Source organism: Mucilaginibacter sp. CAU 1740 (assembly GCF_039839285.1).
Classification (GTDB): Bacteria; Bacteroidota; Bacteroidia; order Sphingobacteriales; family Sphingobacteriaceae; genus Mucilaginibacter.
In genome coordinates this window covers 230,686-346,028 of sequence record NZ_JBDOQS010000004.1, presented here as the reverse complement: position 1 = coordinate 346,028, position 115,343 = coordinate 230,686, and the positions used below count along the sequence as shown (strand labels likewise).

The window sequence follows — 115,343 nt, the reverse complement described above, 5'->3', positions numbered from 1 at the left end:
TTAACGAACTATCGATATCAAGCTTAAACAGCAGGCCTTTTTCTTCGGCTTTGATGATTTGTCCGCCGCAAATATTGTTCATCAGTTCAACCAGGTTAAAGCGGATGTTTTCAAACACTACTTTGCCCGATTCTATCTTGCTAAAATCCAGCACATCGTTCACAATAGCCAACAGGTTATTGGCCGAAAATTTCAGGATCTCAAGATTTTCCTTCTGATCGGTCCGCGGACTACCCATCATCAAAAGGTTGCTCATCCCGATCACCGCGTTAAGCGGCGTACGGATCTCGTGCGACATGGTGGATAAAAACTCCGATTTGGCCAGCGCCGACTTTTCGGCCTTTTCAATAGCCGCTTCCATTTTAATATTGAGCTTTACTTGTTCCTCGCCGCTATCCTTAAGGTGTTTGATATTTTTGAGGAAGGCCGTGTAAAAATGGCTATGGATAAATATCAGCAAGATAAAATTGGCAAACAGGCTGATAATGATGGTCGACTGATCAATACGGTTAGGTTTAATACCGATTACATATCCGCTATTAAATTCAATGATCATGAAAATAAGCACGGGCACCGTATTGAGCAGCGAATAAATAAGTCCCCACGATTGCCCCAGCATATAAAAGCTGAACACGATAACAATAATAATAACCTGTACCGTAATAATATTAACCGACTGGATGGAGATGTAAACCAAACTTGCGTTAACCAGCGTACCTACGGTGAGCAAAGCATGTGATACTGCCCGCCAATTAGGTATCCAGGTTAAATATTTAAACAATACCACTACCGAGGCCATCAGTACCAAAGTGGTAGTGGCCAGCATGCTTTGGTTTTGAAAATAAACACTAAGGTAAAGCGCGCCTAAGGCAACAAATATCAGGAAGAACCCATAATACAGTAAACGTATGCGGGCCTGGTCAAGAAACGGCTGTTCCTTGCGAAGGATCTTATAAATCGATAAGTTAAAAAAACTTACTTTATCACTCATATTCAGGACTTATCATGAACCTTGCAGTTTACAGGTAACCGTACTTACAACACGATTACCTGTAACGCAAAGCCATTAAATCCTGCAATTAGCAAGCCAAAGCTTTCAGATTTTCTTCAATGATAGCCAGTTTTGCCTCGGCGTCAGCCCTTTTCTTTTGCTCGGCAGCTATAACTTCGGGCTTGGCGTTGGCCATAAAGCGTTCGTTGTTTAACTTACCGTTAACCGCTTTCAGGAAGCCTAATAAATAGTCTTTCTCTTTTGCCAGGCGGGCACATTCCGCAACCGGGTCAATTTCTTCCTCAAATGGTACATAAAATTCATCAGTTGAGGCCAGGAAATTTATCGCGCCCTCAACTTTATCATTAACGGTATCAAACTTGCTTATGTTACCAAGTCGGCTGATAATAGCCTGGTAGCTACCATAGTTGATACCCGAGTTTGAGCGTACAAACAGCTCCAGCGGCTCTTTATCAGATATTTGTTTTGTTTTACGTGTATTCCTGATGGTTGTGATAACATCTTTTATCACTTCAACATCAGCAAGCAGGCGTGAATTTATTTCCCCAATAACGGGCAATTGCGCTACAATACAGCAATCATTTTCAGTGCGTTCGCCAAACAGTTCATCATGCCATAACTCTTCGGTTAAGAAAGGCATAAATGGATGCAACACCTTCAAAATATTCTCAAAAAATTGAATAGTAGCTGCATAAGTAACCTTATCAATAGGATGTTGATAAGCAGGCTTGATCATTTCCAGATACCAGGCGCAGAAATCGTCCCATACTAATTTGTAAGTATCCATCAGCGCTTCCGACAGGCGGTATTGCGCAAAGTTGGCTTCGATCTCCGTTAGGGCCTGGTTAAAGCGGTTACCAAACCATTCAATAGCTACAGCATTTGGGTTAGGCAAAGTTTCATCAACCTCCCAGCCTTTTACCAGTTTAAAGGCGTTCCATATTTTGTTGGCAAAACCGGCACCTTGTTTACAGTAGCTTTCATCAAACATCAAATCGTTACCGGCAGGCGAGCATAGCAGCATACCTACACGCACACCATCGGCACCATAAGTCTCGATCAGGTCCAACGGATCGGGCGAGTTACCTAACGATTTCGACATTTTGCGACCTTGTTTATCCCTAACTATACCGGTAAGGTAAACGTTTTTAAATGGAGCTTCGCCCCTAAACTCGTGGCCGGCCATGATCATCCTCGCTACCCAGAAAAACAAAATTTCGGGCGCGGTAACCAGATCGTTAGTTGGGTAATAATAGTTGATATCGGCATTGTTGGGGTCTTTAAAACCATCAAATACCGAGATTGGCCACAACCATGATGAAAACCAGGTATCAACTACGTCTTCATCCTGGGTAAGATCAGCAGCAGTAAATTCAGGGTTTTTAAGTTGTGCTTCCTTCAATGCTTCTTCAGCATTTTTGGCAATCACAAACTCGCCGGTAGGTAAATACCAGGCCGGGATCTGTTGTCCCCACCATAACTGGCGGCTGATATTCCAATCCCTAACGTTCTCCATCCAATGGCGGTAGGTATTGATAAACTTGTCCGGGATCAGTTTGATCTCGCCGTTCAATACATAATCCAAAGCAGGTTTAGCCATCTCGCCCATCTTGCAAAACCATTGCATTGATAGTTTTGGCTCGATAACCGCGTTGGTACGTTCAGAGAAACCTACTTGCGATTTATATTCTTCTACTTTTTCCAGTACGCCAGCTTCTTCTAACAGTACAGCTATTTTTTTACGGGCTGCAAAACGGTCTTCGCCAACCAGTATCTGGGCTTTTTCGTTCAGCGTACCATCGTCATTTAAAATATCAATAACTGGTAGGTTGTGGCGCTGGCCCAGCTCGTAGTCATTTAAATCGTGAGCAGGGGTAACTTTCAAACAGCCTGTACCAAAATCCATGGTAACATAGTTATCCAGTATCACCGGGATCTCGCGGTTAATTAGTGGGATATTTACAGTTCGACCATGTAGATGTTTATAACGCTCATCGTTGGGGTTGATACAAATTGCCGCATCAGCCATGATAGTCTCCGGACGGGTTGTAGCGATGATTACAGGAGGTTCACCCTCATGGTATGTAGATTTAGTAACGTCAGTTCCTACTAAATGATACTTAATATAGTAAAGCTTTTGATTAACTTCTTTACGGATAACCTCCTCATCTGATACCGCGGTTTTACCCTGCGGATCCCAGTTGATCATGCGGATACCGCGGTAGATCCAACCTTTTTTATACAGGTGGATAAAAGTATCTATTACGGCTTCGGATAGGTTCTCGTCCATGGTAAACTTAGTACGGTCCCAATCGCATGATGCGCCTAATTTTTTAAGCTGCTCCAGGATGATGCCGCCGTATTTTTCTTTCCACTCCCAGGCGTAGGTTAAAAACTCCTCGCGGGTAAGGTCTTTTTTGCTGATGCCGCGCTCTTTAAGCATGGCAACAACTTTGGCCTCGGTGGCAATACTGGCGTGGTCGGTACCGGGAACCCAGCAGGCGTTTTTGCCTTTCATACGGGCGCGACGAACCAGCACATCCTGTATGGTATTGTTAAGCATGTGGCCCATGTGCAAAACCCCGGTAACATTTGGCGGCGGAATGACTATTGTATAAGGCTCACGCTCATCAGGCACCGACTTAAAAAAGCCGTGCTGCAACCAGTAACTGTACCATTTTTCTTCGGTTTCTTTAGGGATATATGTTTTAGCAATACTCATAACGCGCAAAAGTACGATACTTAGCGGTTTGTCCGAATCAGAATTTACAGAATTTTAGAATTTACAGAATAAATATTCGCCCGTATCATTTAAAACCCAGGAAATTAAAAGCAAAGTTTGAAATAACAGTTACCAGAAATCCTGCTCATTCTTAAATTCTGTAAATTCTGATTCAGATAATCCCACAATATTTTTACAATCCAACAGTTATTAATAGTACTAACAACGCGATTATTATGAAAACAGCGCCATTACACCGTTTCTGGCTTGATATTTTGAAAAAATCAAAGCTGGAAGCGCTCATCAATTGGTTTAATCATTAGGGCTTCTTTGCCTTGGTACTTGTTCCTGTTACACATTATTCATTAACTTTAATTTTTAATTATTAACATGAAATTAAAGTTCGACTGCTTTATACTGGCTGCCGCCCTCGGTATGTCGGTAAATGTTTTTGCTATGGATGGCCCCAAGCCTGTAAAGCCGAAACATAAAATCGCCACTCCGCCTAAAAAATTTATTGATCCCGCCAATATGGACCTGAGCGTTAAGCCGGGCGACGATTTTTTTGAATATGCCAATGGCGGCTGGTTAAAACAGAACGCCATCCCCGCTAAAGAAACCCGTTGGGGCAGCTTCAACATTCTGCGTCAGGAAAACACCAATAAACTGATTGGTTTGTTGAACGAGGTAAGCAAAACTTCGGCATCGCAACCAAAAGGCAGCCTTAAACAACGCGTAGGCGACTTTTACGCCAGCGGCATGGACAGCCTTACTATTGAAAAACGCGGCTACGATCCTATCAAACCCGACTTGCAACGCATAAGCCAGATCAAAAACTTTGATGATTTTATTAACGAAGTGATTTACGAACGTGTAAATGGAAGCGGCTCGGCTATCTTCAGGTTTACGGTTGATCAGGACGATAAAAACGTAAACAAATACGTTATAAACATTGGCCAGGGAGGCATTAACCTGCCCGACAGGGATTATTACCTGAAAAATGATGCCCGATCAAAAAAAGCGCAGGATGCCTTGAAAAAACTGGCTGTTACCCTGTTTACCCTCAGCGGCAGCAGTGCAGACGAAGCAGCTAAAAACGCGGAGATTGTTTACAACCTCGAATACACCTGGGCCAAAGCGCAGCTTAGCCGTGTGGCCATGCGCGATCCGCATGTTACCTACAACAAGTTCCTGGTGAGCGATTTTGAAAAACAAACCCCTCACTTAAAGTGGACCCAAATATTACCGGCCCTTAACGCCGGCGGACAGGACAGCATAATTGTTAACCAGCCAACATTTTTCAAAACCACCGATTCGCTGCTTGCAGCAACGCCGGTTGAAAACCTTAAAACTTACCTGCGATGGAATATTTTAAGAGGGGCATCAAGTTCCCTGAGTTCGGATTTTGTGAACGCGAACTTTGCTTTTAGCAGCGCCTTAAGCGGCCAAAAAGTACAAACACCGCGCAACGAGCGCATGAGCTCCCTTGTTGATGGTGGTCTTGGCGAATTGTTAGGTCAGCTATTTGTGGAGAAGTACTTTACCCCAGCTGCTAAGCAGTACATGGTTGGCTTGGTGAACAATCTTAAGATCACCCTCGGCGACCGTATTAAACGCCTTGAATGGATGAGCCCGGCTACCAAAGAGCGCGCGCTGAAAAAGCTGAACGCCTTCACCGTAAAAATTGGCTACCCGGATAATTGGGAAAAATATGATGGCATTGTAATTAACCGCGACGATTATTTTGGCAATATCCGCGCCCTCAGCAAATGGCGTTACAACTTTAACGTAAGCCGTTTAGGCAAACCTGTTGATAAAGCCCGCTGGGGTATGACACCGCCAACAGTTAACGCTTACTACAACCCAACCAATAACGAGATCGTTTTCCCGGCAGGTATATTGCAGTTTCCGTTTTTTGATTTTAATGCCGATGATGCCGTTAACTACGGTGGCATAGGTGCCGTGATCGGCCACGAAATGACCCACGGTTTTGACGACCAGGGTCGCCAGTACGATGCCGATGGTACCCTGCGCGATTGGTGGACAAAAGACGATGCCGATAAATTTAAATCGCGCGCCGACGAGGTAGTTAACCAATACAACGCCTTTACTGTTATTGATACCCTGCACGTAAACGGCAAACTAACCCTTGGCGAAAACCTTGCCGACCTTGGCGGTTTAAACATTGCCTACGAGGCTTTCAGCAAAACCAAGCAAGGCCAATCAAATACTAAAACAGATGGCTTTACGCCAGCGCAGCGTTTCTTTTTATCATGGGCGCAAGTATGGCGTTCAGCTCAAACACCAGAAGCAGCAGCGCAACGCATCCTGACAGATCCGCACTCGCCGGAGCGTTTCCGTACCGATGCACCAATAAGTAATATGGATGCCTGGTATAAGGCCTTTGATATTAAACCGGGCGATAAAATGTATAAAAAACCGGAGGATAGAACTAAGATCTGGTAGTATCGACCTTTTCATTAAATGGCACAGGCCCGGCAAATGCCGGGCCTGTGCCATTTAATATACCTTTTTAAATATTGGCTTGGGAGTTAACTTAGTTTTAATAACCTATCAGCTAACCAATTTCTTATTTCATCAAACCGGATCTCGCCTTTGCTTGCTGCTATAACCATTTCATATTTTTCAGTTTGAGTTGCGGTAATATCAAAACCACTATCAAGCAGTGTAAGGCGCATTAAAACGTATGAAATTCTTTTATTACCATCCATAAACGGATGATTTATCACAAGGCTTTCAAAAATAGCAGCTGCTTTGTCAACCGGTTCTGCATACAATTCCTGGCCGTCGAATGTGGCATGTGGCCGGGCTAAAGCAGCTTCCAGTCCCGGTTTATCGCGTATGCCGGTTAAACCACCAAATTTTCTGATAAGCACATTATGTACTTGTTCAGCCTGTTCAACAGTAATCATTGGGCAAGCTTTTCCAGCAATTCAGCATCCTCGGTAAGGATCTGCCTTAAATGTGCGGTCAATTTAATATCCGTTGGCGCTTTTGCCTGCAAATGTTGGAGGTACGAAAGCACATCGGTCAAGGCCTCTTCCGGAACATTTTCGAGCGCTTTATTGATCTCTGTCTTCAATTCTGTTGTGGTCATAACCAAATTTAACCATTTATACCTAAAAACAGGTTGCCAATTTAGGCACTGTTGCATAATCTTTACCGCCTGCTAACATTCCCCTCTCCCAACATCCCGCCCAAACAATTATCTTTGCGGCAAATGATCATTCAGCAATTTTACGATAAAGGCCTGGCGCATGGTTCATATGCCGTGATACGTACAGGTAAAATGATAGTTATTGATCCGGCACGTAACCCGCAGCCTTATTATGATTTCGCCGCCCAACACGATGCCGATATTGTTGGCGTTATTGAAACGCACCCCCATGCCGATTTTGTAAGCTCGCACCTCGAGATCCATCAAACCACCGGCGCGGTTATTTATTGCAGCGAACTTACCGGCGCTACCTACCCGCACGAAACTTTTGATGACGGCGACGTTATCCAGTTAAATGATATCAAACTAAAAGCCATCAATACCCCCGGCCACTCACCCGATTCTATCTGTATTTTACTGGTTGATGAAGAAGGCCGTGAAACTGCCATTTTTACCGGCGATACCTTATTTGTAGGCGATGTGGGTCGCCCTGATCTGCGCGAGAACGTAGGTAATATCACCGCCAAAAAAGAAGAACTTGCCCGTCAGATGTACCAGAGCACCCGCCAAAAGCTGATGACACTGCCTAAAAGCGTGGTAGTTTACCCGGCGCATGGCCCAGGCTCATTATGCGGCAAAAACATGAGTCCTGATCTGGAAAGTACTATCGGCAGGGAATTGCGCGAAAACTATGCACTGCAACTGATGGATGAACTGGAGTTTGTAAAAACCCTCACTACCGATCAGCCTTTTATGCCCAAATACTTTGGTCGCGATGTGGAACTGAACAAGGCCGGTGTTGTAAATTTTGAAGAAAGCATTGCAGCCGTGCCTCAGCTTGATGCTGATGCAGTTTTGGATAAAGATATTTTGGTGATCGATAGCCGCCCTAAAGCCCAATTCAGAGATGGTCACCTACACGGCGCCATCAACTTAATGGATGGCGAAAAATTTGAAACCTGGCTGGGATCGATCATCGGCCCTGAAGAAAAATTTTACCTGATTGCCGAAAGCGAAGAGAAACTGGATATCCTGATCAAAAAAGCAGCTAAAATTGGTTACGAAGGCAATATCAAAGCGACGTTGTTAGTGCCAGCTTCAGCTAATGAAGTATCAGCGGTACTTGACCTGGATAACTTTAAAGCTAACGAAGAAGCTTATACCATACTTGATATCCGCAACACCGGCGAGGTTGCCGCGGGTAAAGTATTCAATTCTGCTATCAATATCCCCCTACCCGAATTACGCGAACGCGTTGGCGAGATTGCCACTGATAAGCCTATTGTGGTGCATTGCGCGGCGGGTTATCGTTCGGCGGCTGGTGTGAGTATTATAGCCGCATCGATTGACAACGTACCGGTTTATGATCTGGGCGAGGTGGTTACAGAGATGATGAAAGCGGTTCATTAATTAAAAAAACAACATTACTTAGGCCCATCACCCTAAGTAATGTCATTAGGTTAAGGAATTTGTCCGGCTGCACCAGAGGTGCAAAAGCTTTGTAGAAATGGAAAGGCTCAAGTTTTGAGTGTGCCAGAGGTACACAACGCCGACGTTCCGTACCTCTGGCACGGCTAATCAGGCTTAATGCTTTACTACAAAGCTGTTCCCCCTCTGAGGGATATCACTAACTTACTAACATTGCACCCTGAGCTTGTCGAAGGCGCGCGTAAAGGCCCGGCCCACCATGCTTCGACAAGCTCAGCATGACACCCATTTTTAAATATGTCAAATCTAACCATAGTTACCACTGCCGATGGTTCAAAAACCATTTACAATGCCGAGGTTGGCGAGCACTATCACTCGCGCCATGGGGCTTTGCAGGAGAGCCTGCATGTATTTGTGAGATCGGGCATGGAGTATTTTTTGGATAGAAATGAGGTTGATAGCATCAATATTTTAGAGGTTGGTTTCGGCACCGGTCTCAATTTTTTGCTTACTGCCGATGCCTGTTCCAATAAACAAATACAACTTAACTATACAGGTATCGAAGCCTATCCGCTTAGCGGCGAAATGATGGCGCAAACCGGGTATGAGCAATATGTTCCGGCTTTGCTTTGGGACCAGTTTAATAACAACTATCCGCAGGCATTAAAAACCACGGTTGATATCAACAACTCGGCGCATTTGCAAATTGCCAATACCCAACTTTTAAGTTTTGAAACAGAGCAACAATTTGATGTTGTTTATTTTGATGCCTTCGCCGCCATCCATCAACCCGAAATGTGGAACGAGGAAGCCATTGGCCATACCGTTAGCTTTTTAAAACCGGGCGGGGTATTTGTTACCTACGCCATTACCGGCAACCTGAAACGTATGCTTAAAGCATTAAACTTTAAGGTAGAGAAGGCACCTGGCGCACCCGGTAAGCGCGAAATGCTGCGGGCGGTTAAGCAGTCTTAAACTATCACTGCAATAATTTAAATCAATCTACCATTAGGGGACACCTACCGAGCCTCAAAACTCTTTTCATACCAACGGTTAGGAGGCACCTACGGAGCCAAAAACCTCACTCATATTTGCTACAAACATGGTACTCCTACGGAGTTTGAAATATTCGTCATATAACTCCGTAGGAGTACCATGTTTATAAGTTACGATTTTTTCAGCGTTTCCGGCTCCGTAGGTGCCCTCTTTTGTAAAAGCACTTCCCCAGCATCAAAAGCCAATAATTACCTCTCTAACAAAATATTAGCTTTCGGCCTTGCGCCCTCTGCTTTAAGCTTTTATATAATGCTTATTTTTGCGGCATAAACAAAACATCTATGCCGTTAAAAGCTCCAGAAACCGCCCCTACCGCTACCATAGCGTTTAACAGGTTACTTATTATTATGGACGACCTAAGGGCTAACTGCCCCTGGGATAAAAAACAAACCCTCGAAAGCCTGCGCCACCTCACCATCGAAGAAACCTATGAGTTAAGCGATGCCATCCTCGCTGGCGATATGCCCGAGATACGGAAAGAACTGGGCGATATTATGCTGCACCTGGTTTTCTACGCCAAAATTGGCTCAGAAACCAACGATTTCAATATTACCGATGTACTGAACGGCGTTTGCGATAAACTGATCAACCGCCACCCTCATATTTATGGGGATGTGGAGGTACAAAACGAAGAAGATGTAAAACGTAACTGGGAGCAGATCAAGCTTAAAGAGGGCAACAAATCTGTTTTGGGCGGCGTGCCTGCTTCCTTGCCTGCTTTGGTAAAAGCATCGCGCATACAGGAAAAAGCGCGCGGCGTTGGGTTCGACTGGGAAGAGAAAAACCAGGTGTGGGCCAAGGTTGAAGAAGAAATGCAGGAGTTCAGGAATGAATTTAATGCCGAAGATGAAAGCACCATAGACCATGAACGGGCCGAAGCCGAATTTGGCGACCTGATGTTTTCGCTCATTAACTATGCCCGCTTTATCAATATCAACCCCGAAAACGCCCTCGAAAAAACAAACCAAAAATTCATTAAACGCTTTCAGTACCTTGAACTTAAAGCCAAAGAAAACGACCAACAACTACAGGATATGAGCCTTTCCGAAATGGACGTTTTTTGGAACGAGGCAAAAAAACTTTAAAAAATATTTATCCTGTTGTAGCGTTTGGTAATTAATATGCGTAATGGTTAAAAATCTAATACATAAAAGGATTAAATATGAAACGTAATTTATTCTACCTGCTACCATTATTATTAGCGTTAGGCGCGGCTTGTTCACCAAAGGGCGATTCAACACCAATTCCGCAGCCACAGGGAACATTTAAAGGAAGCTTTGGCGCTTTGGTAAAAAAAGCAAGTGGTGCCGGTTATGATACCATCAGAGACACCGCTTTAATAATTAACCTTGCCGCAAACTCAAGATTTGCTGTAACAGGCGATACCATAAAGCATGCGGCCAGCAAAGGCTCATTTGCTTACAATGGTGTTTACATTCAGTTTAATGATTCGAGCAAAGTGGTAACCGGCACTGGTGCTAAGTTCCATTTAAAAGGCGTGTATCAATATGGTTATAACGGCACTGTATTTCAGTTACAACGCCTTAGCACCGGCGATACCTCCAACATCGTATATAATTTCAAAAAAATTAACTAACTTTTTATTGTTTTAATTACGAGCCGGTGCCTGTAATGGGTACCGGCTTTTTTAGTTATGATACCCCGGTGATCGTAATCAGAAAAAAATATTTTTATTTTGTATCACTTGGCTTGTTTGCCACGTAATGGCTTAAAACAAAACAACATTTAGCGGAACTAAGAACATTTAATGCATCCACCCCCTCGCATTACCGAAGAAGAGATCGTAAGGCAATGCAAAAAAGGCAGCTTAAAACACCAGGAATTGCTGTATAAGCAGTTTTATGGCTATGCTATGGGTATCAGTTTGCGTTACAGTTTAAACCGCGATGATGCCCTGGAGGCTGTAAATGATGCTTTTATAAAAGTTTTTAACGCCATAGGCAGTTACAATACCGATAAGCCTTTTAAAGCCTGGCTCCGCACAATTATGGTTAACACGGCTATTGATCGCCGTCGTAAAGACCTCAAATTCCAGCTAAATGTTGAATTGGATAACGCCGCGCCTGTTAGGAGTAACATGGGGCCGGTTGATAATTTAAATGCACAAGACATTTTAAAAATGATGGTTGAGCTGCCCGCCATACAGCGCACCATTTTTAACATGTACGAAATTGATGGTTACGATCATGAAGAAATTGCTACTATGCTCAACATTCCGGTAAGCTCATCGCGCGTTTACCTGAGCCGGGCTAAGGAACGATTAAGAAATATATTAAGAAAAGAAGCACACCATGGATGATCAGTTGGATAACGACTTAAGAAACCGGATCAGTGAGGTGTTTGACAATTACGAAGACACCACCGCCGATGAAGGCTGGCTGTTGCTCAGGGAACGTTTCCCTATGCAGGAAAAACAGCGCCGCCCGGTTTACCTATGGTGGGCAGGCGCGGCTGCAGCCCTGCTTTTATTTTTGAGTATTGGTCTGTGGGTTGTTTCACACAAAAATGGCGTTAATAACGGGAGTCAATCACTTTCGGTTAAGCCTGTAAAACCTATACAACCACAAAACAACCAGGTTGATACAGCTACAACGCAACCGGCCGTAACAAGTGCGCCTGCAGCCGATTTGGCAAGTACAAAACAACAGACAACTGTTCAGCAAAATGCGCAAGCACCGGTTCAACACACCAACCCGCTTAGCGGCGCGCAGGCTGGCGGGCAAAATACAATCGCCCAAAATGGCAAACAACCGGCTAAAGCCGTGGTAACACAGCCGGGTATTAATGTTAAGCAGTTTACGCCGGTGCAGGTTCCTGCTGTTAATAATGGTTTGCCTGTAGCATCGGCAAAAGTACCCGCTCAGCAACCTGTTCAGGCGGCTGATAACAACAATTTAAACACATCGCCATCTGTAAAAAAACAGGATAGCGTTAAATCAATATTGCCTAAAAACAACCAACCGCAATTTGCCGCTACACAGCAACCACCTGCTGCTAACTCGCAAAACAATGCAACACAGGCACCGGCAAATAAGCCAGAATCGCCTATACGTGTAAAACCGAAGGTAAACAGCATGGAAGCTTTGCTGGCCAGCGAGGATAATAAGCCTAAAAAAACAGACGAGATCACCAACGAAAAAAGGGTAAAATTCAGTGTTTACGCGGCTACGTTTTTCAACTATGCTAAGGGCAGCCAAAACCAGGTTAATGCAGGCGCGGGCTTTACTTCAGATATCAGGCTGAGCAAAAACATCAAGCTTTCTACCGGGTTGGCTATCGCGCAAAACACGCTGAGTTACGATAAAAACCAGCCATCAAATGAACGCTTGTTAGCCTCATTTTCGCCGGCGTTAACTACAGCGTACAATAACGTTGCTGATTTTAGCAAGGTGGCGGCAAGTCCATCAATTAAAAGCTACAATGCCAAACTGGTTGGTTTGGATATCCCGGTTAACATTAAATACGAGTTTAACCCGCAAAAAAACGATACGTATTTTTCGGCAGGTGTAAGCTCGGGCACTTTTGTTAACGAAGCCTATACCGCAAGTTATAGCTATCCCGGCCTGGCACAAGCGGCTGGTGTACAGCAACAAACCACCGACGAAACCACGCGTAAAAGCTTTAACAGCTTTTACTTTGCCAAAACGCTTAACCTTGCTTTTGGTATAGGATACCCGCTGGGTAAAACCAACCGCCTCATTATCGAACCGTTTGTAAAATACCCGCTTGATGGCCTTGGCTCACAGCAGATAAAATTTGGGGCAGGCGGCTTAAACCTGAAACTAAACTTTACAACACATAAAAAATGAAAAAGCGTTTACTGGTAATTGCACTGCTATTGGGTAGCGGGATACATTTGTTTGCTCAAAAATTAGAGGTTTCGGTACAGGCTACATCAGGTTTATTCCATTTTTCGGGAGCCTCGGCAACATCTACCACCATGATATTGCAAGGCTCAACCACCGGCGACCCAATGAACCGTGCTAATAACCCTTATGGCAATAAAAACGGTTTTAGCTATGGCGGCACCATACAAGGGCAGCTGGTAACAAAAGGGGGCTTTATTGTTGGCTTACAGGGCGGTTATGAAATATTGAGAAGTAAAGTTAACGCTGACAGGTATTATCCGATACCTCCGGCTGTACCCACCGAATATCAAACCTTGGTTGCTGTTGATTGGAGCTTTCCTGTAACAGGCCATGTGGCATTGCAAAATCAAACCATTAACCTAAACCCATATATCGGCTATCGTTTTAAGCTAAGCAAGGTTAAACTGGATCTTTTACCGGGGATGGATTGGGGCTTTATATTAGATACCCGCGATAAAGGTGAAGTGAAAGATAAAGATGGCAAAGTTTACAAAGTTGATTTTAAAAGGAGCAAATCGCCAACTGATGTAAGGCTACGTATGGGTGCTGTAGCAAGTTATGGCAGGTATGGTTTAAATGCAAGTTTTGCACATGGCATTACCAACTACAGAAAAAATTTGATTGGCGGCGTGAACGATGCGCATAGTAATTTGATCCGCCTGGGCTTGAGCTATCAATTGTTTTAACAGTAACTCAACTAAGATCACAAAAGGAGTTGCAGAAAATATGTCGATAAAAACTGATCTCTGATCGCCAACCTCTAATCGCTCTATTTAAACTGAATAGCTTTAACCGGCGAGATCCGGCTTACCAGCGATGACGGGATCATGAGTACCAACAAGCAAACTATCATGGTACCGATATTAAGTTGGATAATATCAAGCACATCAAACTCAACAGGTACAAATTTCATATAATACGAAGCCTGATCGAGCGCGAAAAAGTGGGTTTGTTGTTGAAAATAACCAAGGCCAAGGCCAAGCAGGTTGCCCAATAGCAAGCCCACTCCAATAAGATAAGTGGCATTAATAAGAAACACTTTCCTGATCTCCCAGTTACTGGCACCCATCGCTTTAAATATGCCTATCATGGAGGTACGTTCCAGTATCATGATCAGCAATGCCGAGATCATATTGATAACTGCCACGGCCATCATCAGCACCAGCATCACCACAAAATTTACATCGAGCAGGTTAAGCCATTCAAATATCGATGGGTAATCTTCGGCAATGGTATATTCCTTTAGTTTTACAGGTAAAACAGTATCGAGAGCATCGGCGGCTTCGTCGAGATGATCAAAATCTGAAATGCGGATCTCGTATTGGCCTATTTCGCCGGGCTTCCAATCGTTAAGGCGGTTAACCAATGATAGCGAACCGATAACAAAGGTTTTATCTACCTCCTCTACCCCAATATTAAAAATGCCTTTTATTTTAAACTGGCGGCGGCGTAATGGTTCCTGTACAAAATACATCAGCATTTTATCGCCAACTTTTAACCTCAAGCGGTCGGCAATGGTTTGGGAGATCATGATCTCTTTCTGGGCCTCAACCGAATCGGCAAAATTGATCACCTCGCCGGCAACCATCATGTTTTTGAAATAGCCCCAGTCGTAACTTTTGTCTACGCCTTTCAGCACTACACCCTCAATTTCGTTATTGGCTTTGATGATGCCCGGCTTGGTGGCCACCGGCATTACATGGGTAATGTAAGGGCTTTTTAGGGCGCGTTTGATAAAAGAACTATCGATAAGTACGGATGAACTTTCGTAAGAATTATTGAGATCAAACTTAACCGCACGGATATCGCCACCAAAACCGCGAACTTTATTGCGTATTTCGTGTTTAAATCCTTTAACGATAGCAAGCGACAATATCATTACACCAAGGCCCAGCATAATGCCAACAATAGCAATGCGCACTATCAATTTTGAAAATGTGCGCTTTGATTTGAATGTTATACGGGCTGATATAAAGGAGGCGAAACTCAATGCAGACTGATTTTTTGTACCTTCGCAAATATGCGGTTTTTGCTGTTAAACCTGCTATTTTTAAAATTGTTTCAACTCAATATTTTATGATGAAGTTCAAGACATTTTTACAATACACCTTAATAGCCATATTACTTACCCATACGGCTTGCAGCCAGGCTACAGATCATAAAACCGACAGTACAACATCGCCCAAAAAAGATAAAATAAACACCGAAATTATTACCGGAGCCGACCAGATTTCGCTATATATTGACTATATTAAGGGAAAAAATATTGGGATGGTAGTTAATCAAACTTCTGTTATTGGCAATAACCTTACACCCAGTGTTGATAGTTTGTTAAAGTTAGGCGTTACCATAAAAAAGATCTTCGGCCCCGAGCACGGCTTCAGGGGCGATGCCAGCAACGGGGCCAGCGTTAACGATGCTAATGATCCTAAAACCGGCCTTCCGGTGATATCCCTTTACGGCAACAAACATTACAAACCCACAGCTGATGACCTGCAAGGCATCGACCTGATGATATTTGATATTCAGGATGTTGGCACCCGCTTTTATACCTACATATCAACCCTGCACTATGTAATGGAGGCCTGCGCCGAAAACAATGTAGAGCTGATGATATTTGACCGCCCCAATCCTAACGGCTATTTAATTGACGGGCCAATATTGGATACTGCCTTCCGCTCGTTTGTGGGCATGCACCCCATCCCCATTGCCCACGGCATGACCATTGGCGAATATGCCCAAATGATAAACGGTGAGGGTTGGCTGAAAAACGGGGTAAAATGCAAACTGAATATTATTAAAGTGGCCAATTATAAACATAATCTGTATTATAAATTGCCGGTTAATCCTTCGCCTAATTTAAATACAGATCAATCGGTTTTATTGTACCCAAGCACTTGTTTGTTTGAGGGTACTACTTTCAGTTTGGGGCGTGGGACTATGCAGCCTTTTTTACTGATCGGTCACCCGGCACTGAAAGGGAAATACAGTTTTTCGTTTACACCTAAAAGCATACCGGGTATGAGTGAAAACCCACCGCAGAAGGATAAAGAGTGTTTTGGCATCGATCTGGAAAAAATGTCGGCAGATGAGATCAGGGGAATGGGCTCTATTAACCTGAAATGGCTTATAGAGTTATATAAAGCATTTCCGGATAAGGATCATTTTTTCAACGCTTATTTCAACAAGCTTTCCGGCTCGGCCGAGCTACGCAAGCAAATTGAAGCAGGCAAAAGCGAAAAAGAGATCCGCAAAAGCTGGAAACCCGGTCTTGAGAAATTTAAAACAACACGCAAAAAATATTTACTGTACGAATAACAACATCTTACATTTTACCTAAACATACTATGAGAATTATATTTATGGGTACCCCCCAGTTTGCCGTTGCTTCACTTGATGCCCTGATCACCGCCGGTTGCGATATTGTAGCCGTTGTTACAGCCCCAGATAAACCCGCTGGAAGAGGACAGAAAGTTAACGAGTCGGCAGTAAAACAATATGCCGTTGCCAACGGGTTAAAAGTATTACAACCCGAAAAATTAAAAAACGAAGAATTTTTAGCTGATTTGAAGGCTCTTAAAGCCGATCTGCAAGTGGTAGTGGCTTTCAGGATGCTGCCCGAAGTGGTTTGGAATATGCCGGCAAAAGGAACCATCAACCTCCATGCTTCGCTCCTGCCCCAATACCGTGGTGCCGCGCCTATCAATTGGGCTTTAATTAATGGCGAAAAGGAAAGCGGCGTTACCACCTTCTTTTTAAAACATGATATTGATACGGGCAACATCCTGTTCACCGAAAAAATCACCCTCACAGGCAGCGAAGATGCCGGCGAACTGCACGACAGGCTCATGAACAAAGGCGCCGGTATCCTGGTAAAAACAGTAAAAGCCATTGAAAGCGGCAGGTATAACGAGCACCCGCAAGCCGCGCTTACCGAAGGTGCGGAGCTAAAACATGCCCCTAAAATTTTCAAAGAGGATTGTTTGATAGATTGGACACAGTCGGCTATTTCTATTTATAACAAAATTCGTGGTTTGAGTCCGGTGCCTACGGCATATACCGAATTGAACGAAAAAGTATTAAAGGTTTACGCATCAGAATTTCAAATAGCCGAGCCGGGTGTACAACCGGGTGCCGTTTTAACCGATAATAAAACATATTTGAAATTTGCGGCGAAGGACGGGTTTGTTAGTTTAACAGATGTTCAGCTGGAAGGTAAAAAGCGGATGGGTATTGAGGATTTTTTGAGGGGTGTGAGGTTGTAAGGCGATTATAAAGTTGATTGCTTGCGGGGTCTGGCGGCGAAGTTTTGCCCCTCTGGGGCAAAGACACTGCGTTATATATTTGCTACAAAGCTTTTACCCCTCTGGGGTATAAAAATAAATAATTAGATATAACTTCTTGGGGCAAAGAATGGCTTGGCTTGCTTGCCGAAAAGCTTTTACTTCCTCTTAGGGATTTAAAACAAATGATAAAAAATTGAACAGCTTGTTTCATTTATATTATAGAATAATTTAAGATAGATACTTTGCTATTCTGCCCCAGAGGGGCAAAAGCTTTGTAGCATCACAAATCGACCATTTAAAAACCCCAGAGGGGTTTAACCTAAACCATGCAATTGTGGCAACAAACAATACATACACACAACTTTACACTCACATAGTATTCGCTGTAAAATATCGCGCTTCGCTAATTAGCGATGTCTGGGCTGAACGATTACGAAATTATATTATTGCCATAATTCAAAATCACGGGCATAAATTGATTGCTATCAACAATATGCCCGACCACATGCATCTACTCATTGGATTAAACCCCAATCAAGCGCTTTCAGATTTGGTTCGAATTGTAAAAAGCGACTCGTCCGAATGGATCAATAAAGAAAAATTAACCAAAGGCAGGTTTCAATGGCAAGAAGGTTATGGCGGTTTTACCCACAGTCGATCGCAGGTTGATAAAGTGGTAAACTACATATTAAATCAGCAACAGCACCATAGTAAAAAATCATTTTCGCAAGAATTTCAACAGATACTGCGCAGCTTAGATATTGAATTTGATGAACGATATATTTTCAAACAACCAGAATAGCGCAGCATTCTTTTGATTCTTAATATCTGTAGATACTCCTCGACACGCCGGCCCTCACCATCACCGCCCTGTCAAAACAAACATTCATCCGCCTCATTCCCACCCCATTTGTTACCTTTGCGACCTAAAATAATTACCAGGGAACGCATGGCAGATCATAGCAACCGCATTACAGCATTAAAAAACAACATCCAACCTTTACGCGATCAACTTATTAACCACGAGCTTTATAAAAATATCACCTCGCTTGATGAGCTTACTGTTTTTATGGAGCACCACGTATTTGCTGTTTGGGATTTTATGTCGTTGTTAAAAGCATTGCAGCAAAAGCTTACCTGTACCGTTACCCCATGGATGCCTACCGGAAACGCCAATACCCGCTACCTGATCAACGAAATTGTAGCCGGCGAAGAAAGCGATGTTGATGAACAAGGCAACCGCGCAAGCCACTTTGAATTATACTTACGCGCAATGCAACAGGCGGGCAGCGAAGCAACAGCTATCGGCAACCTGTTTCACGAATTACACATCGGCAAACATATCGACGAGGCATTGATCATTGCTGATATCCCTACCGCGGCACGCAACTTTGTTCAGCATACTTTTGAGGTTATTGATACTAATAAAGATTACCTGCAGGCAGCTGTATTTACTTTCGGTCGTGAAGATTTGATCCCGGATATGTTTGTGAGCATTGTAAAAGAGCTTAGTCAGCAATTACCGGGCAAGGTTGATATTTTACTTTACTACCTTGAGCGCCACATTGAAGTTGATGGCGATCATCACTCACAATTAGCCTATCAAATGACCGCCGAACTTTGCGGTGATGATGATAGCAAATGGGCCGAAGCAACCACTGCTGTTAAAGAAGCTTTGCAGGCGCGTATTGCACTTTGGGATGGAATACTTGCGGCAATAAAAGTGGAAGAAGCAAGCGAGATATAAATTCTTAACTCTAAAAATGTTAATTGCTGGTGCACGCGTGTCGCGTGTACCCTTCAGGACAGGTATTGAATATGTCTTTTTAAACCTTGCTATTTTCATAAGGAACACGCGGCACGCGTGCACCAGCTCAAGACAGTGGTTTACGAAATAGTTACCCTTACAACTTATTCAACTCATCCATCAGCACCTTGCTGTATTGGTTAAAATAGCGCCTCACCCCAAAGCCCATTACGGTTTGGATACCACGAGTAGCATTGGTTAAAAATACCTCATCAGCTTCGTACAAAATGTCAGGATTGATCTGAGCTTCAGTTAGCGGGATATTATTTTCTTCAGCCAGTTTGATCACTACCTGGCGCATTACGCCTTCCACGCAACCCTCGCTTAAGGCTGGCGTGTATAAATGATTTTGGTAATTGATAAATATATTCGAACTACTGGCTTCGCATAAATTGCCGCTTTGGTTCAGTAAAAACACATCATCAAGTTTGTTTTGCGTTTTATGCAGGCTCGCCATTACATAAATAAGCGAATTACAGGTTTTGATGTTAGATAGATAATTTGACGGTTTGGGCAGATCAGTAAACACATCCATGATCAGTCCCCGCTCGTTTAAAAAATATCGTGGTTCTTCGCTTGCAGTTAGTTCCAGGCAGTAGCCCATTTTGTTTTGAGTGGGCGTATAAAGTCCCTCGGCATCGCGATAAACGGTTAAACGCAGACGGCCGTGCTTTACCTTATTACGACGGGCCAACTCATTAACAATATTATTTAAAAACCAGCTATCCATTTGCGAGTAGCCATCAATTTTGAGGGCTTTCATTCCCCGTTGCAGGCGGTCGGCATGGAGTTCAGCAAATTTAAGCTTGCCTTTCATCAGCCGCATGCTTTCAAACAAACCATCGCCATATTTAAACCCCCTGTTGCTAATGCTTAGCAAAGGTGTATCTTGGGGAAGATATTCGCCGTTAAAGTTGATGAATACGGGCATCATATGGACGGATAGATGATATGAGGTTGATGGAGCTGGTTAATTAATTGGGGGTATTTTATCTCTCTTTAACGTATTATTCCTGGGTATCGGTATCTGTGTACTTACGCCATTTAGCCAGCACCGCTTCAAAATCTGCAGGCAATGGTGATTCAAAATGCACCTGCTTTTTTAATGTAGGATGCAGAAAGCCCAAAGTTTGGGCATGCAGCGCCTGCCTTGGCATCAGCGCGAAGGCGTTTTCAACAAACTGTTTGTATTTGCTAAAACTGGTACCCTTTAAAATTTTATCGCCCCCATAAGTAGCATCGCTAAATAACGGGTGACCAATATGCCGCATATGCGCCCTGATCTGGTGGGTACGACCGGTTTCCAGCTGGCACTCTATCAGCGTAACATAGCCCATTCGCTCCAAAACTTTATAATGCGTTACCGACCATTTGCCCTTTTCCGGGTCATCATATATCGACATCACCCTTCTATCGGCCACACTACGGCCGATGTAGCCGGTTACCGTGCCATCTTCGGGCAGATCACCCCAAACCAGCGCTATGTATTTACGGGTGATGGTATGATCAAAAAACTGTTTAGCTAACCAGGTCATGGCACGCTCGTTTTTGCTTATTAATAATAACCCAGAGGTATCTTTATCAATACGGTGCACAAGTCCCGGCCTGCCATCGTTACCCGGCAGCGTAGGTAATTGTTGAAAGTGATATACTAACGCGTTCACCAGCGTACCGGTGTAATTATTGTATCCAGGATGCACCACCATTCCCGGCTCTTTATCCACCACCAGCACGTCATCATCTTCATAAATAATATTGATGGGGATATTTTCGGGATAAACTTCGGTATCGCGCGGTGGATGCGGCAATACTACCGAGATCACATCAAGTGGTTTTACTTTATAGCTGGCTTTGATGGTTTTATCGTTAACCAGCACATTGCCCAGCTCAATAGCGTTCTGGATGCGGTTGCGCGATGCGTTCTCCACCCTGTGCATCAAAAACTTATCAATGCGCAAAAGCGACTGCCCCTTATCAACAACTACGCGGAGGTGTTCATAAAGGTCTTGTTCTTCCTGTTCAATAAGTTCGGGTTCGTATGCCATTTGAGGCGCAAAAGTAATCGTTTTTTGTGGTTCGTTAAACGTAATATTGCAATAGCATTAATACCGTATTATTTTATGGACATCGATCTGGAAATTTTTAGCCCTATACAACCCATCAACAACCAATTGTTTGATGCGAAGGGCGTAAAAGTTTTCATCAAACGCGATGACCTTATCCACCCCATGATATCGGGGAATAAATGGCGAAAGCTTAAATACGTACTTAAAAAAGCTCAGGATCAAGGTAAAACACATTTGGTAACCTTTGGCGGGGCCTATTCCAACCACCTGCTGGCTACCGCAGCAGCAGCCGCCAAATTCGGCTTTAAAAGTACGGGCATAGTACGAGGCGAGCAGGTTGATAACGATACTTTATTTTTATGCCGGTTGCATGGTATGCAACTGCAATTTACCGATAGGGATAGCTATCGCGATAAATCAGCCCTTTTTAACCAATTTTTTGGCCATGATGAGCAAGCCTTTTTTATTGACGAGGGCGGCGCATCTGCCGAAGGTGCTTCAGGATGCAGCGAACTTGTAGATGAATTAACAGAAACCTACGATCATATCTTTTGCGCCTGCGGAACCGGCACCACTGCTGCGGGCATTATAAACGGACTAAGCAGCCATCAGCTTAAAACAAAATTTAACGCCGTACCGGTATTTAAAAACGGTGGTTTTATTAGGGATGAGATAAACCGGTTTTTAACGGCTCCGGCAGATTACAATGTACTTACTGATTATCATTTTGGAGGATATGGGAAAGCCAATGATGAACTGATTAATTTCATCAAAAAATTTGTTGCAGAAACAGGCATATTGATAGAGCCTGTTTACACGGGTAAAATGCTGTATGCTTTATATGATCAGATTGAAAAAGGTGCGTTTGATCCGGGCAGCAAGATCTTAGCTATTCATAGCGGAGGGATTTGGGGATTGTTGGGGATGAAGGAAAAATTCAATTGACACTAATTACACGAATTTGGTCGAATTTACACGAATTATTTGATCGTATAGTTCGTTTAAATTCTATGCGACTCGCAAAACATTCGTGTAATTCGTATAAATAACTAACCACAATGCTAAGCATTCGTGTTTATCGGCAATTCAAAATAAAAGGTCGATCCCTCACCATATTCACTTTCTACCCACAACCTACCGTTATGCCTGGTTACAATTTCATTGCTGATATATAACCCTATCCCCAACCCCGACATGTGCGAGGCCAGATTCTCAACCCGATAAAACCTCGAAAAAACACGTTCTAATTGATCGGGCTGAATACCTATGCCAAAATCCTGTACCGATACCCTGAACTTATCGCCCCGTACATCGGCAGTGATAATAACCTGATCGGCCTTGGGCGAGTATTTAACAGCGTTGGTTACCAGGTTAATGATCACCTGCTCAATTCGCTGGCTGTCGCCGTTAATGAACAATCCATCAAATGGCAAATGAAAAATAAGCTTGTGCGACGGGTTGGTCTGTTGTAGTATTTCGCTCGATTCGGTAAGTAGTTTGATAATATCAAAATCGGTATAGGTGAACGGAAGCTTACCGGTTTGGATCTTGGTAACATCCAACAGATCGGATATCAGGGTGGTTAGTTTGCCAACCTGGTCGAGGGCTTTATTGGCCAGGGTTTTATTCCGCTCATCGGCAGCGAGGTTGCGTGCTATAATTTGCAGGTAACCTTTCAGGCTGGTAACCGGAGTGCGTAATTCATGACTGGCAAGGCCTATAAACTCATCCTTTTTTTCGTTAAGCAGCTTAATATCTTCATATAGTTTGGCGTTATCCAAAGCCACGGCCGCCTGCGCGGCAACGGCTTCAACAAGTTGCTCGTGCTCCGCGCTAAACATGGCAGGTTCCGGGTGCCCGAAAAATAAACCGCCTATCACATTACCGGCTTTTGCCCTTACAGGCACAGCGAGATAGCTTACTACTGGCAAATGCCCTTTCGGCTTGCCATAATGCGGATCGTTTTTGCCATAGCGAGGGTCTTTGGTTATATCATCTACCCTTACGGTTCCCTCGCCGCTAAAGGTTGGATGAAAAACCGCGGTGTTACGGGGCATCCCAAATTTCTCAAACGCCTCACGCGGTGCGCCGGATAACGTGAACAGCATGTACGATTCGCCTTGTTCATTAATAAGGTTATGAAAAAAAGCACCAAACTGAGCGCCGCAAAGCTGCGTGGTGGCATCGGTAACTTTTTGCAGGATGCTTTGAATATCCAGCTCGGCCGAGATCACCTGCCCTATCGAATTCAGGATCTCCAACCGTTCAGCATATTGTTGTAGCCGCTTTTCGGCCTGCTTTTGCCTGCCTATATCGCGTATTATTTTTGAAGCGCCTATCACTTTATTATTACTATCGCGCATGGGCGATACCGTGAGCGAGATCCTGATCTGCTCACCGCTTTTAGTTTTGCGGATGGTTTCAAAATGCTCAATGCGCTCGTTGGCCTTTATTTTCGAGATGATAAGCAACTCTTCGTCATAACGGTCTTCGGGTATTAATATGGTAATATGTTTACCTATTATCTCATTTTCGGCATAACCAAACAGGCGTTGCGCCGCGCCGTTCCAGCTGGTTATGATCCCATCAAGATTTTTGCTTACAATAGCATCTTCTGACGAATCGATGATCGACGCCAGCATAGCCTGTTTTGATTCGTCGGTTTTTTGAGCGGTAATATCTATCAGCATGCTCACCGCGCCTATCATCTCCTGTTGTTCATTAAAACGGGGCTTGGGGTTTGCCTGAATATACCTTATACCGCCATCGCCACGTTGAATTAACAACTCCTCCCCTCAACTACTTTTCCGGCTTGTAAGGTACGCCCCATAGGCGATTCCTCGTAAGGCAATACAGTGCCATCCGTCCGGAACAATTTCCAATCCATAAACCATTTATCCCGGCCAATATCCGGTTGCCTTCCCCAAAGTTCAACAGCGGCTTTATTAAAAGAAACTATATAACCTTCCTTATCGCAGGTGTAAACGCCAATGGGCAGGGCTTCGAGCAGGTCCCAGGCTTCGGTACCGGCAAGTGTGGCTTTTAAAGCTGTGTTGGTTGCGTTGGCTGGCGATGGTTTTGGCTGCATCATTACCGGGTTTCCTTTTTTAATACGTTACTAATTAATAATAAGGTGATCAGCTGATAAAATTCAATCGAAAGGAAACCCTTTGAAGGCTATCAAATTGCTGTAAGCTAAATACAATTAAAACATGCGGATGTTTCAAGCTTTTTCAATTAATAATTCGGGCAAATAAAAGTGATTCCGGATCATTTATTTATTAAAAAAATTGGCGCAGATGTAGTGACCAATTTGGAGTTCGGTACAAAAAGTAACTTTAAACAATTTAAAGTTACTTTTTAACCAATCGGTTCAAAAACCGCTTAAATTTTGATTTTAGGCGGTTTTTGCTAAATTTGTAATAAACCGATTTGATATGTATAAGCTACTTGTTTCTCCGCAAAATGTTCAGGCTTCATTACAGAAGCATGTATTAGCCGATGGTTTCGACCTTACTTTTGATATGGAAAAAAGCAAGGGTGTTTATATTTATGATGCCAAATATAACCGCACGTTACTTGATTTTTTTACCTGCTTTGCCTCGGTGCCCCTGGGCTACAATCACCCCAAAATGGTGAACGACGAAGAGTTTAAAAAAAATTTGATGCTGGCGGCTTTAACCAACCCATCAAACTCGGATATATATACCACACAATACGCCCAGTTTGTTGAAACCTTTGCACGCGTAGGCATCCCCGAATACCTACCTCATGCCTTTTTTATAGCCGGCGGCTCGTTAGCTATTGAAAATGCTTTGAAAGTAGCAATGGACTGGAAGGTGCAAAAAAACTTTGCCAAAGGCTACACCAAAGAGCGCGGCTTTAAAGTGATCCACTTTGAGCATGCTTTTCATGGCCGGTCGGGCTATACCTTGAGTTTAACTAATACCTTGCCTAATAAAACCAAATGGTTTGCCAAGTTTGATTGGCCAAGGGTATCGGTACCGTATATCAATTTTCCGTACAGCGATGCTAACCATGAAGATCTGTTGCAGCGGGAACAACTATCTGTAGCCCAGATCAGGAAAGCATTTGAGGATAATAAGGATGATGTTTGCGCCATTATTATTGAGCCCGTACAATCTGAAGGGGGCGATAACCATGTACGCAAAGAGTTTTTAGAAAAACTGCGTGAACTGGCCGATGAATACGAAGCGCTGTTAATATATGATGAGGTACAAACAGGAGTAGGCTTAACAGGCAAATTTTGGTGTCACGAGCATTTTGGCGAAAAGGCCCGTCCGGATATATTGGCCTTTGGTAAAAAGATGCAAGTATGCGGCATATTGGCCAGCCGACGTGTGGATGAGATCGAAAATAATGTTTTCAAGGTATCATCGCGCATTAACTCAACCTGGGGCGGCAGTTTGGTTGATATGGTACGATCATCAAAAATACTGGAGATAATTGAAGAGGACAACCTTTGCGATAATGCTGCCGCTATGGGCGAATATTTGCAGACAAGCCTGCGCGAAATATCCAACCGCCACCCCATAATAAGTAATGTTAGGGGCCGCGGTTTACTTAGCGCTTTCGATTTTCCTGACAAAAACGTAAGGGATAATTTCATAAAAAAAGGTTTTGATAATAATATTATGTACCTTGGTTGCGGCGACAGGAGTGTACGCTTCCGCCCGGCACTTATTATCGAAAAAAGCCATATTGATACTGGCCTCGATATGATAGACCAACTATCGGCAACCTTGTAGTTATCCTATTTGGTAACCCTGTCACAACCAGGCTGTTTACCGCCCATATGTCGGATAAATTAACTAATATTTAATAAGGTAAAAAACTCATCTATTATTTACAAAAGGGAAAAGATATTAATATACGCTACTTTTTTTCCAAAATACGCTATATTTTTTGTTATTATTCCGATTAGATTTGTTGCACCCCCGTTTAAGTTATTAGTTAGTTCTATCCAATCATCATGAGTAAACAAATAGAGAAATTAAAGAAACAACTTGTTGAAGTGGCCGAAGTTGTAAATTCGTTTCAGTCGGAAGCCGTCCAGGTTAGGATCATCGACCGCTTGCTCGAAGTGATGATCGAATCAGAAAAAACAGATGCAGAAGGTTCTGATCTGTTCAGTAAAAAAGGCCGCAGAGTGCGCCTTGAAGATGAGAATGGCGCTATGCCAGGGCGTAAAAAGCCAGGTGCAACCAAAATTCTTAACCAGCTATTGAATACAGATTTCTTTGATGTTCAACGATCTATATCATCAATAGCTAATTATTGTAAAGATCAATACGATTCGGATTTCAAAACATCCGAGCTTTCGGGCATCTTGTTAAAACTTGCTAACGAAAACAAGTTAAGAAGAGAAAGAAGCAACGAAAACAACCGTTTTGAATATATCAGAGCATAAAAAGTATTATATCTAAATATAAAAAAGCCTCCTAACTGATTGTAAGGGGGCTTTTTTTATGCTTTAACTTTAATTAATATATAATTTAAAGTTAAAAAAATACTATTTAAGGTTAAATAAATTATCTACTCCCAAAATCTTCCTGCTTGTAAAACCTTCGGCATATTTTGCACGGATTGCTTTTCCAAATTCGCGGGCACGGCCGGTAACTATTTCAATAAAATCGGGGGTCGAAATGTAAGTTTGTGGTTCACCTTCCCAATCGGGATTATGAAATTGCGAACCATAAGCATAAATACTTTCTATTTTTTTATCCCAATGCTCGGTAACATCTATTAATATATCCGGAGTAATATAGTTATCCTGTATAAAATGCATTACCATATCCGGGCGCCATTCTTTTTGAAGCTGGCCATTCTCATCATAAGTTTCGATCTTACGTAAACCAGCTAAAAATGCAGAGGTTTCAACCAACTCATTAGCGCGGCCATGATCCGGGTGGCGATCATGATAAGCATTAGTTATTACAATAGAAGGCTGATATTTACGAATAGCTTCTATAACCTTGATCTGGTGTTCGCGGGTGTTTTCAAAAAAAGCATCGGGCAGGCCAAGGTTTTCGCGTACAGCTAAACCTAAAATTTCGGCAGCAGCCTCAGCCTCCCGTTTACGGATCTCGGCCGAACCACGGGTGCCCAATTCGCCGCGGGTAAGATCAACAATACCTACTTTATAACCGAGGGCAATATGTTTCAAAATTGTACCGGCACAACCCAATTCAGCATCGTCGGGATGTACAGATAAAACTAAAATATCTAATTTAAGCATGGCGCAAAGGTAAATTATTGCTTAACAGGGGCTGTCAGCAGGCGGTCAATCTTTTTCCTGATCTTTGACGACATTGGTTTGGTGAAAGGGTAGTAAAAATCAACTACATGGCCTTCTCTATCCACCAAAAACTTATGAAAATTCCAGCGTGGACTTGAGCTTACTTTGCCGTTCGCTTTTCTATCGGTAAAAAACTGGTAAAGCGGATGGGCGTAAGTTCCGCGCACTTTTATCTTATCAAATACCGGGTAATTGGCTCCATAGTTTTCGCAGAATACACCAATAGCCTGCCCGTCTAAAGGTTCTTGTTGGCCGAAATCGTTTGATGGAAATGCCAGGATCTCAAAATTCTGACCGGCAAATTGTGTTTTTAATTCGGCAAGTTCCTTAAGTTGTGGGGTAAAGCCGCATTGCGAAGCGGTATTTACAATTAATAATACTTTGCCTTGATATTCGGAAAGATCGATCTCTTCACCGTTTAGTTTTTTAACGCTAAAGCGGTAAATGCTTTGGTTATCCATTAATTAGTTATTGGTCGAGTCGTAACCGGCCTGGGTTAATATGGCCTCAATGTCACGTTGCTCTTCGCGGTCGTAAGTTTCTTTAAGGTTATGACCAAATATGCTGGCTACCGATTGAAACATGAAGGCTTTAAAACCGCCCTTCAGCTCCTTAACCATTGCAAAGCTGGTTTGGCCGGTTTCGCGGTCAATCAGCTTGATCAAAACCTCACCCTGACTAATTGTCAGATTTTTTATCTCTTTATTAAACAGTGTTTTTATCTCGTCCTCGCACTTGTTCACCAACTGCTTTTGGGTTTTCTTGTCGGATGTTACGGCAAGGTCGCGCTGTAGCTGACGATACCTTTGGCCTGCAAAACGCGCGTACGGCAGCACTTTGAGCACATTGTAGCGTAAACGGCGATAGTTTAACCTATCAGCCTCGCTGGCGAAAATGCGGGTATCCACAATTTTCACCTCTGGCTCAACTATCCAGGGCACAAGCTCGCCGTCTAAAACGGTCATCGCCGTTTTGATGGTATCGTTTTTGCTAAGTTTTACCGGTGCCGGCGTAGTCGCAGGCGCAGTTGTTTGGGCACTTGCAGCACCCATTAAGCAACATAACAGCAACAGAGATCCGATAAATTTCATATTTTTACTTAATACAAAAATAATGTAATTTTTTTTGGTATTTTACTAATACCCGCAATAATATTTATTTGCAGGGTGTTTACAACTTAATACCGTTAATACCCCGTACATGAAAGACTTAGTGATAGACCTGGAAGCCGAGAAGAACGAGATACTAAAAAGATACCGCGCTTTGCTGCGTGCCTGTAAATCAACCCTGCAAAAGGGCGATAAACGCATGATACGCAAGGCTTTTGATATGGCCCTTGAAAGCCACAAAGATATGCGCCGCAAAAGCGGCGAGCCTTATATATACCACCCCATTGCTGTTGCCCAGATAGCCGCCGAAGAAATTGGCCTTGGCACAACATCAATAGTGTGCGCCCTGTTACATGATGTGGTAGAAGATACCAGCGTTACGCTTGATGAAATTGAGATGGAATTTGGTAAAAAAGTCGCCAAAATTATCGACGGGCTTACCAAAATTTCGGGTGTGTTTGATACCAACAGCTCTTTACAGGCCGAAAACTTCCGTAAAATGCTGCTTACCCTGGCTGATGATGTTAGGGTGATACTCATTAAGCTGGCTGATAGGCTGCACAACATGCGTACCATGGAGTTTATGCCGAGGGATAAGCAATTAAAACTCTCGTCAGAAACTGTTTACCTGTACGCGCCCCTCGCCCACCGTTTGGGTTTGTACGCGATAAAATCTGAACTGGAAGACCTATCCATGAAATACATGGAGCGCGAAACTTACCAGTTCATCAAAAATAAACTGAACGAAAAAAAGGCCGAACGCGAGCGCTTTATCCGCGATTTTATTGAGCCTATCAATAAAGTTTTGCATGGTCAGGGTTTGGAGGCCGATGTATTCGGTCGCCCGAAATCAATCCACTCTATCTGGAACAAGATGAAAAAGAAATCGATACCTTTTGAAGAGGTGTACGATTTGTTTGCCATCCGGATCATATTGGATAGTGCACAAGAGAATGAGAAAGCTGATTGCTGGAAAGCCTACTCAATAGTTACCGACCAATACCGCCCTAATCCGGATAGGCTGCGCGATTGGATCTCATCGCCTAAAGCTAACGGTTACGAATCATTACATACTACGGTAATGGGCCCGCGCGGACAATGGGTTGAGGTGCAGATCCGTACCAAGCGCATGAACGAGATTGCTGAAAAAGGTTTTGCTGCACACTGGAAATACAAAGAATCAAGCACCGATAGCGGTCTTGACCAATGGGTAAGCAAGGTGCGCGAAATGCTGAAGAATCCGGATAGCAACGCGCTGGATTTCCTCGACGATTTTAAAATGAACCTTTTTAGCGACGAGATCTTTATCTTCACTCCTAAAGGCGCTCTTATCCAATTGCCGTTAAATGCAACCGCGCTCGACTTCGCCTTCGAGATCCATACCGATGTTGGCGCAAGCTGTATCGGCGCTAAAGTAAACCACAAACTGGTACCACTAAGCTACAAACTGCAAAACGGCGACCAGGTAGAGATCATTACTTCCAGCAAGCAAACCCCTAAAGAGGATTGGCTGAATTTTGTAGTTACCGCCAAAGCCAAAGCCAAAATTAAATCGGCCTTAAAAGAGGAGAAACGCAAAATTGCCGAGGATGGTAAGGAGATACTGGAGCGCAAAATGAAATCGCTCAAGATCACCTATAACTCCGAAAACCTGCAAAAGATCAGCTACTTTTTCAAACTACAGGCTACTCAAGATCTTTTTTACAATGTTGCCAAAGGCATCATCGATATGAAGGACCTGAAAGAGTACCAGGCCTCCGAAAAGGTGGTGGACAACAAGCCGCAACAAGATAAAATGGACCAGGAGCAGGTTCAAACCCTCATTAAAAATATCAAAGCTAAAGACAGCGATATTTTATTGATAGGCGAAGACATGCAAAAGATAGATTACAAGCTGGCCAATTGCTGTAACCCTATCCCCGGCGATGATGTTTTCGGCTTTGTTACCGTAAGCGATGGCATCAAAATACACCGTACCAATTGCCCTAACGCTGCCAAACTGATGGCCAACTACGGCTACCGCATAGTAAAAGCCCGCTGGACAAATCAGCAGGAACTGGCTTTCCTTACCGGCTTGCGCATTACCGGTATTGATGAGGTTGGTTTGATCAACAAACTTACCACCGTAATATCAAACGACTTTAAGATCAATATCCGCTCGATAACCGTAGATAGCGACAACGGTATTTTTGAAGGTCAGTTAATGCTTTACGTAAATGATACCGGCCACCTGGATACCCTGATCAGAAATCTGAAACAGGTAAAAGGCGTAACCGCGGTTAACCGTTTTGATTCGGCGATAGAAAAAGCTTCTTAGGAGATAGAAGCAAGAAGTCAGGAATCAAGACAGAGGCAGGAAGTCAAGAATTAAGAGACAAGACAAAATTCACATTCTTGCTTCCTGATTCTTGACTTCCTGACTCTAACTCTATTCCATAAATTATTAATAACTTTGCCACGTTAATATAACATTATGTCACAGCAGGATACCATACCTATGGTTAAGAAAATTTTTGAGGCTTACCTCGAAAATAAAAATTTGCGTAAAACGCCTGAACGTTTTGCCATACTTGAAGAGATATATTCCCGTACAGATCACTTTGATGTGGAGTCGCTGTACATCCACATGAAAAATAAAAAATATCGCGTAAGCCGCGCTACAGTGTATAACACACTGGAGCTATTGGTATCGTGCGATTTGGTTACCAAGCACCAGTTTGGTAAAAACATGGCCCAGTTCGAAAAATCATACGGCTACAAACAACACGATCACATCATCTGCATCGATTGCGGTAAAGTGGTTGAGTTTTGCGATCCGCGCATCCAGCAGATCCAGAGTATGATGGGCGATATATTGAAATTTGATATCAGACACCACTCATTAAACCTTTATGGTAATTGTACCAAATTAAGGGATGGTAATTGTGATAGAAAAATTTAAGTCATAATGAACAAACCTATTTTAAGCAAGCAGGCATTTTGGGATGTTGATATGGATAATATCGATTATCAGAAAAATGCCGCGCATGTTGTTGAAAAGGTTATTGAACGAGGAAAAGCAGAAGACTTTAACAACCTGTTAAAATTTTATGGTTTTAACAAGGTAAAAGAATTAGCCTTACAAGCCTTATGGCTTTCAGATATCAGCATTAATTTTTGCTGTGTATTATTCAAGGTTAAACCTACCGATTTTAAATGTTACGAAAAGAAACAGTTGAACCTGCAACACTGGAACTTTTAAAAAAAATAGTTTCAATGCCTGAATTTGAACAGTTCAGGTTAGTTGGAGGTACAGCACTTTCACTACTTTACGGACACAGACTATCAATAGACCTTGATTTTTTTACAGATCAACCTTTTGATAAAGAGTTGATCAAAGAAACACTCAATGATAACTTCGGGCAGGTTATAAGCGAGAATGATCGATATAAATCAATTTATCAATGCATCATCGATAATGTAAAAGTTGATTTTGTTTCTGTTAAAGATCCATTTGCCTACCCTGCCCAAATTATTGAAGAAATTCCCCTCGCAGATATCCGCGATTTAGTAGCTTTGAAACTTAATGCTGTGAAAGGCAGAGGTGTAAAAAAAGACTTTTGGGATATTGCGAAACTCCTGCAATTCTATTCATTTGAAAATCTTTTTCAATTTTATCATGATAGATATACTTATGATGATACCTTTGCGGTCATCAGATCAGTAGTTTATTTTGCTGACGCTGAAAACACTATAACTCCTGTATCATTAGATGGTATGACATGGGATAAAGTAAAACAAACCATCACGAACGCATTTGACGATTATTATAGAAATATTAGAAATTAATGGCTGTTGACGTATTATTAGGCCTCCAGTGGGGCGATGAAGGAAAAGGAAAAATTGTTGACGTACTGAGCGCAGGTTACGACCTGATAGCTCGTTTCCAGGGCGGACCGAATGCAGGTCATACTTTGGAGTTCGACGGTAAAAAGTTTGTTTTAAACACTATTCCTTCAGGTATATTTTTTGAAAACACCATCAACCTTATCGGGAATGGCGTGGTGATTGACCCGATCACCCTGAAAAAAGAACTGGATAAATTGAAAGATGCCGGACACGACCTGCTGGCTAAAAAAAATCTTTTAATTGCTAAAAAAGCGCACCTGATATTGCCAACCCACCAATTGCTTGACGCTGCCAACGAGAAAAAAATGGGCGACGGCAAAATTGGTTCAACTTTAAAAGGTATCGGTCCAACTTATATGGATAAAACCGGCCGTAATGGTTTGCGTATTGGCGATATCACTCTGCCCGATTTTAAAGAGCGTTACCAAAAACTGGTTGATAAACATGTATCAATGCTACAACAGCTTTATGGTGAAGTCGCTGATTTTTCAGAGCGTGAAACTTTATTTTTCGAAGCCTTAGAGGTGTTACGTCAGTTCCCTTTAGTTGATTCTGAACATTTGGTTAACAACTATATTAAAGAAGGCAAAAAAGTATTGGCAGAAGGCGCACAAGGCGCTATGCTTGATATCGACTTTGGTTCGTACCCATTTGTAACTTCATCAAACACTACTGCCGCAGGTGCTTGTACCGGTTTAGGTATTGCTCCTCAGCAAATTGGTGATGTGATCGGTATTTTTAAAGCATACTGTACCCGCGTTGGTGGCGGTCCTTTCCCTACTGAGTTAGAGAACGAAACCGGCGAAGAACTACGCAAAGTTGGTCATGAGTTTGGCGCAACAACTGGTAGGCCACGCCGTACCGGCTGGATCGATCTTCCTGCCTTAAAATATGCTATTATGCTTAACGGCGTTACCCAATTGGTAATGACCAAAGCTGATGTATTGAGTGGTTTCGAAAAGATCTATGCTGCTACTCACTACAACTATTTGGGCGAGCAAATTGACTACATGCCTTACGATATTTGCTCAGTAAAACCAGAGCCTGTTTATAAAGAAATTGATGGTTGGAATGAAGATTTGACCGGTATTACCGAACTATCTGAGATCCCTGCCAAATTGCAATCATATATTGATTTCCTGGAAGCTGAACTTGGCGTACCTGTTAAATATTTATCTGTAGGTCCGGACAGGAAACAGACTTTAACACTGCATTAATACTGTTTTTCGTGGAGACACGAAAAACTTGAAGATAACTATCAAAGGCCGGTTTTACCGGCCTTTTTCATTTTCCCCTCCCCGTTTTGTGTCTCCACGAAACGAAACCGCTATGCAAATCGAATAACATTAAACCGACTAATTTCATTTACTTGGTTATTTTTGCAACGTGATTGTACAGGTACAGGATTTGCCGGATTTTAAACAGAAAGCGCTACAATGGGCATCAACATTTAATGCCGCTTGTTATCTTGACTCAAACGGCTTTAGTGACCCATACTCTAAATTCGATACATTAATAGCTGCAGGAGCACAGTCACAACTGATTGCCAACGCAGGTACAGCCTTTGAGCAGCTTGAACAATTCAGGAAAGATAATCCCGGCTGGATGACTGGTTTTTTAGGGTATGATCTAAAAAACGAGGTTGAGCAACTTACATCCGAAAACGTAGATGGATTGCAATTTCCCGATCTGTATTTCTTTGTACCTCAACATCTGATCTTGATTAAAGGTACTGATATCGAAATCATTTCTGATAAGCCGGAAGAAGTATTAAAAGAAATAACCGCTCAAAGCCCTTTACAACCAAAACACCAATCTGCAATAACGTTACAACCCCGTTTCAGCAGGGAGGAATATATTGATACCGTAAACCAGATCAAAGCGCATATCAGCCGCGGAGATATTTACGTAACTAACTTTTGCCAGGAGTTTTTTACTGAGGATGCAGATATCGATCCGCTTAGCTTCTTTATGCAGCTGAATGAGGTATCGCCTAATCCTTTCTCCACCTTTTTTAAGTGGGATGGCAATTACATTCTCGGCGCATCGCCAGAACGCTTTTTGGCAAAGCGGGACAGTAAACTGATCTCACAACCCATCAAAGGCACCGCGAAACGCTTAGACGATATCACCGCCGATGAACGAGCAAAGCAAGCCCTCCGCAATCACCCCAAAGAATTACAGGAAAACGTAATGGTGGTTGATCTGGTGCGTAACGACTTAACCCGATCGGCCAAACCCGGCACCGTAAAAACCGAAGAACTTTTCGGCATCCACAGCTTTAAACAGGTACACCAAATGATCTCGACGGTAGTTTGTGAGGTACAAGACGGTCTATCAAACGTACAGGCCATCAAAAACACCTTCCCCATGGGCAGCATGACCGGCGCGCCTAAAGTTAGCTGTATGCAGTTAATGGAGCATTACGAGCGCAGTAAACGCGGGGTATATTCTGGCGCGATAGGGTATTTTAGTCCGGATGATGATTTTGATTTTAATGTGGTGATCAGGTCTTTGTTATACAACTCTGCCAATAAATATCTTTCATTTCACGCCGGAGGGGCTATTACCTACCATGCTATTGCCGAGAATGAATATGAGGAATGCTTGTTGAAGGCCAAGGCGGTGATGGAAGTTTTAGGAGGTAAGTAAGGCCTTTCCATTCGATATTTAAGGCACGCAAAGTCGCGAAGACGCAAAGAAAAACTTTAAGACTTAGCTTCGGCTACAATATCAAAACATTTCACAAAAAACCTTGCGCCTTAGCCCCCTTTGCGTACTTAAAAATCTACAACACGCATATCCAAACATCCACAAAAAACTTTGCGGCTTAGCGTCTTTGCGAGACCCAACATCTTCAACCTGCATACAAAACCAGCAACTTTTACTTATATTGAGCAGTAAAACTTCAAATACCCGCTCATTTAGCTATCAAGATGTTAAAACCCCTACAAAACATTAAATTGATCATATTTGGCTTACTATCCTTATCTGCCGGAGTAGCTTCAGCCCAAACAAAATACAACCCGGCCGATTTATTTTCAGCCGTTTCATTACTCCCACAAGGCAACACATATCGCACAGCAACCGGCGAACCCGGTCCCGCCTATTGGCAAAACAAAGCCGATTATGCTATTGATGTGGCACTTGATGATAAAACCAATGTAATAAGCGGTACGGCTACCATTACATATACCAACAACAGTCCAAAATCCCTGTCGAGCCTATGGCTACAATTGGAGCAAAATGTGTTTAAGAAAGATTCGCGGGGGATCCAATCAAAGCTGTTCCTGTACAAAGATCCAACAGCTTCAACTCCCGATGGCGGTTACCAGATCGAAAATATTCAACTGACAGGTAAAAACGAAAACATCAAATACCATATTCACGATACCCGAATGCAGCTGGAACTGGCACAACCTTTAGCCAGCGGCCAAGCCATTAGCTTTAGCATCCGTTATAAATACAACTTCCCGGTAAATTATAAAAACGCCGATTTTCTGGTTAACCGTACCGATATCCTGCCTACTAAAAACGGTAACATTTACGCCGTTGCGCAATGGTATCCGCGGATGTGCGTATTGGACGATGTAGAGGGATGGAACACCCTGCCCTACCTTGGCAACGGCGAGTTTTATTTAGAATATGGCAATTTCCAGGTAAACATTACCGCGCCATCCAGCTTTATTGTAGAAGGCTCGGGCGATCTGCTTAATCCAGAAGAAGTGTTAACACCAACACAATTAAAACGCTACCAACAGGCTAAAGAGAGCGACACGCCAGTGCAGATCCGCACAGCTGCCGAAGTAACCGATGCCAAATCGCGCCCGGCAAAACCATTTTGTACCTGGAAGTTTAAACTGGATAACGCCCGTGATTTCGCGTGGACGGCTTCACGTTCATTTATATGGGAAGCCGAAAGTTTTACCATTGCCGGCGGTAAACGGATAATGGGAAGTTCAGTTTTCCCTATCGAATCGGATAAAGCTAAAAGCTGGAAACGTTCATCAGAATACGTCAAATTCACTTTGCAGCATTTCTCTGAGCAATGGTATCCTTACCCATATAACAAAGCCGTTAACGTAGCCTCAAACCTTGATGGTATGGAATACCCAGGCATGGTATTTTGCGCGGCTAAAGATACCGGCAACATGTATTGGGCTGTTGTAAACCACGAGTTAGGCCATACGTGGTTCCCAATGGTAGTTGGCAGCAACGAACGCAAATACGCCTGGATGGATGAGGGCTTCAATATGTTTATTGATATGATCGCCACTAAAAAATTCAACAAAGGCGAGTTTATTGGTTATGCCGAAATTGATAGTCCGCTGGATTCATTATTTACAGAGAAGCTGTTACCTATTGTTACCCGACCAGATGCATTGCCAGGCAACCAGGTTTATCCGTTGCAATATCAAAAGGTGGCTTATTCTTTAGGTTTATTGCGCAACCATATTTTAGGCGTTGAACGTTTTGATGCAGCTTTCAGGAAATACATTCGTGATTGGGCTTACAAACACCCCACTCCATGGGATTTTTTCAGGAGTATGGATAGCTCGGCTGGGGAAGATCTGACCTGGTTTTGGAAATCGATGTTTTTAGAGAATTACCGCTTAGATCAAAAAATAGCTAAAGTTGAAAGCGCAGCCGGCAAACAACCACAGATCACTATTGAAAACATCAATAAAGCCGCTATGCCATTGATGGTTGATATTACATACGCTGATGGTTCTGTTGAGCATCGTGAGTTTCCGGTAGAGATTTGGGAATATGCGGGTAGCTATACTTTTGCCGGGGATAAAAAAGCCGCGGTTAGCAAAGTGGTTATTGATGCGGGGAAGGTGTATCCGGATGTGGATAGGGGTAATAATGTTTATGAGGTGGGGAAATAATTTAGCTCGCCTAACTCCACTCAGATACATTGCCCCCTTCATGTCATTGCGAGGAGCGGTGGAGGATAGCGCGCGAGGTAGGCGACGTGGCAATCGCAAGCTATACAGGGCCGATCTGCTTCCGTGCGATTGCTTCGTATCTCGTAATGACATGCTTTTTATTTCTGCCGCTCTGCTACCGCGGGTTTAGCGATAGCGTAACCCGTGGGAATAACAGGTTAAGTCTCTGACTTAACCCCAACAAACCATCCACTACTAAATTAGCGACAGTTTAACCTACTGCGAATAGCTCATCCACTTTGGCTTTGTTTTTTATCACTTAAGTCAGAGACTTAAGTGATTTTACACCACGGGTTACGCTATCGCTAAACCCGCGGCAGATTATAAGTATTTACTTCACCACAATCTTCTCCCCCATCCTCACCACAATATCCGATCCCAAAGCGTAAAACGCCGAAACCGGCTCTTTTTCTAAATAAGGCTTAAATTCCTCCCCATACAAAGCAGCAACATCCGCATCGAAAACATAATCGCGCACAGCGCCGGTTTGCCAAGTGATATGCTCAACCTGGTATTCCATGGTTTTAACAACACTCAAAGCATTATATCCCCAGTAATGTTCTAAAATAAACTCTTCCGGGCTACCGGGTTCAATCGCTTGTAGCTTATTACTTACCGTTGCGCCCAATTTATTCCAACGGCCATTTAGTTTCCATTCGTACAAAAATTCGGTATGGTTATCAGCGGCGGGCGTGATTGAGCTTCGCATTGGTAATGCCCGGTAATGTTCTTTGTAAAGATTGTTGGCGATAAGTACGATCATGCTTTTAGGCACGATCTCACTTATAAAAACAGCGCCTCGCTTCCATTCGGTACCGTTAAAATATCGCACATAAAATCTCAAATTAACCTCTTCAAAATTCACATGCCATGGCCATTTAATGCCCATTACCGCGGTATCCAGAAACATAAAGCCAACCATGCTCACTAAGGCTTTACCTTCCCACAAATCCAATACAGTTCCAGGTGGAATATGGCGTTTTAATATCTCGGGATCAACCTCGTAATTAAGCATTACCAGGTTTTTCCATTGTGCTTTTAAAAACTCGCGTTTAGCCATAAAACAAAAAATCCCGCCTTTACGGGGCGGGATCAAATTTATATTAAGGTTTGTAATATTTCATAGCCTCAGGTATGAGGTTTTGGATATTGGCAATACGGGTCGCATCAGCCGGGTGGGTGCTCAAAAACTCTGGCGGGGCGCCGCCTTTGTTTTGGGCCGCCATACGTTGCCAAAAGTTGATGGCATTATGCGGATCGTATCCGGCCATCGCCATAAACGTTAAGCCTAAACGGTCGGCTTCTGATTCCTGGTTACGTGAATAGGCCAGTAATTTCAATTGTGAGCCAACTCCGTATAAAGTACTGATAGCGGTTTGCGTAGCTGCAGATTGCTGACTTGTTGCTGCACCAACTAATTGTCCGCCGCCTTGTACCAGCATTTCCTGCGAGATGCGCTCGGCAGAGTGGCGCGCTATGGCGTGACCAATTTCGTGGCCCATAACTACCGCCAGGTAAGCATCCGTGTTGGCAACCGGTAACAAACCACTATAAACAGCTACTTTACCGCCGGGCATACACCAGGCGTTAACCTCGCTGCTCTGAATCAGGTTAAACTCCCACTGAAAATTATATTGATTGCCGTAGCCGTTATCGTTAAGGTACTTTTGGATAGCTGTAGCCAAACGGTTACCAATAACTTTAACGCGTTGCGCATCGCTTCCGGTAGCAACAACTTTGGTTTTAGGATCGGATAATAGTTGTTTGTAACTCGCGGCTGCCGATTGGTTTACTTCGGCATCGCCAACAAGGCTTAATTGTTTACGACCGGTTAATGGCACCGTAGAACATGAAAAAATGGTCATGATAGCTATCACAACCAAAGCAGGTTTAAATCTTTTCATTTGGATCAGGCAGTTGTGGTTTTTTTCTTAAAAAAATTAACTTTCGATTCTTTGCCCCTTATCAATCGCTCAATATTTTTTTGATGTGTTACCAGTACCAGTACGCAAATGCACATGCCATAAATTACTATAGCCCGTATAGGTGTTGGGAATATAAAACTAACGCCTATTGGGTAAGTAAAAGATGCAGCAATTGAACTAAGCGATACATACTTGGATATTAGTAACACAGTTATAAATACAATAACGCATAACAGGGCCGCATGAAAGTGAATAGCCAAAATCATTCCAAAAAGGGTAGCCACGCCTTTGCCTCCTCTAAAACCTGCAAAAATTGGGAACAGGTGCCCCATAACAGCGGCAATGCCCAAAGCAAGTTCGTAGTTAGTATAAGCCACCGAATTGATGGGGCCAGTGGCCGAAGCGCCAATAAAATAAGCGAAGTTGGTAGCAGCCCAGCCTTTAAAAATATCGAGCAGCATTACCGGGATGCCGGCTTGTTTGCCCAACACCCTGAAAGTATTGGTAGCACCGGCATTACCGCTGCCGTACTCGCGTACGTCAACCTTATAAAAAGCCATACCTATCCAAACAGCCGTGGGTATCGAGCCGCATAGATAAGCCATTATGAGTGCTGTAACAGAGTAAACGGTTATCATTCTCTTGCAATATTACAAAATAGAAGCGGTAATAGCGCTTTAATCATAGCGCTTTTACTACTAAACTTTGAATAATTAAATCTTATCTGATTTGTTCTACCAGGTTATTTTACAGCCTTCAAGCTAAGGTCGAGGCTTTTAACCGAGTGGGTTAAAGCGCCAACTGATATGTAATCAACCCCGCACTCGGCATATTCACGAATGTTATCGATAGTGATACCACCTGATGCCTCTGTAATAAAACGACCGTTAATAATTTTAACCGCTTCTCTTAAGGTATCAAAATTGAAGTTATCCAGTAAAATGCGGTTTACATTGCCTGTTTGGATCACCTGCTCCAACTCATCAATGTTACGAACCTCTATCTCAATGGCTAATTGTTTGTTATTGTCTTTAAGATACTGATTAGCGCTTTCAATAGCCTGCCTGATCCCTCCGGCGTAGTCAACATGGTTATCCTTGATCAGGATCATATCATATAAACCAAACCTATGGTTAACACCACCGCCAATGCGCACAGCCCATTTCTCCAAATAACGCAAACCTGGAGTAGTTTTACGGGTATCTAAAACTTTGGTATTGGTGTCTTTTAACAACTCGACGATCTGATGTGTTTTTGTACCAATTCCCGACATGCGTTGCATACAATTCAGTACCAAACGTTCGGCAGTTAATATATTGCGAGAGCTTCCTTCTACTTCAAAAGCTACATCGCCGTATTTAACAGCTGCGCCATCTTGTATAAATACTGTAAGCTTCAGATTGGGGTCTACAATGTGAAATATCTCGGCAGCAAGTTCAACTCCGGCCAGTACGCCTTCGTCTTTAACTAAAAGTTTTGCTTTGCCGGTAGCATTGGCAGGTATGGTTGATAGGGAGGTATGGTCGCCATCGCCTACATCCTCTGCCAAAGTATCCTTTATAAATTGGTGTATAAGTTCCTTATCCAAGTGTGTTGCTATTTTGGGGGTAAAAGTAAGAATTTTGGATGGATGTGCAGATGTGCAAATTTCAGATGTGCAGATGAGGGGAAAAATGTGCGGATTTCAGATGCGCGGATGTGCAAATTAAAAATTAATTGATTGACAAATTCCCATAAACACGAACTGAAAAATAATTAATCATGTCAATCATCCAAAAATCATCTGCACATTCGCACATCTGAAATTTGCACATCGGTTAATCATCTATTTTACCTTCTCATCCTCAATTTTCAGCTCAACCACGTTGTTATCTTTAAGCGTAATAGCCACTCTAAATTCACCGGTATCTGTATTTAACAGATAAACGCCGAAATGGTAATTCCCCCCCGAGTTCACTTTATGCAAGGATTTGATGCTTTTGGGTTTATTTTTCGCCAGGAATTTATCAAGAATAACAGCAGCCTGGGTTTGCGAATAAGTATTTTCGTTATCCATTATGGTAATTTCAATACTGGGCGCAAAAAGTTTGGATAGCTCTTTGGTGTTACCGGCTTTTAGCAAATTGGCCACGTTATCTATTCCATCGGCCATTGAGGCAAGCGGAAGCAGCAATAATAGGATAACCGATGGCAGGTATGATAGTTTCATAATGTGATAACGTACAAATGGGCGATAAAGTTACAAAGAGCCGCAATGTTTAAATTGGTTTTTGAAAGATTTTTCAAAATGTATATTAAACACCAAACGCCAATACTTAGCGCTTATTTTGTAATCATCTATTATTAAAAAAATTACACTTAAAATATTGCCATGCGGTTATATTTGCATTGTGGAAAACAAAAAGAAAGTCGCACTAATTATACTTGATGGCTGGGGTTACGGCCGCAACGATCAATCAAACGCTATCATTGCTGCAAAAACACCGTTTTTCGACAGCCTGATCCAGCAATATCCAAATTCAAAACTTGAAGCCTCTGGCACAGCGGTAGGTTTACCGGCCGGCCAGATGGGCAACTCAGAGGTTGGTCACATGAACCTTGGCGCTGGCAGAGTGGTTTACCAGGAACTGGGCCGCATTCATAAAGCGGTTGATGATAACGAACTGCCAACCATCCCGGTTTTGAAAGATGCTTTTGAATACGCTAAGCAAAACAATAAAAATGTTCACTTTATCGGTTTAGTATCTGATGGCGGCGTTCACTCGCACATCAGGCATGTAAAAGGCCTTTGCGATGCCGCTAAACAGCTGGAAGTACCAAACGTATATATCCATGCTTTTTTAGATGGCCGTGATACCGACCCAAAATCGGGCTTAGGTTTTATTACCGACTTAGAAGAGCATATTGCCGGCACAAACGCTAAAATCGCTTCAGCTATTGGAAGGTACTACGCTATGGACCGCGATAACCGCTGGGAGCGCGTTAAATTAGCTTACGACCTGATGGTAAATGGCATTGGTACACCAGCTGAAAATATTACCGACCTGATCAAGCATTCGTACCTTGAAGAAGTTACCGACGAGTTTGTTAAACCAATCGTAGCTGTTGATGCCGAAGGTAAACCGCTTGCCGTTATTGCCGAAGGCGATGTAGTGATCTGCTTCAACTTCCGTACCGACAGGGGCCGTGAGATCAGCGTTGCATTAACTCAGAAATCCTTCCCTGAATACAACATGCACCCACTTAGCATCCGTTACATCACCATGACCCCATATGATGAAACGTTTAAAAACGTGCAGATCGTTTTCAATAAAGAAGACTTGACCAAAACACTTGGCGAGATCCTGCAAAACGCTGGTAAAAGCCAGATCAGGATTGCTGAGACAGAAAAATACCCACACGTAACCTTCTTCTTCTCGGGTGGCCGTGAAAAAGAGTTTGCTAACGAGAAACGCCTGTTAGTTCCATCACCGAAAGTTGCTACTTATGATTTGCAACCAGAAATGAGCGCTGCCGGCATCCGCGACGCGATCATTCCTGAACTGGAAGCAGGCTGGCCAGATTTTGTATGCCTTAACTTTGCCAATACCGATATGGTTGGCCACACAGGCGTATTCAGCGCGGTAGTTACCGCTGCCGAAACAGCGGATAGCTGCACCAAAGCGGTTGTTGAAGCTGGTTTAGCAAACGGTTACTCGTTCATTATCCTGGCCGACCATGGGAATGCCGATTACATGATCAACGAAGATGGTTCGCCAAATACAGCGCACACTACCAACCTGGTACCGTGCATTGTGATTGATAAAGATGTGAAAGAAGTAAAAGATGGCAAACTGGGCGATGTGGCCCCTACTATACTAAGTATATTAGGCGTTGAGATCCCGGCCGAAATGACTGGAAATGTATTGGTTTAATCCCAAAAATATAATCAAAGCCGCCCTATCGGGCGGCTTTTTGCTGTTAATAACATTTTTGTTTTCGTGCAGGCCCGATAACAGGCAAAGCGGCGCAAAAATGGTTTATTTTGATTTGAAAGCTTTTTTCAGGTCGGATTCTGCACGGCTTGCAGGGCTTAATCCTCCTGTAGTTAAAACTGTTGTACACAATGGAACCGTAGAAACCAAAACTGTTCACATTGGCAACTGGAGCCAGGAACTTAACCTGTTTATTCAATCGGATATTAACCGCCCGGCCTGGAAAAACAGTTATTCGGTAAGCAATAGTGATAGCGCGGTAATTTATAAAGCACTTACACCCGAGTTGAAAACCCGCCGCATCATCATCAAAAAAGCGGGCGAAAAAGTGCAATGGGTATTGATTTATAATCACACCAAAAACCTGCTGTACGAAACCAGCGAAAAGCTAAGCTATTTTCCCGATTCATTGTACCTGATCGAGAAAACGCAACATGTGAGATTGATGGGGAGAAATGATTATAAAGTGCAGGGAACGTTGCCGAAGAGGCAGGTTAATATTCCATTAAAACCATGTCGTTAATAAAGTCGACCAGTTTATCTACATAAACTTTCTTCATCCGTGCTTTTTTGGAACTGCTGTTTTTAATAACCTGATTTTCTAAAACATAAGCCAATAAATGGGCTTTAGCTTTTCCTTCAGGAGCATTATCAGGATTCAAAAACATATCAGGAGTAAGATTAAATGCAAAGCTTTCATTCTGCTCTGAATGAGTTATCATCACACAGATGTAAATGCCTTCATTATTGTAAACGTCATCATTAGAGATGATAACAGCCGGATGTTTTTCAGTTTTATTTTTACCGGGGATAAGGAATGGCAATTCGATAATATCGCCTCGTTGGTATGGCATTAATTAGATGAGCTTAGTTTTACAGCTATATTTTCTTTTGAAAAGTTTGCAAGGCCTTCTTTGATATATTCAGGTGTAGTATCCACTGCATTATCTTTATTCAGGCGCTTAAAACTCAAATTTTCAATTTTGTGAAGCTGCCTTGTTAATACTCTAAAAACATCTTTAAGTTCTTTATCTTCAAAATAATTACTTGAATAATACAGGTCATTCAACTTATCAAAAACATTATTCCATTTTTCTAATCTTTGATAAATCAACGTTAAATCTGATTGGTTTAATTCTTTTAAAAAACTCATATCCCCTACTTCTTCCTTCAATTTCTCATTGAATTCAGTCAAAGACTTTTTAAACCGATCATTTGATATAGAATGCCCAAAAAACAAATCAGAAAAATAGCTTCCAAAGTCAATGTCTTTCACTTTGCTTTCTACATCCTGAATTAATAAAGCTGTGGTCATCTTCTTATATCTATAATTATAAAGATAAGCTAAATAATTGTAATTGATTTGTGCTTTTGGAGAACACAACAACCGACTTCATAGTAGTTTCAACTTTAATGTTTCACCAAAGTATTGCCGGTAGTAGCCTGGATCAATTTATCCTTTGATTGATCTATCAAAGTAGCAATATCCATACGGGAAGGATTATCTGCCAGTACTTTCTCCAAGTCGGCTATAGAGGCTTTTAATGAGTTGATTCCCCTCGCTTTATCATAAAAATGAGAGGTATTTTGGAGTTTGAAGATACCGTAATCGCGGTATGCTATGCCACGGTTTTGGTAGTATTTATTGTCTTTTAAATCGCTATTGATGGATATGGCCTTGGTGAGATCGATGATTGCCCCCAACAAGTACAATTCCTTATCTGCAGGACTCGCCTGGTTATCCCGGCCCAAATAGCCTTTAGCCCTCGCCCGGTAATAATAGGCTGTAGCATCGCCAGGTTTAACGGCTATTACTTTGGTATAGGCCAGTACCGATTTTTTATAGTTATCGCTGTGATAATATGAGTAGCCCAACATCCACATGGCGTTGGCATTGGTAGAGTCGGTGATGCAAGCTTTTTCCAGATGTGATACTGCCGACCGGAAATCACCATCCATCAGCGCCTGTTGCCCCAACCTTACATAAGCGTTTTGCGCTAATGCCGATTCGAACGTAGAGATGATCAGAAAAGGGATAATAACCGACAGTTTCATTAAACGGAATACTGGTAAAACAACAATGGTACTACTTTAACTATCAATATCTCAAATTATTATGCCTTACTATTAATTTGTTTAAAAAACTTTACAAGGCACAAAAATTTTGAGCACAGCGATACTATGACTTTTTTTCATCTTTATCAACAAAATCTCATTTATTTACAATTCGGCCAACTTATTTATAAACTACACGTAATCAATATATTAAAACCGCCAATTGATTGTTATCGTTTATTAGCTTAACTTGGCACAGCTCTTGAAACATAATGTGACGCAACTAATAACTGCAATTTTACCTGTAAATACACCTTCGGGTTGTTTTACAGGCTGACAACATGACGTTTTATTCTAAACATAAAATATAATTAATGAGTTTCGATCCGTTTGATTTTAAGAATGCTTTACCGGTTATAAATGAGGATTCGGAGTTTTTCCCCCTGATGTCATCAGAAGACGAGGAGGAAATGAACAACGAAGAACTACCCGAAATAATGCCGATTTTGCCCCTGCGCAATACTGTGCTGTTTCCGGGTGTGGTAATACCGATCACGGTTGGCAGGGATAAATCAATAAAACTGATCCGTGATGCCAATAAAGGCAGCCGGATGATCGGGGTGGTAGCGCAACAGGATGTGGGTATTGAAGACCCTAATTTTGATCAGCTTCACAACGTTGGCACTATCGCGCTTATCATCAAAATGCTGCAAATGCCCGATGGTAACACCACGGTTATTATACAAGGTAAAAAACGCTTTATTTTAAAAGAAGAAGTACAGAGCGAGCCTTATATCAAAGCCAAAGTTGAGCCCTTTCACGAAATAAAAGGCAAAGAGGATAAAGAGTTTAAAGCCATGGTATCGTCTATTAAAGATATGGCTATGAACATTATCCAGCTTTCGCCAAATATCCCGAGCGAGGCCGGTATCGCTATCCGTAATATCGAGAGCACATCGTTCCTGATCAATTTCATATCATCAAATATGAATGCCGATATGGCGGCCAAGCAAAATCTGCTTGAAATTGCCAATTTGCGTGAACGCGCTAACCTGGTACTGGAACATTTAACGCTCGACCTGCAAATGCTTGAGCTTAAAAACCAGATCCAAACCAAAGTTCGCGTAGATCTTGATAAACAACAGCGCGACTATTTCCTGAACCAACAACTCAAAACCATCCAGGAAGAATTAGGCGGCAACACGCCCGACCTGGAAATTGACAGCCTGCGCCAGCGTGCCCTTAAAAAGAAATGGGCAAAAGAAGTTAAAGATCATTTTAATAAAGAGATCGAAAAACTGGCCCGTACTAATCCTGCGGCGGCTGATTACTCGGTACAGATCAACTACCTCGAGTTGCTGCTCGACCTGCCATGGAATGAGTTTACCAAAGATAACTTCGACCTGAAACGCGCGCAACGCGTTTTAGATAAAGACCACTTTGGTTTAGATAAAGTAAAACAACGCATTATCGAATACCTGGCCGTGCTTAAACTGAAGCACGATATGAAAGCCCCTATCCTTTGTTTGGTTGGCCCTCCGGGTGTTGGTAAAACATCTTTGGGTAAATCGATAGCCAAAGCGTTAGGTCGTAAATATGTGAGGATGGCATTGGGCGGGATTCGTGACGAAGCCGAGATCCGTGGCCACCGTAAAACTTACATCGGCGCGATGCCGGGCCGTATCATCCAATCCATTAAAAAAGCGGGCGCTTCAAACCCTGTTTTTATTTTAGATGAGATTGATAAAGTTGGTAACGATTTTAGGGGCGACCCTTCATCTGCTTTGCTTGAGGTACTTGACCCCGAGCAGAATGGTACGTTTTACGATCATTATGTGGAGATGGATTACGATCTGTCAAACGTAATGTTCATCGCCACGGCTAACTCCTTAAGCACCATTCAGCCTGCTTTGCTGGATAGGATGGAGATCATTGAGGTGAACGGTTATACCATTGAAGAGAAGGTTGAGATAGCCAAGCAGCACCTGTTACCTAAGCAACGTGAAGCTCACGGCCTAAAACTAAAAGATATAAGCCTTAAAGCTGATGTACTGGAAAAAGTGATCGTAGATTATACCCGTGAATCGGGCGTACGTTCGTTAGAGAAAAAAATAGGATCTGTTGTGCGCGGCGTGGCTAAAAACATAGCCATGGAAGAACCTTACAACAGCATCGTAAACAAAAAGGATATCGAAAAAATACTGGGCGCACCAATATTTGACAAAGACCTTTACGAGGGTAATGATGTAGCAGGCGTTGTAACAGGCCTGGCCTGGACATCGGTTGGTGGCGATATCTTGTTCATTGAAGCAAGTTTAAGCCCCGGTAAGGGCCGCTTAACGCTTACAGGCAGCCTTGGTGATGTAATGAAAGAATCGGTGACCATTGCCCTTGCTTATTTGCGTGCACACGCCTCAGCTTTTAATATCAACCCAAAACTGTTTGATCAGTGGGATGTACACGTTCACGTACCGGCAGGCGCTACACCTAAGGATGGCCCATCGGCAGGTGTTACTATGCTTACCGCCCTGGTTTCGGCATTTACCCAACGTAAAGTAAAACCTCATCTGGCTATGACAGGCGAAATTACCCTGCGTGGCCGCGTGTTACCCGTTGGTGGTATCAAAGAAAAAATCCTGGCTGCCAAACGCGCCAATATCAAGGAGATCATCCTTTGCAAATCCAACCAGAAAGATATCCTGGAGATAAAAGAAGATTATATAAAAGATCTGACATTTCATTATGTTACCGATATGCGCGATGTGATAAAACTGGCGCTGCTTAACGAAAAAGTGAAAGATGCCTTGGATTTGACGGTTAAAGAAGACGAGAAAAGCGCGGCTAATTAATTTTAATTAGCTCTTTCCATTATACTTTTAAAAAAGGTTTCACGAGGCAACTTGTGGAGCCTTTTTTATTTAACATTAGTGCAATCACCGCGCAGGCTGAACCCCTCTGGGGTTCTTTGCACTTTTGATATATTGCTACAAAGCTTTAACCCCTCTGGGGTACTCAGCTAAATAAAATGCGCCAGAGGTGCAAAAGCTTTGTAGTAATGTTAAATTCAAGTATCCTTTGCCCCAGAGGGTGCAAAACCCCGCAAATACAGGGGAACATTGCCAAAGCCCAGCGTACAATACTCACACTTGCCCCGGCTATTTCTCTTTACTTTATCTCCTCCTCAACCAATTTCACAACTCCTTTATTTACATTGCCTTTTTTATATATTAGCAAGCTGAATGCTATATAAACCCCAATGCTAAATAAACTATTTTTAACACTTGTATGCCTTGTAGGCACTACCTGTTTATTTGCCCAAACCCGCGGTCACGAATTTGGGATCCAATCTGATAACGACTCTTTCCTGGGCCAGGGTTCGGACAGGTATTATACCAATGGTATCTTCTTTTACTACCGCAAAGCCTTGCAGGTAAACCCCGCTCAAAAAGATCTGCAAAACAAGGTGCTTGGTTTTGAGTTGGGCCAAAAAATGTTTAACCCGCAATCGGGCTATGTACGCGGGCCTTTTGATGTTGACAGGCCTTTTGCTGCTTACACCTATATTGGTTCAACCTTAAACTTTTTGTATAAAAACGAAAGCAACCTGAAGTTAGGCGCACAGTTAGGCTTAGTTGGCCCCGCTGCAGGTGGTGAGCCTGTGCAAAAGCTTATTCATAATACTTTTGGCTTTTACTCGCTTAACGGCTGGCAATATCAAATTAAAAACGATGTAGAGCTGAACCTCTCTGCCGAATACAATAAACTATTGGCACGTGCCTCATGGATCGATCTGAGCTTCGCATCATACGCCAATTTGGGTAATGGCTTTACCGGCGCAGGCGCAGGTGGCTTTGTGCGTATCGGTAACTTTAACCAGTTATTTAATTCGATAAGTACCCAGAGCACCGTATCAACAGGTGGGGAAGACCAGCTATTGCATAAACACGAGATCTTTTTTTACTATAAACCTTTAGCCAACTTAGTTGGTTACGATGCTACCATACAAGGCAGTTTGTTCCGTAAGCATGATGATCCTAACAGCATGGAAATTACTGGGGATAAAAAACCTTTTATATTCAGTCAGCAATTTGGATTAGCTTTTACTACCAGCAGGTTCGCGTTTGATATCGCCGCCATCTTCCACACTAAAGATGCTGAAGAAATGCGCCGGTCGCACCAATGGGGATCAATCACCGGGTTTTATAGGTTTAAGTAGGTGGATGTGCAGATTTCAGATGTGCAGATATGCAGATGATTTTTGATGCCTCCATTATGTGTTAAACATCCTAAATGAGCATTGAAAAATCTTTCATCCGCACATTTAAAATCTGCACATCCGCACATCTAAAATTTGCACATCTAAAAATTAATCCCCAATATCAAACCTCTTACCCCTTCCCTCCTTCTTTACCGATTGTATTTTCTTGCTATCCAGACGCGCTGCCTTCGCAGCTTTGCTTACTTTGGTAGGCTTACGTACTTTGGGTTTATGGAGTGCTTTGGTAAGCAGCATAATTAACCTCTCGGTAGCTTTTTCTTTGTTGAGGTATTGGCTCCGTTCTTCATCACAGATCACCTGCACATAGCCGTCTTTGTTTAAACGGTTTTGTAGTTTTTCGGTAAGCAGTTGCTTTTCTTCATCGGTAAATAAGGCCGATGCGGCTATTGAAAACAATAGTTCAACCTTGCTCGATACCTTGTTTACGTTTTGTCCGCCCGCTCCGCCGCTTCTTGATGTTTTATAGCTTATCTCTTTCTGGAGATCGGCTTTAGTAAAATTCATCATCAAAAATAAAACATGTAAGGGTATAATGGCTAACCCGATTAGGATTAATTTACTAATTTAGCAGTCCTATGAGTAACAATATCGTAGTAGCCATTGATGGCTATTCTTCGTGTGGTAAAAGCACGCTTGCAAAGGCATTAGCAAAAAAACTTAACTTTGTTTATGTAGATAGCGGGGCAATGTATCGCGCTGTAACGCTGTATTTTATTCGCCACGATATCAATTTACAAAACCACGCGCAAATAGCCGAGGCTCTGCATAACATCCACCTCAATTTTCAAACCCATAACCACAAAACATTCATCACTTTAAATGAGGAAGATGTATCTGAAGAGATTCGCCAGATGCACGTTGCAGAAAAGGTAAGCCCGGTATCGGCTGTTAAAGAAGTGCGTGCGGCTATGGTAAAGCAACAACAGCGCTTAGGCCGCTCAAAAAACATTATTATGGATGGCCGCGATATTGGCACTGTGGTATTCCCGGATGCGCAGCTAAAACTGTTTATGACAGCCGACCCAAAGATACGTGCGGAGCGCCGTTATAAAGAGCTGTTACCAACCAACCCTAACATCACCTTAGAAGAAGTTTTTGATAACCTGGCTCACCGCGACTACCAGGATACCACCCGCCAGGAAAGTCCCTTAACTCGCGCCGAAGACGCCATTATATTAGATAATACCGACCTTAGCCAGGACGAGCAGTTAATGTTTGCCCTTAGCCATATCGAGCCGTTTATTGCGGAATAGTCATTAGTGATTAAGAGATTCGTCTGAACTCGAATTTGGGGGAATTAATGAATTTATGGAATGCTAAGCAAATTCGATAAATTCTCGTAATTCCTTAAAATTCCGGTTCAGACAAAATCGGTGTAATCAAAAAACAATCGGTGTAATCCCAGAAAAAAAATCAACGCAATCAGCGTAATCAAAACCATCAACGGTCAAACTTCTCTGCCCTCACCCCAAACCGGTTCAAAAAATCTACCCCCTCATCGCTGGGTAAACCTTTATATTCAGCATACGATTTATCATAATAAACCTGCGTTATGCCTGCCGAGTAAATTAACCTGGCACAAGGCAAACAAGGCGACAGCGTGGTATAAAGTGTAGCACCTTCCAACCTTGCACCGTTTTTTACCGCGTATAGTATCGCGTTCTCTTCGGCATGTAATGCCAATGAGCAACTCCCCTTCGAATCGCGTGCGCAGCCTGTTTCGGGCCATTCTACATCACAATTATGCGTACCTGCAGGCGGACCGTTGTAACCAATGGAGATGATCCGCGTATCGCGCGTTAAAACCGCCCCTACATGCGCCTTAACACAATGCGACCGCTCGGCCAGATCTGTGGCCAGGTTCATAAAAATCTGATCGAAGCTGGGTTTGGTTGTCATAGTTCAAATCATTATGTCATTAAACGTCATTGGGTCATTAAATCATAAAAATGACCTAATGACGTTTAATGATATAATGACTGTTAAATATTAATGTCCGCCACTTTTTGCTACTTGCATGTGGTCTATATTAATGCCTTGTTTTATCAATTCAGCCCTAACTTTCCATGCGAAAAACACGATGTATGCAAAGCCTAAAACCGGTACAATGTAAGAATCATGGATACCAATAGTATCGGCCAATAGGCCTTGTACAGGAGGGATAATTGAACCACCCAATATCATCATAATTAAAAATGCCGAACCTTGTCCGGTATATTTTCCCAAACCAGTTATCGCAAGTGAAAATATAGATGGCCACATGATCGAACAGCATAATCCTCCGCTAATAAATGCAAATACAGCTAACATACCTGTAGTAAACAGGCCTATCAACATAAAAGATACACCTAATAAGCCCAAGGTTACCAGGGTACGTACTGGCTTTTGCTGACCAATAAAAAACGCTACTACCAGTATTGCGATACTTATTCCATAAACAAACAGTGTACTAACATCTGCCACAGTAGAGCGATTTACAATAAGTACTATACCAAATGCTACAAAAGGCACTACAACTGTTAAAATATTTTTTACAGTTTTCGATAAATTAAATGCGCCAATAGCTCCGGTAAATCGGCCTATCATTAAACTCCCCCAATATAAAGAGATGTATGGTGCAATTTCAGAATCTTTAAAATTGCCAAATAAAGGCAATTTAAGTAATGCCCCCATATTACTTTGAATAGTTACTTCAGTGCCTACATAGGTAAAAATAGCTATCATACCCAAAATCAGCTGCGGGTATTGCATAGCCCCCCAGCCTGATTTGTTTTTCTGTGCAGAGAACAACGAAAATATTAAGGTCAATAAAATAATTCCCAGTGCGGCAAAAACCAAAACCGATTTCGATACCCCGGTTAGGCTAACAAGAGGATCTACAGCTAATATAATTAAGAACGCAATAAATAACACAAATATCGGCTTACCAGGTTTACTGGTTGATTCTACGTTCTCATCACTGGTTACAACCGGCAGGTTTGATAATTTAAAAAACAAAGCTACCGCAAGTAAAAGCCCGGCAAATATGTAGTACAGATTATTAATTGATGATATTTTAACGTCTGCCGGCGCAATATGGCTATTAGCCGATCCAAACAAAACGATACTGATAACCGCAGGCCCTAATAACCCACCTATGTTATTCACACTGCCTGCAAAATTCAAGCGGTTTGATCCTGTTTCTGATGGCCCCAATGCAACCACAAATGGGTTGGCAGCTGTTTGCTGTAAAGAAAATCCTATTGTAATAACAAATATTGCTGACAATACTAACACGTATGAACTTGCGGCAACGGCAGGTATCATTAACAACGCACCAACAGCAGATATAATCAAACCAATAATGATACCATTTTTGTACCCCATTTTGTTTAAGATATCTGTTTTAGTTATCTGTGAAGCAAAGTATAGTATTAATGAACCTATGAAATACCCCCCATAAAATGTAAAATCGATCAATTGCGATTCAAACTGAGATAAATTAAAGTGTGATTTACAAAATGGTATGAATATACCGTTTGACGCGGCTAAGAAGCCCCAAAAAAAGAATACGGTTACCAGCGTATACAGTGCTGATCCGTAGTTCTTGGTGTTGTTTTGTTCCATTTTTAAATTAGGTTGTACAGATGATTTTTGAATTTCTAAACATAATTCAATTTTCGTAAATGTCTCTATTCTTTTTTTAATTAATTAAATCACAATTTTTACTTTGGTTGTTTATGTAATAATATTGCATATTCGCAATGTTCAAATAAGGAACAAGCTTAACTTAATGATAAAAGCCATTGTTTCGGGTATCGGTTTTGGATTGGTATTAACCTTTATAACCGGCCCGGTTTTTTTTGCCCTTATTAAAACCAGTATTGAAAAGGGTTTTCATGCAGGTATTTCCCTTGCATTAGGTGTGGTTTGCAGCGACGTTGTTTTTGTGGGTGCCATTCTTTTCGGTTCACAATATATTGATGTATCAGACCATGCAAAGGTTATAGCCGGCGTTGTAGGCGCTGCTATACTGTTTGCACTTGGCTTGTATTACATGTTCAAAAAAAGCGAGATCAATTACGAAAACAAAGTCCCTTCAAGCGCCGACAGGTTTGGTTACGTGTTAAAAGGCTTCCTGATGTGCATCTTTAACCCAACCCTTCTTTTCCATTGGACAGTGGTTATCGGCGCGGCCAGTACTACCTTCATTGTAGGCACACCACATCGCTCTTTGCATATCACAATCATGTTTCTTACTATTTTAATTATTCAGTTTGGTATGGATACTTTGAAAGCTTTTTATGCCAATAAGCTACGGGATAAGATCTCTGTCAAATTCATCCACAGGCTTAATGAGGTTGCAGGGATAGCGCTTATTATCGCTTCGCTGGTATTGATTGACAGGTTGGTTACGCATTTTGTATTTTCGGCACCGGCAGGATCGTAAGCCCCCTTATTCGATACCCTTTACCTTATCCTCACTATGCTCCTGAAAGCTATTTATTTGCTATTTGCAATCAGCGTTGATCTTTTAATGTACATCATTCTCCATAAAAAAACATGGTTAAAAAAGGATATACTTATATGCTGGGGCTCAACGTTGGCCATATTTGTTTTAATGCACCTATTTAACCTGAGTTTTCTTTGGCCATTTAATAGCATCAAAGCATTAATTTTAGTTTCCATAGGACCTTTAATAACTCATTTCTGGTTTAATTACACGGTAATTAAACGAATTGACAAGGTCACAACACCTCAAAATGAAGGCTTTATGGCTACCGGCAAATCAGTAGTTTCATTCGTTTTTTTGAAGATAGTTTACGCTATGACACTCCTTATGCAGTTATTTATTATAGCGGCAGCGCCATTAGCAAGTAACTGATAAATTTAAGTTTAGATTTCATCTGTCCTCAAAGCGAGACGACGTCAATATCAACAAAAAAGGCGATGAAAAAATCATCGCCTTAAATATTATATTCCCCCTTCAGGGGTTAGGGGATTACATGTAAGCCCTTTGGTTTTTACCTTCCATCCAGTTAACAAAGGCGCGGTTAACAACCTTGTTACCACCTGGAGTTGGATAATCGCCGCTAAAGTACCAATCACCTAAGTTTTCAGGACAAGCGATGTGCAGGTTATCTAATGTTTGATAAACTACCTGTACTTCGCAGTTTACACCTTTAGGAGTGATGATCTTGGCTATGCGATCAGAGATCTGCTGATCTGTAAATGGCGCGTATATCGCTTTCACGTAGTTTTCAACTTCCTCCTTAGGTAGTTTCTGGCTGTCTTTACATTTCTGATAAACTTCCAGGATGATATCTTCTTTATCCTGCTCTTTTAATAGGCTGATCGCTGCTTCGAAAGCAACAAACTCGCCCATGCGCGACATATCGATACCATAACAATCCGGGTAACGGATCTGTGGAGCTGAAGAAACTACAACAACTTTTTTAGGGCCAAGCCTATCTAATATTTTCAGGATGCTTTGCTTAAGCGTAGTACCACGCACAATCGAATCATCTAAAACCACCAAAGTATCGGTGCCTTTTTTGATCAATCCGTAAGTAGTATCATACACGTGGGCAACCATCTCGCTACGGTCGGCATCCTGCGTAATAAACGTACGCAGCTTAACATCTTTAATAGCGATCTTTTCAACACGTGGCGCTACCTGCAATATCTCGGCAACTTTCTCTTCGGTGATATCAGCGCCAAGCTTTACTAATTCCTCGTGTTGATATTTTTTCACGTATTTGTGCATACCTTCAACCATGCCGTAGAAAGCAACTTCGGCAGTGTTTGGTATGTACGAGAATACGGTGTTTTTTATATCGTGATTGACAAAATCAAGGATTTGCGGACAAAGCAACCTACCTAATTGTTTACGCTCGCGGTAAATAGCCGCGTCGCTGCCCCTTGAAAAGTAAATCCGCTCGAACGAGCAGGCTTTTCTTTCCGTTGGCTCGCTCACCATATCCTCTGTTATCTTACCGTTCTTTTTAACGATCAAAGCATGGCCCGGGCGAATTTCCCTGATCTCATCCATCGGAATGTTAAAGGCGGTTTGGATAGCAGGGCGCTCTGAAGCTGCAACTACAATCTCATCGTTATAGTAATAATAAGCAGGACGGATACCGGCCGGATCGCGCATTACAAAGGCATCGCCGTGACCGAGGATACCTGCAATGGTATAACCACCATCCCAGTTTTTAGCCGATTTACGAAGGATCTTGGCAACATCCATATCGTTAGCGATAAGTTTGCTGATCTCACGGTTATCATCCAAGCCTTCGCGTTTATACTGATCAAACAGGCCCTGGTTTTCGGTATCGATAAAGTGACCGATTTTTTCGAGCACGGTAACGGTATCGGCTTTTTCTTTTGGATGCTGGCCCAGGGCGTACAGTTGCTCCAATAACTCATCAACATTGGTCATGTTGAAGTTACCGGCAATAACCAGGTTACGGGTCATCCAGTTGTTTTGCCTTAAAAACGGGTGGCAGCTTTCGATGCTGTTTTTACCGTGTGTACCGTAGCGCAGGTGGCCTAACAACACTTCGCCGGTAAAGCTAACGTGTTTCTTCAACCACTCGGCATCTGCCAGTTTTTCGGGGGTTTCTTTTTGAATCTCCGCGAATTTCTTCTGGATGTATTCAAAAATATCAGCAACGGCGTTTGAGGCCATTGAGCGGTGACGACTGATGTACCTTTTGCCCGGTTCAATATCCAGTTTAATGGTAGCAACGCCGGCGCCATCCTGGCCGCGGTTATGCTGTTTCTCCATTAAAAGGTAAAGTTTGTTCAGGCCGTACAGTGCAGTTCCGTACTTTTTCTGATAGTAGGATAGTGGCTTTAGTAAGCGGATAAATGCCACACCGCATTCATGTTTAATCTGATCGCTCATGATTCGGAATGAGGCTGCAAAGGTATCATTTTAAAATGAACTCTTTGTATTATTAATTGTCATTAGTTGGTCGTTTATTGTTTAGGTAGTTGATTAGGTGAATGGTTGATTAAGTGAATGGTTATTTCCTTTGAAAACCACTCAATAATCAACTCAATCCACCACTCACTTAATACTTCTAAAAGTAATATTGATCCTCGGCCCCGGCTTTTTAGCCGTCTTCGGTACCTGGTGCAACCAATTGTGTTGTGTTTTTCCCTGCATTATTAATAGGTCGCCATTGTGCAACTCCACAGAAACTTTGGCATCCTTCTGTCGCTTATGCTTAAATTGAAACATCCGCGATGCGCCGAATGATACTGAAGCGATAACCGGGTTTACCCCTAATTCAGTTTCATCATCACTATGCCAACCCATGCTATCGTTGCCATCGCGATAGTAGTTTAGCAAGGCCGTATTAAACTGATGCCCGCATTGTTGCTCGGCAGCTTGTTTAATATCATTTAATAATGGCGAAAACTTAACCGGCACGTTCACAACGCCTGAGTAAACGTACACTTCATCACTATCACCATACCAGGCCGTAAGCCTCGGAAAATCCACTTCTTTTCCGTAGATGCTCATTTTATCCTGTTTCCATGGAGTTTCTTCAACAAGGCGGGCAAATACATCATCCTTAAAAAAATAGGGGTACAGTAACACCTCACCATCAAAAGGTAACAGGTTTTGTCCCTGCCCAAACAGGTTTACTTCATCGTTATTAAACAGATCCACAGATCAAATATCTGTAATCCCCGCTAAAAACGCACCACTTCATTAAACTCTCAATATGATAAAACCTATCATTTTGATAGTATCACCTCATAATGAGAAAAGCATTCTCATTATGATAAACAATTAAAAATCAACACACTAATACAAACCACAATATCAGCGGCATTATTTTTGGCAACGCGATATCATATTAATTTAAATCAAAAAATGATGATATCATTCAACTTGCCGCCCGCTGCCGTTATTAAACGCCACAGCGAAAAGGCTATAACTCCGGATATCATCTCCTTTCCCCTTAATAATTTATATAATTCATGAGTTCGCACACTAAACACCTCACTTTTGCAGGTATGATCGTTACGCTGGGTATCATTTTTGGCGATATCGGCACCTCTCCCCTCTATGTTTTCCAAACCTTGCTTGTTGAAGGCGGTAAAGTAAACACCGACCTTGTTTTGGGTTCCATCTCTTGTATCTTCTGGACGCTAACCCTGCAAACCACTTTTAAATACATTTTTATTACCCTCCAGGCCGATAATAAAGGCGAAGGCGGTATTTTCTCCCTATACGCTCTTGTTAGGCGTTACGGCAAATGGCTGGCTATACCGGCTATTATAGGCGCAGGCACTTTACTGGCCGATGGTATCATTACCCCTCCTATCTCAGTAACGTCGGCCATTGAAGGCTTGAACCTTGTACCCGCTTTTTCAAACGTGATAGTTCCGGGCAATAATCTTATTTTGGGGATAGTGATCGGTATTATCCTGTTGCTGTTCTTTTTTCAGCAGTTTGGCACCAAGGTAGTTGGTTCGGCTTTCGGTCCGGTTATGTTGCTGTGGTTTTTAATGCTGGGTGTATTAGGTGTTATGCAGGTAGCCCACTATCCATCTATATTTAAAGCGCTTAACCCATATCATGGTATTCACTTGTTAATGACGCATCCCAAAGGTTTTTGGCTGTTAGGCGCGGTATTTTTATGTACTACCGGTGCCGAAGCTTTATACTCAGACCTGGGCCATTGCGGCAGAAAAAACATACAGGTAAGCTGGATCTTTGTAAAAACAACCCTTATCCTTAACTACCTTGGTCAGGGTGCATGGGTTTTATCGCAGGCTCCGGATAAAAACTTTACCGGTGTTAACCCTTTCTTCGAGATAGTGCCCCACACCTTCCTTTTACCGGCTGTGGCATTGGCCACACTGGCAACCATTATTGCCAGCCAGGCTTTGATCAGCGGTTCGTTTACTTTGATCAGCGAGGCGGTGAGCATGAATTTCTGGCCACGTATCACCATCAAATACCCATCAAACATCCGTGGACAGATCTATATCCCCAGCATTAACTGGATGCTTTGCATAGGCTGTATTTTGGTGTCGATGTATTTCCGTACTTCGGCCGCTATGACTGCTGCTTACGGTTTCAGTATCACCATTGCCATGCTTAGCACCACCATTTTGATGTATTACTTTATGCGTTACGTTAAGCATTGGCCGGTTTGGTTGGTTACCATTATTTTGTGTTTGTTTGTAACTGTTGAGTTTTCATTCTTTGTGGCCAACGCGGTTAAAATTGTAAAACGTTTGTTTTTTGTTGGATTTGAAGTTGGGTTGATCTTCACCATGTACACCTGGTTCAGGGCGCGGAAGATCAACAACCGTTTCCTCCATTTTATCGATATAAAAGAAAAATTGCCTTTGCTTAATGCTTTGAGCAATGATGTTACCGTAAATAAATATGCTACCCATTTGATCTATCTAACCAAAGCCAACAACAGCAAACAGATAGAAGAAAAGATCATCTACTCCATCATGAGCCGTCGCCCAAAACGTGCCGATACCTATTGGTTTGTGCACATTGAGCGCACCGACGAGCCTTATACCATGGAGTACAGCGTTGATCAGATAGAACCGGGTAAGGTGATCCGTGTAGAATTCCGCCTTGGCTTTAGGATCCAGCCAAGGGTTAACGTATTGTTCCGCAAAGTGGTGGAAGATATGGTTGAGCGCGGCGAGATTGATATCACCAGTAATTATCCATCATTAAAAGAGCATGGTATGGCTGCCGATTTCAGGTTTGTTATTATGGAGAAATTCCTATCGTACAATAACCTGTTCAGCGTATCCGAAGGTTTTATTTTGAATAGCTATTTCGCTATTAAAAAGCTTGCACAATCTGAGGCTAAAGCTTTTGGTCTGGATACCAGCGAAACGAGGGTTGAAAAAATCCCGTTAGTGGTGAAGCCTGTTAATAATATCCATATTAAACGGGTTGATGATCCGGTGGATAGTTTGGTTGCTGAGTTGGCGGAGTAGGTTACTCACCCCGACTTCGCTTCGCTTGTCACCCCTCTCTGCTGCGCAAAGAGGGGTTTTGTTTTGCGTTTTGTTATTATTTTACTACCGCGGGTTTAGCGATAGCGTAACCCGTGGGAATAACCGGTTAAGTCTCTGACTTAACCCCAACAAACCAGCACCACCTGCCGCCGAGTTAGCGATAACTTAACTATGGCGGATAACTCATCTAACATGGTTTTGCTTTTTGTGGCTTAAGTCTGAGACTTAAGTAATTTTACACCACGGGTTACGCTATCGCTAAACCCGCGGCAGATTAAGTGATGGAGAAATCTTAAAACAAAAAAATCCGGCCTTTCGGCCGGAGATCTTTCAGGTTAAGTTGATTGGTTGGAAAATGTGCTTATAATTTTTCGCCGTGCTGGCTTAAATCAAGTCCTTGATCTTCTTCCTCGGCCGATACACGTAATGGAGAGATCATGTCGGTGATCTTTAACAAAAGTAACGAACCGAAGAAGGCGAATATAGATACGCCCACAAGGGCCACAAATTGAACAATAAACAGGTGAGTTTCTCCAAAAAACAGGCCGTTACCCGTAGTGTTAAGCTTGTTTACCTGCTGGCTTGCAAATACACCTGTTAAAAGCATACCTACCATACCGCCTACGCCATGGCAAGGAAATACATCCAGTGTATCATCAATGCTGGTACGGGTACGCCATTCAACCACCAGGTTACTTATCACCGCGGAGATAATACCGATAGCCAGCGAATGCGGTACAGATACAAAACCCGCAGCCGGGGTGATAGCCACTAAACCAACTACCGCCCCAATACAGGTACCCATAGCCGATGGCTTACGACCAAGCAGCATATCAAAAAAGATCCAGGTAACACCTGCCGCGGCCGATGCTGTAGTACTGGTAGCCAAAGCGGTTACCGCCAAATGATTAGCTCCAAACGCCGAACCTGCATTGAAACCAAACCAGCCAAACCATAATAAACCGGTACCGATCATCACATAAGTAATACGGGCCGGCGCATGGTTAGCCTCGTTACGGCGTTTTAAATATAGGGCAGATGCCAAAGCAGCCCATCCGGCCGACATGTGCACTACCGTACCACCGGCAAAATCCAGCACACCAAATTTGGCCAGGATGCCATCCGGGTGCCAGGTGCAATGCGCCAATGGCGAGAATATGAAAATGGAGAACAATACAAGGAATATGATATACGAATTAAAGCGGATCCGCTCGGCAAAAGCACCGGTGATCAGTGCCGGGGTAATGATAGCGAACTTTAACTGGTACATAGCGAATAGCAGTAGCGGAATGGTTGGCGCTGCCTTCCAGGTAGCATTACCCAGCATGCCCTTCATCATAAAAAAGGTAGATGGATTACCGATGATTCCGTAAAAGCTATCGCCAAACGCTAAACTGAAACCGAAAATACCCCACATTACCGTGATGATCACCATACAAACAATACTTTGCAGCATGGTTGAGATCACGTTCTTTTTATTAACCATGCCGCCGTAAAAGAATGCCAGTCCGGGCGTCATGATCAAAACCAATGCCGTCGACATTAACATCCAGGCTATATCGCCGGTATTGAAGTTTGGATGGCCTTCGTTTTTAAAATCAACAGAAGGAAAAATAAAAGTAAGGGAAAGGATAACTAAGATCAGGAAAAAAGGGAAATACCTCTTCATGTATTATAAGAAAATATAATTTAAATCGTGTCGAAAGTTAACACTTTTCCCAAAAACAAAAGAAAAAAATTGAGTTTTGTTTAAAAAAAGATCAGGATTTTAATTTTACAGGTGTTTTATCAACAAATCCGGAAATATTCCAAGTAAAATCAACAGAAAACTAATTATCACAACCAAAACAAGCAGGTTATATGATTTTTCGCTGGCTACTTCAGCATTTTCTGTTCTTTTTAAAAATAAATACAAAGGTATTTTAAGATAGTAAAAAAGCGATACAACGGTAATTAGGGCACCTGTTATCATCAAAGCAAGCATCCAAACGCTTTGAGTTTGCTGATAAACGCTATAAACTGCCGAAAACACAAATAATTTCCCGGTAAAACCCGCAGTAACCGGGATTCCGGTTAAAGAAACGAGGATAATTACGAAACAAACCGATGCTACAGGGTATTTTAGGCCTAAACCTTTGTAACTTTCCACATCTTCGGCGTTTAGAATGTTGCTAAAGTAGGAGGCTAATGCCAGCGCACCTATATTGGCCAAAGCGTAAACAGCCAAATAGTATATCAATGCCGATAAACCTTGCGCACTAAAGGTTACAATAGCCATTAAAGCGAAGCCTGTATGGCCTATGCTTGAATAAGCCAGCATCCTTTTCACGTTGCTTTGCAATACCGCAGCAAAGTTTCCGGCAATCATAGTGATAATACCCACTGCCGATAAAACCTGACCAACATTTACACCTTTCCAGCTTGTATCTGATAAAAACGGTGGCAAAATATTTACGAGCAAGCCAAACGCGGCTATTTTAGGTACCGTTGAAAGGTAAGCGGTTACCGGTGTAGGCGCGCCCTGGTAAACGTCGGGCACCCAAAAATGTAGCGGTACAAATGATAGTTTAAACCCGATACCTATCAATAACAACAGCAAAGCCACCGAGGCGCTTGCTTCATTTACTTTTGATAACTGGACGATGCTATTATCGGCCAACTGATCGAGCGAACCACTAAAGCCATACAGCAACGAGATACCATAAAGCATAATTGCCGAAGAGGCCGCGCCAAATAGTACATATTTTAATCCGGCTTCTGAACTTAGCGGTGTTTCCGACCGGTAGGCCACCATCAGGTACGATGCCAGCGAAACCATTTCAATAGCCAGGTAAACCGAGAGTAAATTAATGGCCATTGCCATTAAATGTAAACCCAATACAGAAGCGATGGTGATAGTGTACAGATCAGACAGACCTTTTATATGCTCCTTCAGTTTATCATCCCATGTAAAATACAATAGCAAAATAAACGATAGCACATCTATTATCAACTTAATGTGTACCGATGCCTTGCTCAGCAACAGCATATTACTAAACAACGCGTATGAGGCGGTCTGAACCTGCGCCAACTGTGTGATATCTTTTAATATTACTACCAACAAACCACCGCAGGCCAGTACCTTACAAAACTCAACAGAGCGACGGCCTACAAATAAATCGGCAACCAGTACCGCCAAAAAAAGCACGGTTAAATAAATTTCGGGCATAAAGTATGGTATGCTGCCAAAAACATCATTTAACTGTGCTGGTATATGGGGTAACAGATCGTGCATTTAGATATTTTGAATGATCTTTAGAGTTGTTAGTAATATTTTATTTAGTCTGTAAAAACTGGATCAGCGCCAGTACCGAATCGTTGATCTTGCCAAATACCAACGAAGGCATCAGGCCTAAAGCAAGCGCGGCAACAGCCATAGGGATGAGTGCCAGTTTTTCGCGAAGGTTTACGTCGGTCAGTGCTATTTTCCAAACCTCGCCACCTTTCAGGGATACTTTTCCGAAGAACATGCGCTGTAGCGTCCAGAGAAGATAGGCCGCACCCAGCAGGATACCTACCGAGCCGCAAACCGCCATCCAATAAGGCAGCAAACCATTTACCGTTGGCGATTTAAATGTACCTGCCAGCGTAAATGCTTCGGCCACAAATGCCGAGAAACCCGGCAAACCAAGCGAAGCAAAAAAGGCTACCATAACAAAGGCTGTATATTGCGGCATCTGCGTACCCAATCCGCGAAAATGGTAAATATCCCTATCGTGTACACGGTTGTACACTACACCAACCAAGAAGAATAACATCGATGATAAAAAGCCGTGGCTCACCATTTGCATCATTGCACCGCTTACACCTTCCGCAGTTTGCGAAGCTATGCCCAGCAATACGAAACCCATGTGCGATACGGATGAGTAGGCGATCAATCGTTTAAGATCCCGTTGAGCCAGCGCGTTGCAGGCACCATATAATATGGAAACAACGCCTATCAAACCGATCCAGAAAGCTCCTGATGAAGCTATCTCCGGGAAAATCCCTAAACAAATCCGAATGATACCGTAGCCACCAATTTTTAGCAACACACCTGCCAGGATGATAGATACCGGTGTAGGTGCCTCAACGTGGGCATCAGGCAACCAGGTGTGCAATGGCACTACCGGCACTTTAATAGCAAAGGCGATAAACAATACAACAAAACCAACCGTGCGGGCTGGCATCCCCAATATAGTTTGATGTGCGGCGGCAGAAAATACCGAACCATTGGCATAGTTGGCCGGGTTCATCATCTGGATAATATTAAACGTATGGCTGCCTGTTGCAGGATCATTTACAGAAAGGTACAAGCCCACCATCACCAGCAACATAAATACCGAACCGAATAGGGTGTACAGGAAAAACTTGATGGCCGCGTATTCACGGCGCACGCCGCCCCACATGCCTATCAAAAAGTAAAGCGGCAGCAACATCAACTCGTAAAACAGATAAAACAGGAAGAAATCCAGCGCGCAGAATACGCCCATTACCGCCATATCCAGCAACAGGAACAACAGGAAGAAGCCTTTCAAATTACTCTTGATCTCCCACGAAGCCAGCGTAGCCACCGCCATTACCAGTGCCGACATTACCAGCAGCGTTACCGAAATACCATCAATCCCAACAAAATAATCGATCTGCATTTTGCCCATATTACCCAGATCCAGCGCTATCCAGGGCAATTTATGTACAAACTGAAATTGCTCTTCGTGATTAATGCCCGCCGATGCGGCACCGGTTTTAAAGTTGAGATAAATATATATGCTGATGCCTAACTGTATTAAAGTGGCCAGCAGGGTAATATATTTAAAGCTGCCCCGCTGCGATGATGGCAGCAGCACAATAACCAGCGCAAACAGTACGGGTATAAATATGAGCAGTGTTAACAGGTTCATTAAATTCAGATCAATATTTTTAAAACAAACAGTATCAATACTATCAACAGCATGCTATACAGGTAATACTGTACTTTGCCGTTTTGAAATTTACGTGCAAAATTGCCAATACTTTGCACCAATGCAGCCGTCCCGTGCAAAAATCCGTCGACAATATATTTATCCGCCCAGGCGGTTAGCGCAGCTATCTTGCGGATGATGTTATCCAGCAGGTGGATGATCCCATCAACGATATTCCGATCAAACCAAAAGCAAAATTTTCCCAGACCAAGTACGGGTTTTACAACCACACGTTTATAAATTTTATCCAGGTACCACTGATTGTAAGATAAGCGATATAAAAAGCCGGTTTGCGAAAACCTGAAGATCCTTTTTTCGGTGTAGATGGTGTAGGCGAAGTAAATCACAAACACGCTCAGGATATTCACCCCTATTGGGATAATGCTGTGATAGATGTTTTCTCTCGCCAAAGAATTGGCTGGTTTTAAACTCTCAAACAGCCAGGCATCCTCATAAAAAAATGGATTAAGCGAAAACAGCGGGAACAAGCTGCAAATAGCCAGTAATATCAACGGTACACGGTATTGCCAGCCACCATCGCTAATGTGCATTTTAAGTTGAGGACGTTTTTTTAATAACCTGAACTCACCAAAAAACACCTTTGCTATCAATCTGGTAACGTAAAACGCGGTAAGCCAGCTGGTAACCAAAGCGCCAATGGGCACCAGTTTCAACCATGCGCTACGGCCATCGCTCCATTCAAAAGCCTGGATCAGAATGCCATCTTTAGATAGATAACCCGAAGTTAAGGGAATACCAATTAACGCCAGCGAGCCAACAATTGCTACAATAAAAGTAACCGGAAGTTTTTTTCGCAAGCCCCCCATCAGCTGGATATTCTGCGGATCGATATCGAGGTTGTTCTCTTCTTTGATGTGCTGCATTTCGTGGATCACCACCCCGGCTACCAAAAACAGTAAACATTTAAAAAAGGCATGTGTAACCAAATGAAACAACGATGAGCCATAAGCCCCAACTCCCATAGCCAGGGTCATGTAACCCAACTGCGATATGGTTGAATAGGCCAGCACTTTTTTCAGGTCGTTTTGGGTGAGGGCGATAGTTGCCGCCATAAAAGCAGTGAAACAACCAATAATAGCCAACACGGTTAACTCTGTATCGGTAAAAAACGGATAAACCCGGCCTAATAAAAACACGCCAGCTGCAACCATGGTAGCCGCATGAATGAGTGCCGAAACCGAAGTTGGGCCTTCCATGGCATCGGGTAGCCAGGTGTGCAACGGGAATTGAGCCGACTTAGCGGCAACTGCCATAAAAATACCCGCACAAGCTACATACTGCCAGGTTACAGGCATTTGGTTAGTGGCCGAGATCCACATCCCATCTTTTATAAAAGATTTAAACACCAATCCGCCATCGGCGAAAAGCGTAGCAATATCGAAAGTACGGAACTGGGCAAAAATGATAATAATGGCACTCAATAAACCGATATCACCGATGCGGTTCATGATGAAAGCCTTTTTGTTGGCCTGAACCGCTTTATCGCGCGTAAACCAGAAACCAATGAGCAGGTATGATGAAAAGCCAACCAGCTCCCAAAAAGCGTAAAACAGCACCAGGCTATCAATTACCACCAAAGCCAGCATACTGAAACAGAAAAAGCTGAGGTAGGTGAAATAACGGCCGTACCTATCATCATGCTTCATGTATGCTGTTGAGTAGATATGTACCGGCAAAGCGATAAGCGATACCAGCAACAGCATGAGCACCGAAATATTATTTAACAGGATACCCGCGAAAACTTTGGTTTGGCCAATGGTAAACCATAGCGTTTGCGTATGTACCGGCTGCTTGTTCCATACCTTACTGAATACGATTACCGATAGTACGCAACCCGCAACAATAGCCAGCGTTGATATTACCCCGGTAGCTTTATTTTTTGCAGGCAACCAAAAGTTGATCAAGGCGGCAAGCAGCGGCAATGCTACAACCGCGAGTACGTAGTAGATAATGTTTGGATCGGTATATGGAAGCGCGATGTTCAATTTACTATTTAGCGATAATTAAAAGGGTTGGCGAAACTGTAGCAGAACCCTTTTTATGAGTTTCTGTAAAAACTGCTTTTTTGATATCTTCTATTTTAAACTGATATAAAAAATCTATTTCCTGGTGCGATTTTGCATGTAATGACCCATTCTCGTATTTATAAGCAATACCGCTGTCATCATTTTGATGTGCATCAAGATAAGCCTTATATTCTTTTGAAAGCCGACTGAATTTTTGTTTATATGCTTTAACTACATTGGCTTTGGTGATTACCATCACCACGCCTTTATTTACATGGTTTAAAGAAGGATCGGCACTTGCATCTTTGAGTACATTAACGCTAAAAATATCATCCGGGTTTAAGGCCTTAACTTTCTCGCCTGTAGATGGCTCGCCGTCGACAACGTAGCTTACGGTATCATTCACATCCGTTTTTGGCTGAGCGAATGAATGGTTATACGGGCCTTTGTTATCATCTAAAGGCAGGTCGGCAGGTGGCTGCATGGCTGCTGCCATACCTTTTTTTGTTTTTATAAGATAAGCTCCGTTTACGCCTTTATTGCCATATAAGGTTTTAGCATCGGCAGGTTTTATAAAACTAAGCTCCTGTATATCATTGATATTAATACTGCTTAGTTTTCCGGTAAAAACTTCACCGTCTATTTCAATATAAGCTTTACCTTTTTTGGTAGACGCATCGTGAAATGCCATTTTGCCATTGGTAACATACATGGTATCGCGTTGCTGGGCTTTTACAAGCATTGGCACGATAAAGCAAAATGCAATAAATAGAAACTGCTTCATCTTTTAATCCCTCAAATTTTTAATCTCATCCGGATCGATAGTTTTATATCTCCGGTAAACATTCAGAATAATAGCTAATGCCACCGCGGTAGTTGCCGCCGCCAGCACAATAGCAAACAGGGCGAACACCTGCCCGCCGTTTTTCAGCTTATCAAACCTGCCAAATGCAACCAGGTTTAAAATGGCCGCGTTCAGCATTAATTCAATACCTATCAGTACCTGTATCGAGTTACGTTTAGATACGATCATATATATGCCCGTACTAAACAGTATCGCGCCTACCAGTAAAAAATCGGTTAAGGTGATCATGCCCTGCCCTCCTTACGTGATAAATGCGCCGCGCCTACCAAAGCCATCAGCAATAAAATTGATATAGCTTCGAAGGGTAGCAGATAAGTGGTCATGAGATTAACGCCAATGTTATCAATAGTTGAAGAAGTTGGCGTGATCTCGTTTTTTTGCGCGATAGCCTGCTTTATCCATGGCAAGTTATCGGCGTCGGCCTTCAGTATCACGTTTACAAGCACTACCAAAAACAATACCGCCAAAATAACGGCAGGCACTTTAGCCATATTAATGAACTTGCCTTTGCGCTGCTGGATCACATCCAATGTTTCACGGCCCGAAAGCATGAAGGCAAAAAGGATGAGCACTAAAATGCCGCCTACATAAATTACTACCTGGGTCACTGCCACAAAATCGGCCAGGGCTATTACATATAGTCCGGCGAGGGCAAACAGGGTAACAAAAAATATAAAAATGCTTCGTACCAGATTTTTGCTCAGGGCAGCGTAAAGACCCGAAGCAATGGCGATAAAACTCATCACATAAAACAAAACGCGGATCAGGCTCATGCGCCTCCCTCCTTTTGTTTCATGGCGGCCAACTTGGCGGCTTGCTTTTCGGCTTGTTGTTTATCAAACAATGCACGTTTTTCGGCGGCATCTTCCGGACTCATGTCCGAAAACTGGTAAACCAGATCGCTTAATTGAAATACGGTTTTATCGTATTGGTTAGTCATGGTGATGCACTCGGTTGGGCACACAATGGTGCACAGGCCGCAATACATACACTTGGCCATATCAATATCAAACTTGGCGGCATACAAGCGTTTGGTTGTACCATCGGATGTTTGGCCGATAGCCTCGGTAGCTTTGATCGATTCGATATCGATACAATTAACCGGGCAAACCTTGGCGCAGAGATCGCATACAATACAATCGTCCATTTCCACATCCAGCTGGTAACGGCCAACCTCGGGTACGGGTAGTTGTTGCTTAGGATATTGAATGGTATTGGTGCCATGCTCCAGTTGTTTAAAGTAATTATTATCGCTCACGGTAAGCACCTCACGCTTTGTGTTACCCACAAAAAGGTGATGGATGGTAAGGCTTAAACCTTTCCATGCTGTTGTGAATGCGTTAATTACTTTCTGCACCGTTGATTATTTTGATTACGTTGATTTCGCTGATCCTGAACCGTGATTATTATGATTTCAGGATTTGCCTGACCTACGTTATTTTAATTTATGTTTTATTATTTCTTGTCTTGCTTCCCGGTTCTTGCTTCTTACTTGCTTCCTGATTCTTGAGTTCTTGCCTCTCTCTTCCCCAAACTACATCAACCACAAACGCCACACGCCCGATATCAGCATACAGGCAAAAGCCAGCGGGGTTAATACTTTCCAGCAAAGGTTCATCAGCTGATCAACCCGCAAACGGGGTAGTGTCCACCTGATCCACATTTGCACGGCTACCAGGCCCAGTGTTTTTAGCACCACCCAAAATATCCCCCAGGGTATGTTGGTTGTCCATGTTGCCAGTTTTACACTGCCAATGTTTGGCAAAGGTGTGTTCCAGGCTCCTAAAAACAATATCACTGCTATCATAGATACCAGGAACATCATCGAATACTCGGCCAAAAACACCAATGCGAAACGGATCCCGGTAAACTCGGTATGGAAACCTGCTACCAATTCTGATTCGGCTTCGGGAATATCAAATGGCGCGCGGTTACTTTCGGCCAGTGAAGCTATAAAATAGATCACAAAAGCTATCAGCAAATGCGGCGCGCGGAATACATTCCAACTAAACAGGCCACCGATATTCGTAACATCCCAAAAGCCAGCGAATTTTATTTTCTCGGCAGCAAGGATGCCCTGCTGATTACTGATCACCTGCAGATCGAGCGTTTGGGCTATCATCACTACCGATATGATAGCGAAACCCGCAGGGATCTCGTACGAGATGATCTGCGCAGCCGAACGCATTGCACCCAATATGGAGTATTTATTGTTCGATCCCCATCCGGCCATCAGTATCCCCAATGTTTCTATCGAAATAATGGCGAAGATGTAGTATAAACCAATATTAGTTTTTGAAGGGATCAACCCGGGAGCCCAGGGTAAGGCCGCAAAACCTAAGTAAACGGCAATGAATATTACAGCCGGGGCCAGCATGAACAACCACTTATCGGCAGCCGCGGGAACTATCAATTCCTTTTGCAGCATTTTTAAAATATCGGCCAGCGTTTGCAGCGTGCCGTATTTTCCCGTCTCCGTGGGACCAAGCCTATCCTGTATAAAAGCAGATATTTTACGCTCGGCATATACACCGAATAAAGCGAAAAAGGCCGAAAAACTGAACAACCCAATTGCCGCGATAAAATATGTTATATAATAGTTCAACAGGAATATTTACTTAAGGGTGCAAACTTAAGTAAATGTTACGTTATTTAGAATGATTACTTTATATATAAAGTTGGTAGGGTAAGTTGTTTTTAAGAGAATGGTTGATTGGGTTGATTAGGTGAGTGGTTGTCTGTCTGAATCAGAAATAGCTGCCGCGGGTTTAGCGCAGCGTAACCCGTGGTGTAAAACCCTTGGGGTCTCTGACCCGCGTGGGACTTAAACAATAAGCTTAGCTATGACCAGCTACAGGTTGCGCTGCTAAATCTACGGCAGATACTTTTGCGTGAGACTTAAGTTATACTCGGGTCAGAGACCCGAACTATTTTAGGCCACGGGTTACGCTGCGCTAAACCCGCGGCAGATGTTCTTTTTAACCACTCACCTAATCAACCCAATCAACCACTCACTTGCAAACTACCAAATCATTAGCCGATATAAAATTAGATTTCACCGGGGCCGAGAAAAACAGCGAAGCATGATGATCAAAATCGGCAGTATCATCAGTGGTGGTATAAAATTCGGTTGTATTGTTACGGGTTATTTTCTGTTCAATCTCCGGATGACGGTTCAAATAATCAACCAGGCTTTTGGCTACGATATCGCCCTGGCCAACTACATTGATACCTTCGGGTAAGTATGCTTTTATTTTATCCTGGATGATAGGGTAATGTGTGCAGGCCAGTAATATAGTATCGATGTTTGATGACTGCGCCATGATCTGATCAAGGTACAGCTGCACAAAAAAATCGGCACCCGGTTTATCGTACTCGCCGTTTTCAATCAGCGGTACCCAAAGCGGGCAAGCCTGCTGATGCACTTTAATATCAGGGAAAAAGTTATTGATCTCCAAAAGGTATGAGCCTGATGTTACCGTGCCTTTGGTACCTAACACCCCAATCTCGCCGGTTTTAGAGTAATTGCCAATAACCTCGGCAGTGGGACGGATAACGCCCAATACCCGTTTTGACGGATCATCAATATGCTTAAGATCTTGTTGCTGTATTGTACGCAGGGCTTTTGCCGAAGCGGTATTGCAAGCCAATATTACCAGCGGGCAGCCCTGGTTAAACATCCATTGCACACACTCCCAGGTGTACTGGTGTATGGTGCTGAACGAGCGGTTGCCGTATGGCGCACGGGCATTATCGCCCATGTAAATATAATCGTAGCCCGGCAGCTGTTCAATGATAGAACGAAACACGGTAAGCCCGCCAAAGCCCGAATCAAAAATACCAATTGGTTGATTTGACATACACAAACATAAAAAAAGCGCCCCGCAATTACGGGGCGCTTTGGTATAAATTACTTAAAGGTGATCTTATTTTAAACCTAATTTCAATTTAACGGCAGCCATCATATCATCTCCCGGAGGCGATACAATTAAAGTTACCTGTGATGAATCAACAACGTAAGCATAACCTTTTTCTTTAGCTACAGCTTGTACAGCAGTAGTTGCTTTATCAACAAGTGGTTTGCCCAACTCGTTCTTTTTAGCTTCAACTTGTTGCTGTGCGTTGTTTTGGTAATCATTCATACGCTTTTGTATGTCTTGCAGCTCAGCTTCTTTGGCAGTACGTACCGCGTCGGTCATGGTAGCGCGGTTTTTTTGATAGTCCTCACCTTTGGTTTGGAACTCATTGTTCATTGTAGTAAGCTGATCAATAAATGTTTTTTGAAAAGCTTGTAATGATGCAGAAACAGTTTTAGTTTCAGGCATCTGATCAATAACCTGGCTAAAATTGATATAACCAATTTTGGTTTGCGCTTTAGCAAAGCTGGTGGCGAATAACATGCCCGCGGCAACTAAGGCAACTTTAAAAAACTTCTTCATTTGTTTTGTCCTGTGTTTATTTACTATTCTGTTTTATGATTTTATAGGCACCTTACCTGCTGATATTTTAAAATCTACCTAAGCTTTACGATGAACAGGAACATCAAAAACCGGGTAAATTTATTTGAAACAGCTTACTGTGCCCCGCAAACATAAAAAAAGCGTCCCGTATATGCAGGGCGCTTTTTCAAGTTTTTTTTAGCTTTTTATTATTTCAAGCCTAATTTCAATTTAGCTGCAGCCATCAGGTCGTCAGCATCAGGAGATACCAACAAAGTGATCTGTGATGAATCTAACACGTAAGCGTAGCCTTTTTCTTTAGCGATAGCTTGTACAGCAGTGGTAGCTTTATCAATGATAGGTTTACCTAATTCCTGCCTTTTAGCATCAACTTGTTGCTGGGCATTGTTTTGGTAATCGTTCATACGTTTTTGCATGTCTGTCAACTCATTTTCTTTTGCAGTACGAACGGCATCGGTCATGGTTGTTCTTTTGTCGGTGTAATCTTTAACCTTAGCCTGGTATTCGTTGTTCATGGTGGTCATCTGATCAACGAAAGTTTTTTGATATGCCTGTAGTGAAGTAGAAACAGTTTTAGTTTCGGGCATCAGATCAATAAGCTGGTTAAAGTTAATGTGACCAATTTTAGACTGAGCATTTGCAAAGCTGCCCGCAAATAACATACCTACTGCAACTAAGGCAACTTTAAATAGTTTTTTCATTTTTCGTGTTCTGAGAATTAATAATAGTTCGATTTATTAAATAAAATTATTTAGCAAGTACTCCGGGTTTGAGGCCTAATTTTGTTATCACATCCGCGCTTTTATCATATCGCGGGTTGGCATATAACATCATTACCTCACTGTTTTTATCAAATATCATATCCAGGTTATCGCCCTCGGCCACTGCTTGTACAGCTTTAGACACCCTATCCTGAATTGGTTTAATCAAGGCGGTGCTCTTTTGTGAAAGCTCACCATCCGGACCAAACTTTTGGCGTTGAAAATCTTTCGCGGCCTTTTCTTTTTCTACAATTTCGGCCTCGCGGCGTTTTTTCATATCAGGCGTCATCAACGGCTGATCGGCCTGGTAGGCTTTATACAAGCGGTCGATCTCCTGAAAACGGCCATCAACTTCTTTTTGCCATTGATCAGATAATGCAGCCAGTTGCTTTTGTGATGAAGCATACTCCGGCATGTGCTTTAATATGTAATCCGAATCAACATAAGCAAAACGTTGCGCGTATGCACCTGCAAAAGCAGTAAACGTTAAAAAGGCTAATAAAATTATCTTCTTCATATATCGTAACGCAAATTAATTAAATCCGCCGGATAAACTCTGAGAAATTGTAAAATGGAACTGGCCTTTATTTGCATCCGGTTGTCCAGGTATTTTATCAAAGCCATAGCCATAATCCAAACCAAGTAAACCAAATATAGGTAAAAATATCCTTGCACCCACACCTACCGAACGCCTTACGTTAAACGGATTGAACTGGCTAAACTGGTTCCAGGCATTACCACCTTCGGCAAAGGCCAACAGGAATATAGTTGCCGATTGGCTGGCGATAACCGGGTGACGAAGCTCCAATGTATATTTATTGTAAATAGCGCTACCAGTGTTAGTATTCTGATCCTCGCCCGAACCATCAGGTACGATAGAGAAGTTTTGGTAACCACGTAAACCGATGATCTCACTACCCTGTAAAAACTGGTAGCTCTGCATACCGTCGCCACCCAATTTAAAGCGCTCGAACGGTGATGGACCAACCTCATGGTTATACTGACCAAGGAAACCAAACCTAATCTGCGACATCAATACAAACTTACCTACCAGTTTCGAGAACCATTGTGCATCGTACTTGAATTTGTAGTACTCCACAAAATGGTAGCGTTCTTCTGGTGTAGCTATTTTATAGTTGATGTTATTGAACAACGAGTATGGCGGTGTAGCCTGGATAGTTAACTTGATGTTTGAACCCGAAGTTGGGAAAATTGGCGCATCTATCGAGTTACGGCTTAACTCTTGTGTTAACTTGATGTTATACGATGTACCATTGGTGAACAGGTAACCGGTATAGTTATCCAAACTATAGTGATCAAAGTTAAGCGAGTAGTTTAACTGGAAGTAGTTATCAGGCCATTTTAAACGTTTACCCAACGTAACACCCACACCATTAATACGTAAGTTATTATAGTAAGGGCTTGATTTTGGATAGTACTGACCGGTTGAACTTCCCTGTGTATAAGCCGACAATGCAAAGTAGATAGGTTTTTTACCACCTAACCATGGCTCAGAGAAGGTAAACGAGAAGTTTTGGTAAGTACGACCGCTTGATTGGCCACGTAAGCTCAGTTTCTGACCATCACCTTTAGGTAACGGTTTGTAAGCTTTAAGGTGGAACAGGTTTCTTAACGAGAAGTTGTTAAATGTTAAACCTAAGGTACCTACCAACTGGCCACCACCAAAACCACCCGAAAGCTCGATCTGATCTGAAGGTTTTTCAACTACGTTATAAACCAGATCCACGGTACCATCCTGAGGGTTGATGTTGGTTGGTTTCGGCTCGGTTTTTTGCTCGTCGAAGTTACCTAACTGACCAATTTCACGCGCACTGCGGATCAATAACTCTTTGTTGAATTTTTGACCTGGCTTGGTTTGGATCTCGCGCATTACTACTTTATCGTTAGTAACATCGTTACCTTTAAGCATTACACGGTTAATGGTGTATTGCGGACCTTCGTACACACGGATGTCAACATCTACGGTATCATTATATACACGTGTTTGAACCGGATCGGCATTGAAAGTAAGGTAACCATCGTTCAGGTATAATGACGAAACATCATCATTACCCGGTGTTGGGCCGCTAATACGTTTAGTTAATTCGTCTTCGCTAAATACATCACCTTTTTTAATGTGGATGATCCTGTTCAATAGCTCAGTATTGTATTTGGCATTGCCCGACCATTGTACCTTACCGAAGTAATATTTAGGGCCTTCGTAAACTTTAAGTTTTACGTCTACAGTTTCGTCATCATGCTTCCAAACTGAATCGCTCAGGATCTCGGCATCACGATAACCCCTTCCCTGCATTTTTTCAACAAGGTTTTGCTTATCTTCTTCGTATTTATCCTGTTTGAATTTTTTTGAACCGAACAGGTTATACCATTTACGTTTACGGGTTTTACTTAAAAAGCCGCGTAAGGTACTTGTGCTAAATGCCTTGTTACCTTCAAAAATAACATCGTTAATTTTAACCTTGGTCTTTTTATTAATGGCAACATCCAATATCACACTGTTCACATCACCCTGATCTTTACGTTGGGTAATGGTAACTGTGGTATTTAAAAAGCCTTTTTCGTTAAAGTGTTTTTTGATGATGGCGGTGGTAGTGCTAATGAGGTTTTCATTTACAATTTTACCAACACGATCATTCAGTTTTTTCTGTACATCTTCAATTTCGCCTTTGCGGATGCCTGTAAGGTGCATACGCGATAAACGCGGACGCTCGGATACAGCAATTTCAAGATAAACAGTATCCATGTTTATTTTGGTGATGTTTAATTGAACATCATCAAACAAACCCTGCGAATACAGGTTTTTAATTACCTCGGCATTACGCTCGCCCGGAAGGTTGATCCGATCGCCTTTGGTTAACTTGGATAATTGTACTAAGATGTCTTTATCAAGATATTTTGCGCCACTAACGGTAATACCACCAATAATATAATCTTTAGGATTAAGGTAACTTAAACTATCAGCCGGTATCGATTTTGACAGCGTAGGCCTCGGCCCATTGGATATCTGGGCAAATGCCGAAGTAGCCAAAACTGAGAAAAGAATAGCAAAAAGAAATTTATACATTCGAATATTTTAGTGGGCTAAAAATAATTTATACAGTTGTTAATTTTTGTTAAAAGTGAATTTAGTTCACTTGCTCGCTTGTCATCCCAAAACGACGTTCGCGTTTTTGGAAATCAAGCACGGCCTCATACAGGTCTTCCTTCCTGAAATCGGGCCATAATTTGCTTGTAAAATACAATTCGGCGTAAGCAATTTGCCACAATAAATAATTACTGATGCGATATTCGCCGCTGGTTCTGATCAGCAGCTCGGGGTTTGGCATATCTCCTGTAAAAAGGTTTTGCTCAAAAACATCTTCACTAATATCATCTATATTAAGCTCACCGCTTTGTACTTTAATGGCTATGTTTTTAGCGGCCCTTACAATTTCGCGGCGCGAACTGTAACTTAAAGCCAGCGTAAGTACCACCCCGGTGTTACCGGCAGTAGTTTCAATAGCGTTTTGAAGTTCACGATTACATTTTTCTGGGAGCATGTCCAGATCGCCAATAGCGTTTAGCCTGATGTTGTTTTTCATAAAGCCAGGAACTTCCTTATGGATAGTACTTACCATGAGCTCCATGATTGCCATTACCTCCAGCTTGGGGCGGTTCCAGTTTTCGGACGAAAACGTATATAGTGTGATATATTTAACACCTAATTTATCGGCTCCTTCAACAACATCCCTAACTGATGTTACACCGTTGTGATGGCCAAATATCCTTAATTTGCCTTTGCCCTTAGCCCAACGCCCATTGCCATCCATTATAATAGCTACGTGCTGTGGTATTTTCGACAAATTGATCTGATCCAAATAATCCATATTACTCATTATCAAAAGCCACCCGGCACAAACACACTTGTGTAAAATTTTTCATCAATATTATGCCCTGCAATATTCGGTTTTTAGAAAATCAATGTTAAAACCATCAAGTACCCGTCATTTTCAGCATTCAAATTGCCGGATTTTTCAGGGTACAAAGGTAAAACTTACTTTGTATTTTTTTAGTATCCTGCACTAAAAGAAAATGTTATTGCAAATAATGCATTAAAACCTTTCAATTACCTATATAAACTGCCCTTTTTGATAATAATTGTATTAACTATAATAAACAGTAAAAGGCCGGATACCATCATTTATTTAAAAATGACATACCCGGCCTATTAAAAAGCTGCGTGTAAATTACTTACAAAAGCATTACATTATTATATACCTTTTTGCTTAAGCATCTCAACATCATTGGGCATAATATCAACTATGGCATGTTGCTGGATGCCGGTAATGTTCAGCTCGTCGAGCGTATTTACCAAACTGCTGTATTGTGATTTATCGCTCGGTTTTACCAGCACGATCATTGTTTTGCCGCCGCTGGCATCATGAACCTTTTTATTTGTTTCAATGATAGCCGACCTCAGCCCTTTGGTAGAGAAATCAGTTATCGAAGGAGCGATGATCGGATTTTTCAACTCACCCAAATAATACACTGCCTTGCTATCCTTTCCTAAAACAATGGTAAGGGTTCTGCTTGCGGGTACTGGCAAATCGTGGTTACCTTCATCGTCGGGCATGGTCAGATCCATGGCTTTAGGTTTAGTAAGCGTGGTGGTCATGATAAAAAAGGTGATGAGCAAAAATGCCAGGTCAACCATAGCGGTAAGATCTATCCGGGTGCTTGATTTTTTGCGTTTGTGTTTTCCGCCAGCGTTTTGTGGTGATTCATTTAATTCGGCCATGACTTTAAGGATTAAGGTTAAAATTTAATTACAATAGTAAATTACACGATTTAATTCAAATACAGAATTAAATATTGAATTTTAATTTAAAAACGAATTAAATATTGTTTTATTATCCAAAAAGACAAAACAATCTACTCCGAAAATCTATCCCGAAATTTTCGAACAGCAATTAATAGTAGCAATTGGAGGTTACAAAAGTGAAGGCAATAGTAAAGTTGAGGAAAAAGTAAGTATCATGCGATTTAGAATCGCCGCGTTGTGAGCCGATGGTACCTATATATTTACCGGTTAACTCACCCGATCTGTCAGAAAGCAAGCGACCGGAAGTAGTTGTAAATCTACCTTTATCAGCATAAACACCGCTAACATCATCCAAATAATCAGTAAAAGCATAACGGTAGCCCATCTCCGTCATAACGGTAAATTTACCTGAAAGGTTATATTTTATCCCTAAACCATATGGAACTACAACAGTGTTATTGCCATAAGGCCTGGCCTGGCCTTCGGTTTTAAGCTGCCTTAAACCCACTTCCCGTCCCCGGAAATCCTGTGCCCTTGGCGCGTACGATGTAACGCCGATGCCGGTAAATATATAAGGTGTGTACTTATTAGGGCCGGCATCTGGAATGTAGTTCATAAAATTAAACTCGCCTATGATGCTGGCCTCACGCAGTTGGTCTTTAAAATTAAGGTTACGCTGCCTAAAATCCGGATTTTTTGAGCGACTATCATAAGCGGCAATATTACCTACCGCAATATTTAACTTTGCCGAAAAATATCCATCAAAATTCCTTTTGCCAAACACTCCTGCCGAAAAGCCGCTTACTTTAACAGGGTAATTGGGATTAAGGTCGCCAATATAACCTGCACCGCCTATAGATCCACCTATTTCCCAGGTTTGGGCCTGTAAGCTATAAGTAAAGCATAAAAGTGCTATGAAGAGTAAAATTTTAGGCATTAAATAAATTTAGTAATTACGGGCATCAAGGCCCCACAATAGTTTATTTCTTAACGTAGTTAAATAGCTTTCATTATTCAGGCGGATCAAATTAAGTTCGAAACCTGCCTTTTGCACATGAAACTTAACGGTTTGATCCAACACTTCGGTACGCGAATCGCACGATATAATGTAACTGGCGCTTCTACTCTCTACCTCAAAACAAAGCTTACTGGTATCCGGTATTACAATTGGCCTTACATTAAGGTTATGCGGCGATACCGGCGTTACCACTATTGTATTTGATTGCGGGAAAATGATCGGTCCGCCGCAGCTTAACGAATATGCTGTTGAACCGGTAGAGGTTGATATGATAATGCCATCGCCCCAGTATGAGTTTAAAAATTCATCATTTAAAAACACGTGGGTAATGATCATGGCGGCATCATCCCGTTTATGGATAGTTACGTCATTCAACGCGAAGTTATTATCGCCAAAAACATTATTAGGCGAATCGACAGTGAGCAGCTCGCGGCAATCGCAGGTAAACTGACGGTTCACTACCGCGTGAATGGCCGCCGTGATATCGTTTTTATTAACGCTGGCTAAAAAGCCCAACCTGCCAAAATTGATACCGATAACGGGGATGCCCGAATCGCGGATCACGGTTACCATATCAAGCAGAGTACCATCGCCGCCCAGGGTTATAAAAATATCTATGAAGCCTTTCAGCGTTTCGGCCGGCCTTAGTACAGTATATTTTATAGTGGGTAATTTATCCTGCAAATATTCATGAAGCTGCTGGTGTACGTAGATGTCAACACCATGTTGGGCCAGGTTATCAAAAACCTGCTGTATAAAAGGTAAAACAGATGGCTCATTAAAGGGCCTGCCGTAAATTGCTATTCTCATTTTTTAAAAAGGCGAATATCGAACTTTGAAAGTACATTAATGCAGTAATGGCGATAAATTAATACTTGTATCATTTATAATGTATGCTATTACAAAACATGCCTTAAATGGCAAAACCCATCTGCATAAGCACAATTTAGCAATTAATGTTTGCAAATATTCTTAAAAAACAACGCTGTGGTTGTAAAATCAACCAAATAACTTCAAGGTAAAATAATTAATTTCAAGTATTTTTAAGCGGCCTTATCATTTAAACTGGTGGTTTTATTTGCATGGATCAGGATTTAGAACAAAAATTACAGGGCATTCGGCTTATAGCCGATGAGCTCCCTTCGGCAGTGATCATACACGAGGTAGTAACCTTGCAGATAATTTACATGAACCGTACCGGCCTTAATGCTTTAGGTACCACGTTTGATGAAATAAAAACCATAAGTCCGGAAGCTTATCATGCCAAATATTTCAATGCCGAAGATAGTAATGAATATGTACCTAAAATTCTTGAGCTGATAAAAGGCGGAAACCAGGAGCAGGTATCATACTTTCAGCAGGTAAGGATACTCGATAATAAGGAATGGCAATTATTTGTGAGTAACACTAAAATATTTGCCCGCAACCACACCGGCGAGGCTACACACCTGATCACCACAGCCAGCAAGCTCGACCCAACGCACCATATTATTACCAAGGTTAACCGCTTAATGGACGAGGTAAGCTTTTTACGACGCAATAGCCTGCTTTTTGCTACCCTAACACGGCGAGAAAAGGAAATATTGCAATGTATAGCTATTGGTATGAGCTCGACCGAGATAGGCGCTAAACTATTTATAGCCCCCGCCACCGCCGAAACCCATCGCAAAAACATTAAAAATAAATTGGGGCTGAAGAATAATTATGATGCAGTGAGGTTTGCGCAGGCGTATAATTTGGTGTGAGATACACTTAACATTTGTCATCCTGAGTAAGTAAAAGCGTTCGCCTCTGAAGGATATATGACATTTCGCGGGCGGGCCTGTCACTCTGAGCTTGTCGAAGAGTCGCGCACAGAGGCCCTACTCACCATGCTTCGACAGGCTCAGCATGACCCACTTTTTAATTATGTGATGGGTAGGTACGAAGGATCTTCTTCGCCCTGTATAGCAGATGTTCTTGTTGTAGAAGATCCTTCGCTACCGCTCAGGATGACAACTATTTAAGACTACAAATTCAAATAATTCATCAACGAATCATACCTATCGCGGGCGGTATCATTAATATCAGTATGATTAAAAGTGGCCTTAATATCATACTCGTACCGCAAAAAGCTGGCTGTTATTGCCGAAATATCCTGTTTATTTATTTTAAGCGTAACCTCCATTCGGGTTGAATCGGGATAGGTTTGAACATATGAACTCAGGATCTGGGCATTGTCCGACTCTACTATCTGGGCCATATGCGCCAGCGAGTTGTTTTTATTATTGATCTCGAGTACTATTATCCCGCCTGGCTGCGAAACTGAAGTTATCTTTGCGAAATACTCAGTTATTGCATTAATAGAAATGAGTCCGAGATAATTGCTTTTATCATCAAGCACCGGCACAACGGTAAGCTGCTGCTCATAAAACAACCTGATAACATCGTAAATATGCTGACTTTCCAGCACATAAGGGTTTACCAACGATAAGGCAAGCGCGCCTATCTGTGTTTGGTAATCATTCTCGGCTATTAGGTCGTCCTCAGCAACGAGTCCTAAAAACTGTTCTTCATTAACAATAGGCAAATGCCTGAGGCGAAACTCAACCATGCGGTCCAGCACCTTCTGTATGGTATCAGAAGTGTGTACCGGTGGTATCGAGTCAGCTATCAGGTCAAGTGCTATCATTTATGCATTTACTTTAGCCTCTAATTTAGTTAAAAACTGTTTAAGCAAAACGTTAAATTCTTCGGGATGCTCCATCATAGGGGCATGGCCGCATTTATCGATCCAGTGCAGTTCAGAATCTGGCAGTAGTTCGTTAAACTCAACGGCAACCTCGGGCGGGGTAATTTTGTCATTACGGCCCCAGATCAAACAAACCGGTAGGTTCATTTTTCCCAGTTCCTTTTTCATGTTATGCCTGATGGCCGATTTTGCCATGGCCAACAAACGGATAACGCTGTGCCTATCGTTAACAGTTTTATAAACGTCTGCAACCAGATCATCAGTAGCAATGGCCGGATCGTAAAAAGTGTACTGCACTTTCTCGCGCACAAAATCAATACTTTCACGACGCGGGAACGAACCGCCAAAGGCGTTTTCGTACAAGCCAGAACTACCGGTTAACACCAATGCTTTAACATTATCGGCATGCGCGGTTAAATATACCAGTGCCACATGCCCGCCAAGCGAATTGCCCAATAGTGTAATATTACTAAGTTGTTTAAACTTAATAAACTTGTGTACAAATTTAGCCAGGCTTTTTACCCCTGTGCTTATCAGCGGCATATCATAAATAGGTAATATTGGTATAATTACCCTATATTTTGATTTAAACTCATTAATAACCCCATCCCAGTTGCTCAACGCTCCCATTAATCCATGTAGCAGTAACAGCACCTCTCCTTCGCCCTCATCGATGTAACTAAAACCGTGTTCCTCTTTAAGCACGAATTCCATATAATTTACAAAAAAATAAATGTTCCAATTAGCTTATACCAAAATCGCTTTCGGTATAAAATTCTTATCAACAAGCCGCAAAATTAGTTCATTACGGGTGATAAGTAGCAAGTATAGCAATTATTTATCAATGTAGTTATGTTAAGCTTTTATTAAGAGTGATAACATTTACACAACATTAATGTTTAAAAAGCTGCATAATAAACCGGTACTGATAGCTTAACCTAATAACTGTTTTACTACTTCGGATATTGTTTTGCCATCGGCTTTGCCTGCAAGTTCCTTACTGGCCATCCCCATCACACGGCCCATATCTTTAACCGAGGTAGCACCTATGCGACCGATCAATTCTTCAAGATAGCCTTCAATTTCAAACTTGCTCATTTGCTGCGGCAGGTACTCTTCAATTACCAGCATTTCGGCAACTTCAATTTGATACAGATCGTCGCGATTTTGGGTTTTGTAGATATCGGCCGATTCTTTACGTTGCTTCACCAGTTTTTGCAATACTTTAATTTCCGCGTCTTCGGTAAGTTCATCGGCAGCGCCTTTTTCAGTTTTAGCTAAAAGCAATGCAGATTTAATGGCACGTAAGCCCTGTAAACGATCTGCCTGTTTGGCCAACATGGCCAATTTAATATCCTGGTCTATTTGTGTTATTAATGACATATCTTAATTAGTGAATTATTGATTTAGTGAATTAGTGAGTTTTTGATGTACAGATCATTCGCTTATCCCTGTAAACATGCAAATTCATTAAAAATCTGCACATCTGAAATCCGCACATCTGCACATCGGTAGCCTACCCTCTATATATAGTACCGGCGTTAGCCTGCGCGGTAGGCATGATCAACAGATCATTTATATTAACATGTTTTGGTCGCGATGCTACAAACCAAATGGTTTCGGCAATGTCCTCGGCCGCTAAGGGTTCAAAACCTTCGTAAACTTTTTTGGCGCGTTCTTTATCACCTTTAAAACGTACTTCCGAAAATTCGGTTTCAACCGCGCCCGGGTGTATGGCTGTAACTTTAATACCGTGAGGTAACAAATCAATACGCATACCTTTATTTAACGCGTCAACCGCGTGCTTGGTAGCACAATATACGTTTCCGTTGGCATAAACTTCCTTACCGGCTATCGATCCTAAGTTAATAATATGGCCTGTTCCGTTTTCAATCATCCAGTTTGATACCACCCGGCTTACATACAGCAAACCTTTAACATTGGTATCGATCATGGTTTCCCAATCGTCGATATTTCCGTTTTGAATTGGATCGAGGCCCTGGCTCAGGCCGGCGTTGTTTACCAACACATCTACCTTTTTCCAATGGGCGGGTAATGCTTCGAGATTATTGATGGTATCCTCCCGGTTACGAACATCAAACGATGATGTGGCTATTTCTACACCATACTTATCGTTAAGGTGTTTAGCCAGTTTTTCCAAACGTTCCAAACGGCGACCGGTCAGTATTAAATTGTAGCCCTCGCGGGCAAAAACATGGGCACAAGCCTCGCCAATGCCGGCGGTAGCTCCTGTAATTAAAGCAATCTTACTCATAGGATTTATAAAGTAAGTAGCGAAATTATGTTTTTTAGTTTGAAATATTGTCGGTTGGGGGTAAGGAGATGATTTTTACACATACCGTTTGCGTTACAAACGCAAACCCGGGTTAAGCAGTCATTATAAATGAGCACAAGCGGGACGCCTTTGCGTGCTCAATCTTTACGGTGTTCGATCTACAGCTATCTATAAAAAACCTTTGCGTCTTAGCGCCTTTGCGTGCTTAATCTCTGCGGCATTCGATATATAGCCATCTTAAAAAAACCTTTGCGCCTCAGCGCCTTTGCGAGCTCAAACATCTGTCGCACGCTATCTACAAAGAAAAGCTTTACGCCTATTCAAAAATCAAACTAAACATAATAGTATGCAAACCCAACCTGCCGATCGCACTTGAATAAGGGTTATTGTCGCGCTGCAGCACATTCCCCAATGAATTGGAGATCTTAATCTCGGGCGAGAGTTTGAAAAATTCAAAATAGATATCGCAACCAACACCCGCCTCGTAGGAAGCAAAGCCGCCCACATTTTTCACCAGCTTTTCTGATAGATCAAGATTGACATCAGCATTCTTTTTTGAGCCGATGGCCTGGGTATATTTCAGACCACCTACTACATAGGCCCTAAAATCGCCCAGCCTGTCTGATTTTAATTTCAGGAGCAGAGGAATATCTAACGATGTAGTTTGCACCTTTTTATCAACATCTTCGGATGGGTCTACATATGAATAATGTAAAACGCGATCAGCAAATACCAATGATGGGTTGGTACGCGCCTCCAGGTGTTCAGTAAGCCGGTAGCGGGTTAAAAAACCAACTGCGAAACCGGGAGTGCTTTTTGAACTGATAGTATTAAGCGGGCCTTTAACCTGAACGCCGCTCTCATCGAAATAAGCATTGCGGAAGTTGGCTTGCCTGTTAATTTTAAAATCGCTGGCTACATAAGTGAAGCTAAAGCCGAAACTCAGATCTTCCTGATCGGCACCGCCACCCCATGCAGGTACCCGCTGTGCAAACAACGGCTTGCAGCAAAACAGGAATACAAAAACAAGCAGGTAACGGTTTATCATCAATTTATTTTATGCCAGTGTATATGGAACAAATACCAAACGCCAAAGGCCTGCATTTGGTATTTTTGAAGCCTACTTTATCCATCAGCGCAACAAAATCTTTCCCATCAGGAAATGCGGCCACCGACTCGGGCAGGTAACTATAAGCCCGCGAATCTTTACTGAAAAGCTTACCAATACCCGGCGTAATATAGTTAAAGTAAAAATTGTACAATTGTTTTATCGGGAAAGCTTTTGGCTTTGAAAATTCTAAAACTACTGCTTTACCACCCGGTTTTAACACACGGTTAATATCGGCCAGACCCATCTCCAGGTTTTCGAAGTTACGTACACCGTAGGCAACGGTTACCGCGTCAAAACCATCGGCATCAAAAGGTAATTTTTCCGAATCGCCAAGTTTCACTTCAAACTTATCACTCAAACCACGTTTAGCTATTTTTTGCTCCGCAACATCAAGCATACCTCTTGAAATATCAACACCGATAATTTTTTCGGGTTTAAGGATCGACAACGCTTCGAAAGCAAAATCGCCGGTACCGGTAGCTACATCCAATATTAATTTAGGCTGATCTTTTTTAAGCTCGTTGATAGCCTTTTTACGCCAGATGATATCGATTCCCAACGACATAAAATGATTAAGAAAATCGTATGTTTTGGATATATTATTGAACATATCGGCTACCTGCTCTTTTTTGGTAGCCTGCTCGTCGCGGTACGGGGTTATAGTTTTGCTCATTGCGGGGGCAAAGATAGTGATTGTAATTTTTAATGGCTTGTTACACCAATATTAAGTTGACGTGATTATGTTAATTATTAATGCAAATCATTATTTTTAAAAACCAATCACCGCCGGTGTAAACCAGCAAATTATACAAAACCACCCTTAGCTCACCGTATGAAAGAAGAACAAGCATCCTCGCGCCGTAGTTTTATTAAAAAACTCACAACAGCAACAGCGGCAGTTGCCGCCGGTTCAAGCCTTGTAGCTGCCGAAAGCCAGGCCAAATCATTCTCAATTATTAAACGCCTTGTTGGCAACAGCCCTAACGATCAGGTAAACATCGCCCTGATAGGTGCCGGCGGCATGGGCACACAGGATACTATCACCGCCCTGCAAACGCCCGGTGTAAAACTGGTAGCTGCCTGCGATTTGTATGACGGCCGCCTTAAAGATGCCAAAACCCGTTGGGGAGCTGATCTTTATACAACACGTGTTTACAAAGAGATTTTAAACCGTAAGGATATCGACGCGGTGATTGTTGGCACGCCCGATCATTGGCACCAGCAAATTTCGGTTGATGCCATGCATGCCGGAAAGCACGTGTATTGCGAAAAGCCGATGGTACACGCCATTGGCGAAGGCCCGGCTGTAATTAAAGCGCAAAAGGATACCGGTATGGTTTTCCAGGTGGGTAGCCAGGGCGTATCATCATTGGGTAACGAAAAAGCACACGAGTTATTAAAGTCGGGCGCCATTGGCGAGTTAAATTATGCCGAAGGTTTCTGGGCCCGTCGTGCACCGCTTGAGGTTTGGCAATACCCTATTCCCGAAGATGCATCAACACAAACTGTTGATTGGGAAACCTATATCAGCAACACTAAAAAACGTCCGTTTGATGAAAAACGGTTCTTCCGTTGGAGAAACTATACCGATTACGGCACAGGTATGGCTGGCGATCTGTTCGTTCACCTATTTTCAAGCCTCCATTTTATAACAGATTCTGTAGGGCCGAATAAAATTTATGCTTCGGGCGGATTACGTTTCTGGAACGACGGCCGCGAAGTACCGGATGTACTTTTAGGTACTTTCGATTATCCTAAAACACAAGCACACCCTGCCTTTAACCTATCGCTGCGCTGCAACTTTGTTGATGGTACCAGCGGCACCACTTACCTTAAACTGGTAGGCAGCGAAGGATCGATGGATATTACCTGGGATAAGGTAACATTGAAGCGCAATAAAGTAATGTCGTCAGACGATCCTTTCTATCTCGATAAACTTAAAAAAGCCGGAAGCGGTTACGCCGAACGCAAAAAAATGCTCGCGCCCGAAGAGATCACCTTCGATGCAGATAAAGGATATTTAGGTGGCCCATATGATCATATGGTGAACTTTTTCACCGCCATCCGCAATAAAGGTAAAGTAACTGAAGATGCTGTTTTCGGCTATCGCGCGGCAGCCCCTGCCCTGTTATGTAATGATAGCTACTATAACAACAGCCCCATGTTTTGGGATCCTGAAAAAATGCAGCTCATCAAAAAATAACCCATCACAGCAAATACCTTATTATGAAACAACAATTAAAAAAGATAGGAATGGTTATGTTGGCGGCTGGCATGGTCTGTACGCAAACTTTTGCTAACCTAGGCCATAAACCCAAACCAACTAAACAAAATGCACCTCCAAAAGGCAGTTGGGTAAGCCTGTTTGATGGCAAAACCCTAAAAGGTTGGCACAGCTTCAACAAAAAAGGCGAAGTAAAAAACTGGACCATTGTTGATGGCTCGCTCGTTTGCCTCGGAGCGGCGCAGGGTGATACCGGCGGCGATATTGTTACCGATAAAGCCTATACCAACTTTGAGCTAAGTTGGGAATGGAAAATTGATAAAGGCAGCAACAGCGGCGTAATATACCACGTGGTTGAAGATCCGAAGTATCATGCAACTTATGAAACCGGTCCGGAATACCAGATCATCGACGATTTGGGCTGGCCCGATAAACTGGAAGACTGGCAAAAAACCGGCTGCGATTATGCCATGTACCTGCCCAACTCACAAAAGAAAGTGGCCCCCGTTGGCACCTGGAACACCAGCAAAATTGTCTTTAACAACGGCCACGTTGAACACTGGCTAAACGGCAAAAAAATATTAGCCTTTGAAGCCTGGACCGACGATTGGAAAATGAAGAAAACTACCGGTAAATGGAAGGATTATCCGGATTATGGAACTGCTAAAACAGGTTTGATAGCCTTGCAGGATCATGGGCATAAAGCTTATTTCAGGAATATTAAGATCAAGGAGTTGTAGAACCTTGATTTTTAGGATTTGAGGATTACCTTGAGAAGAAACGTTGGCTACTTTATTGGAGCCAACGTTTTTCATTTATCAAGAAATCCTTTAATCAAGCGAATCATGGTTCAGACTTAATAACCCTTCAATATCCAACCTTCTGGTAAACATCGTTAGCTTACCTTCGGCATCTACCGGCCAATCTTCTTTAGGCCTGTCCCAATACAATTCAACTCCGTTGCCATCAGGGTCGTTCAGATAAATGGCTTCAGATACACCATGATCTGAAGCTCCTGTTACGGGATATTTCGCATCGATCAATCTTTTCAATGCCACAGCAAGATCTTTTCTTTCGGGATATAATATAGCAGTATGATATAAGCCCGGTGCATATTCAGGTGCAGGTGAAGCACCTTTGCTATGCCATGTATTTAAGCCGATGTGATGATGATAACCTCCTGCCGAGATAAAAGCGGCCTGATCACCATATGTTACCATTTTTTCGAAGCCGAGCAAACCACAATAAAAACGAGTGATTTTTGCAGGTCGCTCACTTTTAAGTGTACGTGACCGATGCGGGTTTGGGCGGGGATTTTATATTCGTTCATTTTTCTTTTTCCGTTTGATTGTCTGGGGTTAAACGATGCGATTTTTATTTATACCGTAAAGTTAACTATCACAAATTTAGTTGTTTTTGGAGCTGAGCGTGTCGGGGCAAAGTAAATAAATGTTTAAACATTTATTTTAGCTTAACAATCAAACTTGCAACATTTACCAATCAAAAACAAAACCCTACCTTTGCAGCATGATCGTAAAAACGGCCGAATTTCTTTGCAGCAACACGCAGGTAAGCAAGTTACCTCCACCGGTTAAGGCCGAATACGCTTTTATCGGGCGCTCGAACGTGGGCAAATCATCGCTTATTAATACCCTAACGGGAAAAAAGGGGCTTGCCAAAACATCGCAAACACCGGGTAAAACGCAATTGATCAATCACTTTTTGATAAACGAAGGTTGGTACATTGTGGATTTACCGGGCTATGGTTACGCCCGTGCATCAAAAAGCGAAAAAGCTAAATGGGATAAATTTATCCATACTTACCTTGATAAACGCGAAAGCCTGCAATGCGTAATGGTGCTGATTGATAGCCGTCTCGATCCACAAAAAATCGACCTTGAATTTTGCAACTGGCTTGGCGAAAAAGGCCTCTCGTTTGTATTGGTATTTACCAAAGCTGATAAACAATCGAGCATCAAAACAGATCAAAGCGTAGCCAAATTCAGAAAAGCGCTGTTAGCAACTTTTGACGAAATGCCCCAATATTTCATCACCTCTTCCGAAACGCAATTGGGTAGGGAAGAGATTTTGGAATTTATTGATGTGGTTAATCAGAATTTTGAGATACCAGTTTTCCAAAGTTCCCCTCTTGAGAATAACAAACAATGAAAAAATACTTATCCTTAGTAACATTCGCCCATACTATTTTTGCCATGCCATTTGCCTTTATCGGCTTTTTCCTGGCGGTAACTACAACAGAATATCATTTCGACTGGCTTAAACTGGTATTGATGGTGTTGTGTATGGTTTTCGCCCGTAACTCGGCAATGGCTTTTAACCGCTATTTGGATAGGGATATCGATATTCAAAACCCCCGCACCAAACAGCGTGATATACCGGCAGGAAGAATAAGCCCTAAAGCAGCTTTAACTTTTGTTATCATTAATTGTTTGTTGTTCATTACAGCAACATGGTTCATTAATAAACTTTGCTTTTTCCTTTCGCCGATTGCCTTATTTGTAGTGATGGGGTATAGCGCTACCAAACGCTTTACCGCACTTTGTCATTTGGTATTGGGTTTGGGTCTGTCGTTGGCGCCTATCGGTGCTTATTTAGTGGTTACCGGTCAATTTGCTATTACGCCAATATTTTTCTCTTTATCCGTACTATGCTGGGTTAGCGGTTTCGATATCATTTATGCTTTGCAGGATGAGGATTTCGACCGTAGCAACAACTTGCATTCTATTCCAGCGTATCTGGGTAAAGTAAATGCTTTAAGGCTATCAACCTTTTTACACGTACTTTCGGCTATCTTTATCATGATGCCGGCGATTGAAACACACGTAGGCTTTTTATACTATATCGGTATTGCGTTTTTCTGCGCTATGCTGATCTATCAACATTTATTGGTAAAACCAAACGATTTAAGCCGTGTTAACTTCGCGTTCATGACAACCAACGGTATTGCCAGTGTGGTATTTGCTGTGTTGTTTTTGTTAGATAGAATATGGATCCACTAAGCGCGCTCCAAAAATTCAGGGAGTATTTTGAAAGCTACGTACCGCTTACTGATGAGGAGTGGAACGCGCTATCACAATATTTAACTGTCGACACGCTTAAAAAGAAAAAGTTTTATGTAGAGGCCGGAAAAGTTTGCGACCAGATAGGCCTTGTGGTAAAAGGAGCTGTTCGCTACTATCACGTTAAGGATGGTGAAGAAATTACCGGGTACTTCAGCTTTGAAAATGAAATGCTGAGTTCATACAAAAGTTTCCTTAAACGCACCCCGGCAACAAATTATATCCAGACGCTGGAAGATTCGGTGATAGTTAACTTAAACCATAAAAACCTGCAACAAGCCTGCATGAACCCATTGCTTGGCTTTAAGATGGAACGCTTCGGCAGGTTGACAGCCGAGCATTACCTCATGTGCTACGAAGATCGCGTAACCTCTTTCATCACCCAATCGCCCGAGGAACGTTATAGCCAACTATTAGAAACAGGCGGCGAGGCACTATATCGTATCCCCCAGCATTATATTGCCAACTTTTTAGGTATTACCCCGGTTTCGCTATCAAGGATCAGGAGAAGGATCATGAAGATAAGCGCCTGATTTGAGGTGAAAGGGTAAAGGCGAAAGGTAAAAGGTAACATCTTCAACCAACCAAAATCGGTGTAATCAAAATCCGATCGGTATAATCCCCAAAAACAAATCAGCGTAATCAACGAAATCAAAACCATCAACGGTCAAAATCGGTGTAATCAAAAATTAATCGGTGTAATCCCAAAAAACAAATTCCTTATCTTTTGTTAACGTTTTGATTTACAAAGCCACCATACCTTTGTTATACACAAAACGAGAAACAACATGCATACTATATTAGGAGCCGGCGGTCCGGTAGCGAACGCCCTCACCAAAGAATTAATTAGCAATACTCACGATCAGATACGTTTGGTTAGTCGTAGAATAATAAATATTGATGTTGATAATGTTACCTGGCAAAAGGCCGATCTGCTTAATTACGACGAAGTTTTGGCCGCAGCGCAAGGCTCAACCATCATTTACCTCGTTGCGGGATTGGTTTATGATAAAGATATCTGGCGCGAACAATGGCCGGTAATTATGCAAAACGTGATCAATGTTACCAAAGCCACCGGTGCCCGCTTAATATTTTTTGATAACGTTTACATGTATGGCCTTGTAAACGGAGCCATGAAAGAAGATACGCCCTACAACCCAAGCAGCGCTAAAGGCAAAGTACGTGCAGGCATTGCAGATATGCTGATGAATGAAGTTAAAGCCGGAAACATCCGCGCCACGATTGCCCGCGCCCCCGATTTTTATGGTACTGACTCGACCAATAGTTTTATTGATATGATGGTGCTGAGCAACTACTCAAAAAAGCAAAGCGCCAAATGGATAGGCGATCCAAATTGCAAACACAATTTTATCTATGTGCCGGATGCAGGAAGAGCGATGTTCCTGCTTGGCCAAAACCCGAATAGTGATAACCAGATCTGGCACTTGCCTACTCCACCTGCCATCACAGGTAAGGAATTTCTGGATATTGCCGCCGGCGTTTATAACGTTAAGCCTAAATATTCACGCATTAACAAAGTGATGCTGTGGCTGGTTGGTCTGTTCCAGAAAGTAGTAATGGGTACGGTTGAGATGTATTACCAGTACGATCATGATTATATTTTTGATAGCAGTAAGTTTGAAAAAACGTTCGACTTTAAACCTACCAATTATGAGGATGGAATAACTGAGATGTCGAAAACGTTGTATAAGCCACAGGTTTAAAACTTAAGGAAATATTTTAAAAAAACGTCATTGCGAGGTACGAAGCAATCCCCGATTAGCAGAGCCACTCTGTATAGTTCGCGATTGCTTCGTACCTCGCAATGACGTGATGGGTTATCCCTTCTGAATGTCAAATAAGTGTACTTTTAAACGTGTATTATTTGCACATCATCAACCATAATCTGCACATTTGCATATAAGCATATCTGCATATCTGAAAATTATGATCCACAAAAAAACAAGAACATATATCCCAGCTTCACTCGATATTAAATGGGAAAACCTTGAACCATTTTATAAAGAACTGCTTGACCGCCCCATCAATTCGGTTGAAGAACTGGAGAAATGGCTGCGTGATAAAAGTGAGCTGGAAGCCGCTTTAGAAGAGGATTTCGCCTGGCGCTATATCCGCATGACCTGCGATACTACCAGCGAAGAACTACTGCAAAACTTCCAGTACTTCGCTACCGAGATCGAACCTAAAATTGCGCCATTCAGCAACGAGCTGAATAAAAAACTGGTTGCCAGCGAATATGTTGACCAACTGGACAGCGACAAATATTTTGTATTCCTGCGCGCCGTTAAAAAAGCTTTGGAGCTTTTCCGCGAGGAAAATATCCCGGTACAAACCGAGATCCAGGTAGAGCAGCAAAAATACCAATCAACCACCGGTGCCATGTCGGTGCATATTGACGATAAGGAGTTTACTTTAGAGCAGGCTTCAGTATTTTTAAAAGGTACCGACCGCGCCAAACGCCAGGAAGTTTGGGAAAAGATCACCGGTCGCCGCCTACAGGACAGGGAGAAACTGGATGAGCTTTTTGATCACCTGCGCAAGCTTCGCCATACCGTTGCCGTGAACGCTGGCTTCGAAAACTTCCGCGATTATATGTTCCAGGCTTTAGGCCGTTTTGATTATACCCCGCAGGATTGCTATGCTTTCCATGCCGCTATCGAAACTGAAATTGTTCCCATTTTAAGACAACAAGCAGAAAAACGCCGCGAGGCATTAGGCCTACCGGCGCTTAAGCCTTGGGATATGGATGTAGATATTTCGGGCAAACCTGCCTTGAAACCTTTTCAAAATGGCGAAGATCTGATCGAAAAATCTATTCAGTGCTTCAGCAATATCAACCGTTACCTGGGCGAGCGTTTGGAGATCATGAAAGATAACGGCCTGTTTGACGTGGAAAGTCGCAAAGGCAAAGCTCCGGGTGGTTACAACTACCCGCTGGCCGAAACCGGCGCTCCGTTTATTTTCATGAATTCGGCCAATACTTTCCGTGATTTGACTACGATGGTTCACGAAGGTGGCCATGCGGTACACACATTCCTCACTGCCGATCTGGAACTGAATGATTTTAAACATTGCCCATCCGAAGTTGCCGAATTAGCCTCCATGTCGATGGAGTTGATCTCGATGGATAACTGGAATGTTTATTTTGATAACGAGGAGGATCTGAAGCGTGCCAAACGCGATCAGTTGGTTGATGTATTGAAAACCCTGCCATGGGTAGCCGTGGTTGATCAGTTTCAACACTGGATCTACACCAACCCCGATCATACCGATACTGACCGACGCACTGCCTGGGTAGAGATCTTTGAACCGTTCGGCGCTAATTTTGCTGATTGGAGCGAGCATCCTGAAGCTTTGGCTAACTTATGGCAAAAGCAACTGCACATTTTTGAAGTACCATTCTACTACATTGAATATGGTATGGCGCAGTTAGGTGCAATAGCTGTTTGGAAAAACTATAAAGAAAATCCGGAGAAAGGTTTACAGCAATACCTTGATGCACTAAAACTTGGTTACACCAAAACCATCAAAGAAATTTATGAAACTGCCGGTATCAAGTTTGATTTCAGCGCGGGTTACGTAAAGGAACTTGCCGAGTTTGTAAAAGCAGAACTGGACAAACTGAATTAAAATAACCCTTAATAACCTAACAACAAAAGCGCCTATCGGCGCTTTTGTTGTTTATAAAAACCATCTGCCGCGGGTTTAGCGCAGCGTAACCGGTGGTGTACAACAGTTCGGGTCTCTGACCCGAGTGGGATCCGAGCTGTTATTCAAATTTATTCTGCTAATTCTAAAATCCTGTAAATTCTGATTCAGATAGGGGACTTAAGTTTTCAACTTAAGTCATGGCCAACCACGGGTTACGCTGCGCTAAACCCGCGGCAGTTATTTGTTTAATATCTTTTTATAAAGTTCCCAATAGTCATTCACCATTTTCTCGCTCGAAAACTGTGAATTAGCCCAATCAAAACAATCTTCCCTGCTAATCTGATCGAGCCATCCAACAGCATCGACTGCCTCATCAACTGTATCAACCAAAAATCCGGTTTGGGCATCTTTAATCAGCTCAGGCATCGAGCCACGATTAAACGCGATTACCGGCGTTCCGCAAAGCATAGCCTCGGCAACGCTTAAGCCAAAGGGCTCATTAAAGCTTATCGGATGTAATAGAGCATAAGCCTTTCCTAAAAGTTCCCGCCGTTTATCCGGGCCGGCGTGGCCAATGTATTCTACACCATCCCCTAACAACGGCTCTACCTTTTCCTTAAAATAATTAGCATCTTGAACAATCCCTGCAATCAGCAATTTGCGTTTACTTTTTTTGGCAATAGCAATAGCTTCAGCAGTGCCTTTATCAGGATGGATGCGGCCGAAGTATAACAGGTATTCATCCGGCTCAGGATAAAACTGAAAATCGCGGGTATCGAGGCCGTTATACACGGTGGCTAAATAATCAAGCTCCGGGCTGCGGTCGGCATTGCTGATGGATACGTAGTGGCCTAAATGATTATACTTTTTATAAACGGGGATGATCCGGGGCGATGAAAAACCATGTATGGTAGTGATTATTGGCGTTTTGATCAAACCCGAATAAGTAAGCGGCAGAAAATCGAAGTTATTATGGATGAGATCAAACTCTCCGGCCTTTTCCATCAGGTTACTGATGTGCAGGCATTCAAGCACTTTGGCATCTTGAGTTCTGTCTTCCTCGTACCCGGTAGCGCAGATAGCATCAAGCGTACCGGCGGTGACCGAATCGCCGGTGGCAAAGAGGGTTACCTTTCCGCCAAGTTTGATGATGCCTTCGGCTATGTTTGATGCTATTTGCTCCCACGGTCCGTAGTGCCTGGGCGGTGTGCGCCAGGCAACGGGGGATAATACAGCTACCTTCATTTAGCAGATCTGCATTTTCTGTCCGTATTTGTTATATTCGTATTCCAGCTCGAAGGCTTTCAATACCGTAAGATGAGAGATCAGGTAAGCCAGCGTACTTTCTGCTCCCTGGTTACGGTTGATGCCTCCGGGAAGCAAGCCGTCGCAGCAGCCTTTCGTTTCGTGATCGTACAATGGTGCGCGCAGGGTATTCTCCCCTAAAAACCATTTGTAACTCAAAAACATTTTTTCAATATACTGAGGTACCCTGAAAATCTGGTAGGCCTGGAAATGCATCAGCACCATGGCCATTGTTTCGATAGCCTGCTGATCGAACGTTGGGAAAGTACCGCCTCGATAATACCAGCCATCATTACCTACAGGGCTTAGATATCCGTTTGATAAAGTAAGCTTATCAAGGAATGCCATCGTAGCTAAAGCAATTGTTTTAGCTTCCTCATTGCCGGTTATCTCACAAGAGTGCAATAAAGCCAGAGGCAAAATCGCGTTATCGTAAGTCATTTTTTCTTCAAACCACTGCCAATCATCGGATTGGGTATTATTGTAAGCATCAATTAGTGGCTGAGTTAAGTTAACCAGTATTTTCACCATACCCTCATCTGTAGGATAAGCCTGCAGGTACAAACTAATGCCTATGATGGTATTGGCCACTCCCCTCAGATGCTTTAAAGTAGAAAAATGCGGCACCGATTTATGGAAGATCTCCAAAGAAAACTCCCTGTATGAATTACTGGCAGCACAACTTATCAAGTGGCCTAAAGCCCATATGGTACGGCCAAATGAATCTTCCGAACCCACTTCATCCAGGTAACGCCTGTCAAAGCTCAAAAAGTTGCGAAAATTACCATCATCGGTTTGCATATAGTGAATATAGCTGAGGTAGATGGGCAGCAATTCAAAGGCTTCACGGCTTTTATTACGCTGGTAGGCCATCAATGCCATAATCAGCGCACGGGCGTTATCATCAAGGCAATATCCCTCTTTTAAGTTAGGGATGCCGTATTTAGCGTGTTGTACAATGCCGGTATCATCGGTTAAACGTAGTACATGAGTTAAGCTGAATTTGGGTAATATCTCAGGATCAACAATGCTATTGCGTAAAATTTTATCGCTGAAATCGTACCGGCTCAAAGCCTCCTGTGCCACCTTAATAAATTCGGCACCAATAACCGGCCAGCGTAAGTGCAAGCCGTATTGGTAAGCGTTTTCTTTCAATTCGGCCAAAACCCTATCCTGGTCAAGCAGTTCTATAATGGTATCAGCCAATGCCTCCGAGTTTTTAAAATCGAACAGGCGACCGCGTTTATCTGCCAGCAGTTCTGTAGCATGCCAGTATGGAGTTGAAACTACAGCCGCCCCCGCTCCTACCGCGTACGATAGGGTTCCGCTGGTAATTTGAGCCTCGTTTAAATATGGGGTTACATAAATTTCGCAGGCGGTTAAGTAGTTCACCAGTTCCTCTTCCGAAACAAATTTGGCAATGAAAGCCAGATTTTTTGATACACCTAATTGTGCAGCCAATGATTTTAAATGATCGCGATACTCCTCACCCGAGTTTTTGATAACGCCCGGGTGGGTGTTGCCCAACACCACGTACATCACATCTGGATGCTTTTCAACTATCTTGGGTAGCGCTTTTACTACCGTTTCCAAACCTTTATTGCGGCTCAGCAAACCGAAGGTTAGCATCACCCTTTTATTTTTGAAGGCCGATAGGTTTTTCACCGGGTTATCAACAGGCGCTTCCACATCGGGTACACCGTGTTCAATGATTTGGATCTTATCAGCCGGGATCTCATATATAGATGTTAAAAACTCCACAGCCCTTTTGCTCATCACTATGATCTTTGATGATTGCTCGGCTATCTCGCGGATAATGATGCGCTGCACATAGCTTGGATCTTTTAATACAGTGTGCAATATTGAGATCAGCGGTTTTTCCAACCTGTTTATTAACGGCAAAATATAAATACCGCTCTCGCCGCCATAAATGCCGAACTCGTGCTCCATTATACATACATCAGCATTGCTGGTGTTGATGTAGTTGGCAGCTCGGATATAATCTTTTTGATGATTTTGGCGGATAACATATTTCACCTCCTCCGGGTACTCATACTCCTGCAAATTTTCCGAATCGTTAAGCGCGACGACAAAGCCATTTTGAGCCAGGCTTTTTCTGTCGGGAAAATTAGCACCGATGGCATGCATCAGGTTATTATTAAACGTTGCAAGACCGCACTCGCGGGGTGGATAGGTTGATATATATGCTATTTTCATATGTAGATTAAGTAGATGCGTTGTTATTACTCCGGTTTTACAGCATTTTTAATTAATTGTAAAATCCGGATGACCATTAAAAAGAGCATTGGTGACCAGATTTATTGCATTTACAACACCAAAAGCCATTTTTTGCTGGTTATTGTTATAAATGCACAAACCATACCAATTTAATTCAAACTAAAATTTAGAAGATTTATAACAGGGAAGTTACGGGAGGTAGGAAATGTACCCTTTTAAAGATCCGATTAAAACTGCAATATGGATTCGCAAGTTCAATTGTTTTACCCCTCTGGGGCAGTAAACGGTTGGGGTTTGCTATTACTACAAAGCTTTTGCACCTCTGGTGCATTTATATTAGCGTGGATAAGGCCCCCAGAGGGATTAAAGATTTGTAATAGAGGATAAAAATAAGAATGAACCCCAGAGGGGTTAAAGCTTTGTAGCAAAAAGAATAAAATAAAAGAGAACCCCAGAGGGGTTCAACTCAACCAGGACATGTTTTCGATATGATACAAAAACCTCAATCGAAAATTCAATTTGTATAATAATCCACCGCCTCTATAATCACCGCGCAAGCTTGCCTGATCTCATCATCGGTAATAATCAAGGGCGGAGCCAACCGCATCGAATTACTGCAATGCAAAAACCAATCGGTTATGACACCATTTTCAATACAGCGGTCTATAATTTTCTTATTAAGGTCGAAGTCCTCCAGTTCTGCGGCAAGCATCAGGCCTTTGCCCCTAACTTCTTTAATGGCCGGGTGAACCAATAATGAGCGGAACAATGCCTCCTTTTCGGCTACGCCGGATACAAGGTCATTATCCAGCAAAAACTCAAGGGCGGCTAATCCCGCGGCACAGCATACCGGGTGGCCGCCAAAGGTTGTGATATGGCCAAGGATCGGATTTTCCTTCAGCGCATCCATAATTTGGTTTGACGAGATAAACGCCCCTATCGGCATGCCACCACCCAAAGCTTTTGCCAGTAACAGAATATCAGGCACAATACCAAAATGCTCAAAAGCAAATAACTTGCCTGTACGGCCAAATGCCGCCTGGATCTCATCTAATATCAGTAATGTACCTGTTTCGGTACAGCGGGCACGCAGCGCCTGCATATAAGCCACATCCGGTACACGGATGCCTGCTTCGCCCTGTATAGTTTCTATAATAACACAGGCTGTTTCCTCGGTAATGAATTGCAGATCATCAACTTCATTAAAACGGATAAAATTAACACCAGGCAACAGCGGGCGGTAGGCTTGTTTAAACTCTTCATTTCCCATTACACTCAAAGCACCATTGGTACTGCCGTGATATGAATTGTGGCAAGCGATGATCTGGCTTCTACCAGTAAAACGCTTGGCTAATTTCAAAGCACCCTCCACCGCCTCAGCACCCGAATTAGTAAAATACACTGACTGCAAATTATTCGGCAGTACCGAAATCAACTTCTCGGCAAAACGCACCTGCGGGGTTTGCACATACTCGCCATAAACCATTAAATGCATGTATTTATCAACCTGTTGTTTAATGGCGTTGATAACATATTGATTGCTGTGGCCTAAGCTGCTTACACCAATGCCCGATATCAGATCGATAAAGGCTTTACCCTCCGCGTTGTACATATATATGCCTTCAGCGCGCTCAAACTCGAGTAATAAAGGAAAATTAGTTGTTTGAGCGTTGTTAGCTAAGAAGAGTTGGCGAAGGGTAGACATAGCAATTAGCGAATTATTGAGTTAGTGAATTAGTGATTTGCCTAATCGTTGCAAAATTCAGCATTTCGTTTAACAAAGTCACAAATAAAAAAAGCGAACCTAAAAATTCGCTAATTCAATAATTCACTAAATCACTAATTAATTCCCCGCTCTCTCACTCCGCTCACTCAACTGCTTGATGAGTTCATCATTAAACTCCTGCTCGCTTTTGTACAGGATGCTCACCTTTTCGGGTGGTAGGATTTTGGAAAACGAATCGCGGTAGCGTTTGCGGATGCCTACCAACTGACTTTCGTAATAAATTTCTTTATCTATCTGCTCGGTACCGTTGGTGGATGAATTGGAATTGTTTAGCCGTTTCAGAATGCGTACAGCTGTTAATTCCTGTTGGTACTGGCTGTATAATGGCCAAAATTTGTTGGCCTCCTCATCGGTTAAATCAAGCTGCCTGCTGATATACCTGTTACGTGCGGCTTCAAGCTTTTTACCCATTGCGCCTTTTTTGTTGGTACCATTACCATTGGGACGTACGGGATTAAGCTCGGGCCGGGTAGGCGTTTGAGCGGGTACAAAGCGGTTTACCTGCGCCTGCCCCTCATAGCCTATTGCCATAACAAATAACACAATACAAATATGCCTGATCAAAATACTCATTAAATGTTTTTCTCCTGTTTAATTATCTATATAATCCGACAGATCTTCGTCTGCATTGCTTGCATTGCTTTTTTGGTTCGCATCCATCAGTGTACGGGTATCGCTTGCGTCCATGTGCAACTGAAGGTAGCTTTTTATTTCGGCAACCGGTACAGATGATACCTCCTCGTGCAGGTATGAGTGATCATGATCAGGAGCTTTAATATCTCCCCTGAAAATTACACCTACACCCAGTATCAAAGCAAAACAAGCAGCGGTTGCATACCTTATGGTTGGTGAAGCCCAGATCCGCCTAACCATACCTTTTTTCTGAACTGGTTTGGCTTTGTTGATGCTTACAACATTATCCACTTCCTCAAGCTCTTCTTCAACCTCGGCATTAACGGTTTTATCCAGTATGCGTTGGTTAAGCTGCTCAAAATAGTTCATCGGCACAGCAAAACCTTCATCTTCCATGTTCATGGCTTCCTCAACCGCTATGCGGCTTTGGATATTGGCGCTCAGCTCCTCAAAATAATTTTCAGGAACGGTAAACCCCTCATCGCCCATGGCCTCTTCAATGGCTATGCGACTTTGAATATTGCTGCTCAGTTCGTTAAAATAACCTTCCGGAACTGTGAAACCTTCATCACCCATCGCCTCCTCAACCGTTATGCGGCTTTGGATATTGCTGCTCAGCTCGTCGAAATAGTTTTCGGGCACCGTAAAGCCCTCGCCCGCATTCATGGCTTCATCAACCATAATACGGCTTTGAATATTGCTGCTTAGCTCATCAAAATAGTTTTCGGGTACGGTAAACCCCGAATCTCCGGCGCTAAAAGCACTTTCAATATTTATACGGCTCTGGATGTTGCTCTTTAACTCGTCGAAGTAGTTCTGCGGTACGGTGTAACCTGCAGATGGATAGTTTTTTAATCCCTCAAGCCTTATGCGTGTTGTAATGTGCTGCGCTAACTCATGGAAATAGCCTTCAGGCACTGCTAACGGGTTAGTTGTGCTAACCTGTTTCAGCGCGATGAAATCATCCAGCCATTCCCTATTGTCCATATCGCTTTTCATACACAACTATAGATTGGTATCTTGCTAAAAGGTTTAACGTAAATTAAAAAATTAATCGTGACCAAGCAAATGCGCCTCTATCTTCTTGACTGCCAAGTGAAAAGATGCTTTTAAAGCACCCACACTGGTACCCAAAACCTGCGACATTTCTTCATACTTCATGTCTTCATAGTATTTCATATTGAAAACAAGCCGTTGTTTTTCGGGCAGGGTAAGCAGGGCTTCCTGTAGTTTACGCTGCGCCGCGTCGCCGTTAAAATAGGTCGAGTCGGCCAGTGTATCGGCCAGCTCGTAAGCAACATCATCCAACGAAACATTATTTTTCTGTTTTTTCTTATTCAAAAAAGTAATGCATTCGTTGGATGCTATCCTGTACATCCAGGTGTACAGTTGCGCGTCGTTTCTGAAACCGGCAAGGTTTTTCCAAACCTTTACAAAAACATCCTGAACAAGGTCATCCGCGTCGTCATGATCAACAACCATGCGGCGGATGTGCCAGTATATTTTTTGCTGGTACTTTTTCAACAACAGGTTAAACGCCTCATTCCGGGTCTTTTCGTCCTGGAATTTGCTTAATATCTCTGAATCTTCAACCTGTACCGACATTTTTTAGAATTTTATTAATGTTAAAGGTTTATTAAGCCTTTTTGTTTTTTCTTTCGATCGCCTTTTTAGCCGCTGCCACAATATGCTCTGCATCCAAGCCATATTTGGTCATCAGCTCTGCCGGCGTACCGCTTTCGCCAAAGCTATCGTTTACAGCTACGTACTCTTGCGGGGTTGGGTTGTGTACAGCCAATACTTGTGCAACGCTATCACCCAAACCACCAAGGCGGTTATGCTCTTCGGCAGTAACTACGCAACCGGTTTTAGCTACAGATTTTAATATAGCCTCAGCATCAAGCGGTTTAATGGTGTGGATGTTAATGATCTCGGCATCGATACCTTCTTCAGCCAATTTCTCACCAGCAAGGATAGCTTCCCATACCAGGTGACCGGTAGCGAAGATACTTACATCAGCACCTTCATTAACCATCCAGGCTTTACCAATTTCAAATTTCTGATCAGCATCGGTAAAGATCGGAACAACCGGGCGACCGAAACGCAGATAAACCGGGCCTTCGTACTCGGCAATGGCCATAGTAGCAGCTTTGGTTTGGTTGTAATCGCAAGGGTTAATAACGGTCATGCCTGGTAACATTTTCATCAGGCCGATATCTTCCAAAATCTGGTGGGTAGCACCATCCTCGCCCAAAGTTAAACCAGCGTGCGAAGCGCAAATTTTAACGTTTTTGTATGAGTAAGCTACTGACTGACGGATCTGATCGTAAACACGGCCAGTAGAGAAGTTTGCGAATGTACCGGTGAAAGGAATTTTACCACCGATGGTCATACCGGCAGCAATACCGATCATGTTAGCTTCGGCAATACCTGTTTGTACAAAACGCTCAGGAAATTCATTAATAAAATCTTGCATTTTTAACGAGCCTACAAGGTCGGCACAAAGGGCAACAACCTGGTCGTTTTTTCTGCCGGCTTCCAGCAACCCGGCACCAAAGCCCGAGCGGGTATCTTTTTTATCTGTGTAAGTGTATTTTTTCATTGCTCAAATTCCCTCTATAATAGCGAGGGATTGGAATTAAAATCGTGATAATAAATTGATGTTCTCTAACTCTCCTCCGTTAGCTAACGGAGGCGGGGGATTAATAATCGCCCAGTGTTTCCTCTAACTGATCTAAAGCCAGTTTAAGCTGCTCATCATTTGGCGCAATACCGTGCCATTTGTGGCTGCCCACCATAAAGTCAACACCGTAACCCATTTCGGTATGCATCAAAATCATGATCGGTTTGCCTTGTCCGGTACGGCTTTTTGCTTCTTCAAACACCCTAACCACATCGGCCATATCATTACCTTTCATATCCAATACATCCCAGCCAAAAGCTTCCCATTTAGCACGAAGATCGCCTAATGAAAGTACCTTTTTGGTAGGGCCATCAATTTGCTGACCGTTAACATCAATTGTAGAGATCAGATTATCAACATGATTGTGAGGCGCAAACATTGCTGCTTCCCAGATCTGGCCTTCCTGGATCTCGCCGTCACCATGCAGGGTGAACACCAACGATTTATCACCATTTAATTTTTTTGCAAGCGCCGCGCCGATAGCTACAGATAAGCCCTGACCTAACGAACCCGAAGCAATACGGATACCAGGAAGGTGCTCATGTGTAGTTGGGTGACCTTGTAAACGAGAGTTCAGTTTACGGAAGGTTGCCAACTCGGCTTTGTCAAAATAACCGGCGTGTGCCAAAGTGCTATAAAACACCGGCGAAATGTGACCGTTTGAAAGGAAGAAAATATCCTCACCTACTGCGTCCATATTAAATTTAGGGTCGTGGTTCATTACCGAAAAATACAATGCGGTAAAGAAATCAGTACAGCCCAATGAGCCGCCCGGGTGGCCCGACTGGCAGCCGTGTACCATACGTACAATGTCGCGCCTGATCTGCGACGCGGTTTTTTCTAATGTTTGTAAGTCTGCTTTCATTAATTGATAATAGGGAATGCTAAAGTAGCTATTATGATTGTGTTTTTAACACTTAATTTACAAGATCCAGCACCTGTTGTGATGAAGCTTTGGTATCAACCTTACTTATCACGTGCTTAATAATCCCCTCTGCATCAATTATAAATGTGGTACGGGCAGTACCCATATATTTTTTGCCGTACATATTTTTTTCAACCCAAACACCGTAGGCTTCCACAATTTCGTGGCTGCTATCGGCAATGAGGGTAAACGGCAGGCTATATTTAGTTTCAAATTTTTTGTGCGATTTTTCGTCGTCGGTGCTAACACCTATCACCTCATAACCTTTACCTAAAAGCGATTGGTAGTTGTCGCGAAAATCGCATGATTCGGCCGTGCAGCCCGGGGTATCATCTTTAGGATAAAAGTACAGGATCACATTTTTGCCTGTATAATCGGCAAGGGATACGGTTTTACCGTTTTGATCATTAGCGGTAAAGCCGGGAGCTTTATCGCCTTCTTTTAATGTTGTCATGGTATAAAGTACTTATCTGTAAAAATCGGCGGCAAATTCCGAAAAATTATTCTTGTTATCAACTAACACCAACTTAAACACGTGTTTACCGGGCGCAATATCGGCATTAAACGTGTAACTTAATATTTTACTTTTATAATCATGCTCCATCAGCACCCATTTGCCATCAATGGTGCCGGTATAGCTTTTAATTCCTGATAAATTATCGCTCATTCTGAAGTTAATTGAGCGGCCGGCTTTCATATTAGCGCCATCTTTAATATTAAGCGGATGAATCACCGGCGGCACGGTATCTACCTTAATATAATAATCGCCAAAAGCACTCACTTGTGATATTACGTAACCATCTTTATAATAACCGCCCTGGCACCCTCCCCAACTGCTTACAATAACAGCTTTATCGGCATACTTACCCAGGTCAATATCTGGCTTGATCCAGATCTCGTATCCTTCATGTATCGGAGTTAGGCGATTATGGATATGGTGTACCGCCGAATAAGCTCCTGGTAGCTTAGCCGAAGCCGAATATTGAAAATCAAGGTCATCATATAAATTGCCCGGCATCACTATCACTTTAACCTTATCGTTACTAAACTCGCTGCGTTTGTCGTAGTAAAGCATGGTACCTGTTGGTTTAACCGGCTGCGGAACTGTATAAGGCGATGATTTTACTTTTAGTTTGAGCGACGAGGTGTTGCCTGCAACGTCTTTAACTACATATTCAACTTCGTGCAAAGCATCATCATCAAAAGTAATGATACCACGATTTATAGATTGAGGATATAAGGAGATATGACTTCCCGGCAAAATAAAACACTTCTGCATCCAACGGCGAGATGATTCGTAAGCCGGAAAATCGATATAAGCATTGATAGCATGGGTTTGATCGAACGCGAAACGCTCAACCGCGAAAGTATAAACTGTTTTACCATCAAGTTTTAATTCGATAGAATAGATCCCGTTGTGGTTGAACGAAGTACTATTCATATCGGTAGTGTTGATACCAAAACCGATGTTACCGCTTAGCTCAAGCGTTTGAGGTTTTACCAGGTGATAATTTCCCGCGGCTCCCGTTACACCTAAAAACTCTTTTGGCGTTTTCTCGCTGAAAGGTTTATTGTTGAGGTGATAGACGCCGATAGAAGTAATGGTTGGTGGTACTTTATCCGGGATAGTAAGCCCGAATAACTGCGCGTTAATGGTTTCTTCTGTTTTGCTATCGCGGATCTCAAAATGAACATGCGGCCCTGCCGAAGCCCCGGCATTACCCGAAATAGCCACAACCTCATCTTTTTTAACAGGGACTTGTAGGGGCGTAAGGTTAAAATCGGCCTCGTAAGTTTGATGATCGTACTGATACTTTTTAACCAACTCGATAACCGCCGGACTAAAACTTTCCAAATGCCCGTAAACCGTGGTATAGCCGTTAGGATGGGTAATATAAATAGCCCTGCCAAAACCGCCGAACTGCACCCTTACCCTGGAGATATAACCTTCGGCAGCGGCATGTACCGGGTAACCGGTGCGCTGGTTGGTTTTAAAATCCAATCCCGAATGGAAATGTGATGGCCTCAACTCGCCGAATGAACCGGCTGTTGTGGGCGGCGTTAAATCAAGCGGGTAGCGAAAATAATTTTGCGGATACTGCCTGCTTTGTATAATAGTTTGCGCTACCGTGCTTGTATAAATACCCAAACACAGCGCGCCTGTAACCAATAGTTTTTTGATCATGCTTTATTTAACGTAAAAATCGAGCATTTTTTCATCCTGAAGATAACCTTCAAGCCTGTCGCCAATTTTTACTTTTGATACACCTGCAGGGGTGCCGGTAAATATTAAGTCGCCTTTTTTTAGGGTGATGTATTGTGAAACAAATGCGATGATACGCTCGAACGAGAAAAGCAGATCGCGGGTATTGCCCTGCTGGCGGGTTTCTCCGTTGATATCTAATCTTAAATCGAGCTCATATACCGATTCGAATTTTGTTTTAGGTACAAAGCTGCTCACCGGTGCCGAGCCATCAAAAGCTTTAGCCAGTTCCCAAGGCAAGCCCTTTTCTTTATGGCGGCTTTGGATATCACGAGCGGTAAAATCAATACCTAAACCTATCTCTTCATAATAACCCGACGCGAATTTCTCGCTGACGTGCTTGCCCTCTTTGCTGATCTTTAACACCAGTTCGATCTCATGGTGTACATCTTCCGAAAAATTGGGATGATAAAAAGGCTTGTTATCTTTCAGTAAAGCCGTTTCGGGCTTCATGAATATTACCGGCGTAGTTGGTACCGGGTTGTTGAGTTCTTTGGCGTGTTCGGCGTAGTTGCGGCCAATGGCAATAATTTTCATAAATGAACGCTGTAAACGCCAAAGCTAAAAAATTTGGATGGTTCTTTTCATTCAAAAAATGTCATTTCGATAGAGCCGGGGCGGGTAGAGCGCCGGGGCGAAAGAGAAATCTTGTACGCTATACATAGCCATGTTGCTCACGTTATAGCAGGGCGTATAAGATTTCTCGTCACGCAGCCGCACAACTCGCCCGCAGGTTCGTCGAAATGACAATTGTTTTTAGCAAGTAAGAATTACAAGCCGTGCCGTTGTTGGTGTTGTCACCAACAACTTTTTACTCGGTAACATCTTCATTAACGAAATCCTGACAAGCGTGAATGCATGGTGTAGAGTTGTTGGTGACAACACCAACAACGGCGGGTTAACATTCGTTTTAGTTACAAGCTCACAGCACCAACACCCGCTTAATAACCGATTCGGTACCGGCTACCACCCGTATAAAGTAAAAACCACGGGTAAGCTTGTTGTTAATAGGATAGTTCAGATTGTGATCGCCCGATTCAACCCTTTGCGAAAACATGGTTGAAATATCATTACCCAACACATCTTTTATTTTGATGGTTACGTTGGTATTGCGCGATATAGAGTATTTTAAATTGATCTGATCAGTTACCGGGTTAGGGTATAATTGCACGTCGCTCAGCAGTTTATCATCCGGGCGCGAAACATTCACCTTTACGTTTGAAGTAACAGCCGGCTTTAGCGGCGGCAGGGCCAGGTGCAAACCATCTTTAAGGTATGAGTTTTTTCCCGATTTGGTTTTGCTGCGCAGTAATGTGGTATCTATTTTAAGAACGGGCTTAATCGGCTTAAAATCGGCGGCAAAGGCAAAGTTAATGAAGATCGCCATCGCAATCATCACCACCCAGATATAGGTGTAAACATAAGAGTATGTAAAACTTCGCCTCATTATTTAGTATAATTCTACAAAAGTATAAATAAACCGTTCACCAAATTAAATTTTGCCGTTTTTGTAAAACTTTTTAACAATTTTTAACAGTAAAGGCACCTTATTGTATAGTAGACACAATATTTCTTTATACGTTTAATCCGGATAATGGTTTAACCAAAAAATTTAATATTTTTGCCATCTCTAAATCATACAAGTGTCAAATCATAAAGATCTGCATAAACTGTCGGCCGCCGGCTTTCTAATCAGTTTAGGAATAATTTACGGTGATATTGGTACCTCCCCATTATACGTATTCAAGGCCATAGTTGGTCAGCAGCAAATTTCCGAAACATTAATTCTGGGAGGAGTTTCATTAATTTTCTGGACCCTTACGTTACAAACCACGGTAAAATACGTGATCATTACCTTAAGGGCAGATAACAAAGGTGAGGGCGGCATTTTTTCGCTGTTTTCGCTGGTACGCCGAAGGGCTAAGTGGCTCATAGTCCCCGCCGTGGTGGGTGGCTGCGCGCTGCTTGCCGATGGTATTATCACACCACCTATTACTATATCCTCGGCTATTGAGGGTTTACAAACCTACCAGCATAACCTGCCTACGGTTTATATAGTAATGGCCATTATTACGGTGCTGTTCATTATTCAACAGTTCGGTACATCGTTGGTTGGTAAGGCTTTTGGCCCTATTATGTTTATCTGGTTTACCATGATGGGCGTTTTGGGCATCAGCTACATCATTCGCGATCCATGGATCATCCGCTCGCTTAACCCTTACTACGCTATCAAATTGCTTAGCTCAGGTACAAGCGATAGCGCGTTCATCGTATTAGGCGCGGTGTTCCTGTGTACTACAGGTGCCGAAGCTTTATACTCAGATCTGGGCCATTGCGGCAAATCAAACATCCGGGTAAGCTGGGTATATGTAAAAGCCTGCCTTATATTAAACTACCTTGGACAGGCGGTTTGGTTGCTACAGCGTAACGGCCATGTGATGGACCTTAACGCTAACAACCCATTTTATAAAATAATGCCCGAGTGGTTTACCATATTCGGTATCGGTATCGCTACCGTGGCTGCAGTTATTGCCAGCCAGGCGTTGATATCAGGTTCGTTTACGTTGATTGCCGAGGCTGTAAGGCTTAACCTTTGGCCTAAAGTGCGTATCAACTACCCATCCGAGCAAAAAGGACAGTTGTACGTACCAAGTGTTAACTGGCTGCTTTGGGCAGGCTGTTTAGGTGTAGTGCTCATCTTTAAACATTCGGATAAAATGGAGGCCGCTTACGGTTTAAGTATTACCGTGGCCATGCTCATGACCACCATATTGGTATCCAAATTCCTGAAACGTAAAAAAGTCCCCAATTACATTATCAATACTTTCCTGGCTGTTTACCTGCTTATTGAGGGCACGTTCCTTACCGGTAACCTGCACAAATTTTTGGATGGTGGTTGGTTCACCTTATCTATCGGTTTTCTCCTGTTCACTGTAATGTGGACATGGCATACTGCCCGCAAGATCAGGAACCGTTATGTTAAATTTGTGGAGATTGAGGATTATTACGATATCATCACCGAGCTGAGCCATGACGAAAGCGTGCCTAAATACGCATCACAGCTGGTGTATTTAACCAGCGCCAACTTCAATTCGGAAATTGAATCGAAAATTGTTTACTCGATACTACAAAAACAACCTAAGCGTGCCGACGTATATTGGCTGGTACACGTTGACGTAGTGGACGAGCCTTACAAACGCGAATACGAAGTTGACCACCTGGTGCCAAATAAACTGATCCGTATCGATTTTAAATTAGGTTTCCGTGTGGAGCAGCAAATAAACCTGCTGTTCAGGAAAGTAGTGGAAGACCTGGTTAAAAAAGGCGAGGTTGATATCACCAGCACCTACAAATCACTAAACAAACATAAAATTGTTGGCGATTTCCGTTTTGTGGTGATCGAGAAGATCTTTTCACGTTCGCATAACCTATCGTTTATTGAAAGGTTTATCATGGATTACTACAAGCAGCTTAAAAAAGTCAGCTTATCCGAAGAGCGTGGTTTCGGCCTCGATCTGAGCTTTGTAACGGTTGAGAAAGTGCCATTGGTGCTTGCGATACCAGAGGCTATTGAGATCCATAGGGTTAATTAATTGGGGGCGGTGAAACACTGACCACAAGCTTAACCCTCTAAAAAGCAAAAAAGCATTCCGAAACCCGGAATGCTTTTTTGCTTTTATAAACTTTTGACTGCCGCGGGTTTAGCGCAGCGTAACCCGTGGTTGGCCATGACTTAAGTTTATAACTTAAGTCCCCACTCTCCCACTCGGGTCAGAGACCCAAATGGTTATTCCCACGGGTTACGCTGCGCTAAACCCGCGGTAGTAGTTTTTTGGAGGCGGGATTTCTTTCAGGAAGCTTTATCCAAGGCCATCTGCATATACTTCCGCACCTCATCATTAATATCTTCCTTAAAAAACATCCGGAAATAATGGTTGTATTGGTTAGTACCCGGTACCTGTTTTATTTTACTGAAGCACAGGTTATCATCATAAACCTTATCAAACGGAAAAACCACGTCAATAAAGTTTTTGCCTAATTGAGTTATATAAGCAAAGTTTACCCTCGCCCCTAAAGCTATCATGCTTTTGGTAGGATAAACTTTAACTTCACCTATCTGCAGGTATTCATCAACCAAATGATCGAATAGGGATACTGTATGCTGGTTTTTGCCAGCTAATGCTTCTGATAGTTCCCTGTCGCGGCATGAATGAACCTGGTTTGTGGCAGTAAATTCACGATCGCATACGGGACAGGTCCACATAGTGCTATGCTTTTTTGGAGGCTTCTTTACCTATTACACTGTTTTTATAGCTGTAGGTAAAGTAAATAACCAAACCAATAATGAGCCAGATCAAAAAGCGGATCCAGCTATCATAAGTTAGTTCGGCCATTAAATAAAAGCAGCTTAGCAAGCCCAATACCGGGATAAGCGATAGCTTTTTAATTACAGCCAATACCGTTAAAGTGGTTGATAATAATATGAAAAGGAAGAATGGAAATTTTTGATGGATATTCTCGCCCGAGAACAAACCGAGGAAATTATTCCAGCAAAGAACAAGTACGATGATATAAATTGCGGGTGCTATAAACTGCGAATTAATATACGGCAAATGGAATTTACCCTTAGCAGCTTCCTCGCGCGGTAAAAGTAATACCCCACCGCAAACCAGTACAAAGGCAAACAGCGTACCGATACTGGTAAGATCGGTAACTATGGTAAGATTTAAAAACAACGCTGGCACCGCTACCACAAAACCGGTAACAATGGTTGAAAACGAAGGGGTTTGATATTTTGGGTGGATGCGCGAAAATACTTTCGGCAACAAACCGTCACGGCTCATACTCATCCAGATACGAGGCTGACCTAACTGGAATATCAGCAACACGCTCGCTGTAGCAATTACGGCGCTTATTGAGATCACGTAGCTGATATTATGTAAGCCAACCTTAGCGAATACAAAAGCCAGCGGATCGCCAACCTGCAACTCTTTGTAGCTCACCATGCCGGTTAACACCAACGAGATCAGCACATACAATACAGTACAGATCACCAGCGAGTAGATCATACCACGGGGCAGATCGCGCTGTGGCTTCTCGCATTCTTCGGCAGTGGTTGATATAGCATCAAAACCTATGTAGGCGAAAAACACACCGGATACACCTTTCATTACACCACCAAAACCATTAGGTAAAAACGGGTGCCAGTTGGCAGGGGTTACATAGAAAAAGCCTATCACAATAACAGCAAGCACAATAGCTATTTTTAAATAAACCATAGCATTGGTTGCCTTTTTGGTTTCGCGGATGCCGATGTAAACCAGGTAGGTGATGATCAGCACAATAAGCAAAGCAGGTAAATTTGCCACCAGCTTTAAATTGCCAAAGCCGGGAGCGGCATCCCAGGCTGCGGCGTTTTCGCGCAGTACATCAGTAATTTTTGATAGTTGGTTATTCGCTGTAAACTGCACCACATCTTCGTGCGCCCTGAATATCGTAAAATAATCGGTGTACAGATATCGTGGTAAATGAATATTAAAACCTTCCAGGAAATTTACAAAATAAGTACTCCAGGATATGGCAACGGCTATATTACCAATAGCATATTCCATCAACAGATCCCAGCCAATGATCCAGGCAATAAGCTCGCCGAAGGAGGCATAAGCATAAGTATATGCACTACCTGCAACAGGGATGCGCGAGGCAAATTCGGCGTAGCAGAGGGCGGAGAAACCGCAGGTAATTGCGGTGATAATAAACAAGATACTTACCCCTGGGCCACCTTGAAATGAGGCTTCGCCAATGGTTGAGAAGATACCCGCACCTACTACGGCAGCTATCCCCATCAGGGTAAGATCACGTACGTTAAGTTCTTTCTTGAGTTGTGAGGTTGTTGTGCCGGGATGTTCGCCATCGCCAAATCCACATTCAACATCGTGCAATATTTTTTCTACTGACTTTTTACGAAAGATACTTTTCGACATGTAGTTTAATTAATGAAGTCCAAATCAATCTCAAAAATAATCATTTTTTTTCTTTCGCTAAGTATATGCTTACTTTGCAGCATGAAGATAAGAATAAAAGACGTTTTGTACCGGATACGCCCCTTTTTTGTTCTCTACCTTATCCTTTTAGCTACATGCCTCACTATCAAATTGCTTTGCAGCCGTGAAGCTATCTTTTTTACCGTTAATGGTTGGAATTTCCCGTTAGGTGATACGCTTGCACCTTATATCACTGATATCGGCGATGGCACAACGGCGGTGATCCTTTCACTGTTGATGCTCTTTTTCAGCTACCGAAACTGGCTTTTACTGGCATCGAGTTACGCGGTTACCTCTATCGCGGCCCAGATCCTTAAATACATATACCTTGCCCCTCGCCCCAAATTATACTTTGCAGCGCAATGGGATAGGGTACACACCGTTGAAGGTGTGTATATTTTAGAAAAATACAGCTTTCCATCTGGACATACCGTGAGCGCTTTTTCGGCAGCTTTGGTGATCACTTATCTGTGCAAAAACAAAGGCTGGGGAATCCCAGCCTTGTTAGTAGCCATTATGGTTGGCTATTCGCGAATGTATTTAACCGAGCACTTTTATGAGGATGTGCTTGCCGGATCGGCTATCGGCGTTTTTGTTACTATTTTCTGGCTCACCTGGCTGGATAGCAAACAATTTATGCAATCGGCCAAATGGAACCGGGGGTTGCTTGATCTATTTTCTAAAAAGCAGCCTGCCGGTAATTAAACTCCGGCCTCAAGCTGCCTGTTTTTACGACGCATTACTGTAAATACGATAATAAACACAATTATAGCACCGCCACCGTAAATACCAATTTTAGCTGGCGATGACAAGCCTTTGGCATCCGATAAGTACTGGTCGCGGCGATCTAAGCTCGGGGCTACCCTTATCGAACTCGAAAAAGCTTTAAACTCATCTTTAGCCAAATCTATCCTTTGCTCGGGATAGTTGTACTCGAATGTATAAGTAACATCCTGAGTGTATAACAAGATAAAGTTCCTTAACTCGGGCGATGCACCGGTTGAACCACTGTTATCGATACGCAGTGTAAACACCTTACCTTCCAGTTTACCGATGGTAGTATCGCGCGGATACATTACGCTACCATTACCCGATTGTTTCTGGATCCCGGCGATGTATGTTTTAAATACATTTTTAAGATCTTTTTCTTTATTCAGCGGCTTGCCACTGTTAGGATTAGGAACACGTAAAACCAAAATGTTTCCCAACGATGCTGTAGCCTGATATATTTGCTGACCTAATGTATCTTTTTTTACAAACCCTGTAGGCAATGAAACAGTAACAAGGCTATCTATCTTTACGGGTTTAAGTGCCTGGCTAAAACCCGAAAGCGAAAATAGTATAATGCTTATGCTTAAAATTATCTTTTTCATATCTATTTAACTTAAAAAAGAGCATTTGGTTTTATCTAATACTATAAAAGGTTGCTTTTATGAAAAACAAATGACTTATTTTCAACCAATTGCATACTAAAAAAAGCTTAAAGCGGAAGGCTAAACGCAGAAGGCTTTTGAGGTTGAATCGAATAAAAGTCATTAGTACGAGGGATAAAAATCAGAGCAATTTAGCCCATTTGTCATGCTGAGGTACGAAGCATCTTCTTCGCCCCGTATAGCGGCTATGCTTAGTGAAGAAGATCCTTCGCTACCGCTCAGGATGACATCGCTTTTTCTAAATTATAGAGAATACGAAGCAATCCCAAACTATACAGTGCGGACCTGCTGATAGGGGATTGCTTCGTACCTCGCAATGACGATGGTGTTAATTTCTTTTAGCTTTCAGCCTTAGGCCTTAAGCTCCTTTAACCTCAACCGCGTCTGCTTTCAGCTTAGCCAAAAGTTCATCCAAACAAACCTCGGCAAAGGCTGTAGATGAATCAGATACGCCATAGGGGATGATAAGTTTATTGTTGTGCACAATAGCACCGCATGAGTACAATACGTTTGGTACGTAACCTTCGCGCTCATCTGCGTTAGGGATCAATAGAGGCTCCCGGAGACGACCTATCTCAACAGTAGGGTCATCCAGTTTAAGTAAGCTTGCTCCAAGCACGTACCTGCGCATAGGGCCAACGCCGTGCGTGATCATGATCCAACCCTCTTCGGTTTCAATCGGCGATCCGCAATTGCCCATCTGTACAAATTCCCAGCTAAATTCCGGATGTTGCAGCTTTACAGGTTTTTCCCAGATATTGATCTTATCCGAATACATGATGTAGTTATTGCAACCATCAATACGGGAGATCATGACGTACTTACCATTCACCTTGCGCGGAAACAGCGCCAGGTTTTTATTTTGCGCGCCGGCACCGTACAAAGGCATGATCTTAAAATTATAAAAATCGTTGGTTTGCAACAATTTAGGCATGATAAGCGATCCATCATAAGCTGTGTAGGTAGCGTAATAAACCCTGGTGCCATCATCGTTAGTGAACTGCACAAAGCGGGCATCTTCAATACCTTTTCGCTCATATTCGGAGATTGGGAATATTACCCTATCGGAAATATCGGTATCCAGCGAAAAAACGATCTCGTAGTATGAATCGGCCAGCCAAAGCACCTTATCGTATTCCAACCGTTTAAGGTCATCTTCTTGTAGTTGCTGCGAATCCATGATGATGCGGCGCAGGTTGGCGTATTCAAAATGATGATCGAGCTTGGCTTCCAGTTCGTTAATTACATCGATATTGATCTGGGTGATGGCCGCCTTCTCAAAAAACAGTTTTTTATTATAAACTGCATTCCGAACTATTTCGGCCTCATCAATGTAATCGCCGGCGGGTTGGATGGTTATATTGTTAAATTTATCTATAAGCGCCCGGCGGAAGGTTATTGAGGAAATGTGCCCCTCACCTACTGCCCTGAAACTGATAATTACCCGGCGTTGGCCGTCTTCCAGTTCGGTTTGATCTGGATCTTCGATAATTGACGGATTGAAGAACGCCGCCGATTCAATAGAATATTCGTGCGTAAAATACGACCCGATAAGCAACTTACGGTAAACCGAAAGGGTATCAAAATCGATATTCAACTCCAAAAACAAAGGTTTCAGTTTACTGCAATGGCGGTTAAGCACCCTGGTAATATTACGATGGCGCTTGGAGTATTCCTGCAACAGGGGCGATACAATACCAAAGGCATCGGCCTCGCTTAGACGCATTACACGCTCAATAACTTCCTTAGCACGATCGTTCCCGTTAAAAAAGAACCTGGCTATAACACGTTTCGGGTCGGGGTTTACTCTGATGGGCTTGCGTTCGATAGAAAGTCTCATGGTAGATAGTGTAGCTTTTAGGTGTAACAGCTATTGTGTGAAATTGATTTGTGCAATTTGAATTAAACACTCACCTATACTTTTTTTCGCGCAAAGATGCTGAGGCGATAAGTTTTTGTTAGATATGGAAGTTGCAGATGTTTAAGCACGCAAAGGCGCGAAGACGCAAAGGAGAAATCAAGTAAAGTTAAGATAGCCTATATCT

The 115,343-nt window shown here is 42.7% G+C and carries 106 protein-coding genes (1 of these 106 running past the window's edge); 40 read left to right on the top strand and 66 right to left on the bottom strand.

Annotation, left to right across the window (positions count from 1 at the left end):
- A protein-coding gene (locus AAFN85_RS11875) for an ATP-binding protein (RefSeq protein WP_347527499.1) crosses the window boundary here: on the bottom strand, nucleotides 1–991 show its 5' portion. Its footprint begins 818 nt before the window's first position; 991 of the gene's 1,809 nt are visible here — the first part of the coding sequence; it begins with the start codon at nucleotides 989–991; its stop codon lies off the left edge, out of view.
- 88 nt (nucleotides 992–1,079) lie between these two features.
- The gene (locus tag AAFN85_RS11870; RefSeq protein ID WP_347527497.1) at nucleotides 1,080–3,734 is read right to left on the bottom strand and encodes a valine--tRNA ligase; all 2,655 of its coding nucleotides are present in this window, start codon (nucleotides 3,732–3,734) and stop codon (nucleotides 1,080–1,082) included.
- Nucleotides 3,735–4,124: 390 nt separating this feature from the next.
- Between AAFN85_RS11870 and AAFN85_RS11865 the strand changes: the two genes are divergently transcribed.
- Nucleotides 4,125–6,200 (top strand): M13 family metallopeptidase, encoded by a 2,076-nt coding sequence (locus tag AAFN85_RS11865; RefSeq protein WP_347527496.1) that lies wholly within the window; start codon nucleotides 4,125–4,127, stop codon nucleotides 6,198–6,200.
- A gap of 86 nt (nucleotides 6,201–6,286) precedes the next feature.
- On the opposite strand, the gene AAFN85_RS11860 is transcribed toward AAFN85_RS11865, so the two are convergent.
- Together AAFN85_RS11860 and AAFN85_RS11855 are read right to left on the bottom strand one after the other, a co-directional pair.
- Nucleotides 6,287–6,667, bottom strand: coding sequence for a type II toxin-antitoxin system death-on-curing family toxin (locus AAFN85_RS11860; protein ID WP_347527494.1), 381 nt, complete (start codon nucleotides 6,665–6,667; stop codon nucleotides 6,287–6,289).
- Entirely contained in the window at nucleotides 6,664–6,852 is a 189-nt protein-coding gene (locus AAFN85_RS11855; RefSeq protein WP_347527493.1) for a hypothetical protein, read from the bottom strand. The genes AAFN85_RS11860 and AAFN85_RS11855 overlap by 4 nt, the downstream gene beginning before the upstream one ends.
- A gap of 123 nt (nucleotides 6,853–6,975) precedes the next feature.
- Here AAFN85_RS11855 and AAFN85_RS11850 point away from each other — a divergent pair, with 123 nt between their 5' ends.
- From AAFN85_RS11850 to AAFN85_RS11820, 7 genes are all read left to right on the top strand, one after another.
- Nucleotides 6,976–8,322, top strand: a complete 1,347-nt coding sequence (locus AAFN85_RS11850) for an MBL fold metallo-hydrolase (protein WP_347527491.1) — start codon at nucleotides 6,976–6,978, stop codon at nucleotides 8,320–8,322.
- Between the two features lie 315 nt (nucleotides 8,323–8,637).
- Nucleotides 8,638–9,315 (top strand): tRNA (5-methylaminomethyl-2-thiouridine)(34)-methyltransferase MnmD, encoded by a 678-nt coding sequence (gene mnmD / locus AAFN85_RS11845; protein ID WP_347527490.1) that lies wholly within the window; start codon nucleotides 8,638–8,640, stop codon nucleotides 9,313–9,315.
- A 362-nt stretch (nucleotides 9,316–9,677) separates the two neighbouring features.
- Complete coding sequence (gene mazG, locus AAFN85_RS11840; RefSeq protein ID WP_347527489.1) at nucleotides 9,678–10,481, top strand: nucleoside triphosphate pyrophosphohydrolase; 804 nt, start codon at nucleotides 9,678–9,680, stop codon at nucleotides 10,479–10,481.
- A gap of 77 nt (nucleotides 10,482–10,558) precedes the next feature.
- The gene (locus tag AAFN85_RS11835; RefSeq protein WP_347527488.1) at nucleotides 10,559–10,993 is read left to right on the top strand and encodes a hypothetical protein; all 435 of its coding nucleotides are present in this window, start codon (nucleotides 10,559–10,561) and stop codon (nucleotides 10,991–10,993) included.
- 171 nt (nucleotides 10,994–11,164) lie between these two features.
- Nucleotides 11,165–11,716, top strand: coding sequence for an RNA polymerase sigma factor (locus AAFN85_RS11830; protein WP_347527487.1), 552 nt, complete (start codon nucleotides 11,165–11,167; stop codon nucleotides 11,714–11,716).
- Nucleotides 11,709–13,226 carry an outer membrane beta-barrel protein gene (locus AAFN85_RS11825; RefSeq protein ID WP_347527486.1) on the top strand — a complete coding sequence of 506 codons (1,518 nt, stop codon included), beginning with the start codon at nucleotides 11,709–11,711 and terminating at the stop codon, nucleotides 13,224–13,226. The genes AAFN85_RS11830 and AAFN85_RS11825 overlap by 8 nt, the downstream gene beginning before the upstream one ends.
- On the top strand, nucleotides 13,223–13,972 hold the full coding sequence (locus AAFN85_RS11820; protein WP_347527485.1) for a hypothetical protein: 750 nt from the start codon (nucleotides 13,223–13,225) through the stop codon (nucleotides 13,970–13,972). The genes AAFN85_RS11825 and AAFN85_RS11820 overlap by 4 nt, the downstream gene beginning before the upstream one ends.
- 83 nt (nucleotides 13,973–14,055) lie before the next feature.
- Here the strand turns inward: AAFN85_RS11820 and AAFN85_RS11815 are convergent, their stop codons facing one another.
- Nucleotides 14,056–15,207 (bottom strand): FtsX-like permease family protein, encoded by a 1,152-nt coding sequence (locus AAFN85_RS11815; RefSeq protein ID WP_347527641.1) that lies wholly within the window; start codon nucleotides 15,205–15,207, stop codon nucleotides 14,056–14,058.
- 155 nt (nucleotides 15,208–15,362) lie between these two features.
- Between AAFN85_RS11815 and AAFN85_RS11810 the strand changes: the two genes are divergently transcribed.
- The 4 genes from AAFN85_RS11810 (at nucleotide 15,363) to AAFN85_RS11795 (ending at nucleotide 19,319) form a co-directional block, all read left to right on the top strand.
- The gene (locus tag AAFN85_RS11810; RefSeq protein ID WP_347527484.1) at nucleotides 15,363–16,604 is read left to right on the top strand and encodes a DUF1343 domain-containing protein; all 1,242 of its coding nucleotides are present in this window, start codon (nucleotides 15,363–15,365) and stop codon (nucleotides 16,602–16,604) included.
- 29 nt (nucleotides 16,605–16,633) lie between these two features.
- Nucleotides 16,634–17,551: a methionyl-tRNA formyltransferase gene (gene fmt, locus AAFN85_RS11805; RefSeq protein WP_347527482.1), complete on the top strand. Its 918-nt coding sequence runs from the start codon at nucleotides 16,634–16,636 to the stop codon at nucleotides 17,549–17,551.
- A gap of 355 nt (nucleotides 17,552–17,906) precedes the next feature.
- On the top strand, nucleotides 17,907–18,374 hold the full coding sequence (gene tnpA / locus AAFN85_RS11800) for an IS200/IS605 family transposase (protein WP_347527480.1): 468 nt from the start codon (nucleotides 17,907–17,909) through the stop codon (nucleotides 18,372–18,374).
- Nucleotides 18,375–18,521: 147 nt separating this feature from the next.
- Nucleotides 18,522–19,319 (top strand): DUF3050 domain-containing protein, encoded by a 798-nt coding sequence (locus AAFN85_RS11795; protein ID WP_347527479.1) that lies wholly within the window; start codon nucleotides 18,522–18,524, stop codon nucleotides 19,317–19,319.
- Nucleotides 19,320–19,476: 157 nt separating this feature from the next.
- On the opposite strand, the gene AAFN85_RS11790 is transcribed toward AAFN85_RS11795, so the two are convergent.
- Together AAFN85_RS11790 and AAFN85_RS11785 are read right to left on the bottom strand one after the other, a co-directional pair.
- Nucleotides 19,477–20,313 (bottom strand): aminotransferase class IV, encoded by an 837-nt coding sequence (locus AAFN85_RS11790; protein WP_347527478.1) that lies wholly within the window; start codon nucleotides 20,311–20,313, stop codon nucleotides 19,477–19,479.
- Nucleotides 20,314–20,386: 73 nt separating this feature from the next.
- Nucleotides 20,387–21,424: an RluA family pseudouridine synthase gene (locus AAFN85_RS11785; RefSeq protein ID WP_347527477.1), complete on the bottom strand. Its 1,038-nt coding sequence runs from the start codon at nucleotides 21,422–21,424 to the stop codon at nucleotides 20,387–20,389.
- Nucleotides 21,425–21,499: 75 nt separating this feature from the next.
- Here AAFN85_RS11785 and AAFN85_RS11780 point away from each other — a divergent pair, with 75 nt between their 5' ends.
- Nucleotides 21,500–22,390 carry a pyridoxal-phosphate dependent enzyme gene (locus tag AAFN85_RS11780; RefSeq protein ID WP_347527476.1) on the top strand — a complete coding sequence of 297 codons (891 nt, stop codon included), beginning with the start codon at nucleotides 21,500–21,502 and terminating at the stop codon, nucleotides 22,388–22,390.
- Between the two features lie 116 nt (nucleotides 22,391–22,506).
- Here the strand turns inward: AAFN85_RS11780 and AAFN85_RS11775 are convergent, their stop codons facing one another.
- Nucleotides 22,507–24,231 carry a PAS domain S-box protein gene (locus AAFN85_RS11775; RefSeq protein ID WP_347527475.1) on the bottom strand — a complete coding sequence of 575 codons (1,725 nt, stop codon included), beginning with the start codon at nucleotides 24,229–24,231 and terminating at the stop codon, nucleotides 22,507–22,509.
- Nucleotides 24,225–24,536: a PAS domain-containing protein gene (locus AAFN85_RS11770; RefSeq protein WP_347527473.1), complete on the bottom strand. Its 312-nt coding sequence runs from the start codon at nucleotides 24,534–24,536 to the stop codon at nucleotides 24,225–24,227. Before AAFN85_RS11770 ends, AAFN85_RS11775 begins: the two co-directional genes overlap by 7 nt.
- A gap of 346 nt (nucleotides 24,537–24,882) precedes the next feature.
- Between AAFN85_RS11770 and lat the strand changes: the two genes are divergently transcribed.
- Both lat and AAFN85_RS11760 read left to right on the top strand, forming a co-directional pair.
- Entirely contained in the window at nucleotides 24,883–26,214 is a 1,332-nt protein-coding gene (gene lat / locus AAFN85_RS11765; protein ID WP_347527471.1) for an L-lysine 6-transaminase, read from the top strand.
- A 224-nt stretch (nucleotides 26,215–26,438) separates the two neighbouring features.
- Nucleotides 26,439–26,876 carry a hypothetical protein gene (locus AAFN85_RS11760; RefSeq protein ID WP_347527470.1) on the top strand — a complete coding sequence of 146 codons (438 nt, stop codon included), beginning with the start codon at nucleotides 26,439–26,441 and terminating at the stop codon, nucleotides 26,874–26,876.
- A gap of 102 nt (nucleotides 26,877–26,978) precedes the next feature.
- Here the strand turns inward: AAFN85_RS11760 and bshB1 are convergent, their stop codons facing one another.
- Genes bshB1 through AAFN85_RS11745 form a run of 3 tightly spaced genes read right to left on the bottom strand, consistent with a single transcriptional unit; the run spans nucleotide 26,979 to nucleotide 28,855 of the window.
- Nucleotides 26,979–27,704: a bacillithiol biosynthesis deacetylase BshB1 gene (bshB1, locus tag AAFN85_RS11755; RefSeq protein WP_347527469.1), complete on the bottom strand. Its 726-nt coding sequence runs from the start codon at nucleotides 27,702–27,704 to the stop codon at nucleotides 26,979–26,981.
- A gap of 14 nt (nucleotides 27,705–27,718) precedes the next feature.
- Complete coding sequence (locus AAFN85_RS11750) at nucleotides 27,719–28,225, bottom strand: glutathione peroxidase (RefSeq protein ID WP_347527468.1); 507 nt, start codon at nucleotides 28,223–28,225, stop codon at nucleotides 27,719–27,721.
- Between the two features lie 3 nt (nucleotides 28,226–28,228).
- Complete coding sequence (locus tag AAFN85_RS11745) at nucleotides 28,229–28,855, bottom strand: DUF4294 domain-containing protein (protein WP_347527467.1); 627 nt, start codon at nucleotides 28,853–28,855, stop codon at nucleotides 28,229–28,231.
- A 109-nt stretch (nucleotides 28,856–28,964) separates the two neighbouring features.
- Between AAFN85_RS11745 and AAFN85_RS11740 the strand changes: the two genes are divergently transcribed.
- From AAFN85_RS11740 to AAFN85_RS11710, 7 genes are all read left to right on the top strand, one after another.
- Complete coding sequence (locus tag AAFN85_RS11740; protein ID WP_347527465.1) at nucleotides 28,965–31,190, top strand: bifunctional (p)ppGpp synthetase/guanosine-3',5'-bis(diphosphate) 3'-pyrophosphohydrolase; 2,226 nt, start codon at nucleotides 28,965–28,967, stop codon at nucleotides 31,188–31,190.
- 156 nt (nucleotides 31,191–31,346) lie between these two features.
- Complete coding sequence (locus tag AAFN85_RS11735) at nucleotides 31,347–31,814, top strand: transcriptional repressor (RefSeq protein WP_347527464.1); 468 nt, start codon at nucleotides 31,347–31,349, stop codon at nucleotides 31,812–31,814.
- 6 nt (nucleotides 31,815–31,820) lie between these two features.
- A complete protein-coding gene (locus AAFN85_RS11730) occupies nucleotides 31,821–32,114 on the top strand; it encodes a hypothetical protein (RefSeq protein WP_347527463.1) in 294 nt (97 codons plus the stop codon).
- Nucleotides 32,069–32,701 (top strand): nucleotidyl transferase AbiEii/AbiGii toxin family protein, encoded by a 633-nt coding sequence (locus AAFN85_RS11725; RefSeq protein WP_347527462.1) that lies wholly within the window; start codon nucleotides 32,069–32,071, stop codon nucleotides 32,699–32,701. Before AAFN85_RS11730 ends, AAFN85_RS11725 begins: the two co-directional genes overlap by 46 nt.
- Nucleotides 32,701–33,978, top strand: coding sequence for an adenylosuccinate synthase (locus tag AAFN85_RS11720; RefSeq protein ID WP_347527461.1), 1,278 nt, complete (start codon nucleotides 32,701–32,703; stop codon nucleotides 33,976–33,978). Before AAFN85_RS11725 ends, AAFN85_RS11720 begins: the two co-directional genes overlap by 1 nt.
- A 169-nt stretch (nucleotides 33,979–34,147) precedes the next feature.
- A complete protein-coding gene (locus AAFN85_RS11715; protein WP_347527460.1) occupies nucleotides 34,148–35,413 on the top strand; it encodes an anthranilate synthase component I family protein in 1,266 nt (421 codons plus the stop codon).
- 284 nt (nucleotides 35,414–35,697) lie between these two features.
- A complete protein-coding gene (locus AAFN85_RS11710; protein ID WP_347527459.1) occupies nucleotides 35,698–37,653 on the top strand; it encodes a M1 family metallopeptidase in 1,956 nt (651 codons plus the stop codon).
- A 391-nt stretch (nucleotides 37,654–38,044) separates the two neighbouring features.
- Here AAFN85_RS11710 and AAFN85_RS11705 read toward each other — a convergent pair whose 3' ends face one another.
- From AAFN85_RS11705 to AAFN85_RS11685, 5 genes are all read right to left on the bottom strand, one after another.
- Nucleotides 38,045–38,773 carry a DUF2071 domain-containing protein gene (locus AAFN85_RS11705; protein WP_347527458.1) on the bottom strand — a complete coding sequence of 243 codons (729 nt, stop codon included), beginning with the start codon at nucleotides 38,771–38,773 and terminating at the stop codon, nucleotides 38,045–38,047.
- A gap of 43 nt (nucleotides 38,774–38,816) precedes the next feature.
- Nucleotides 38,817–39,617 carry a M48 family metallopeptidase gene (locus tag AAFN85_RS11700; protein WP_347527456.1) on the bottom strand — a complete coding sequence of 267 codons (801 nt, stop codon included), beginning with the start codon at nucleotides 39,615–39,617 and terminating at the stop codon, nucleotides 38,817–38,819.
- Between the two features lie 5 nt (nucleotides 39,618–39,622).
- A complete protein-coding gene (gene plsY / locus AAFN85_RS11695) occupies nucleotides 39,623–40,276 on the bottom strand; it encodes a glycerol-3-phosphate 1-O-acyltransferase PlsY (protein WP_347527455.1) in 654 nt (217 codons plus the stop codon).
- Nucleotides 40,277–40,380: 104 nt separating this feature from the next.
- The gene (nadC, locus tag AAFN85_RS11690; RefSeq protein ID WP_347527454.1) at nucleotides 40,381–41,226 is read right to left on the bottom strand and encodes a carboxylating nicotinate-nucleotide diphosphorylase; all 846 of its coding nucleotides are present in this window, start codon (nucleotides 41,224–41,226) and stop codon (nucleotides 40,381–40,383) included.
- Between the two features lie 237 nt (nucleotides 41,227–41,463).
- A complete protein-coding gene (locus tag AAFN85_RS11685) occupies nucleotides 41,464–41,847 on the bottom strand; it encodes a DUF4783 domain-containing protein (RefSeq protein WP_347527453.1) in 384 nt (127 codons plus the stop codon).
- A 181-nt stretch (nucleotides 41,848–42,028) separates the two neighbouring features.
- Here AAFN85_RS11685 and gpmI point away from each other — a divergent pair, with 181 nt between their 5' ends.
- Nucleotides 42,029–43,552, top strand: a complete 1,524-nt coding sequence (gene gpmI, locus AAFN85_RS11680) for a 2,3-bisphosphoglycerate-independent phosphoglycerate mutase (protein ID WP_347527451.1) — start codon at nucleotides 42,029–42,031, stop codon at nucleotides 43,550–43,552.
- Nucleotides 43,539–44,135, top strand: coding sequence for a hypothetical protein (locus tag AAFN85_RS11675; protein ID WP_347527450.1), 597 nt, complete (start codon nucleotides 43,539–43,541; stop codon nucleotides 44,133–44,135). The genes gpmI and AAFN85_RS11675 overlap by 14 nt, the downstream gene beginning before the upstream one ends.
- Here the strand turns inward: AAFN85_RS11675 and AAFN85_RS11670 are convergent.
- The 3 genes from AAFN85_RS11670 to AAFN85_RS11660 all read right to left on the bottom strand — a co-directional run bounded on the left by AAFN85_RS11670 (nucleotide 44,107) and on the right by AAFN85_RS11660 (nucleotide 45,667).
- The gene (locus AAFN85_RS11670; protein WP_347527449.1) at nucleotides 44,107–44,466 is read right to left on the bottom strand and encodes a type II toxin-antitoxin system PemK/MazF family toxin; all 360 of its coding nucleotides are present in this window, start codon (nucleotides 44,464–44,466) and stop codon (nucleotides 44,107–44,109) included. The genes AAFN85_RS11675 and AAFN85_RS11670 overlap by 29 nt on opposite strands.
- On the bottom strand, nucleotides 44,466–44,927 hold the full coding sequence (locus AAFN85_RS11665) for a hypothetical protein (protein ID WP_347527448.1): 462 nt from the start codon (nucleotides 44,925–44,927) through the stop codon (nucleotides 44,466–44,468). Before AAFN85_RS11665 ends, AAFN85_RS11670 begins: the two co-directional genes overlap by 1 nt.
- Before the next feature lie 95 nt (nucleotides 44,928–45,022).
- A complete protein-coding gene (locus AAFN85_RS11660; protein ID WP_347527447.1) occupies nucleotides 45,023–45,667 on the bottom strand; it encodes a hypothetical protein in 645 nt (214 codons plus the stop codon).
- 374 nt (nucleotides 45,668–46,041) lie between these two features.
- Between AAFN85_RS11660 and lon the strand changes: the two genes are divergently transcribed.
- Together lon and AAFN85_RS11650 are read left to right on the top strand one after the other, a co-directional pair.
- A complete protein-coding gene (gene lon / locus AAFN85_RS11655; RefSeq protein ID WP_347527445.1) occupies nucleotides 46,042–48,516 on the top strand; it encodes an endopeptidase La in 2,475 nt (824 codons plus the stop codon).
- A gap of 407 nt (nucleotides 48,517–48,923) precedes the next feature.
- Nucleotides 48,924–49,883 carry a lipid A deacylase LpxR family protein gene (locus tag AAFN85_RS11650; RefSeq protein WP_347527443.1) on the top strand — a complete coding sequence of 320 codons (960 nt, stop codon included), beginning with the start codon at nucleotides 48,924–48,926 and terminating at the stop codon, nucleotides 49,881–49,883.
- 150 nt (nucleotides 49,884–50,033) lie between these two features.
- On the opposite strand, the gene arfB is transcribed toward AAFN85_RS11650, so the two are convergent.
- Complete coding sequence (arfB, locus tag AAFN85_RS11645; RefSeq protein WP_347527441.1) at nucleotides 50,034–50,453, bottom strand: alternative ribosome rescue aminoacyl-tRNA hydrolase ArfB; 420 nt, start codon at nucleotides 50,451–50,453, stop codon at nucleotides 50,034–50,036.
- 68 nt (nucleotides 50,454–50,521) lie between these two features.
- Between arfB and cmk the strand changes: the two genes are divergently transcribed.
- Complete coding sequence (gene cmk, locus AAFN85_RS11640) at nucleotides 50,522–51,199, top strand: (d)CMP kinase (protein WP_347527440.1); 678 nt, start codon at nucleotides 50,522–50,524, stop codon at nucleotides 51,197–51,199.
- Nucleotides 51,200–51,386: 187 nt separating this feature from the next.
- On the opposite strand, the gene AAFN85_RS11635 is transcribed toward cmk, so the two are convergent.
- A complete protein-coding gene (locus tag AAFN85_RS11635) occupies nucleotides 51,387–51,845 on the bottom strand; it encodes a dCMP deaminase family protein (RefSeq protein ID WP_347527439.1) in 459 nt (152 codons plus the stop codon).
- 90 nt (nucleotides 51,846–51,935) lie between these two features.
- The gene (locus tag AAFN85_RS11630; protein WP_347527438.1) at nucleotides 51,936–53,552 is read right to left on the bottom strand and encodes an MFS transporter; all 1,617 of its coding nucleotides are present in this window, start codon (nucleotides 53,550–53,552) and stop codon (nucleotides 51,936–51,938) included.
- Between the two features lie 166 nt (nucleotides 53,553–53,718).
- On the opposite strand from AAFN85_RS11630, the gene AAFN85_RS11625 reads away from it, so the two are divergent.
- Together AAFN85_RS11625 and AAFN85_RS11620 are read left to right on the top strand one after the other, a co-directional pair.
- On the top strand, nucleotides 53,719–54,375 hold the full coding sequence (locus AAFN85_RS11625; protein ID WP_347527437.1) for a LysE family transporter: 657 nt from the start codon (nucleotides 53,719–53,721) through the stop codon (nucleotides 54,373–54,375).
- A 36-nt stretch (nucleotides 54,376–54,411) separates the two neighbouring features.
- Entirely contained in the window at nucleotides 54,412–54,810 is a 399-nt protein-coding gene (locus AAFN85_RS11620; RefSeq protein ID WP_347527436.1) for a hypothetical protein, read from the top strand.
- Nucleotides 54,811–54,927: 117 nt separating this feature from the next.
- On the opposite strand, the gene AAFN85_RS11615 is transcribed toward AAFN85_RS11620, so the two are convergent.
- Nucleotides 54,928–56,835: an amidophosphoribosyltransferase gene (locus tag AAFN85_RS11615; protein WP_347527434.1), complete on the bottom strand. Its 1,908-nt coding sequence runs from the start codon at nucleotides 56,833–56,835 to the stop codon at nucleotides 54,928–54,930.
- Nucleotides 56,836–57,000: 165 nt separating this feature from the next.
- Entirely contained in the window at nucleotides 57,001–57,609 is a 609-nt protein-coding gene (locus tag AAFN85_RS11610; RefSeq protein WP_347527433.1) for an alpha-ketoglutarate-dependent dioxygenase AlkB, read from the bottom strand.
- Between the two features lie 314 nt (nucleotides 57,610–57,923).
- Between AAFN85_RS11610 and AAFN85_RS11605 the strand changes: the two genes are divergently transcribed.
- Entirely contained in the window at nucleotides 57,924–59,921 is a 1,998-nt protein-coding gene (locus tag AAFN85_RS11605; protein WP_347527432.1) for a KUP/HAK/KT family potassium transporter, read from the top strand.
- A gap of 382 nt (nucleotides 59,922–60,303) precedes the next feature.
- Here AAFN85_RS11605 and AAFN85_RS11600 read toward each other — a convergent pair whose 3' ends face one another.
- The 18 genes from AAFN85_RS11600 to AAFN85_RS11515 all read right to left on the bottom strand — a co-directional run bounded on the left by AAFN85_RS11600 (nucleotide 60,304) and on the right by AAFN85_RS11515 (nucleotide 79,684).
- Nucleotides 60,304–61,611, bottom strand: coding sequence for an ammonium transporter (locus tag AAFN85_RS11600; RefSeq protein WP_347527430.1), 1,308 nt, complete (start codon nucleotides 61,609–61,611; stop codon nucleotides 60,304–60,306).
- A 105-nt stretch (nucleotides 61,612–61,716) separates the two neighbouring features.
- Nucleotides 61,717–63,216, bottom strand: coding sequence for an NADH-quinone oxidoreductase subunit N (locus AAFN85_RS11595; protein WP_347527429.1), 1,500 nt, complete (start codon nucleotides 63,214–63,216; stop codon nucleotides 61,717–61,719).
- A gap of 40 nt (nucleotides 63,217–63,256) precedes the next feature.
- Nucleotides 63,257–64,861, bottom strand: a complete 1,605-nt coding sequence (locus tag AAFN85_RS11590; protein ID WP_347527428.1) for an NADH-quinone oxidoreductase subunit M — start codon at nucleotides 64,859–64,861, stop codon at nucleotides 63,257–63,259.
- Nucleotides 64,862–64,866: 5 nt separating this feature from the next.
- Nucleotides 64,867–66,927 carry an NADH-quinone oxidoreductase subunit L gene (nuoL, locus tag AAFN85_RS11585; RefSeq protein WP_347527427.1) on the bottom strand — a complete coding sequence of 687 codons (2,061 nt, stop codon included), beginning with the start codon at nucleotides 66,925–66,927 and terminating at the stop codon, nucleotides 64,867–64,869.
- A 4-nt stretch (nucleotides 66,928–66,931) separates the two neighbouring features.
- Complete coding sequence (locus tag AAFN85_RS11580; protein WP_347527426.1) at nucleotides 66,932–67,732, bottom strand: hypothetical protein; 801 nt, start codon at nucleotides 67,730–67,732, stop codon at nucleotides 66,932–66,934.
- 3 nt (nucleotides 67,733–67,735) lie between these two features.
- Complete coding sequence (nuoK, locus tag AAFN85_RS11575; RefSeq protein WP_347527425.1) at nucleotides 67,736–68,041, bottom strand: NADH-quinone oxidoreductase subunit NuoK; 306 nt, start codon at nucleotides 68,039–68,041, stop codon at nucleotides 67,736–67,738.
- The gene (locus AAFN85_RS11570; RefSeq protein WP_347527423.1) at nucleotides 68,038–68,586 is read right to left on the bottom strand and encodes an NADH-quinone oxidoreductase subunit J; all 549 of its coding nucleotides are present in this window, start codon (nucleotides 68,584–68,586) and stop codon (nucleotides 68,038–68,040) included. Before AAFN85_RS11570 ends, nuoK begins: the two co-directional genes overlap by 4 nt.
- Nucleotides 68,583–69,170, bottom strand: a complete 588-nt coding sequence (locus tag AAFN85_RS11565; RefSeq protein ID WP_347527422.1) for a 4Fe-4S binding protein — start codon at nucleotides 69,168–69,170, stop codon at nucleotides 68,583–68,585. The genes AAFN85_RS11570 and AAFN85_RS11565 overlap by 4 nt, the downstream gene beginning before the upstream one ends.
- A 177-nt stretch (nucleotides 69,171–69,347) precedes the next feature.
- Nucleotides 69,348–70,418: an NADH-quinone oxidoreductase subunit NuoH gene (gene nuoH / locus AAFN85_RS11560; RefSeq protein WP_347527421.1), complete on the bottom strand. Its 1,071-nt coding sequence runs from the start codon at nucleotides 70,416–70,418 to the stop codon at nucleotides 69,348–69,350.
- Nucleotides 70,419–70,824: 406 nt separating this feature from the next.
- Nucleotides 70,825–71,673 (bottom strand): glutamate racemase, encoded by an 849-nt coding sequence (murI, locus tag AAFN85_RS11555; RefSeq protein ID WP_347527419.1) that lies wholly within the window; start codon nucleotides 71,671–71,673, stop codon nucleotides 70,825–70,827.
- Nucleotides 71,674–71,739: 66 nt separating this feature from the next.
- Nucleotides 71,740–72,252: an OmpH family outer membrane protein gene (locus AAFN85_RS11550; RefSeq protein WP_347527418.1), complete on the bottom strand. Its 513-nt coding sequence runs from the start codon at nucleotides 72,250–72,252 to the stop codon at nucleotides 71,740–71,742.
- A 209-nt stretch (nucleotides 72,253–72,461) separates the two neighbouring features.
- Nucleotides 72,462–72,974 carry an OmpH family outer membrane protein gene (locus AAFN85_RS11545; protein WP_347527417.1) on the bottom strand — a complete coding sequence of 171 codons (513 nt, stop codon included), beginning with the start codon at nucleotides 72,972–72,974 and terminating at the stop codon, nucleotides 72,462–72,464.
- Nucleotides 72,975–73,020: 46 nt separating this feature from the next.
- Nucleotides 73,021–73,551, bottom strand: coding sequence for an OmpH family outer membrane protein (locus tag AAFN85_RS11540; RefSeq protein WP_347527416.1), 531 nt, complete (start codon nucleotides 73,549–73,551; stop codon nucleotides 73,021–73,023).
- Between the two features lie 15 nt (nucleotides 73,552–73,566).
- Entirely contained in the window at nucleotides 73,567–76,119 is a 2,553-nt protein-coding gene (gene bamA / locus AAFN85_RS11535) for an outer membrane protein assembly factor BamA (RefSeq protein WP_347527415.1), read from the bottom strand.
- 61 nt (nucleotides 76,120–76,180) lie between these two features.
- A complete protein-coding gene (locus tag AAFN85_RS11530; protein WP_347527414.1) occupies nucleotides 76,181–76,921 on the bottom strand; it encodes an isoprenyl transferase in 741 nt (246 codons plus the stop codon).
- Nucleotides 76,922–77,304: 383 nt separating this feature from the next.
- A complete protein-coding gene (locus AAFN85_RS11525; RefSeq protein WP_347527413.1) occupies nucleotides 77,305–77,832 on the bottom strand; it encodes a biopolymer transporter ExbD in 528 nt (175 codons plus the stop codon).
- Nucleotides 77,833–78,004: 172 nt separating this feature from the next.
- The gene (locus AAFN85_RS11520; RefSeq protein WP_347527412.1) at nucleotides 78,005–78,793 is read right to left on the bottom strand and encodes a DUF6089 family protein; all 789 of its coding nucleotides are present in this window, start codon (nucleotides 78,791–78,793) and stop codon (nucleotides 78,005–78,007) included.
- Between the two features lie 9 nt (nucleotides 78,794–78,802).
- The gene (locus AAFN85_RS11515) at nucleotides 78,803–79,684 is read right to left on the bottom strand and encodes an NAD kinase (RefSeq protein ID WP_347527411.1); all 882 of its coding nucleotides are present in this window, start codon (nucleotides 79,682–79,684) and stop codon (nucleotides 78,803–78,805) included.
- A 272-nt stretch (nucleotides 79,685–79,956) separates the two neighbouring features.
- Between AAFN85_RS11515 and AAFN85_RS11510 the strand changes: the two genes are divergently transcribed.
- On the top strand, nucleotides 79,957–80,619 hold the full coding sequence (locus AAFN85_RS11510) for a helix-turn-helix transcriptional regulator (protein WP_347527410.1): 663 nt from the start codon (nucleotides 79,957–79,959) through the stop codon (nucleotides 80,617–80,619).
- Between the two features lie 263 nt (nucleotides 80,620–80,882).
- Here AAFN85_RS11510 and AAFN85_RS11505 read toward each other — a convergent pair whose 3' ends face one another.
- The 6 genes from AAFN85_RS11505 to ubiE all read right to left on the bottom strand — a co-directional run bounded on the left by AAFN85_RS11505 (nucleotide 80,883) and on the right by ubiE (nucleotide 85,685).
- Entirely contained in the window at nucleotides 80,883–81,545 is a 663-nt protein-coding gene (locus AAFN85_RS11505) for a CBS domain-containing protein (RefSeq protein ID WP_347527408.1), read from the bottom strand.
- The gene (locus AAFN85_RS11500) at nucleotides 81,546–82,319 is read right to left on the bottom strand and encodes an alpha/beta hydrolase (RefSeq protein ID WP_347527407.1); all 774 of its coding nucleotides are present in this window, start codon (nucleotides 82,317–82,319) and stop codon (nucleotides 81,546–81,548) included. It abuts the gene before it with no gap.
- A gap of 219 nt (nucleotides 82,320–82,538) precedes the next feature.
- Nucleotides 82,539–82,988, bottom strand: a complete 450-nt coding sequence (locus AAFN85_RS11495; protein ID WP_347527406.1) for a GatB/YqeY domain-containing protein — start codon at nucleotides 82,986–82,988, stop codon at nucleotides 82,539–82,541.
- Between the two features lie 133 nt (nucleotides 82,989–83,121).
- Nucleotides 83,122–83,880 carry an SDR family oxidoreductase gene (locus AAFN85_RS11490; RefSeq protein ID WP_347527404.1) on the bottom strand — a complete coding sequence of 253 codons (759 nt, stop codon included), beginning with the start codon at nucleotides 83,878–83,880 and terminating at the stop codon, nucleotides 83,122–83,124.
- A gap of 337 nt (nucleotides 83,881–84,217) precedes the next feature.
- Entirely contained in the window at nucleotides 84,218–84,949 is a 732-nt protein-coding gene (locus AAFN85_RS11485) for an outer membrane beta-barrel protein (protein WP_347527403.1), read from the bottom strand.
- A gap of 4 nt (nucleotides 84,950–84,953) precedes the next feature.
- Nucleotides 84,954–85,685 (bottom strand): bifunctional demethylmenaquinone methyltransferase/2-methoxy-6-polyprenyl-1,4-benzoquinol methylase UbiE, encoded by a 732-nt coding sequence (gene ubiE, locus AAFN85_RS11480; RefSeq protein WP_347527401.1) that lies wholly within the window; start codon nucleotides 85,683–85,685, stop codon nucleotides 84,954–84,956.
- 159 nt (nucleotides 85,686–85,844) lie between these two features.
- On the opposite strand from ubiE, the gene AAFN85_RS11475 reads away from it, so the two are divergent.
- Together AAFN85_RS11475 and AAFN85_RS11470 are read left to right on the top strand one after the other, a co-directional pair.
- On the top strand, nucleotides 85,845–87,215 hold the full coding sequence (locus AAFN85_RS11475; protein ID WP_347527400.1) for a Gfo/Idh/MocA family oxidoreductase: 1,371 nt from the start codon (nucleotides 85,845–85,847) through the stop codon (nucleotides 87,213–87,215).
- Between the two features lie 23 nt (nucleotides 87,216–87,238).
- The gene (locus AAFN85_RS11470; protein WP_347527398.1) at nucleotides 87,239–87,976 is read left to right on the top strand and encodes a DUF1080 domain-containing protein; all 738 of its coding nucleotides are present in this window, start codon (nucleotides 87,239–87,241) and stop codon (nucleotides 87,974–87,976) included.
- A gap of 90 nt (nucleotides 87,977–88,066) precedes the next feature.
- On the opposite strand, the gene AAFN85_RS11465 is transcribed toward AAFN85_RS11470, so the two are convergent.
- Entirely contained in the window at nucleotides 88,067–88,456 is a 390-nt protein-coding gene (locus AAFN85_RS11465; protein ID WP_347527397.1) for a VOC family protein, read from the bottom strand.
- Between the two features lie 307 nt (nucleotides 88,457–88,763).
- On the opposite strand from AAFN85_RS11465, the gene yihA reads away from it, so the two are divergent.
- The 5 genes from yihA to AAFN85_RS11440 all read left to right on the top strand — a co-directional run bounded on the left by yihA (nucleotide 88,764) and on the right by AAFN85_RS11440 (nucleotide 93,967).
- Nucleotides 88,764–89,405, top strand: a complete 642-nt coding sequence (gene yihA / locus AAFN85_RS11460; RefSeq protein WP_347527395.1) for a ribosome biogenesis GTP-binding protein YihA/YsxC — start codon at nucleotides 88,764–88,766, stop codon at nucleotides 89,403–89,405.
- On the top strand, nucleotides 89,402–90,256 hold the full coding sequence (locus tag AAFN85_RS11455; RefSeq protein ID WP_347527394.1) for a UbiA-like polyprenyltransferase: 855 nt from the start codon (nucleotides 89,402–89,404) through the stop codon (nucleotides 90,254–90,256). Before yihA ends, AAFN85_RS11455 begins: the two co-directional genes overlap by 4 nt.
- Nucleotides 90,244–90,849 (top strand): Crp/Fnr family transcriptional regulator, encoded by a 606-nt coding sequence (locus AAFN85_RS11450; protein WP_347527393.1) that lies wholly within the window; start codon nucleotides 90,244–90,246, stop codon nucleotides 90,847–90,849. The genes AAFN85_RS11455 and AAFN85_RS11450 overlap by 13 nt, the downstream gene beginning before the upstream one ends.
- Before the next feature lie 255 nt (nucleotides 90,850–91,104).
- A complete protein-coding gene (locus AAFN85_RS11445; protein WP_347527392.1) occupies nucleotides 91,105–92,040 on the top strand; it encodes an NAD-dependent epimerase/dehydratase family protein in 936 nt (311 codons plus the stop codon).
- 223 nt (nucleotides 92,041–92,263) lie between these two features.
- The gene (locus AAFN85_RS11440) at nucleotides 92,264–93,967 is read left to right on the top strand and encodes a M3 family oligoendopeptidase (RefSeq protein ID WP_347527391.1); all 1,704 of its coding nucleotides are present in this window, start codon (nucleotides 92,264–92,266) and stop codon (nucleotides 93,965–93,967) included.
- Between the two features lie 258 nt (nucleotides 93,968–94,225).
- Here the strand turns inward: AAFN85_RS11440 and AAFN85_RS11435 are convergent, their stop codons facing one another.
- The 12 genes from AAFN85_RS11435 to AAFN85_RS11380 all read right to left on the bottom strand — a co-directional run bounded on the left by AAFN85_RS11435 (nucleotide 94,226) and on the right by AAFN85_RS11380 (nucleotide 107,268).
- Nucleotides 94,226–95,233 (bottom strand): glycosyltransferase family 4 protein, encoded by a 1,008-nt coding sequence (locus tag AAFN85_RS11435; protein ID WP_347527390.1) that lies wholly within the window; start codon nucleotides 95,231–95,233, stop codon nucleotides 94,226–94,228.
- Nucleotides 95,234–97,510 carry a glycosyltransferase gene (locus AAFN85_RS11430; protein ID WP_347527389.1) on the bottom strand — a complete coding sequence of 759 codons (2,277 nt, stop codon included), beginning with the start codon at nucleotides 97,508–97,510 and terminating at the stop codon, nucleotides 95,234–95,236.
- 535 nt (nucleotides 97,511–98,045) lie between these two features.
- A complete protein-coding gene (locus AAFN85_RS11425) occupies nucleotides 98,046–99,236 on the bottom strand; it encodes an aspartate aminotransferase family protein (RefSeq protein WP_347527388.1) in 1,191 nt (396 codons plus the stop codon).
- Nucleotides 99,237–99,374: 138 nt separating this feature from the next.
- Nucleotides 99,375–99,848, bottom strand: a complete 474-nt coding sequence (locus AAFN85_RS11420) for a hypothetical protein (protein ID WP_347527387.1) — start codon at nucleotides 99,846–99,848, stop codon at nucleotides 99,375–99,377.
- A 60-nt stretch (nucleotides 99,849–99,908) separates the two neighbouring features.
- Nucleotides 99,909–100,949, bottom strand: coding sequence for a hypothetical protein (locus AAFN85_RS11415; RefSeq protein ID WP_347527385.1), 1,041 nt, complete (start codon nucleotides 100,947–100,949; stop codon nucleotides 99,909–99,911).
- Nucleotides 100,950–101,000: 51 nt separating this feature from the next.
- Entirely contained in the window at nucleotides 101,001–101,555 is a 555-nt protein-coding gene (locus AAFN85_RS11410) for a sigma-70 family RNA polymerase sigma factor (RefSeq protein WP_091221884.1), read from the bottom strand.
- 31 nt (nucleotides 101,556–101,586) lie between these two features.
- Nucleotides 101,587–102,552: a transketolase C-terminal domain-containing protein gene (locus AAFN85_RS11405; protein ID WP_347527383.1), complete on the bottom strand. Its 966-nt coding sequence runs from the start codon at nucleotides 102,550–102,552 to the stop codon at nucleotides 101,587–101,589.
- Between the two features lie 100 nt (nucleotides 102,553–102,652).
- Complete coding sequence (locus tag AAFN85_RS11400) at nucleotides 102,653–103,498, bottom strand: transketolase (RefSeq protein WP_347527382.1); 846 nt, start codon at nucleotides 103,496–103,498, stop codon at nucleotides 102,653–102,655.
- 52 nt (nucleotides 103,499–103,550) lie between these two features.
- Entirely contained in the window at nucleotides 103,551–104,012 is a 462-nt protein-coding gene (gene bcp / locus AAFN85_RS11395) for a thioredoxin-dependent thiol peroxidase (protein ID WP_347527381.1), read from the bottom strand.
- A gap of 12 nt (nucleotides 104,013–104,024) precedes the next feature.
- Entirely contained in the window at nucleotides 104,025–105,743 is a 1,719-nt protein-coding gene (locus AAFN85_RS11390) for a M23 family metallopeptidase (protein ID WP_347527380.1), read from the bottom strand.
- 3 nt (nucleotides 105,744–105,746) lie between these two features.
- Nucleotides 105,747–106,358, bottom strand: a complete 612-nt coding sequence (locus AAFN85_RS11385; RefSeq protein ID WP_347527379.1) for a fumarylacetoacetate hydrolase family protein — start codon at nucleotides 106,356–106,358, stop codon at nucleotides 105,747–105,749.
- A 385-nt stretch (nucleotides 106,359–106,743) separates the two neighbouring features.
- Nucleotides 106,744–107,268, bottom strand: coding sequence for a T9SS type A sorting domain-containing protein (locus tag AAFN85_RS11380; RefSeq protein WP_347527378.1), 525 nt, complete (start codon nucleotides 107,266–107,268; stop codon nucleotides 106,744–106,746).
- A 196-nt stretch (nucleotides 107,269–107,464) separates the two neighbouring features.
- Between AAFN85_RS11380 and AAFN85_RS11375 the strand changes: the two genes are divergently transcribed.
- Nucleotides 107,465–109,414: a KUP/HAK/KT family potassium transporter gene (locus AAFN85_RS11375; protein ID WP_347527377.1), complete on the top strand. Its 1,950-nt coding sequence runs from the start codon at nucleotides 107,465–107,467 to the stop codon at nucleotides 109,412–109,414.
- Between the two features lie 257 nt (nucleotides 109,415–109,671).
- Here AAFN85_RS11375 and AAFN85_RS11370 read toward each other — a convergent pair whose 3' ends face one another.
- Together AAFN85_RS11370 and AAFN85_RS11365 are read right to left on the bottom strand one after the other, a co-directional pair.
- Nucleotides 109,672–110,085, bottom strand: coding sequence for a DUF5655 domain-containing protein (locus tag AAFN85_RS11370; RefSeq protein WP_347527376.1), 414 nt, complete (start codon nucleotides 110,083–110,085; stop codon nucleotides 109,672–109,674).
- A gap of 4 nt (nucleotides 110,086–110,089) precedes the next feature.
- Entirely contained in the window at nucleotides 110,090–111,805 is a 1,716-nt protein-coding gene (locus tag AAFN85_RS11365; RefSeq protein WP_347527375.1) for an amino acid permease, read from the bottom strand.
- 81 nt (nucleotides 111,806–111,886) lie between these two features.
- Here AAFN85_RS11365 and AAFN85_RS11360 point away from each other — a divergent pair, with 81 nt between their 5' ends.
- Complete coding sequence (locus AAFN85_RS11360) at nucleotides 111,887–112,570, top strand: phosphatase PAP2 family protein (RefSeq protein ID WP_347527373.1); 684 nt, start codon at nucleotides 111,887–111,889, stop codon at nucleotides 112,568–112,570.
- Here the strand turns inward: AAFN85_RS11360 and AAFN85_RS11355 are convergent.
- Both AAFN85_RS11355 and AAFN85_RS11350 read right to left on the bottom strand, forming a co-directional pair.
- On the bottom strand, nucleotides 112,567–113,238 hold the full coding sequence (locus AAFN85_RS11355; protein WP_347527371.1) for a hypothetical protein: 672 nt from the start codon (nucleotides 113,236–113,238) through the stop codon (nucleotides 112,567–112,569). The genes AAFN85_RS11360 and AAFN85_RS11355 overlap by 4 nt on opposite strands.
- A 418-nt stretch (nucleotides 113,239–113,656) precedes the next feature.
- Nucleotides 113,657–115,138, bottom strand: a complete 1,482-nt coding sequence (locus tag AAFN85_RS11350; protein ID WP_347527369.1) for a glycoside hydrolase family 130 protein — start codon at nucleotides 115,136–115,138, stop codon at nucleotides 113,657–113,659.
- Between the last annotated feature and the right edge of the window lie 205 nt (nucleotides 115,139–115,343).

Coding starts and splice junctions, on each gene's coding strand:
- AAFN85_RS11590 (WP_347527428.1), bottom strand. CDS start 64,861: ATGAACCTGTTAACACTGCTCATATTTATACCCGTACTGTTTGCGCTG.
- AAFN85_RS11860 (WP_347527494.1), bottom strand. CDS start 6,667: ATGATTACTGTTGAACAGGCTGAACAAGTACATAATGTGCTTATCAGA.
- AAFN85_RS11465 (WP_347527397.1), bottom strand. CDS start 88,456: ATGGTAACATATGGTGATCAGGCCGCTTTTATCTCGGCAGGAGGTTAT.
- mnmD (WP_347527490.1), top strand. CDS start 8,638: ATGTCAAATCTAACCATAGTTACCACTGCCGATGGTTCAAAAACCATT.
- AAFN85_RS11440 (WP_347527391.1), top strand. CDS start 92,264: ATGATCCACAAAAAAACAAGAACATATATCCCAGCTTCACTCGATATT.
- AAFN85_RS11445 (WP_347527392.1), top strand. CDS start 91,105: ATGCATACTATATTAGGAGCCGGCGGTCCGGTAGCGAACGCCCTCACC.
- AAFN85_RS11525 (WP_347527413.1), bottom strand. CDS start 77,832: ATGGCCGAATTAAATGAATCACCACAAAACGCTGGCGGAAAACACAAA.
- ubiE (WP_347527401.1), bottom strand. CDS start 85,685: ATGAGCAAAACTATAACCCCGTACCGCGACGAGCAGGCTACCAAAAAA.
- nuoK (WP_347527425.1), bottom strand. CDS start 68,041: ATGATCACCTTAACCGATTTTTTACTGGTAGGCGCGATACTGTTTAGT.
- AAFN85_RS11365 (WP_347527375.1), bottom strand. CDS start 111,805: ATGTCGAAAAGTATCTTTCGTAAAAAGTCAGTAGAAAAAATATTGCAC.
- AAFN85_RS11725 (WP_347527462.1), top strand. CDS start 32,069: ATGTTACGAAAAGAAACAGTTGAACCTGCAACACTGGAACTTTTAAAA.
- AAFN85_RS11380 (WP_347527378.1), bottom strand. CDS start 107,268: ATGAGGCGAAGTTTTACATACTCTTATGTTTACACCTATATCTGGGTG.
- AAFN85_RS11710 (WP_347527459.1), top strand. CDS start 35,698: ATGTTAAAACCCCTACAAAACATTAAATTGATCATATTTGGCTTACTA.
- AAFN85_RS11665 (WP_347527448.1), bottom strand. CDS start 44,927: ATGACCACAGCTTTATTAATTCAGGATGTAGAAAGCAAAGTGAAAGAC.
- murI (WP_347527419.1), bottom strand. CDS start 71,673: ATGTCAAATCAACCAATTGGTATTTTTGATTCGGGCTTTGGCGGGCTT.
- AAFN85_RS11370 (WP_347527376.1), bottom strand. CDS start 110,085: ATGTGGACCTGTCCCGTATGCGATCGTGAATTTACTGCCACAAACCAG.
- AAFN85_RS11760 (WP_347527470.1), top strand. CDS start 26,439: ATGAGTAAACAAATAGAGAAATTAAAGAAACAACTTGTTGAAGTGGCC.
- AAFN85_RS11660 (WP_347527447.1), bottom strand. CDS start 45,667: ATGAAACTGTCGGTTATTATCCCTTTTCTGATCATCTCTACGTTCGAA.
- AAFN85_RS11770 (WP_347527473.1), bottom strand. CDS start 24,536: ATGATGCAGCCAAAACCATCGCCAGCCAACGCAACCAACACAGCTTTA.
- AAFN85_RS11635 (WP_347527439.1), bottom strand. CDS start 51,845: ATGACAACCAAACCCAGCTTCGATCAGATTTTTATGAACCTGGCCACA.
- AAFN85_RS11620 (WP_347527436.1), top strand. CDS start 54,412: ATGCTCCTGAAAGCTATTTATTTGCTATTTGCAATCAGCGTTGATCTT.
- lon (WP_347527445.1), top strand. CDS start 46,042: ATGAGTTTCGATCCGTTTGATTTTAAGAATGCTTTACCGGTTATAAAT.
- AAFN85_RS11415 (WP_347527385.1), bottom strand. CDS start 100,949: ATGAAAAGCGATATGGACAATAGGGAATGGCTGGATGATTTCATCGCG.
- AAFN85_RS11545 (WP_347527417.1), bottom strand. CDS start 72,974: ATGAAAAAACTATTTAAAGTTGCCTTAGTTGCAGTAGGTATGTTATTT.
- AAFN85_RS11835 (WP_347527488.1), top strand. CDS start 10,559: ATGAAACGTAATTTATTCTACCTGCTACCATTATTATTAGCGTTAGGC.
- lat (WP_347527471.1), top strand. CDS start 24,883: ATGTATAAGCTACTTGTTTCTCCGCAAAATGTTCAGGCTTCATTACAG.
- plsY (WP_347527455.1), bottom strand. CDS start 40,276: ATGATAACCGTTTACTCTGTTACAGCACTCATAATGGCTTATCTATGC.
- AAFN85_RS11425 (WP_347527388.1), bottom strand. CDS start 99,236: ATGTCTACCCTTCGCCAACTCTTCTTAGCTAACAACGCTCAAACAACT.
- AAFN85_RS11675 (WP_347527450.1), top strand. CDS start 43,539: ATGTATTGGTTTAATCCCAAAAATATAATCAAAGCCGCCCTATCGGGC.
- AAFN85_RS11385 (WP_347527379.1), bottom strand. CDS start 106,358: ATGAAAATTATTGCCATTGGCCGCAACTACGCCGAACACGCCAAAGAA.
- AAFN85_RS11820 (WP_347527485.1), top strand. CDS start 13,223: ATGAAAAAGCGTTTACTGGTAATTGCACTGCTATTGGGTAGCGGGATA.
- AAFN85_RS11450 (WP_347527393.1), top strand. CDS start 90,244: ATGGATCCACTAAGCGCGCTCCAAAAATTCAGGGAGTATTTTGAAAGC.
- AAFN85_RS11810 (WP_347527484.1), top strand. CDS start 15,363: ATGATGAAGTTCAAGACATTTTTACAATACACCTTAATAGCCATATTA.
- AAFN85_RS11360 (WP_347527373.1), top strand. CDS start 111,887: ATGAAGATAAGAATAAAAGACGTTTTGTACCGGATACGCCCCTTTTTT.
- AAFN85_RS11510 (WP_347527410.1), top strand. CDS start 79,957: ATGGATCAGGATTTAGAACAAAAATTACAGGGCATTCGGCTTATAGCC.
- AAFN85_RS11400 (WP_347527382.1), bottom strand. CDS start 103,498: ATGAAAGCAGACTTACAAACATTAGAAAAAACCGCGTCGCAGATCAGG.
- AAFN85_RS11825 (WP_347527486.1), top strand. CDS start 11,709: ATGGATGATCAGTTGGATAACGACTTAAGAAACCGGATCAGTGAGGTG.
- AAFN85_RS11650 (WP_347527443.1), top strand. CDS start 48,924: ATGCTAAATAAACTATTTTTAACACTTGTATGCCTTGTAGGCACTACC.
- AAFN85_RS11435 (WP_347527390.1), bottom strand. CDS start 95,233: ATGAAGGTAGCTGTATTATCCCCCGTTGCCTGGCGCACACCGCCCAGG.
- fmt (WP_347527482.1), top strand. CDS start 16,634: ATGAGAATTATATTTATGGGTACCCCCCAGTTTGCCGTTGCTTCACTT.
- AAFN85_RS11500 (WP_347527407.1), bottom strand. CDS start 82,319: ATGGAATTCGTGCTTAAAGAGGAACACGGTTTTAGTTACATCGATGAG.
- AAFN85_RS11515 (WP_347527411.1), bottom strand. CDS start 79,684: ATGAGAATAGCAATTTACGGCAGGCCCTTTAATGAGCCATCTGTTTTA.
- AAFN85_RS11720 (WP_347527461.1), top strand. CDS start 32,701: ATGGCTGTTGACGTATTATTAGGCCTCCAGTGGGGCGATGAAGGAAAA.
- AAFN85_RS11735 (WP_347527464.1), top strand. CDS start 31,347: ATGTCACAGCAGGATACCATACCTATGGTTAAGAAAATTTTTGAGGCT.
- mazG (WP_347527489.1), top strand. CDS start 9,678: ATGCCGTTAAAAGCTCCAGAAACCGCCCCTACCGCTACCATAGCGTTT.
- AAFN85_RS11350 (WP_347527369.1), bottom strand. CDS start 115,138: ATGAGACTTTCTATCGAACGCAAGCCCATCAGAGTAAACCCCGACCCG.
- AAFN85_RS11740 (WP_347527465.1), top strand. CDS start 28,965: ATGAAAGACTTAGTGATAGACCTGGAAGCCGAGAAGAACGAGATACTA.
- AAFN85_RS11615 (WP_347527434.1), bottom strand. CDS start 56,835: ATGAGCGATCAGATTAAACATGAATGCGGTGTGGCATTTATCCGCTTA.
- AAFN85_RS11855 (WP_347527493.1), bottom strand. CDS start 6,852: ATGACCACAACAGAATTGAAGACAGAGATCAATAAAGCGCTCGAAAAT.
- AAFN85_RS11485 (WP_347527403.1), bottom strand. CDS start 84,949: ATGATAAACCGTTACCTGCTTGTTTTTGTATTCCTGTTTTGCTGCAAG.
- AAFN85_RS11870 (WP_347527497.1), bottom strand. CDS start 3,734: ATGAGTATTGCTAAAACATATATCCCTAAAGAAACCGAAGAAAAATGG.
- AAFN85_RS11705 (WP_347527458.1), bottom strand. CDS start 38,773: ATGGCTAAACGCGAGTTTTTAAAAGCACAATGGAAAAACCTGGTAATG.
- AAFN85_RS11785 (WP_347527477.1), bottom strand. CDS start 21,424: ATGGCATACGAACCCGAACTTATTGAACAGGAAGAACAAGACCTTTAT.
- AAFN85_RS11830 (WP_347527487.1), top strand. CDS start 11,165: ATGCATCCACCCCCTCGCATTACCGAAGAAGAGATCGTAAGGCAATGC.
- AAFN85_RS11490 (WP_347527404.1), bottom strand. CDS start 83,880: ATGAGTAAGATTGCTTTAATTACAGGAGCTACCGCCGGCATTGGCGAG.
- AAFN85_RS11850 (WP_347527491.1), top strand. CDS start 6,976: ATGATCATTCAGCAATTTTACGATAAAGGCCTGGCGCATGGTTCATAT.
- AAFN85_RS11780 (WP_347527476.1), top strand. CDS start 21,500: ATGGACATCGATCTGGAAATTTTTAGCCCTATACAACCCATCAACAAC.
- AAFN85_RS11390 (WP_347527380.1), bottom strand. CDS start 105,743: ATGATCAAAAAACTATTGGTTACAGGCGCGCTGTGTTTGGGTATTTAT.
- AAFN85_RS11355 (WP_347527371.1), bottom strand. CDS start 113,238: ATGAAAAAGATAATTTTAAGCATAAGCATTATACTATTTTCGCTTTCG.
- AAFN85_RS11595 (WP_347527429.1), bottom strand. CDS start 63,216: ATGCACGATCTGTTACCCCATATACCAGCACAGTTAAATGATGTTTTT.
- AAFN85_RS11405 (WP_347527383.1), bottom strand. CDS start 102,552: ATGAAAAAATACACTTACACAGATAAAAAAGATACCCGCTCGGGCTTT.
- AAFN85_RS11625 (WP_347527437.1), top strand. CDS start 53,719: ATGATAAAAGCCATTGTTTCGGGTATCGGTTTTGGATTGGTATTAACC.
- yihA (WP_347527395.1), top strand. CDS start 88,764: ATGATCGTAAAAACGGCCGAATTTCTTTGCAGCAACACGCAGGTAAGC.
- AAFN85_RS11505 (WP_347527408.1), bottom strand. CDS start 81,545: ATGATAGCACTTGACCTGATAGCTGACTCGATACCACCGGTACACACT.
- AAFN85_RS11475 (WP_347527400.1), top strand. CDS start 85,845: ATGAAAGAAGAACAAGCATCCTCGCGCCGTAGTTTTATTAAAAAACTC.
- AAFN85_RS11730 (WP_347527463.1), top strand. CDS start 31,821: ATGAACAAACCTATTTTAAGCAAGCAGGCATTTTGGGATGTTGATATG.
- AAFN85_RS11600 (WP_347527430.1), bottom strand. CDS start 61,611: ATGAAGAGGTATTTCCCTTTTTTCCTGATCTTAGTTATCCTTTCCCTT.
- AAFN85_RS11530 (WP_347527414.1), bottom strand. CDS start 76,921: ATGGATTATTTGGATCAGATCAATTTGTCGAAAATACCACAGCACGTA.
- AAFN85_RS11580 (WP_347527426.1), bottom strand. CDS start 67,732: ATGAAGCAGTTTCTATTTATTGCATTTTGCTTTATCGTGCCAATGCTT.
- AAFN85_RS11605 (WP_347527432.1), top strand. CDS start 57,924: ATGAGTTCGCACACTAAACACCTCACTTTTGCAGGTATGATCGTTACG.
- AAFN85_RS11685 (WP_347527453.1), bottom strand. CDS start 41,847: ATGAAACTATCATACCTGCCATCGGTTATCCTATTATTGCTGCTTCCG.
- AAFN85_RS11520 (WP_347527412.1), bottom strand. CDS start 78,793: ATGCCTAAAATTTTACTCTTCATAGCACTTTTATGCTTTACTTATAGC.
- AAFN85_RS11745 (WP_347527467.1), bottom strand. CDS start 28,855: ATGAAATTTATCGGATCTCTGTTGCTGTTATGTTGCTTAATGGGTGCT.
- AAFN85_RS11750 (WP_347527468.1), bottom strand. CDS start 28,225: ATGGATAACCAAAGCATTTACCGCTTTAGCGTTAAAAAACTAAACGGT.
- AAFN85_RS11790 (WP_347527478.1), bottom strand. CDS start 20,313: ATGATGCCCGTATTCATCAACTTTAACGGCGAATATCTTCCCCAAGAT.
- arfB (WP_347527441.1), bottom strand. CDS start 50,453: ATGATGAATTTTACTAAAGCCGATCTCCAGAAAGAGATAAGCTATAAA.
- AAFN85_RS11455 (WP_347527394.1), top strand. CDS start 89,402: ATGAAAAAATACTTATCCTTAGTAACATTCGCCCATACTATTTTTGCC.
- bshB1 (WP_347527469.1), bottom strand. CDS start 27,704: ATGCTTAAATTAGATATTTTAGTTTTATCTGTACATCCCGACGATGCT.
- AAFN85_RS11495 (WP_347527406.1), bottom strand. CDS start 82,988: ATGTCATTAATAACACAAATAGACCAGGATATTAAATTGGCCATGTTG.
- AAFN85_RS11570 (WP_347527423.1), bottom strand. CDS start 68,586: ATGAGCCTGATCCGCGTTTTGTTTTATGTGATGAGTTTTATCGCCATT.
- AAFN85_RS11550 (WP_347527418.1), bottom strand. CDS start 72,252: ATGAAGAAGTTTTTTAAAGTTGCCTTAGTTGCCGCGGGCATGTTATTC.
- AAFN85_RS11420 (WP_347527387.1), bottom strand. CDS start 99,848: ATGGCAATAGGCTATGAGGGGCAGGCGCAGGTAAACCGCTTTGTACCC.
- AAFN85_RS11540 (WP_347527416.1), bottom strand. CDS start 73,551: ATGAAGAAGATAATTTTATTAGCCTTTTTAACGTTTACTGCTTTTGCA.
- AAFN85_RS11865 (WP_347527496.1), top strand. CDS start 4,125: ATGAAATTAAAGTTCGACTGCTTTATACTGGCTGCCGCCCTCGGTATG.
- AAFN85_RS11410 (WP_091221884.1), bottom strand. CDS start 101,555: ATGTCGGTACAGGTTGAAGATTCAGAGATATTAAGCAAATTCCAGGAC.
- AAFN85_RS11470 (WP_347527398.1), top strand. CDS start 87,239: ATGAAACAACAATTAAAAAAGATAGGAATGGTTATGTTGGCGGCTGGC.
- bcp (WP_347527381.1), bottom strand. CDS start 104,012: ATGACAACATTAAAAGAAGGCGATAAAGCTCCCGGCTTTACCGCTAAT.
- AAFN85_RS11630 (WP_347527438.1), bottom strand. CDS start 53,552: ATGGAACAAAACAACACCAAGAACTACGGATCAGCACTGTATACGCTG.
- AAFN85_RS11670 (WP_347527449.1), bottom strand. CDS start 44,466: ATGCCATACCAACGAGGCGATATTATCGAATTGCCATTCCTTATCCCC.
- AAFN85_RS11795 (WP_347527479.1), top strand. CDS start 18,522: ATGGCAGATCATAGCAACCGCATTACAGCATTAAAAAACAACATCCAA.
- cmk (WP_347527440.1), top strand. CDS start 50,522: ATGAGTAACAATATCGTAGTAGCCATTGATGGCTATTCTTCGTGTGGT.
- bamA (WP_347527415.1), bottom strand. CDS start 76,119: ATGTATAAATTTCTTTTTGCTATTCTTTTCTCAGTTTTGGCTACTTCG.
- AAFN85_RS11700 (WP_347527456.1), bottom strand. CDS start 39,617: ATGAAAAGATTTAAACCTGCTTTGGTTGTGATAGCTATCATGACCATT.
- AAFN85_RS11430 (WP_347527389.1), bottom strand. CDS start 97,510: ATGAAAATAGCATATATATCAACCTATCCACCCCGCGAGTGCGGTCTT.